This window comes from Cupriavidus sp. Agwp_2 (genome assembly GCF_040784895.1).
Taxonomy (GTDB): Bacteria; Pseudomonadota; Gammaproteobacteria; order Burkholderiales; family Burkholderiaceae; genus Cupriavidus.
On record NZ_CP088083.1, the window covers coordinates 224,461 to 336,253 of the forward strand.

108 protein-coding genes, 1 tRNA gene and 1 pseudogene (2 of these 110 running past the window's edge) are annotated in these 111,793 nt (G+C 66.6%); 69 read left to right on the forward strand and 41 right to left on the reverse strand.

Translation table 11 applies throughout. From position 1 onward, the window contains the following. Positions 1-1,038: the 5' portion of a class I SAM-dependent methyltransferase gene (locus tag LPA45_RS01055; RefSeq protein ID WP_367394790.1), read on the reverse strand. Its footprint begins 165 nt before the window's first position; the window shows 1,038 of its 1,203 coding nt (coding positions 1-1,038); it begins with the start codon at positions 1,036-1,038; its stop codon lies beyond the left edge, outside the window. 15 nt (positions 1,039-1,053) lie between these two features. Between LPA45_RS01055 and LPA45_RS01060 the strand changes: the two genes are divergently transcribed. The 3 genes from LPA45_RS01060 to ttcA all read left to right on the forward strand — a co-directional run bounded on the left by LPA45_RS01060 (position 1,054) and on the right by ttcA (position 3,500). Next, positions 1,054-1,902, forward strand: coding sequence for an SDR family oxidoreductase (locus LPA45_RS01060; RefSeq protein WP_116316922.1), 849 nt, complete (start codon positions 1,054-1,056; stop codon positions 1,900-1,902). A 97-nt stretch (positions 1,903-1,999) separates the two neighbouring features. After that, entirely contained in the window at positions 2,000-2,404 is a 405-nt protein-coding gene (locus LPA45_RS01065; RefSeq protein ID WP_116316923.1) for a dihydroneopterin aldolase, read from the forward strand. A gap of 154 nt (positions 2,405-2,558) precedes the next feature. After that, a complete protein-coding gene (gene ttcA, locus LPA45_RS01070) occupies positions 2,559-3,500 on the forward strand; it encodes a tRNA 2-thiocytidine(32) synthetase TtcA (protein ID WP_116316924.1) in 942 nt (313 codons plus the stop codon). A gap of 75 nt (positions 3,501-3,575) precedes the next feature. Here ttcA and LPA45_RS01075 read toward each other — a convergent pair whose 3' ends face one another. After that, a complete protein-coding gene (locus LPA45_RS01075; protein WP_233527933.1) occupies positions 3,576-4,679 on the reverse strand; it encodes a DUF6279 family lipoprotein in 1,104 nt (367 codons plus the stop codon). Positions 4,680-4,693: 14 nt separating this feature from the next. On the opposite strand from LPA45_RS01075, the gene glmU reads away from it, so the two are divergent. Then, complete coding sequence (glmU, locus tag LPA45_RS01080) at positions 4,694-6,058, forward strand: bifunctional UDP-N-acetylglucosamine diphosphorylase/glucosamine-1-phosphate N-acetyltransferase GlmU (protein WP_367394791.1); 1,365 nt, start codon at positions 4,694-4,696, stop codon at positions 6,056-6,058. Between the two features lie 105 nt (positions 6,059-6,163). Continuing rightward, positions 6,164-8,002, forward strand: a complete 1,839-nt coding sequence (glmS, locus tag LPA45_RS01085) for a glutamine--fructose-6-phosphate transaminase (isomerizing) (RefSeq protein ID WP_317920491.1) — start codon at positions 6,164-6,166, stop codon at positions 8,000-8,002. A 141-nt stretch (positions 8,003-8,143) separates the two neighbouring features. Here the strand turns inward: glmS and LPA45_RS01090 are convergent, their stop codons facing one another. From LPA45_RS01090 to LPA45_RS01120, 7 genes and pseudogenes are all read right to left on the reverse strand, one after another. After that, positions 8,144-8,962, reverse strand: a complete 819-nt coding sequence (locus LPA45_RS01090) for a hypothetical protein (protein WP_367394792.1) — start codon at positions 8,960-8,962, stop codon at positions 8,144-8,146. Positions 8,963-8,973: 11 nt separating this feature from the next. Then, positions 8,974-9,576, reverse strand: a complete 603-nt coding sequence (gene lpoB / locus LPA45_RS01095; RefSeq protein WP_367395000.1) for a penicillin-binding protein activator LpoB — start codon at positions 9,574-9,576, stop codon at positions 8,974-8,976. A gap of 75 nt (positions 9,577-9,651) precedes the next feature. Beyond that, positions 9,652-10,074, reverse strand: coding sequence for a YcfL family protein (locus tag LPA45_RS01100; RefSeq protein WP_116316929.1), 423 nt, complete (start codon positions 10,072-10,074; stop codon positions 9,652-9,654). A 99-nt stretch (positions 10,075-10,173) separates the two neighbouring features. Beyond that, positions 10,174-10,908, reverse strand: coding sequence for a hypothetical protein (locus tag LPA45_RS01105; RefSeq protein WP_367394793.1), 735 nt, complete (start codon positions 10,906-10,908; stop codon positions 10,174-10,176). 62 nt (positions 10,909-10,970) lie between these two features. Continuing rightward, positions 10,971-11,660 carry a hypothetical protein gene (locus tag LPA45_RS01110; RefSeq protein WP_367394794.1) on the reverse strand — a complete coding sequence of 230 codons (690 nt, stop codon included), beginning with the start codon at positions 11,658-11,660 and terminating at the stop codon, positions 10,971-10,973. A 194-nt stretch (positions 11,661-11,854) separates the two neighbouring features. Beyond that, positions 11,855-11,992 (reverse strand): annotated as a pseudogene (locus tag LPA45_RS01115) (transporter); the annotation flags it as partial. A 23-nt stretch (positions 11,993-12,015) separates the two neighbouring features. Continuing rightward, positions 12,016-12,966 carry a LysR family transcriptional regulator gene (locus LPA45_RS01120; protein ID WP_116316931.1) on the reverse strand — a complete coding sequence of 317 codons (951 nt, stop codon included), beginning with the start codon at positions 12,964-12,966 and terminating at the stop codon, positions 12,016-12,018. 107 nt (positions 12,967-13,073) lie between these two features. On the opposite strand from LPA45_RS01120, the gene LPA45_RS01125 reads away from it, so the two are divergent. The 4 genes from LPA45_RS01125 to LPA45_RS01140 all read left to right on the forward strand — a co-directional run bounded on the left by LPA45_RS01125 (position 13,074) and on the right by LPA45_RS01140 (position 15,764). Next, entirely contained in the window at positions 13,074-14,054 is a 981-nt protein-coding gene (locus LPA45_RS01125) for a tripartite tricarboxylate transporter substrate binding protein (protein ID WP_116316932.1), read from the forward strand. Positions 14,055-14,385: 331 nt separating this feature from the next. Beyond that, positions 14,386-14,865, forward strand: coding sequence for a bacterioferritin (gene bfr, locus LPA45_RS01130; protein WP_116316933.1), 480 nt, complete (start codon positions 14,386-14,388; stop codon positions 14,863-14,865). Between the two features lie 99 nt (positions 14,866-14,964). Further along, positions 14,965-15,039, forward strand: a tRNA-Cys gene (locus LPA45_RS01135). A gap of 281 nt (positions 15,040-15,320) precedes the next feature. Continuing rightward, positions 15,321-15,764, forward strand: a complete 444-nt coding sequence (locus tag LPA45_RS01140) for a GNAT family N-acetyltransferase (RefSeq protein WP_116316934.1) — start codon at positions 15,321-15,323, stop codon at positions 15,762-15,764. Between the two features lie 64 nt (positions 15,765-15,828). On the opposite strand, the gene dmeF is transcribed toward LPA45_RS01140, so the two are convergent. Further along, positions 15,829-16,845: a CDF family Co(II)/Ni(II) efflux transporter DmeF gene (dmeF, locus tag LPA45_RS01145; protein WP_367394795.1), complete on the reverse strand. Its 1,017-nt coding sequence runs from the start codon at positions 16,843-16,845 to the stop codon at positions 15,829-15,831. A gap of 233 nt (positions 16,846-17,078) precedes the next feature. Here dmeF and LPA45_RS01150 point away from each other — a divergent pair, with 233 nt between their 5' ends. Then, on the forward strand, positions 17,079-17,957 hold the full coding sequence (locus LPA45_RS01150) for an alpha/beta fold hydrolase (RefSeq protein WP_317920504.1): 879 nt from the start codon (positions 17,079-17,081) through the stop codon (positions 17,955-17,957). A 448-nt stretch (positions 17,958-18,405) separates the two neighbouring features. Here the strand turns inward: LPA45_RS01150 and LPA45_RS01155 are convergent, their stop codons facing one another. Then, on the reverse strand, positions 18,406-19,869 hold the full coding sequence (locus LPA45_RS01155; RefSeq protein WP_116316937.1) for a PLP-dependent aminotransferase family protein: 1,464 nt from the start codon (positions 19,867-19,869) through the stop codon (positions 18,406-18,408). A 383-nt stretch (positions 19,870-20,252) separates the two neighbouring features. Between LPA45_RS01155 and LPA45_RS01160 the strand changes: the two genes are divergently transcribed. Continuing rightward, complete coding sequence (locus tag LPA45_RS01160) at positions 20,253-21,584, forward strand: aspartate aminotransferase family protein (RefSeq protein ID WP_367394796.1); 1,332 nt, start codon at positions 20,253-20,255, stop codon at positions 21,582-21,584. A 110-nt stretch (positions 21,585-21,694) separates the two neighbouring features. After that, positions 21,695-23,212 carry a CoA-acylating methylmalonate-semialdehyde dehydrogenase gene (locus tag LPA45_RS01165; RefSeq protein WP_376790623.1) on the forward strand — a complete coding sequence of 506 codons (1,518 nt, stop codon included), beginning with the start codon at positions 21,695-21,697 and terminating at the stop codon, positions 23,210-23,212. Here LPA45_RS01165 and LPA45_RS01170 read toward each other — a convergent pair. Further along, positions 23,190-23,375: a helix-turn-helix domain-containing protein gene (locus LPA45_RS01170; protein ID WP_233527934.1), complete on the reverse strand. Its 186-nt coding sequence runs from the start codon at positions 23,373-23,375 to the stop codon at positions 23,190-23,192. The two genes, LPA45_RS01165 and LPA45_RS01170, sit on opposite strands and share 23 nt — an antisense overlap. A gap of 24 nt (positions 23,376-23,399) precedes the next feature. On the opposite strand from LPA45_RS01170, the gene LPA45_RS01175 reads away from it, so the two are divergent. From LPA45_RS01175 to LPA45_RS01185, 3 genes are all read left to right on the forward strand, one after another. After that, entirely contained in the window at positions 23,400-23,663 is a 264-nt protein-coding gene (locus LPA45_RS01175; RefSeq protein WP_233527935.1) for a hypothetical protein, read from the forward strand. A gap of 9 nt (positions 23,664-23,672) precedes the next feature. Beyond that, complete coding sequence (locus tag LPA45_RS01180; RefSeq protein WP_367394797.1) at positions 23,673-23,876, forward strand: hypothetical protein; 204 nt, start codon at positions 23,673-23,675, stop codon at positions 23,874-23,876. Positions 23,877-24,059: 183 nt separating this feature from the next. Beyond that, entirely contained in the window at positions 24,060-25,457 is a 1,398-nt protein-coding gene (locus LPA45_RS01185; RefSeq protein WP_116316941.1) for an amino acid permease, read from the forward strand. A gap of 3 nt (positions 25,458-25,460) precedes the next feature. Here the strand turns inward: LPA45_RS01185 and LPA45_RS01190 are convergent, their stop codons facing one another. Beyond that, positions 25,461-26,870: a PLP-dependent aminotransferase family protein gene (locus LPA45_RS01190; protein WP_116316942.1), complete on the reverse strand. Its 1,410-nt coding sequence runs from the start codon at positions 26,868-26,870 to the stop codon at positions 25,461-25,463. A 163-nt stretch (positions 26,871-27,033) separates the two neighbouring features. Between LPA45_RS01190 and LPA45_RS01195 the strand changes: the two genes are divergently transcribed. The 5 genes from LPA45_RS01195 to LPA45_RS01215 all read left to right on the forward strand — a co-directional run bounded on the left by LPA45_RS01195 (position 27,034) and on the right by LPA45_RS01215 (position 32,995). Beyond that, complete coding sequence (locus tag LPA45_RS01195) at positions 27,034-27,381, forward strand: DUF2917 domain-containing protein (RefSeq protein ID WP_116316943.1); 348 nt, start codon at positions 27,034-27,036, stop codon at positions 27,379-27,381. 263 nt (positions 27,382-27,644) lie between these two features. Further along, positions 27,645-30,935: a fused isobutyryl-CoA mutase/GTPase IcmF gene (gene icmF, locus LPA45_RS01200; RefSeq protein WP_367394798.1), complete on the forward strand. Its 3,291-nt coding sequence runs from the start codon at positions 27,645-27,647 to the stop codon at positions 30,933-30,935. Between the two features lie 155 nt (positions 30,936-31,090). Continuing rightward, the gene (locus LPA45_RS01205) at positions 31,091-31,528 is read left to right on the forward strand and encodes an HIT family protein (protein WP_317925188.1); all 438 of its coding nucleotides are present in this window, start codon (positions 31,091-31,093) and stop codon (positions 31,526-31,528) included. 53 nt (positions 31,529-31,581) lie between these two features. Beyond that, positions 31,582-32,436, forward strand: a complete 855-nt coding sequence (locus tag LPA45_RS01210) for a 3-hydroxybutyryl-CoA dehydrogenase (RefSeq protein WP_116316946.1) — start codon at positions 31,582-31,584, stop codon at positions 32,434-32,436. Positions 32,437-32,656: 220 nt separating this feature from the next. Next, positions 32,657-32,995 (forward strand): hypothetical protein, encoded by a 339-nt coding sequence (locus tag LPA45_RS01215; RefSeq protein ID WP_367394799.1) that lies wholly within the window; start codon positions 32,657-32,659, stop codon positions 32,993-32,995. A gap of 27 nt (positions 32,996-33,022) precedes the next feature. Here LPA45_RS01215 and LPA45_RS01220 read toward each other — a convergent pair whose 3' ends face one another. Together LPA45_RS01220 and LPA45_RS01225 are read right to left on the reverse strand one after the other, a co-directional pair. Continuing rightward, positions 33,023-33,445, reverse strand: coding sequence for a DUF3293 domain-containing protein (locus LPA45_RS01220; protein WP_317925186.1), 423 nt, complete (start codon positions 33,443-33,445; stop codon positions 33,023-33,025). Positions 33,446-33,447: 2 nt separating this feature from the next. Further along, positions 33,448-34,116: a Crp/Fnr family transcriptional regulator gene (locus tag LPA45_RS01225; RefSeq protein WP_116316949.1), complete on the reverse strand. Its 669-nt coding sequence runs from the start codon at positions 34,114-34,116 to the stop codon at positions 33,448-33,450. Between the two features lie 281 nt (positions 34,117-34,397). On the opposite strand from LPA45_RS01225, the gene LPA45_RS01230 reads away from it, so the two are divergent. From LPA45_RS01230 to LPA45_RS01260, 7 genes are all read left to right on the forward strand, one after another. Continuing rightward, positions 34,398-36,356, forward strand: coding sequence for a long-chain fatty acid--CoA ligase (locus tag LPA45_RS01230; RefSeq protein WP_116316950.1), 1,959 nt, complete (start codon positions 34,398-34,400; stop codon positions 36,354-36,356). A gap of 23 nt (positions 36,357-36,379) precedes the next feature. After that, a complete protein-coding gene (locus LPA45_RS01235; RefSeq protein WP_116316951.1) occupies positions 36,380-37,342 on the forward strand; it encodes an ABC transporter ATP-binding protein in 963 nt (320 codons plus the stop codon). A gap of 13 nt (positions 37,343-37,355) precedes the next feature. Continuing rightward, complete coding sequence (locus tag LPA45_RS01240) at positions 37,356-38,270, forward strand: branched-chain amino acid ABC transporter permease (protein WP_029046687.1); 915 nt, start codon at positions 37,356-37,358, stop codon at positions 38,268-38,270. 24 nt (positions 38,271-38,294) lie between these two features. Further along, positions 38,295-39,371, forward strand: coding sequence for a branched-chain amino acid ABC transporter permease (locus LPA45_RS01245; protein ID WP_116316952.1), 1,077 nt, complete (start codon positions 38,295-38,297; stop codon positions 39,369-39,371). 101 nt (positions 39,372-39,472) lie between these two features. After that, positions 39,473-40,810 carry an ABC transporter substrate-binding protein gene (locus tag LPA45_RS01250; RefSeq protein WP_116316953.1) on the forward strand — a complete coding sequence of 446 codons (1,338 nt, stop codon included), beginning with the start codon at positions 39,473-39,475 and terminating at the stop codon, positions 40,808-40,810. 110 nt (positions 40,811-40,920) lie between these two features. Then, positions 40,921-41,736, forward strand: a complete 816-nt coding sequence (locus LPA45_RS01255; RefSeq protein WP_116316954.1) for an ABC transporter ATP-binding protein — start codon at positions 40,921-40,923, stop codon at positions 41,734-41,736. Positions 41,737-41,908: 172 nt separating this feature from the next. Further along, positions 41,909-43,159 (forward strand): phenylacetate--CoA ligase family protein, encoded by a 1,251-nt coding sequence (locus LPA45_RS01260; protein WP_317925936.1) that lies wholly within the window; start codon positions 41,909-41,911, stop codon positions 43,157-43,159. Between the two features lie 225 nt (positions 43,160-43,384). Here the strand turns inward: LPA45_RS01260 and LPA45_RS01265 are convergent, their stop codons facing one another. The 8 genes from LPA45_RS01265 to LPA45_RS01300 all read right to left on the reverse strand — a co-directional run bounded on the left by LPA45_RS01265 (position 43,385) and on the right by LPA45_RS01300 (position 54,080). Continuing rightward, entirely contained in the window at positions 43,385-43,786 is a 402-nt protein-coding gene (locus LPA45_RS01265) for a YbaN family protein (RefSeq protein ID WP_367394800.1), read from the reverse strand. 85 nt (positions 43,787-43,871) lie between these two features. Next, positions 43,872-44,849 carry an NAD(P)H-dependent flavin oxidoreductase gene (locus LPA45_RS01270; RefSeq protein ID WP_367394801.1) on the reverse strand — a complete coding sequence of 326 codons (978 nt, stop codon included), beginning with the start codon at positions 44,847-44,849 and terminating at the stop codon, positions 43,872-43,874. Positions 44,850-44,979: 130 nt separating this feature from the next. Beyond that, positions 44,980-46,410 (reverse strand): two-component system sensor histidine kinase CreC, encoded by a 1,431-nt coding sequence (creC, locus tag LPA45_RS01275; protein ID WP_367394802.1) that lies wholly within the window; start codon positions 46,408-46,410, stop codon positions 44,980-44,982. A gap of 9 nt (positions 46,411-46,419) precedes the next feature. Beyond that, positions 46,420-47,133: a two-component system response regulator CreB gene (gene creB, locus LPA45_RS01280; RefSeq protein WP_367395002.1), complete on the reverse strand. Its 714-nt coding sequence runs from the start codon at positions 47,131-47,133 to the stop codon at positions 46,420-46,422. 11 nt (positions 47,134-47,144) lie between these two features. Further along, a complete protein-coding gene (locus LPA45_RS01285) occupies positions 47,145-48,272 on the reverse strand; it encodes an NAD(P)/FAD-dependent oxidoreductase (RefSeq protein WP_367394803.1) in 1,128 nt (375 codons plus the stop codon). Positions 48,273-49,316: 1,044 nt separating this feature from the next. After that, entirely contained in the window at positions 49,317-50,642 is a 1,326-nt protein-coding gene (locus tag LPA45_RS01290; RefSeq protein WP_116317797.1) for a sigma-54 dependent transcriptional regulator, read from the reverse strand. 8 nt (positions 50,643-50,650) lie between these two features. Then, entirely contained in the window at positions 50,651-52,684 is a 2,034-nt protein-coding gene (locus tag LPA45_RS01295) for an ATP-binding protein (RefSeq protein WP_367394804.1), read from the reverse strand. A gap of 100 nt (positions 52,685-52,784) precedes the next feature. Then, positions 52,785-54,080, reverse strand: coding sequence for a dicarboxylate/amino acid:cation symporter (locus LPA45_RS01300; protein WP_367395003.1), 1,296 nt, complete (start codon positions 54,078-54,080; stop codon positions 52,785-52,787). 395 nt (positions 54,081-54,475) lie between these two features. Between LPA45_RS01300 and LPA45_RS01305 the strand changes: the two genes are divergently transcribed. The 5 genes from LPA45_RS01305 (at position 54,476) to LPA45_RS01325 (ending at position 58,672) form a co-directional block, all read left to right on the forward strand. After that, complete coding sequence (locus LPA45_RS01305) at positions 54,476-54,796, forward strand: ferredoxin (RefSeq protein WP_367394805.1); 321 nt, start codon at positions 54,476-54,478, stop codon at positions 54,794-54,796. 174 nt (positions 54,797-54,970) lie between these two features. Continuing rightward, positions 54,971-55,624, forward strand: a complete 654-nt coding sequence (locus LPA45_RS01310) for an alpha/beta hydrolase (RefSeq protein ID WP_367394806.1) — start codon at positions 54,971-54,973, stop codon at positions 55,622-55,624. A 66-nt stretch (positions 55,625-55,690) separates the two neighbouring features. Next, positions 55,691-56,899, forward strand: a complete 1,209-nt coding sequence (locus LPA45_RS01315; RefSeq protein ID WP_367394807.1) for a D-alanyl-D-alanine carboxypeptidase family protein — start codon at positions 55,691-55,693, stop codon at positions 56,897-56,899. 49 nt (positions 56,900-56,948) lie between these two features. Beyond that, complete coding sequence (locus tag LPA45_RS01320; RefSeq protein WP_116316963.1) at positions 56,949-57,257, forward strand: YbeD family protein; 309 nt, start codon at positions 56,949-56,951, stop codon at positions 57,255-57,257. Positions 57,258-57,475: 218 nt separating this feature from the next. Beyond that, positions 57,476-58,672 (forward strand): class I SAM-dependent rRNA methyltransferase, encoded by a 1,197-nt coding sequence (locus LPA45_RS01325; protein ID WP_116316964.1) that lies wholly within the window; start codon positions 57,476-57,478, stop codon positions 58,670-58,672. 31 nt (positions 58,673-58,703) lie between these two features. On the opposite strand, the gene LPA45_RS01330 is transcribed toward LPA45_RS01325, so the two are convergent. The 3 genes from LPA45_RS01330 to LPA45_RS01340 all read right to left on the reverse strand — a co-directional run bounded on the left by LPA45_RS01330 (position 58,704) and on the right by LPA45_RS01340 (position 62,169). Continuing rightward, entirely contained in the window at positions 58,704-60,815 is a 2,112-nt protein-coding gene (locus LPA45_RS01330) for an ATP-dependent helicase (protein WP_376790624.1), read from the reverse strand. A 165-nt stretch (positions 60,816-60,980) separates the two neighbouring features. After that, on the reverse strand, positions 60,981-61,514 hold the full coding sequence (locus LPA45_RS01335; RefSeq protein WP_367394809.1) for a TlpA disulfide reductase family protein: 534 nt from the start codon (positions 61,512-61,514) through the stop codon (positions 60,981-60,983). A 118-nt stretch (positions 61,515-61,632) separates the two neighbouring features. Further along, positions 61,633-62,169: a thioredoxin fold domain-containing protein gene (locus LPA45_RS01340; protein WP_233527937.1), complete on the reverse strand. Its 537-nt coding sequence runs from the start codon at positions 62,167-62,169 to the stop codon at positions 61,633-61,635. Positions 62,170-62,308: 139 nt separating this feature from the next. Between LPA45_RS01340 and LPA45_RS01345 the strand changes: the two genes are divergently transcribed. From LPA45_RS01345 to LPA45_RS01355, 3 genes are all read left to right on the forward strand, one after another. After that, complete coding sequence (locus LPA45_RS01345; protein ID WP_376790625.1) at positions 62,309-62,941, forward strand: hypothetical protein; 633 nt, start codon at positions 62,309-62,311, stop codon at positions 62,939-62,941. Positions 62,942-63,023: 82 nt separating this feature from the next. Next, a complete protein-coding gene (locus LPA45_RS01350; RefSeq protein WP_116316967.1) occupies positions 63,024-63,683 on the forward strand; it encodes a LysE family transporter in 660 nt (219 codons plus the stop codon). 71 nt (positions 63,684-63,754) lie between these two features. Then, positions 63,755-63,925 (forward strand): hypothetical protein, encoded by a 171-nt coding sequence (locus LPA45_RS01355; protein ID WP_317923414.1) that lies wholly within the window; start codon positions 63,755-63,757, stop codon positions 63,923-63,925. A gap of 8 nt (positions 63,926-63,933) precedes the next feature. On the opposite strand, the gene LPA45_RS01360 is transcribed toward LPA45_RS01355, so the two are convergent. Beyond that, positions 63,934-64,176 carry a UTRA domain-containing protein gene (locus LPA45_RS01360; RefSeq protein WP_367394811.1) on the reverse strand — a complete coding sequence of 81 codons (243 nt, stop codon included), beginning with the start codon at positions 64,174-64,176 and terminating at the stop codon, positions 63,934-63,936. Positions 64,177-64,339: 163 nt separating this feature from the next. Here LPA45_RS01360 and nagA point away from each other — a divergent pair, with 163 nt between their 5' ends. After that, positions 64,340-65,443 (forward strand): N-acetylglucosamine-6-phosphate deacetylase, encoded by a 1,104-nt coding sequence (nagA, locus tag LPA45_RS01365; RefSeq protein WP_367394812.1) that lies wholly within the window; start codon positions 64,340-64,342, stop codon positions 65,441-65,443. A gap of 71 nt (positions 65,444-65,514) precedes the next feature. Further along, the gene (gene zwf / locus LPA45_RS01370; RefSeq protein WP_116316969.1) at positions 65,515-67,002 is read left to right on the forward strand and encodes a glucose-6-phosphate dehydrogenase; all 1,488 of its coding nucleotides are present in this window, start codon (positions 65,515-65,517) and stop codon (positions 67,000-67,002) included. A gap of 67 nt (positions 67,003-67,069) precedes the next feature. On the opposite strand, the gene LPA45_RS01375 is transcribed toward zwf, so the two are convergent. Together LPA45_RS01375 and LPA45_RS01380 are read right to left on the reverse strand one after the other, a co-directional pair. Next, on the reverse strand, positions 67,070-68,614 hold the full coding sequence (locus LPA45_RS01375; protein WP_367394813.1) for a YifB family Mg chelatase-like AAA ATPase: 1,545 nt from the start codon (positions 68,612-68,614) through the stop codon (positions 67,070-67,072). 106 nt (positions 68,615-68,720) lie between these two features. Continuing rightward, on the reverse strand, positions 68,721-68,999 hold the full coding sequence (locus tag LPA45_RS01380) for an accessory factor UbiK family protein (RefSeq protein ID WP_029046713.1): 279 nt from the start codon (positions 68,997-68,999) through the stop codon (positions 68,721-68,723). A 390-nt stretch (positions 69,000-69,389) separates the two neighbouring features. Here LPA45_RS01380 and LPA45_RS01385 point away from each other — a divergent pair, with 390 nt between their 5' ends. The 12 genes from LPA45_RS01385 (at position 69,390) to mnmH (ending at position 81,076) form a co-directional block, all read left to right on the forward strand. Beyond that, complete coding sequence (locus LPA45_RS01385) at positions 69,390-70,184, forward strand: TorF family putative porin (protein WP_116316971.1); 795 nt, start codon at positions 69,390-69,392, stop codon at positions 70,182-70,184. 54 nt (positions 70,185-70,238) lie between these two features. Then, entirely contained in the window at positions 70,239-70,577 is a 339-nt protein-coding gene (locus LPA45_RS01390) for a P-II family nitrogen regulator (protein ID WP_010814843.1), read from the forward strand. Positions 70,578-70,609: 32 nt separating this feature from the next. Continuing rightward, positions 70,610-72,160, forward strand: coding sequence for an ammonium transporter (locus LPA45_RS01395; protein ID WP_116316972.1), 1,551 nt, complete (start codon positions 70,610-70,612; stop codon positions 72,158-72,160). Between the two features lie 529 nt (positions 72,161-72,689). Further along, entirely contained in the window at positions 72,690-73,985 is a 1,296-nt protein-coding gene (gshA, locus tag LPA45_RS01400; protein WP_116317801.1) for a glutamate--cysteine ligase, read from the forward strand. A gap of 23 nt (positions 73,986-74,008) precedes the next feature. Beyond that, positions 74,009-74,962: a glutathione synthase gene (gene gshB / locus LPA45_RS01405; RefSeq protein ID WP_116316973.1), complete on the forward strand. Its 954-nt coding sequence runs from the start codon at positions 74,009-74,011 to the stop codon at positions 74,960-74,962. Positions 74,963-75,040: 78 nt separating this feature from the next. Beyond that, entirely contained in the window at positions 75,041-75,496 is a 456-nt protein-coding gene (locus LPA45_RS01410; RefSeq protein WP_116316974.1) for a PTS sugar transporter subunit IIA, read from the forward strand. Beyond that, complete coding sequence (locus LPA45_RS01415; protein ID WP_116316975.1) at positions 75,465-75,734, forward strand: HPr family phosphocarrier protein; 270 nt, start codon at positions 75,465-75,467, stop codon at positions 75,732-75,734. The genes LPA45_RS01410 and LPA45_RS01415 overlap by 32 nt, the downstream gene beginning before the upstream one ends. A 58-nt stretch (positions 75,735-75,792) precedes the next feature. Further along, positions 75,793-77,583: a phosphoenolpyruvate--protein phosphotransferase gene (ptsP, locus tag LPA45_RS01420; RefSeq protein ID WP_116316976.1), complete on the forward strand. Its 1,791-nt coding sequence runs from the start codon at positions 75,793-75,795 to the stop codon at positions 77,581-77,583. A 224-nt stretch (positions 77,584-77,807) separates the two neighbouring features. Beyond that, positions 77,808-78,113, forward strand: coding sequence for a bacterioferritin-associated ferredoxin (locus tag LPA45_RS01425; RefSeq protein WP_199414493.1), 306 nt, complete (start codon positions 77,808-77,810; stop codon positions 78,111-78,113). A 126-nt stretch (positions 78,114-78,239) separates the two neighbouring features. After that, positions 78,240-78,719 (forward strand): bacterioferritin, encoded by a 480-nt coding sequence (bfr, locus tag LPA45_RS01430; RefSeq protein WP_061957256.1) that lies wholly within the window; start codon positions 78,240-78,242, stop codon positions 78,717-78,719. 195 nt (positions 78,720-78,914) lie between these two features. Further along, positions 78,915-79,961, forward strand: a complete 1,047-nt coding sequence (gene selD, locus LPA45_RS01435) for a selenide, water dikinase SelD (RefSeq protein WP_367394814.1) — start codon at positions 78,915-78,917, stop codon at positions 79,959-79,961. An 11-nt stretch (positions 79,962-79,972) separates the two neighbouring features. Then, positions 79,973-81,076, forward strand: coding sequence for a tRNA 2-selenouridine(34) synthase MnmH (gene mnmH, locus LPA45_RS01440; RefSeq protein WP_116317802.1), 1,104 nt, complete (start codon positions 79,973-79,975; stop codon positions 81,074-81,076). A 21-nt stretch (positions 81,077-81,097) separates the two neighbouring features. Here mnmH and LPA45_RS01445 read toward each other — a convergent pair whose 3' ends face one another. From LPA45_RS01445 to gpmA, 3 genes are all read right to left on the reverse strand, one after another. Continuing rightward, on the reverse strand, positions 81,098-81,862 hold the full coding sequence (locus tag LPA45_RS01445) for a ThiF family adenylyltransferase (RefSeq protein WP_367394815.1): 765 nt from the start codon (positions 81,860-81,862) through the stop codon (positions 81,098-81,100). Positions 81,863-81,959: 97 nt separating this feature from the next. Then, on the reverse strand, positions 81,960-83,567 hold the full coding sequence (locus LPA45_RS01450) for a S41 family peptidase (RefSeq protein WP_116316980.1): 1,608 nt from the start codon (positions 83,565-83,567) through the stop codon (positions 81,960-81,962). 201 nt (positions 83,568-83,768) lie between these two features. Next, the gene (gene gpmA, locus LPA45_RS01455) at positions 83,769-84,515 is read right to left on the reverse strand and encodes a 2,3-diphosphoglycerate-dependent phosphoglycerate mutase (protein WP_116316981.1); all 747 of its coding nucleotides are present in this window, start codon (positions 84,513-84,515) and stop codon (positions 83,769-83,771) included. Positions 84,516-84,695: 180 nt separating this feature from the next. Between gpmA and LPA45_RS01460 the strand changes: the two genes are divergently transcribed. The 6 genes from LPA45_RS01460 (at position 84,696) to LPA45_RS01485 (ending at position 91,285) form a co-directional block, all read left to right on the forward strand. Next, positions 84,696-85,109, forward strand: a complete 414-nt coding sequence (locus LPA45_RS01460) for a rhodanese-like domain-containing protein (protein ID WP_116316982.1) — start codon at positions 84,696-84,698, stop codon at positions 85,107-85,109. 165 nt (positions 85,110-85,274) lie between these two features. Further along, entirely contained in the window at positions 85,275-85,532 is a 258-nt protein-coding gene (gene grxC / locus LPA45_RS01465) for a glutaredoxin 3 (RefSeq protein WP_116316983.1), read from the forward strand. 1,218 nt (positions 85,533-86,750) lie between these two features. Continuing rightward, a complete protein-coding gene (ltrA, locus tag LPA45_RS01470; protein ID WP_317923393.1) occupies positions 86,751-88,451 on the forward strand; it encodes a group II intron reverse transcriptase/maturase in 1,701 nt (566 codons plus the stop codon). A 184-nt stretch (positions 88,452-88,635) separates the two neighbouring features. Then, positions 88,636-89,154, forward strand: a complete 519-nt coding sequence (gene secB, locus LPA45_RS01475) for a protein-export chaperone SecB (protein ID WP_367394816.1) — start codon at positions 88,636-88,638, stop codon at positions 89,152-89,154. Positions 89,155-89,251: 97 nt separating this feature from the next. Beyond that, positions 89,252-90,268 (forward strand): NAD(P)H-dependent glycerol-3-phosphate dehydrogenase, encoded by a 1,017-nt coding sequence (locus LPA45_RS01480; RefSeq protein ID WP_367394817.1) that lies wholly within the window; start codon positions 89,252-89,254, stop codon positions 90,266-90,268. Between the two features lie 39 nt (positions 90,269-90,307). Continuing rightward, positions 90,308-91,285 (forward strand): Bug family tripartite tricarboxylate transporter substrate binding protein, encoded by a 978-nt coding sequence (locus tag LPA45_RS01485; protein WP_367394818.1) that lies wholly within the window; start codon positions 90,308-90,310, stop codon positions 91,283-91,285. 14 nt (positions 91,286-91,299) lie between these two features. Here the strand turns inward: LPA45_RS01485 and trmL are convergent, their stop codons facing one another. Next, a complete protein-coding gene (trmL, locus tag LPA45_RS01490; protein WP_116317803.1) occupies positions 91,300-91,770 on the reverse strand; it encodes a tRNA (uridine(34)/cytosine(34)/5-carboxymethylaminomethyluridine(34)-2'-O)-methyltransferase TrmL in 471 nt (156 codons plus the stop codon). 62 nt (positions 91,771-91,832) lie between these two features. Continuing rightward, on the reverse strand, positions 91,833-92,696 hold the full coding sequence (locus LPA45_RS01495) for a ComF family protein (protein ID WP_367394819.1): 864 nt from the start codon (positions 92,694-92,696) through the stop codon (positions 91,833-91,835). On the opposite strand from LPA45_RS01495, the gene LPA45_RS01500 reads away from it, so the two are divergent. From LPA45_RS01500 to LPA45_RS01535, 8 genes are all read left to right on the forward strand, one after another. Further along, positions 92,685-93,656 (forward strand): methyltransferase domain-containing protein, encoded by a 972-nt coding sequence (locus LPA45_RS01500; protein ID WP_367394820.1) that lies wholly within the window; start codon positions 92,685-92,687, stop codon positions 93,654-93,656. The genes LPA45_RS01495 and LPA45_RS01500 overlap by 12 nt on opposite strands. Positions 93,657-93,917: 261 nt before the next feature. Beyond that, positions 93,918-94,427, forward strand: coding sequence for a DUF2244 domain-containing protein (locus LPA45_RS01505; protein ID WP_116316988.1), 510 nt, complete (start codon positions 93,918-93,920; stop codon positions 94,425-94,427). A 58-nt stretch (positions 94,428-94,485) separates the two neighbouring features. Then, positions 94,486-95,751, forward strand: coding sequence for a cytochrome c oxidase subunit II (gene coxB, locus LPA45_RS01510; RefSeq protein WP_367394821.1), 1,266 nt, complete (start codon positions 94,486-94,488; stop codon positions 95,749-95,751). Positions 95,752-95,789: 38 nt separating this feature from the next. After that, the gene (gene ctaD, locus LPA45_RS01515; RefSeq protein ID WP_116316990.1) at positions 95,790-97,397 is read left to right on the forward strand and encodes a cytochrome c oxidase subunit I; all 1,608 of its coding nucleotides are present in this window, start codon (positions 95,790-95,792) and stop codon (positions 97,395-97,397) included. A gap of 63 nt (positions 97,398-97,460) precedes the next feature. Next, complete coding sequence (locus LPA45_RS01520; RefSeq protein WP_209756341.1) at positions 97,461-97,592, forward strand: cytochrome oxidase small assembly protein; 132 nt, start codon at positions 97,461-97,463, stop codon at positions 97,590-97,592. Positions 97,593-97,609: 17 nt separating this feature from the next. Continuing rightward, positions 97,610-98,245 carry a cytochrome c oxidase assembly protein gene (locus tag LPA45_RS01525; RefSeq protein WP_367394822.1) on the forward strand — a complete coding sequence of 212 codons (636 nt, stop codon included), beginning with the start codon at positions 97,610-97,612 and terminating at the stop codon, positions 98,243-98,245. 12 nt (positions 98,246-98,257) lie between these two features. Next, on the forward strand, positions 98,258-98,482 hold the full coding sequence (locus tag LPA45_RS01530) for a DUF2970 domain-containing protein (RefSeq protein WP_116316992.1): 225 nt from the start codon (positions 98,258-98,260) through the stop codon (positions 98,480-98,482). Positions 98,483-98,622: 140 nt separating this feature from the next. After that, positions 98,623-99,483, forward strand: coding sequence for a cytochrome c oxidase subunit 3 (locus LPA45_RS01535; RefSeq protein WP_116316993.1), 861 nt, complete (start codon positions 98,623-98,625; stop codon positions 99,481-99,483). 125 nt (positions 99,484-99,608) lie between these two features. Here LPA45_RS01535 and LPA45_RS01540 read toward each other — a convergent pair whose 3' ends face one another. Beyond that, positions 99,609-99,818, reverse strand: coding sequence for a twin transmembrane helix small protein (locus tag LPA45_RS01540; RefSeq protein WP_367394823.1), 210 nt, complete (start codon positions 99,816-99,818; stop codon positions 99,609-99,611). 117 nt (positions 99,819-99,935) lie between these two features. Here LPA45_RS01540 and LPA45_RS01545 point away from each other — a divergent pair, with 117 nt between their 5' ends. The 5 genes from LPA45_RS01545 (at position 99,936) to LPA45_RS01565 (ending at position 104,268) form a co-directional block, all read left to right on the forward strand. After that, positions 99,936-100,718: an SURF1 family protein gene (locus tag LPA45_RS01545; RefSeq protein ID WP_116316994.1), complete on the forward strand. Its 783-nt coding sequence runs from the start codon at positions 99,936-99,938 to the stop codon at positions 100,716-100,718. A 74-nt stretch (positions 100,719-100,792) separates the two neighbouring features. Then, positions 100,793-101,461: a cytochrome C oxidase subunit I gene (locus LPA45_RS01550; RefSeq protein ID WP_116316995.1), complete on the forward strand. Its 669-nt coding sequence runs from the start codon at positions 100,793-100,795 to the stop codon at positions 101,459-101,461. Between the two features lie 10 nt (positions 101,462-101,471). Continuing rightward, positions 101,472-102,584 (forward strand): heme A synthase, encoded by a 1,113-nt coding sequence (locus tag LPA45_RS01555; protein WP_367394824.1) that lies wholly within the window; start codon positions 101,472-101,474, stop codon positions 102,582-102,584. Next, on the forward strand, positions 102,581-103,525 hold the full coding sequence (gene cyoE, locus LPA45_RS01560; RefSeq protein ID WP_116316997.1) for a heme o synthase: 945 nt from the start codon (positions 102,581-102,583) through the stop codon (positions 103,523-103,525). Before LPA45_RS01555 ends, cyoE begins: the two co-directional genes overlap by 4 nt. A gap of 128 nt (positions 103,526-103,653) precedes the next feature. Next, positions 103,654-104,268, forward strand: coding sequence for an SCO family protein (locus tag LPA45_RS01565; RefSeq protein ID WP_367394825.1), 615 nt, complete (start codon positions 103,654-103,656; stop codon positions 104,266-104,268). A 125-nt stretch (positions 104,269-104,393) separates the two neighbouring features. On the opposite strand, the gene rpoH is transcribed toward LPA45_RS01565, so the two are convergent. After that, positions 104,394-105,323, reverse strand: a complete 930-nt coding sequence (gene rpoH, locus LPA45_RS01570; RefSeq protein ID WP_367394826.1) for an RNA polymerase sigma factor RpoH — start codon at positions 105,321-105,323, stop codon at positions 104,394-104,396. A gap of 347 nt (positions 105,324-105,670) precedes the next feature. Here rpoH and LPA45_RS01575 point away from each other — a divergent pair, with 347 nt between their 5' ends. After that, complete coding sequence (locus LPA45_RS01575) at positions 105,671-106,549, forward strand: pirin family protein (RefSeq protein WP_367394827.1); 879 nt, start codon at positions 105,671-105,673, stop codon at positions 106,547-106,549. Between the two features lie 37 nt (positions 106,550-106,586). Here LPA45_RS01575 and ybiB read toward each other — a convergent pair whose 3' ends face one another. From ybiB to LPA45_RS01600, 5 genes are all read right to left on the reverse strand, one after another. Next, positions 106,587-107,579 (reverse strand): DNA-binding protein YbiB, encoded by a 993-nt coding sequence (gene ybiB, locus LPA45_RS01580; protein WP_116317000.1) that lies wholly within the window; start codon positions 107,577-107,579, stop codon positions 106,587-106,589. A 94-nt stretch (positions 107,580-107,673) separates the two neighbouring features. After that, positions 107,674-108,477: an ABC transporter ATP-binding protein gene (locus LPA45_RS01585; RefSeq protein WP_116317001.1), complete on the reverse strand. Its 804-nt coding sequence runs from the start codon at positions 108,475-108,477 to the stop codon at positions 107,674-107,676. Between the two features lie 18 nt (positions 108,478-108,495). After that, on the reverse strand, positions 108,496-109,407 hold the full coding sequence (gene ntrB / locus LPA45_RS01590; RefSeq protein ID WP_116317002.1) for a nitrate ABC transporter permease: 912 nt from the start codon (positions 109,405-109,407) through the stop codon (positions 108,496-108,498). A gap of 56 nt (positions 109,408-109,463) precedes the next feature. Then, entirely contained in the window at positions 109,464-110,804 is a 1,341-nt protein-coding gene (locus LPA45_RS01595; protein ID WP_116317003.1) for a CmpA/NrtA family ABC transporter substrate-binding protein, read from the reverse strand. A 421-nt stretch (positions 110,805-111,225) separates the two neighbouring features. Further along, a protein-coding gene (locus tag LPA45_RS01600; RefSeq protein ID WP_116317807.1) for an ANTAR domain-containing response regulator crosses the window boundary here: on the reverse strand, positions 111,226-111,793 show its 3' portion. The gene runs 68 nt beyond the window's last position; the window shows 568 of its 636 coding nt (coding positions 69-636); its start codon lies beyond the right edge, outside the window; it ends in the stop codon at positions 111,226-111,228.

Below are 111,793 nucleotides of genomic sequence, written 5' to 3' on the forward strand. Positions count from 1 at the left end.
CGCATCGGACGGGTCCAGCGCCATCAGCAGCTCGGTGATGCCCGCGTTCATCAGGAAGCGCGCCTGCGAGGCAAAGCCCGATACGGTCAGCCCGGTTTCCACCGCGGCGGCGGCGATGCCGCTGAAATTGACGTGCGCGGTGATGTCCTGCAGGCCGGGGTAGAGGAACGGGTCCGGATGCGCGTGATGGCGGTAGTGGCACATCAGCGTGCCGCCGGCGCGCTGCGGGTGGTAGTACTCGGCGGCGGGAAAGCCGTAGTCGATGAAGAAGGCGGTGCCGCGCGCCAGCATCGCGCCGACGGCACGCGTGAAGCCCTCGGCTTCGGCATGGGTCTCGGTGACGACATCATGGTCGCCGGCAATGTCGCGCAGCATCGCGGGCACGTCGGCATCGGCGAGCAAGCGGTCCTCGAAGCGGAATGCCGTGGCCGCGCCGGTTTCGGCGCGGGCCACGCCGCGTTCGTGCCAACGGCCACCAACGCGTGCGTAGAGCTGCACCGGCATCGCATCGAGCACTTCGTTGCCGACGATGACGCCCTCGAAACTGTCGGGCAGCGCGTCCAGCCAGCGCACGCGCGCTGCCAGGTGCGGGGCGCGCTGCGCCAGCGTTTCCTGCTGACGTGCGCGCAGCTCGCCGGACAGTTCGACGATCGCGTATTCCCGCGGCAGCTGGCCTTCCTGCTCCAGCCCCAGCAGCAAGTCCGCGGCCAGGCGGCCGGTGCCGGCGCCGAACTCCATCATCCGCGGCAGGTCTTGCGCCACCAGTGGCGCGAACTGGCGCGCCAGCGTGCGCGCGAAGAACGGGCTCAGTTCCGGTGCGGTAATGAAGTCGCTGCCGTCGCGGGCATCGCGCCCGAACTTGGCCGAACCGCCGCTGTAGTAGCCCAGGCCGGGCGCGTACAGCGCCAGCGCCATATAGCGGTCAAAGCCGATCCAGCCGCCGGCCGCATCGATCGATTCGCCAATACGGGCTGTAAGGGTATCGGAAGCGGCCTGCGCGTCGGCGGGGGGAAGGGGTAAACTAGCGGCTTTCTGCATCCCGCGATTGTAGCAATGCCCGCATCCGATACCCCGGCACCCGCTGCCGCCAATCCTGCCGCCGCCCAGACCGCTGCCCGCGGCGTCGCCCTCGTCACCGGCGGCGCGCGTCGCCTGGGCCGCGCCATTGCGCTGGAACTGGCAACGCAAGGCTGGGACGTGGCCGTGCATTGCCACCGCTCGGTCGACGAGGCCGAGGCGCTGGCAACCAGGATCCGCGCGCTCGGCCGCCGGGCCGCGGTGCTGCGCGCCGACCTCGCAGACGAGGCCGCCACCGGCCGCCTGATCGCGGACTGCATCGCCGCGCTGGGCTTGCCGACCTGCCTGGTCAACAACGCCTCGCTGTTCCAGTATGACGTGGCGACCAGTTTCTCGTATGCGTCGCTCGATACGCATATGCGCACCAATGTGGCGGCGCCGCTGCTTCTGGCGCGCGAGCTGCACAAGGCGCTGGCCGCCGCTGCCCCGGGCGGCGACAAAGACAAGGCGGCCGAACCGCGCGGCGTGGTGATCAACCTGCTCGACCAGAAGCTGGACAACCTGAATCCCGATTTCCTGTCGTACACGCTGTCCAAGGCCGCGCTGCAGACCGCCACGGTGCAGCTGGCGCAGGCGCTGGCGCCGCGCATCCGCGTGGTCGGCGTGGCGCCGGGCATCACGCTGGTGTCGGGCGAGCAGTCGGAGCAGAGCTTCCGCCGCGCGCATCGCGTGACGCCGCTGGGCCAGTCGTCGACGCCCGAGGATATCGCCCAGGCGGTGGCCTATATGGCGCAGGCGAAAGCTGTCACCGGCACCACGCTGTATGTGGACGGCGGCCAGCACCTGATGCCGCTGGCGCGCGACGTGATGTTCCTGACCGAGTAAGCTGGCGCCTGTACGCCAAGGCACGCCGGAAAACCGTACCCTGATGTGCCGTGCCCGCCCGGCGCGGCGTTTCCATTTCTAGTCTTTTCTCCCAGCCATGACCATGCTCGCCGCTCTTTCCCACCCCAGCCTGCAGGACTGCCGACGCATGTTCCTGCGCAACTATGAAGTGCAGATCAATATCGGCGTGCATGAGTTCGAGAAGAAGGGCGAGCAGCGCGTGCTGATCAATATCGACCTGTTCGTGCCGCTGGAAGAATGCACCCCGCACGCCGACAAGCTCGACGAAGTGGTTGACTACGACTTCATGCGCAACACCGTGGCCGAGCGCATGGCGCAGGGCCACGTCCACTTGCAGGAAACGCTGTGCGACGACGTCGCGCGCGCCATGCTCAAGCACCCCAAGGTGCGCGCCGTGCGCGTGTCGACCGAGAAGCCCGACGTGTACCCGGACTGCGATTCCGTGGGTGTCGAGGTGTTCCAGATCAAGCAGGGCGCCTGAGGCGGTATTTGCCGTATCTGCGGTATTTGCGGCATTTGCAGTATCTGCGGCATTTGCCTGGCGCCTGCAGCGTGCGGGCGCCTAAAGTAGAATGTTGCCCCTTCGCGCGCTGCCGGCCATTCCATCCGGCAGGCGCCATGCAACAGGATGCTCCATGAGCCACTCGAACAATTTCTACCGCCTCGAGACGAGGCTGCAATCGCAAACCGGCAAGGCCATCGGCGACTTCGGCATGATCGAGGACGGCGACACCGTGCTTGTCTGCATGAGTGGCGGCAAGGACTCGTACACCATGCTGTCGGTCCTGATGGCGCTGCAGAAGCGCGCGCCCATCAAGTTCAAGCTGATCGCGATGAACCTGGACCAGAAGCAGCCGGGTTTCCCGGAGCATGTGCTGCCTGAATACCTGAAGTCGGTGGGCGTGGAGTACCTGATTGTCGAGGCGGACACGTACTCGATCGTCAAGGAGAAGGTGCCCGAGGGCAAGACGACCTGCTCGCTGTGCTCGCGCCTGCGCCGCGGCGTGATCTACCGCACCGCCAAGGAGCTGGGCGCCAACAAGATCGCGCTGGGCCACCACCGCGACGACATCGTCAACACCTTCTTCCTGAACATGTTCTTCGGCGGCAAGATGAAAGCCATGCCGCCCAAGCTGGCCACCGACGACGGCGCGCATATCGTGATCCGCCCGCTGGCGTACTGCTCGGAGAAGGACATTGCGTCGTACGCGCGCGCGATGGAATTCCCGATCATCCCGTGCAACCTGTGCGGCTCGCAGGAAAACCTCCAGCGCAAGAAGGTCAGCGAGATGCTGCAGGAGTGGGAGCGGCAGAACCCAGGCCGCATCGACAATATCTTCTCGGCGCTGCGCAACGTGGTGCCTTCGCACCTGGCCGATACCGAGCTGTTCCCGTTCACGGGGCTGGCCACGGGCCTGGCCAAGGTGGACGAGGCCTCGCTGTTCGGTGAGACCACCTTCCAGCAGCAGCCGCTGGTGTTCGCGGGCAGCCTGGAAGAGAACCGGATGGAGTTCGTGCGCTTCGAGCGTCCGCCGGCATCCGCGCCCGAGGCGGAGCAGGCCGGCGCGCCGCAGTAACTGCCGCCACATAGCAAAATGCCCGCGCGAGCGGGCATTTTGCATTGAGGGTGGCCGAAACCCGGTGGCCGAATCCTAGTTCGTCGCCGCGGACTGCACCGGGGCGTTCGCCTTTTCCCGCATCAGCGCGTTGGTATCGTCGATCCACTTCTGGAACCGGTCCTGCGCATGCGCCTTCTGTTGCGGCGTGGTCATGTTGGCGATTGCCACCGTCAATGCGATCCCGGCGGTGGTGCTGGCATCGTGGCGCGCCGCCTGCTTGGCCGGCGGGTTCTGCCAGTAGTCGCGGAAGCGCCGCAGCAGGTCTATCACCTGCGGCTTGGACGGCTGCGTGGTTTGCACGTAGCGCACCATCTTCAGCCATTCCTGCTGCCGCGCCACCCGCTCGGCATAGCGCGCCTCGGCGCTGTCGACCACGGGCAGTATCGCCTCACGGATCTGCTTTTCCTGCTCGCCGGAGAAGCCGCCATAGACCAGCCGCGCGTAGTCCATCACCTTGTCGAAGCGGGCATCGACCCGCTCGGCCGGATTCGGGTTCAGGAATTTCTTGCGGTACTTGGCGTTGCCCTCGGCGAATTTCTTCTCCATGCGGGCGATCTGTTCGGGCGTCAGGGTCAGCAGCAGGTCGGCCATGTCGGGCATGGCCTGCTCGTAGGAGCGGCGTGCAAGCTGCTGCGAGGCGTCCTGGAAGTGCTCGACCATGGCCGGCGTCACCGGCTGGCGGACCTCGGCCTTGGCCTGCTGCAGCAGGCCCGAGATTTCAGGCAGCTGAGCCTTGCGGTGCCAGGCAAAGAAGCGCGCGATCGCCTCGCGCGTGAGCGGCTCCTGGGCGGAAGTGACGTCGACATAATTGTCGATCCACCAGTACGCCAGCCGGTCACCCTGCTGGTACCCGAGTTTCATCGCGTTGCACGCGCACAGCGCCGCCGCGCTGAAAATCACCAAAATCCGCCGCGCCCACCTATTGTGAAATTCGGAAACAGCGCGGCCTTGGGCAGAAAACGCCATGTTAAAATCGGCGCGCATTGCAGCAGGGCCCTCCCGAGCGCCGCCAGCCCAAGACTGGCAAGGGTTTGCGGGTTTCCGCACCGACTGGGCCCGGGCCTGCAGCCAAGCTGGGCGGCGCAGTCCGCGAATCACCCGGTTGGCGTTTTCCAGAATATTTTCGGACACACTCACTTAGGGGTCTCCTTGTGAATATCGTCATTCTCGCCGCCGGCATGGGCAAGCGAATGGTTTCCGATTTGCCCAAGGTACTGCACCCGGTTGCAGGGCGGCCCATGCTGGCGCACGTCCTCGATACGGCACGCGCGCTGTCGCCGTCGCGGCTGGTGGTCGTGGTCGGCCACGGCGCCGCGCATGTGCGCGAGGCGGTCGCCGCCGACGATGTCGCCTTCGCGGAACAGGCCCAACAGCTTGGCACGGGCCATGCGGTGATGCAGGCACTTCCATTGTTGGACGACAGCCAGCCTACATTGGTTCTATACGGTGACGTGCCGCTCACAACCGCCGCCACGCTGAAGGCACTGGTGGCCGAGGCCGGCACCGAGCGCTTCGGCGTGCTGACGGTCGAAATGCCCGATCCGACCGGCTATGGACGTATCGTACGCGACGCCGCGGGCAGCATCGTCCGCATCGTCGAGCAAAAGGACGCCAGCGAGGCCGTCAAGGCCATCCACGAGATCAATACCGGCATCATCGTGGGCCCGACGGGCCACCTGCGGCGCTGGCTGTCGACGCTCGGCAACGACAATGCCCAGGGCGAGTACTACCTGACCGACACGGTCGAGCGCGCCGCCACGGAGGGCGTCGAGATCGTCTCGGCCCAGCCCGCGGCGATCTGGGAAACCCTCGGGGTCAACAGCAAGCTGCAGCTGGCCGAAGTCGAGCGCATCCACCAGGGCAACCAGGCCCGCCGCCTGCTGGAAGCCGGCGTGACGCTGCTGGACCCGGCGCGCATCGATGTGCGTGGCGAGCTGACCTGCGGGCGCGATGTCACCATCGATGTCGGCTGCGTGTTCGAGGGCCGCGTGCACCTGGAAGACGGCGCCAGCATCGGCGCCCATTGCGTGATCCGCAACAGCACCGTGGGTGCCGGCGCGCAATTGCACCCCTTCTGCCATGTCGATAGTGCCAAAATAGGCCCTGCCGGCCGCATCGGGCCCTACGCGCGGCTGCGCCCGGGCACCGAACTGGGCGAAGATGTCCATATCGGCAACTTCGTCGAGGTCAAGAATGCCCAGGTGGCGGCCCACAGCAAGGCCAATCACCTTGCATATGTTGGAGACGCCACAGTGGGTTCGCGCGTCAATATTGGCGCCGGCACGATCACCTGCAACTATGACGGTGTGAACAAGCACCGGACGGTGATCGAGGACGACGTCTTTATCGGCTCCGATACGCAACTGGTCGCGCCAGTGACGGTACGCCGCGGCGCCACGCTGGGCGCGGGCACTACGCTGACCAGGGAAGCACCCGCGGACAAGCTGACGCTGTCGCGCGCCAAGCAGATGACCATCGATGCCTGGCAGCGTCCGGTCAAGCCGCCGAAGAAGTAATCGTCAGGCCGCCGCGTGAGCGGCCATGGAAGCGCCGACCCGGCACGGGCGGCGCGATTGGATTGGATAGTGCGCCGCAGTGGGCGCCAGCAACGGGGGTTCAGCATGTGTGGCATCGTCGGCGCGGTTTCGACGCGCAATATCGTTCCGGTCCTGATCGAGGGTCTGCGCCGCCTGGAATACCGCGGCTATGACTCGTGTGGCGTCGCCGTCGTGCGCGACGATGCGGTCGAGCGCGCCCGCACCGTGTCGCGCGTGGCCGACCTGGATGCGCAGACCCAGGCCTCGGGCCTGTCGGGCTTGACCGGCGTGGCGCACACGCGCTGGGCCACCCACGGCAGGCCCGACACCGTCAACGCCCACCCCCACCTGTCGGGCGAGACCATCGCGCTGGTGCACAACGGCATCATCGAGAACTACGAGCCGCTGCGCGAGGAACTGCGCGCGGTCGGCTACGGCTTCGAGTCGCAGACCGACACCGAAGTTGTCGCCCACCTGATCCACCAGGCCTACTCCTATCCGAGCAGCGCCACCCGCGGCGACCTGTTCGGCTCGGTGCGCGCGGTCACCAAGCGCCTGCACGGCGCCTACGCCATCGCCGTGTTCGCCAAGGACCAGCCCGGCGTGGTGGTCGGCGCGCGCGCCGGTTCGCCGCTGGTGGTGGCGCTCGGCGAGAACGAGGCCTTCCTCGCGTCCGACGCGCTCGCCGTGGCCGGCACCGCCAACCGCATCATCTACCTGGAAGAGGGCGACGTGGTCGAGATCTCGCTCGACGGCGTGGTCATCCATGACGCGCAAGACCACGCGGTCGAGCGCGAAGCCCGCCTGGTTGAAGCCCATGCCGCATCGGTCGAGCTGGGCCCGTACCGCCACTTCATGCAGAAGGAAATCTTCGAACAGCCGCGCGCGCTGGGCGACACGCTGGAAGGCGTGGAAAGCATCACGCCGGCGCTGTTCGGCGACAAGGCCGCCGAGGTCTTTGCCGGTATCGACAGCGTGCTGATCCTGGCGTGCGGCACCAGCTACTACTCCGGCTGCACGGCCAAATACTGGCTCGAAAGCATCGCCAAGATCCCGACCCAGGTCGAGGTCGCCAGCGAATACCGCTACCGCGAAACCGTGCCGAACCCGCGCGCCCTGGTGGTGGTGATCTCGCAGTCGGGCGAAACCGCCGACACCATGGCCGCGATGCGCCACGCGCGCGCGCTGGGCCATGTGCACACGCTGGCGGTCTGCAACGTCGCCACCAGCGCCATGGTGCGCGAGACCGAGCTGCGCTTCCTGACCCGCGCCGGCACCGAGATCGGCGTGGCCTCGACCAAGGCCTTCACCACGCAGCTGGCCGCGCTGTACATGCTGACGCTGTCGCTGGCCAAGGTGCGCGGCCTGCTGACCGAGGAAGCCGAAGCCAGGGACCTGGCCAACCTGCGCCACCTGCCGGCCGCGCTGCACGGCGTGCTGGCGCTGGAGCCGCAGATCATCGCCTGGTCCGAAGACTTCGCGCGCCGCGAGAACGCGCTGTTCCTGGGCCGTGGCCTGCACTATCCGATCGCGCTCGAAGGCGCGCTCAAGCTCAAGGAAATCTCGTACATCCACGCCGAGGCCTATCCGGCCGGCGAACTGAAGCACGGCCCGCTGGCGCTGGTTACCGAAGCGATGCCGGTGGTCACGGTCGCCCCCAACGACGCGCTGCTGGAAAAGCTGAAGTCCAACATCCAGGAAGTGCGCGCGCGCGGCGGCCGGCTCTATGTGTTTGCCGACAGCGATACGCAGATCCAGTCGTCGGACGGCATCCAGGTGATCCGCATGCCCGAGCACTATGGCGACCTGTCGCCGATCCTGCACGTGGTGCCGCTGCAGCTGCTGGCGTATCACACGGCTTGCGCGCGCGGTACTGACGTCGACAAGCCGCGCAACCTCGCCAAGTCGGTGACGGTGGAGTAAGGTCGCGACAGCAGCTTGAGTGCCATAAAAAGGAAGAGCCGGCCCTCATTGGCCGGCTCTTTTTTTGTCAAAGCCATTCGTGCTCCATGGCGTTTCGACCGTAGGGCGCAGGGGCTGCAAAGGGCAGCCCCTGGTTCGCCGTTACTCAAACACCCTGGCCTTGCGAGGTGATCCGGCGGTTTCAGGTCCGCGCGGGCTGCGCGAGCCGTCGTAGTTCTCTGCTCCCATGGCCAGGCGGCCACCGCCCACACTGAACTGGTCGCCGAGCTGGCGAACCACCTCTTCAGCCAGCGAGCGCGACACGGCCTGCATCACCCGTGCCTTGTTGGGCGTCAGCGCGGCGCCGGATGACCAGATCTTGTTGTCATTGCCTTCGCCAACGGCCGAGAACGCGGCACGCACTTCCATGGTCCGGGTGTTGATGAGGCTGAATTCAGCGCCGACTTCCAGGCTGTAAAGCAGCATCGAGTTGCGCGTGTGCTGCACCGGCTGTACGTCGTTACGCCACTCCAGGCTGTTGACTACGCCGAAGAGCACATAGTCTGCGCCGGCGAAATCGCCCTGGCGGATGCGCTCGCGGACATTGAAGAGCGCCTCGGAAGGGTCGCCGGTGTACTGCCTGGCCTGTACGACCCGTATCGCGCCACTGCTGACGAGTTGTCCCTTGATGTCAGCGGTGAAGCGGCGCAGTTCGCCGTATTCGATGCGCGTGAGTTCACCGGATGCCTTCACATAAGCCGACTCGCTGGATGACGAGTGGTTTGCGTGGCCATTCGATGACCCCATGCCGCCGCTGTAGTTCATTGCCCCGCTGTTGTGGGACTTCTGGTAGCCGGACTCATAAGAGAACGCTTCCCGGATGGTGTCCTTATAGGCCAGGTCTGCAACGGCGACCTTCACCTGGGCGATGGCCCCGGAGCAGGCCAGGGCGGCGACTGCCGCGGTCAGGAAACGTAGCATCGCAGCCTCGCTCAACGATACGACGTCTTGCGGATTTCCTTCTCGTCAGCCCACTCCAGCATGCCGGACTCGTTGTCCACCAGCGTCAGGTTGAACAGGTAGTACACGTCCTTCACGTTCGAGGTGCGCTTGGTGATGGACGTGATGTTGCCCTCGAGGCGGTACCTGGCTGCCTGCATCTGGCCCATGCGGGCCTTGCCACTGTTCTTGTACAGGCCCGTCTGGTTCTGCCGCTGCAGTTCATCCACCTGGCCCTGCATGTCCACGCCCGCGGTAGCAAAGCGCACCGAACCGCTCTTGAGCAGCTGGTTGCGGATCTTCTCCGTGATGGCGCGGGTGTCGATGTATTCGCCCGTCTTGTTCTTGACCTCGGCCAGCGTGACAACCGGCGCCTCGCGCGGCGCAGTGATGGGGCGCGATTGCAGCAGCGAGCGCGTCATGGCTTCGGCAATCGTCTGCAGGTCGGTAGAGCCGAATTCATTGGTCAGGGCCTCGACGGCCCTGGCGTCGCCATACTGGACGTTGCCATCCATGCGCGGGCCGGCAACGGTGGTACAACCGCCCAGCAGCGCACCGGCGGCGAGCAACGCGACAATAGGAGAACGAGCAAAAATCGGATGCATGACTGGATTTCCTTGATGAGTCTTCGGGTAAGGCAAAGGCTGTATGGCGGGTGACGCTGGCTGGCGTTACCTCGACGGGCCGAACAGCGACGCGGTGTTGTCGACAGCGTGCAGTTCAATGCGGAAGTCTGTCGCCGCACGGGTGGGCGCCAGGGACTGGATGTCGGTGGACTGCACGCCATGCAGCATGACCGGCTTCCAGGCTTCGTCTTCCCACACGCTCATCTGGTCCTGATCAAGCCACTTGAAGCGATAGGCAAAGTGCTGCGGGTCCGTCGAGGTATTGGCGAACTGCGCCTGTACCAGCAGCCGGCCGTTGCGTTCCACGGCGCGAAGCGCGCTCACGCGGATCTTGTTCGCTTCGCCCAGCTGTACCACCCTGGACGCAATGGTTTCGGCGTGTGCCAGGCCTGGCAGGAGCGCGCTTGCACCCGACAGGGCCAATGCCGCCACGGCAGATACGGAGAAGTTGCGGAATAGGTGGTTCATTCTTCAGGGTGCGTCAGACGTGCAAAAGGCCGGCACAGGGCCAGCCAGGATTTGAGGCCGCGACGCGCGCGGCCTCATTCGAAAAGTCAACTTAAGGCCTTACTGTCCTTTTGCCGCGCCCTTAGACGCCACCGTGGTACTGGCGCGGCGCGCATTGCGCTTGGCGGGCTCGGGCTTGGCTGGCGCGGCAGCAACCAGCCCAGCCCCTGGCTGCGAAACCAGCGCGCTGAGGTCGCTATTGCCCAACGGGCGCAGGACCACGAGCGCATAGGTGCCGTCGACCTTGACCTCCTGGCGGAAGGTACCTTGCGGCGTGGTGAACGACACCGGCAATGCGCCGCTGGGTACCACGGCGCGCGCCAGCGAGATGTTGGCCGGCAGCGTGCGCCATTGGCGCGTGTCTGCGCTCTCCGTGGCGGCGCTGGTCAGGCCAACCGCAAGGCTCATCAGGGAGCCGAAGGCGCCGCCATTGCGCTGCAGCGCCTCCTGAGCGGCGCCGGACACAACCATGCGAACCATGCTGCGCGCTACCGCCCCGGGCATCTCGTCCTTCAGCGCACGGCGAGCCATGGCATCCAGGCTGGTGACCATGGCCGCGGGCACGGAAGCATCGCCGACCTTGATCGAGGTCGGGATGAAGGTGTCTTTAGCCGGACGAATCACAGGATAAGAGGTGGACAGCAGCTTCACCCCCGCCCCGATCGGCACAGGCAGCGTGATCTTCACGGTTTCCCGCGCCGGCATGCTTCCGGACTCGATGACGAACAGCACGTCGGTCTTGCCGGCCGGCACACGCTTGCTGGTGGCAACGCCTTCCAGGCCCTTCTGCAGCATCGGTACGTCAGGGCGCAGCTCGATAGCCTGCCGATAGCCCGCCGTGGCAAGGCTGGGCTCGTTCAGCGCCTCGAAGACGAAGCCGGCCAGGTAATGCGATGAGCGCTCTGGTAGGCATTGCGCAGGCCGGTCACTTCGGGGTCGTCGAAGATCTCGACCGGATACCCCTTGATGTCCTTGAGCTTGACTTCAGTGTCCTTCGCCCCTTTCTCTTCCGCCGCATCCTTGAGTGCCTGCACCTCCTTCTCGCGCAGGGAGGCAATCAATGTCTCGCGCTCGTACATGCGCCGGATTTCGATACGTGCGTCGTCCCAGCGGCCAGCCATCAAATGGTTCTGTGCCAGCCGGGTGCTGAGCATGACTTTCTCGTAGTCCTGCCCGTCATAGCGGTTGAACGACTCCGAAAGCAATGCGGCGCCGAGCTCGCCAGCGCTCTTGGTCAGCTTGCTCCGGCTATCCTCTTCCCATACCTGGATCTTTTCGGTCGCCTTGAACCATGCGTCGGTACTTGGCTTCAACCCGTCCTTGCGCAGGCGCATCAACTCGCCGCGCTCCAGGAAATACAGCAGGTCCAGGTCTTCCGGCTTGACCCCCTCATGGGCCTTGTCATGGGCTGCGATGGCGGTCTCGATGCCCCCTGCGCGAAAACTATCGGAAGTCGCGGCTACACGGTTTCCATAGTTCTGCGCGCAAGCGCCAAGCAAAGTGGCGCCGCACACGAGCGCCGTCGTGCGAAGAGTTGCTCCCCACATTTTTGATATTTCCCCGTATCGTTTTGGTTTTAAGCGGGGACTGAACTGCTTTGACCGCCCCGCACCGCCTATATCGACAGGCGCGCGTGCGCTCTTGAGAGCGTCTGGGCGTGCCTGTTGTCAGCGGCGGCAGGAGCATAGCGTGCACCAAGGGGATTCGACAATAACCGGTTCATGGTATTGCCGCGGGGAATGTTCAGGCTGGGATTGGCCAGTGAGTTGGGATCGTACTTGCCGGTCGGCGCCCAGATGGGCAGGCTCAGCGCCACATGCCCGGTCTTGGAGAAGTGGTAGCCCGCGATCAGCGGCGTGAAATAGATGTCGAAGAGGTCGCCGCCGTGTCCTGCGAAAGTTTCTAGCGAACCGGGACGATGCTCGCCCCCGCCCCCGGGTAGCCCGCCAGCGCCGCTTGCACCTCCGCCACGAACGCGCGCGTCGCCGGCGACGGGGTATGCCCGGCCAGCGACACAATGCCGTACTGCGCGCGCAGGTCGTGGGGCGGGCGCATCCGCAGCGGCACCGCCGCGCCCCGCGCGCAGGCCTCGGCCATCATCGCCACCGGCACCAGCGCGACCGCGTCACCGGACAGCATCAGCGCGCGCAACGCGTGCATGTCATTGCAGGTGACGGTGAGCAGGCCGGTGCTGTCGTCCCCGGGCGTGCCGTCGCCTGCCGCCTGCAGCGCCTCGCGGAAGTACTGCTGGATACGCGCCGGCAGCCTCGGGCCTGCCACCGGGTAGTCGCGCAGCGCGGCGAGGCTGATGTCGTGCTGCTGCGCCAGCGGGTGCGCCGCGCGTACGAAGACGCCGGTTTCCAGCGCCGGCAGGCGCTCGATCTGCAGGTGGCCGAGCGGCGCCAGGCTGCGGCTTTCGCCGACAAAGACATCGAGCCGTTCTGCTTCCAGCGCGCGCAGCATGGTGGTGGTGTCGGCGGTTTCCACGTCGATGCGCAGGCGCGGGTAGCGCCGCACCAGCGCTTCCAGCACCGGGTCGAGCAGGAACGATGCCGCGAACGGTCCGAAGCCGGCGCGGATCTCGCCGATCTCCACATCGTCCAGCAACTGCAGGTCGCGGCGCAGTTCGCGGCTTTCGCGCAGCATGCGGCGCGCGCGCTCGAGCACCAGCGTGCCGGCGGCGGTGGGGCGAACCTTGCCGTAGCTGCGGTCGACCAGTGTGCCGAGGTCGGCCTCCAGCGCCTGGATGCTGCGCGTCAGTGCCGGCTGCGACAGGTGCAGCGCCGCGGCCGCGCGCGCGAAGCTGCCCTGTTCCACCAGGGTGACGAAGTGATGCAGCTGTCGCAGGCCCATTGATCTAACTGTTTACGCATCGAAACCTGAAAAATATTGCATTGGACGTACTTTCTCAAGCCCGCTACCGTTGTCCTTCAAAACCATAAAGACGATCTGGAGACGACATGAAACGACGCGCATGGCTCGCGCTCGCAGTCAGCGGGCTTTCGCTCAGCCTCGGGCTGCCGGCCGCGGCACAGACCTATCCGGCCAAGCCGATCCGCCTGGTGGTGCCCTACGTGGCCGGCGGCGGCACCGACACCATCGCCCGCGCCATGGGCGAGAAACTCAGCAAGCGGCTGGGCCAGCCGGTCGTGGTGGAGAACAAGGCCGGCGCCTCCGGCATCATCGGCACCGATGCCGTGGCCAAGGCTGCGCCTGACGGCTACACGCTGCTGATGACGCTGACGCAGTCGGTACTGACCAACCAGTTCCTGTTCGACAAGCTGCCGTACGACCCGCGCAAGGACCTGACCATGATCAGCGTGCTGGCCGACGCGCAACTGGTGCTGGTGGCGCACCCGTCGGTGCCGGCACGCACGCCGCGCGAGCTGGGCGACTATGCGCGCGCCCAGGCCGGCAAGGCTACCTATGCCTCATGGGGCGTGGGATCGCTGTCGCACCTGAGCGGCGCCTACCTCAGCAAGCTCACGCGCGGCAACGCCACGCACGTGCCCTACAAGGGCGAGGCGCCGATGCTGCAGGATCTGCTCGGCGGCCAGGTGCAGTTCGGCTTTGCCAGCATTCTGACGGCCAAGCCGTATATCGAGAGCGGCAAGCTCAAGGCGCTCGCCGTCACCGGCACGCAGCGCAGCAGCGCGTTGCCCGCGATGCCGACCTTTGCCGAGCTGGGCATGCAGGACAGCGCGTTCAAGACAGTGGGCTGGATCGGGCTGGTGGCGCCGGTAGGCGTGCCCGCGCCGATCTTGGCCAAGCTCGAAAGCGAGGTGAAGGCGATCCTGCAGACCCCCGACATGCAGGCGCGCATGGTCGCGCTGGGGCTGCGCCCGGTAGGCAGTTCGCCGGCCGAGGCGCAGGCGCTCTATGCGCGCGACTGGCCGGTGCTGAAGACGCTGGTGGCGGATTCGGGCGCGCGCCTCGACTGATTATTCCTTCTGATCCTCTCATGGCGGGCGGCGCGGCAATATGCTGCGTACGCCCGCTTTTTTATGGGGCAGGCATGTGTCCGAAATGCCCGCATAATAATGGCGGAAGCGGCTTTCCATACGCAAGGGAAAACCGAATGGAAACCATTGCCATTCTCATCCTCAATAACCACGGATAATCGGCGAATATACGCTGAATTTGCTTGATGTCCCCCTTGGCCGGTCTACCATGAAAGCCACGGCGCGATATTCACAACTATTCGCCGCAGCAGCGCGCTGGCCGCGATAATGAGAATTGATCCACCCAAATCGAGGGGTCGTTGGTGCTGTCATGAAAAGCGATAAAAAGGCGATTCAGATGCTCAATGGCCAGCTCCGGCATGAGCTGACCGCAATCAACCAGTATTTCCTGCACGCGCGCATGTACCGGCATTGGGGACTCAATGCCCTGGGCAAGCACGAGTACGAGGAATCAATCGAGGAAATGAAGCATGCCGACAAGCTGATCGAGCGCATCCTGTTGCTCGACGGCTTGCCCAACCTGCAGGACCTCGACAAATTGCTGATTGGCGAGAACACCGAGGAAATGCTCGGCTGCGACCTGAAGCTGGAACAGGTCTCGCAGGCCAGTTGCAAGGATGCGATCAAGTATCTGGAGTCGATCGGCGATTATGTTTCGCGCGAGGTGGTGGTCGATATCCTGGAGGCCACTGAATCGCATATCGACTGGCTCGAATCGCAGATAGAACTGATCGGCAAGGTCGGCTTGCAGAACTACGTGCAGTCGGCCATGGGCGAGATCGGCGACTGACTGCCCGCCGCGGGCGCTCGCGCAGCGCCCTGCAGACTTTTCCATTTCCCGCTACACTGCGGCCCGCAGCACGACGCGCCGGTATGGCGCGCCATCCACGGCGGGGTGGCAGAGTGGTGATGCAACGGCCTGCAAAGCCGTGTACGACGGTTCGATTCCGGATCCCCGCCTCCAGTTTTCTTCTCCCTTCTTCGCACCTGCTCGCACCTGCGCCGCGTGATGCACGCGACGGCGCGCCGTTGCCGCAGCCGCCCCTGTGCGGAATGCGGCGGGCAATTGCCGACACCCGTTTGCCCTGTTCTTCCCCAATAGTACAAAGAGATCGATTCAGGTAGTGTTGCGCGGTCAGGCCGGACCGGCCTGCGTGCACAGAGCGCCGCCAGCAGGGCGGCGCAACCATGCCGGGCTTCCATGGTGTTCCCGTCGCCAAGTGATGTGAAGAAGAGAGGCTCCTGATGATGAAAGACCTGCGAATCCGGGCGGCGATGCCCTCGGACGCGCCAGCGGTGGGGGCGCTGCTAGAGCGCTGTGGCCTGCCGAGCGACGATGTGTTCCGCGTGCTGGAGCACTTCCATGTCGCCATCCTCGAATCGCGGATCGTCGGCTGCGCCGCCGGCGAGCCGTTCGGCCAGACCGTGGTGATCCGGTCGGTGGCGGTGCTGCCCGAGCACCGCGACCAGGGCGTGGCCACGCACGTGGTGCGTGCCGCGCTGATGCGCGCGCGGTCGAATGGCCTGCAGCGTGCGGTGCTGCTGGCATCGAGTTGCCCGAGCTATTTCGCGCGCTACGGTTTTTCGCTGGTGCCGGCATCGAAGCTGCCGGAGGAGGTGCTGTCCTCCAGCGAATTCCAGCGCCATACCGATACGCCGCCGCTGTGCATGTGGTGCGAGCTGGGCTGAACTGAACTGAGCTGAAGAGAGCCGCGCGCCAGGTCTGGCGCGCTGTTTTGCGTTCGGCGGGTGTTCAGTGCGCGGCCGCGCAGCGGCTGATCTCGACGGTAACGTGCACCAGTTCCTCGTGCACGGACAGTGCCTGGCGCACGCGCTGCGGCGTCAGCGCGGCGTCATGCGTGACCAGGCAGACGATGCAGGCAAAGTGGTGCCGGCCGACGCGCCAGACATGCAGGTCGGTCACGCGGGTGCCTTCATCGCCGTGACCGCCATCACCGCCATCACCGCCATCACCGCCGTCGCGGTTTAGTTCGGCCAGCACCTCGCGCACTTCTTCGACCACCGGGTGGTCCATCTCGCGGTCCAGCAGCACGGTGCCGCTCTGGCGCAGCAGGCCGATCGCCCATTTGCCGACCAGCGCCGCCCCTACGAGTCCCATCACCGGGTCTAGCCAGGCCCAGCCCAGCCACCAGCCGCCGGCCAGCGCCACGATCGCCAGCACCGATGTGGCGGCATCGGCCAGCACGTGCAGGTAGGCCGCGCGCAGGTTGATGTCATGGTGGTGGCCGTGGCCGTGGTGATGATCGTGGCCATGGTGGTGATGCCCGTGCGCGTGGTCATGCCCATGCCCGTGCGTATGGCCACCCAGGATCAGCGCGCAGCCGAGGTTGACCAGCAGCCCCAGCGCCGTCACGGCCATGGCCTCGCGGTAATGGATGTCCTGCGGGCTGAACAGCCGCTCGACCGAACCCGCCGCCATCAGCGCGGCAATGCAGAGCAGGAACACCGCGCTGGCAAAGGCGGCCAGCACTTCGATCTTCCAGGCGCCGAAGGCAAAGCGCCGGTCGCTGGCATAGCGGCGCGCGGCCGCGTAGGCAAAGGCGGACAGGCCGATGGCCAGCGCGTGCGAACTCATGTGCCAGCCGTCGGCCAGCAGCGCCATCGAGTTGAACCAGAGGCCGGCGGCGATTTCCACCACCATGACGATGGCGGTGATCACCATCACCAGGCGCGTGCCGCGCTCCGCGTCACGGTTGCCGGCGTCAAAGGTATGGCTGTGGGTCCATGCGGACAGGTCTTGGCTATGCATGGTCGGATCTGGCGGTTGCTTGAAATCGGGCACTGCGGATGATGCAAGGGTAGCAGACCGCCGTTGTGCACCCCGGGGGCATCCCTGCCGGCGGCAGGGGCTGGCGGTATCCGGCAATTCATGAATCCACCGACCGAATGAGTGTCGTGGCAGGAAATCCTGTCGCGCTGCTTAGTGATTACACTTGCCAGCACGGATGCAGACGGCCGCCGTTTCGGCCATGGAGACAGACGATGTTCGAAGGATTCACGCCGCACCGCATCGACTGCGGCGACGTTGCCATCCACGCGGTGGTCGGCGGCCAGGGGCCGGCTTTGTTGCTGCTGCACGGCCACCCGCAGACGCATGCGATCTGGCACAAGGTGGCGCCGGTGCTGGCACGGCATTTCACCGTGGTGGCCGCCGACCTGCGTGGCTACGGCGACAGCGACAAGCCCGCGGGTTTGCCGGACCACGCCAACTACAGCAAGCGCGCCATGGCCGCCGACCAGCTCGCGCTGATGCGCGCGCTGGGCTTCGAACGGTTCAGCGTGCTGGCGCACGACCGCGGCGCGCGCGTGGCGCACCGGCTGGTGCTGGATCATCCGCAGGCAGTCGGGCGGCTGGTGACGCTGGACATTGCACCCACGCTGGCGATGTACGCGCAGACCAGCGAGGCCTTTGCCCGCGCCTACTGGCACTGGTTCTTCCTGATCCGGCCGGCGCCGTTCCCGGAAACGCTGATCGAAGCGGATCCCGCGCTTTACCTGCGCCAGACCATGGGCGCCCGCAGCGCCGGGCTGGCGCCATTTTCCGAGGCCGCCATGGCCGAGTATCTGCGCTGCCTGAGCCTGCCCGGCGCGGCCCACGGGCTGTGCGAGGACTACCGCGCCAGTGCCACCATCGACCTCGAGCATGACCGCGCCGATCTCGCCGCGGGGCGCATGGTCGAATGCGAGATGCTGGCGCTTTGGGGCGAGCAGGGCGCCGTCGGGCAGTGCTTCCGCCCGCTGGACGAATGGCGCAAGGTGGCGCGGCGTGTGCGCGGGCATGCGCTGCCGTGCGGCCACTACATTGCCGAAGAGATGCCTGAGCGGCTTCTGGAAGACGTGCTGCCGTTCCTGCGCGGCTGAAGCTGACAGCCTGCCGGGCGGCGCGCCATGCCGTGCCGCCGCGGCCCCATCGTCATGCCGCCAATGTGTCGCAGTCCGCGGCAGATCGCCGCAGGGCGCCTGCCACATGCGGCAAAAGGCGCTTTCTTGCCTTCCCACGTTGCGAAAAATTCCAAAACATCTCAGGGAAATCCCATTGCGCCTTACATACATTCATGAATGGATGTATGATTTCGCGAAAAATTCATATTCCCGCAACGACTTTATTGTCGGTTTTGAGATGACATATCGTTTTATCACCATCGCACTCGTGACCTGGGTGGGCATCTGCGCCACCGCAGGCTGGGTCGTCGAGCGCCTCTGGAGCTGAGGCAGCGCCGTGCGCGCGGCACCGGCCCGCGCCAGCGCCGTGCCCTCCGCACCATTTCCCTACCAGTTGCCTGCGCTACCGCTGCTGATGTCGCGCGTTTCAGGCAGCGGCACGCGGCGCCTGCGCCAGGCCGTCGAAGAACTGCCACAGCTGCGGCGCATCGCCGGTGGCCACGTTGAAGCGGATCCACGGCGAATCGGTCTCGTCTGGCTCGAAGTACGAGCCCGGTGCCAGCCAGATGCCGTGCTCCAGCGCCAGCATGGCCAGGCGGTTGCCGCCCAGCGGCTCGCCGCGCCGGGTTGCCTGCAGCCGCTGCTGGATGTCTTCGCGCAGCCGCGCCCAGGCGAACATCCCGCCCTCGGGGCGCAGCAGCACCTCCAGGCCGTGGGCCTCCATCTTTTCCGTCACCAGGTCCTGCTGCGCGCGCAGCCGCTCGGCCAGCGCGGCCACGTGGCGGCCGTAGTGGCCGCTGGTCAATACCGAGTAGACCAGGCGCTCGGTCACTTCCGACGACGTCAGCCCGACCGCCATCTTGGTCCGCGCGAAGGCCTTGGCGAGGTCGGGGCTGGCGGCCAGGTAGCCCACGCGCAGCGACGGTGTGATGGTCTTGGAAAAGCCATTGACGTAGACCACCTGCGACAACCCGTCCATGGCGGCCAGCATCGGCGAGCCGGCCGGTGCCAGTTCGCGATAGATATCGTCCTCCACCACCAGCAGCCGGTGCTGCTCGGCGAGCTGCAGCACGCGGAAGGCGTTCATGCTGCTGAGGCTGGCGCCGGTCGGGTTCTGCAGCACGGTGTTGACGAACAGCGCACGCGGGGCGTGGGCGCGGATCGCGTCGTCGAGCGCATCGGTGTCGAGCCCGGCCGCCGAGCGTGGCACGCCGACCACGCGCAGCCCCGCCAGCCGCAGGATCTGCAGCAGGTTGCAGTAGCAGGGCGATTCCACCAAAACGGTATCGCCGGGGCGCAGCAGCGTACGCACCACCAGGTCCAGCGCCTGGGTCGCGCCTTGCGTCAGCACTACCTGCTGCGCCTGCAGCGGGATGCCGTACTGGCCCAGGCCGGTGGCGATATGCTCGCGCAGCGGCGCGAATCCGTAGGGATGGCCGTAGCCTGACAGCTGTGCCGCCGGCACCCGGCCAGAGGCCCGCATGGCCTGGTGCAGCCCTTCCTCGTTGAGCCAGTCGCCGGGCAGCCAGCCGGCGCCGGCCTTGATCGGCACGGAATGATCGGCGAATACGTCCGACAGCAGCCACGCCGCGTTCAGTCCCGGCGCTTCCCACTGCGGCGCGCGGGCGCTGCCTGTGGGCGCATGACGGTGCGCCACGGTGTAGCCCGAGCCCGGCCGCGCGGCCAGGTAGCCCAGCGCCGTCAGCCGTCCGTAGGCCTCGGCCACGGTGAAGGTGCTGACCTGGTGGTGCTGGGCAAAGCGGCGTACCGATGGCAGCGTGGTGCCGGCGCGCAGCGCGCGCTGCTCCACCAGCGCGGCGATGCCGGCGACGATCTGCTCGGTCAGCGTTTCGCCGCCGCGGCGGCTGCGGGTCAGGTTCAGGGTCAGCATCAGAAGCGTTGCGTCAGGCACCCGGAAGGGCGCGAACCTGTACAGTTTAGCGGGCCGCGCAGGGCGCCGGGCGCCGCGTCATGCCGGTGCCATTCCGGCTGGCGAAATTTGCCGCAGTGCAGCGTGGGATGCCGTACGGCGCTGGCAAGCGCGACGTGGCAGCGGGTCTGGCCCCGCGCGTGCCACGGTAGCTTGCCTGTACGGTTTGTCGTGATCAAACTGTACGGTAAGGCGGTGCTGTCCGGACTGTATATTTTGTCGGCCAGACGCCGCCGGTAGAGTGCATTGTCGCCGTTCCGGTACCCGCTTCAGTGCTCGCCACTCGCAGCGGTGCCGCACCGGCATCAGCCAACAGACCCGCCCAATTGCCCCGAGGAGGACGTATGGACGCCGCCAAGACCGTGATTCCCGATCTCGATGCGCTGTGGATGCCCTTCACCGCCAACCGCCAGTACAAGGCGGCGCCGCGCCTGCTCGCGTCGGCAAGCGGCATGTACTACACCACCCACGACGGCCGCCAGATCCTGGACGGTTGCGCCGGCCTGTGGTGCGTGGCCGCGGGCCACTGCCGCAAGGAGATCGCCGACGCCATCGCGCGCCAGGCGGCCACGCTGGACTATGCGCCGCCGTTCCAGATGGGCCACCCGCTGTCGTTCGAGGCCGCCACCAAGGTGGCCGCGATCATGCCGCAGGGGCTGGACCGCATCTTCTTCACCAACTCGGGCTCGGAGTCGGTCGACACCGCGCTGAAGATCGCGCTGGCGTACCACCGCGCGCGCGGCGAAGGCCAGCGCACCCGCTTTATCGGCCGCGAGCGCGGCTACCACGGCGTGGGCTTCGGGGGCATGGCGGTGGGCGGCATTGGCCCGAACCGCAAGGCCTACTCGGCCAACCTGATGCCGGGCACGGACCACCTGCCGGCCACGCTGAATATCGCCGAGGCTGCCTTTTCCAAGGGCCAGCCGCAATGGGGCGCGCACCTCGCCGACGAACTCGAGCGCATCCTTGCGCTGCATGACCCGGCCAACGTCGCCGCCGTGATCGTCGAGCCGCTGGCCGGCTCCGCCGGCGTGCTGGTGCCGCCGGTCGGCTACCTGGAAAAGCTGCGCGAGATCACCAGCAAGCACGGCATCCTGCTGATCTTCGATGAAGTGATCACCGCCTTCGGCCGCCTCGGCGCGGCCACCGCGGCCGAGCGCTTCAACGTGACGCCCGACCTGATCACCATGGCCAAGGCGATCAACAACGCGGCGGTGCCGATGGGCGCCGTGGCCGTGCGTCGCGAAGTGCACGACACTGTGGTCAACAGCGCCGCGCCGGGCGCGATCGAACTGCTGCACGGCTATACCTACTCCGGCCACCCGCTGGCCGCCGCCGCCACCGTGGCCACCCTCGACCTGTACCAGCGCGAGAACCTGTTCGGCCGCGCCGCCGAGCTGGCGCCGGTGTTCGAGGCCGCGGTGCATGGCGTACGCAGCGCGCCGCATGTGAAGGACATCCGCAACTTCGGCCTGGTGGCGGGGATCGAGCTGGAGCCGCGTCCGGGCCAGCCCGGTGCGCGCGCCTACGAGGCCTTCCTCAAGTGCCTGGAGCTGGGTGTGCTGGTGCGCTACACCGGCGACATCCTGGCGTTCTCGCCGCCGCTGATCATCTCGGAAGCGCAGATCGGCGAACTGTTCGATACGGTGAAGAAGGCGCTGCAGGACATCAAGTAAGCGGCGCACGCCGCATCGCATTGCCGCCGGGCCTTCGGGTCCGGCTCTCTGATTGCAGACCGCGGCGCGCGCTGACGTGCGCGCGCCGTGGCCATCGAAGGAAATCCCAAGTGAGCATCGCAGAAAACCGGCAACTGGCCGAAATCCATCATTACATCGGCGGCGCCGTGCGCCGCGCCGGCGGCCAGCGGCTGGCGGACGTGTTCAATCCCGCCACCGGCGAAGTCGCCGCGCGCGTGGCGCTGGCTACCGCGCAGGACGTTGCCGATGCCGTCGCCGCCGCCAAGGCTGCCTTTCCGGCTTGGTCCGAGACGCCGCCGCTGCGCCGGGCGCGCATCCTGTTCAAGTTCAAGGAACTGCTCGACCAGCACCACGATGACCTGGCCGCGCTGATCACGCGCGAGCATGGCAAGGTGTTCTCCGATGCCAAGGGTGAAGTCACACGCGGCATCGAGGTGGTGGAGTTTGCCTGCGGCATCCCCAACCTGCTGAAGACCGATTTCACCGACAACGTCGGCGGCGGCATCGACAACTGGAACCTGCGCCAGCCGCTGGGCGTGGTGGCGGGGATCACGCCGTTCAACTTCCCGGTGATGGTGCCGATGTGGATGTTCCCGGTGGCGCTGGCTTGCGGCAATACGTTCGTGCTGAAGCCGTCGGAGCGGGATCCGTCGCCGAGCCTGCTGATCGCCGATCTGCTGCGCCAGGCTGGCTTGCCTGATGGCGTGTTCAACGTCGTGCAGGGGGACAAGGAAGCGGTCGATGCGCTGCTGGCGCATCCGGATGTGCAGGCGTTGTCGTTTGTCGGATCGACGCCAATCGCCGAGTACATCTATACGGAAGGCACTAAGCACGGCAAGCGGGTGCAGGCGCTGGGCGGGGCCAAGAACCACCTGGTGGTGATGCCTGACGCGGATCTCGACCAGGCGGTCGATGCGCTGATCGGTGCGGCCTATGGCTCGGCGGGCGAGCGCTGCATGGCGATCTCGGTGGCCGTGGCCGTGGGCGAGGTCGCTGACAGGCTGGTGCCGCGGCTGGCGGAGCGGGCGCGCTCCCTGAAGATCCGCAACGGCATGGAGTCCGACGCCGAAATGGGTCCGCTGGTGACCGGGGCGCACAAGGCCAAGGTCGAAGGCTATATCGCCAAGGGCGTGGAAGAGGGCGCGACGCTGGTGACCGACGGGCGGGGACACAAGGTCGAGGGGCACGAGAACGGCTTCTATGTCGGCGGCACGCTGTTCGATCACGTCACGCCCGACATGACCATCTACAAGGAAGAGATCTTCGGGCCGGTGCTGTCGGTGGTGCGCGTGGAAGACTTTGCCCACGCGGTTACGCTGATCAATGCGCATGAGTTTGGCAACGGCGTGTCCTGCTATACCAGCGACGGTGGGATTGCGCGTGCGTTTGCCCGGCAGATCCAGGTGGGCATGGTCGGCATCAACGTGCCGATCCCCGTGCCCATGGCCTGGCATTCCTTCGGCGGCTGGAAGCGCTCGCTGTTTGGCGACCATCATGCCTACGGCGAAGAAGGCGTACGGTTCTACACGCGCTACAAGAGTGTGATGCAGCGGTGGCCGGATTCCATTGCCAAGGGGGCGGAGTTTACGATGCCGGTGGCGAAGTAAGGGTTGGTTTGGCGGCGCGCGCTTGTCGGTAAGCCCTTGGCGTGGCCGCCTCGGCCTTGTTCCAGCAGGCACGAAAGGCCTGCACGCTGGCGAAGCCGCTTTTCAACGCAATCTCTTCCACAGCCAGGCTCGATGACGCCAGCAGCTTGCGCGCGCGTGCCATGCGCAGCGCGAGCTCCTGACCTCGATGTTCTGCTTCGAGCGCTATGGCAGCCGGATCAAGGGCAAGGTGTTCGGGCTGCTGTTCCTGGGCCACCAGCTCGGCGCCTTCCTGACGGTGCAGCTGGGCGCGTGGTCGTTCGATGCCACGCGCAGCTACCAGCAAACCATCGTCGCGCTGGTCGGGATCACGCTGTGTTCGGCGGCATGTTCTTGGTTCGGGCTGCGCCGTGCGGGGGCCTTGCCGGTGGAGGCCGCAGGCCAGCCGCAGCCTGTGGCGGCTAGCCGTTGAATCGGCACCATGTTGTTGAAGCTTCTCCTGCTGACCGGCACGCTGGCTCCGCTGGTGGCGGCGGCCTGCACGATACCGTGCCCGCGGCACGCCCGGATCATCGCCCTCGCGGTGCTGGCGCTCGCCGGCACCGCCATGCTCATGCTGGACCCGCTCTCCACCGCGCTGGCGCGCGTGGACGGCGTCCTTTCCGCGCCCGGCTGCGGCGGCTGACGACAGCTTGTCTCCGGTCAGCACCGGACGATCGCGCGTTCCCTATTATTCCGATGTCGTGCCCGCCGGGCGCGGGCGCCGAATGTGACGTCTGCGCAGTAAGGCAGGCGTAAACTAGCGCGCTTTTTCCGGGCCGCCGCCAATGCAGAAGCAGGCGCCCCGGCTACTGCTGCAGGAGTCTGAATGAGTTTGTTCCGCACCAAGGACATCGACGCGATGCTGGCTGTCGCGCGCGATGACGGCCTGAAAAAGGTGCTGGGTCCGGTCGACCTGGTGATGATGGGAATCGGCGCGATCATTGGCACCGGGATTTTCGTGCTGACCGGCACCGGCGCGCTGACCGCCGGGCCGGCGCTGACCGTGTCCTTCATCATTGCCGCGCTGGCGTGCGGCTTTGCCGCGTTGTGCTACGCGGAGTTCGCTTCGGCCATCCCCGTATCGGGGTCGATCTATACCTACAGCTATGCCACGCTCGGCGAGATCGTCGCGTGGATGATCGGCTGGGACCTGCTGCTGGAGTACGGGCTGGCCACCTCGGCGGTGTCAGTGGGCTGGTCGGGCTACTTCCAGTCGCTGATGGCGGGCTTCGGGCTGAAGCTGCCGGCGGCGCTGACCGCCGCGCCGGGCTCGGTGCCGGGCGTGGAGACCATGATCAACCTGCCGGCCTGCCTGATCATGCTGGCGATCACCTGGGTGGTGTCTTACGGCGTGCGCGAGTCCACGCGCATCAACAACCTGATGGTCGCGGTCAAGATCGGGGTGGTGCTGCTGTTTATCGCGGTCGGCGTCTGGCACGTGCAGCCGGCCAACTGGGAGCCGTTCGCGCCGTTCGGCTTCACGGGGATCTTCAACGCCGCGGCGCTGGTGTTCTTTGCCTTTATCGGCTTCGACGCGGTGACGTCGGCGGCGGAAGAAGTGCGCAACCCGCGCCGCGACCTGCCGATCGGCATCATCGGCTCGCTGGCGGTATGCACGGTGCTGTATGTCGTGGTGGCGGCGATCATGACCGGTATCGTGCCATTCGCCAAGTTCGCCGGCGTCGACCACCCGGTGTCGCTGGCGCTGCAGTACGCCGGGCAGAACTGGGTGGCGGGCTTTGTCGACCTGGGCGCGATCCTGGGCATGACCACGGTGATCCTGGTGATGACCTACGGCCAGACCCGTGTGATCTTCGCCATGTCGCGCGACGGGCTGCTGCCGGAACGGCTGTCGTCGGTGCACCCCGTGCACGCGACGCCTTACTTCGCCACCTGGACCGTGGGCCTGATCTTTGCCGCGATCGCCGGCTTCGTGCCGCTGAACGTGCTGGCCGAGCTGATCAATATCGGCACGCTGGCCGCCTTTACGCTGATCTCGGTGGCGGTGCTGGTGCTGCGCAAGACCCGTCCCGACCTGCCGCGCGCATTCCGCTGCCCGGGCGTGCCGGTGGTGCCGCTGCTGTCGATCGGCTTCTGCCTGTTCCTGATGGCGCACCTGCAGGCACTGACGTGGATTGCCTTCCTGGTGTGGCTCGCGCTGGGGCTGGTGATCTACTTCGCCTACGCGCGGCGCAACGCCGTGCTGCATAACCACGGTGGCTAAGCGTCAGCGCGTGCGGCGCTCCGCTGCCGCCTTCATGAAAGCCACCGCGCGCGGCTCGTTGGCATAGGCGGCGTTGATGCGGATCCAGGCCGAGGCCTCGCCGCCGGGCCGGAAGTAATTGCCCGGCGCCAGCGTCACGCCGTATTCCTCGCCCAGCGTCACCAGGTCGCGCGAATCCTCGATGAAGGGCGGCCGCGCCCACAGGAAGTTGCCGCCGGCCGGTTCGCAGAACACTTCCCAGCCGCAGCCGGTCAGCTGCCGTACCGCGTTGGCCGACGCCTCGCGCACGCGCAGGCGCAGCCGTTCGATGTATTTGCGATAGCCGCCGCGCTCCAGCAGCGCCGCGGTCACCGCTTCCGCGAAGTGCGAGCCGGCGACGCTGGTCAGCACCTTCACGTCGACCAGGTCCTTGATCAGCGCCTTGTCGGCCACCAGGTAGCCGATCCGCAGCGACGCCGACACCGTCTTGGAAAACCCGCCGATGTAGATCACGTGCTCGAGCTGGTCCAGCGTGGCCAGGCGGTCGGTGAAGTGCGTCTGGAAGTCCGAGAAGATATCGTCCTCGACAAAGCGGAAGCCGTGCCGGCGCGCCAGCTCCAGCAGCCGGAAAGCGACCGGCGGCGCCAGCGTGGAGCCGGTGGGGTTCTGCAGCACGCTGTTGGTGAAGAACAGCTTGGGCTTGTGCTGGCGCAGCAGCGCCTCGCACGCATCGGGGTCGGGGCCGTGGGGCGTGTGCGGCACGCCCACCAGCTGCACGCCGTGCAGCCGCAGCAGGCCGAACAGGTTGTAGTAGCCGGGGTCTTCCACGAACACGGTGTCGCCCGGCTTGAGCAGGTGGCGCACCACCAGGTCCAGCGCCTGGCTGGCGCCGCTGGTGATCAGCACCTGCGACAGTTCCGCCGCGATGCCGAGCTGGCGCACGCGCAGCAGCACCTGCCGGCGCAGTTCCGGGTGGCCAAGCGGCGTGGCGTAGTGGATCACGCTGTCGATCTCGGTACGCGAGACCGCGCGGATCGCCTGCTGCAGCCCTTCCACGTCGCGCCAGGTCTCGGGCACGAAGCCGCCGGCCAGCTTGAGCGTGCTGCTGGGGTGGTTGAACTGCTCCAGGATGTGGTCGGAAAGATCCTCCGCCAGGCTGGGATCCGACCAGCCACACGCCGAGCGCCCCGCGAGCGGGCTGTCCGCCACGTAGAAGCCCGACCCCTGCCGCGAATCCAGCAACCCCTGCGACACCAGCCGGTCATAGGCCTCGATCACGGGGAAGCGGCTGATGCCGTTTTCTGCCGCCAGCTGGCGGATCGAAGGCAGTTTTGCCCCCGGCCGGGCCTCGCGGTTGCCGATCCACGACTTCACGCCATTGACGATCTGATCGGTCAGTGGAATTCCGGTGGAAGCATCTAAGATGAGTTTCATAGGCAGGCAGCCGGGGGAAACCGGAATACGCAACTGTCAGGGAAAACTACTGAACAGTTCATCGAAAACTGTTCACAACTGTACATGGGATTGTAGTGAGGGAGGCGAATAATGGAAGCGTGGCGGAGATAACGGAGACCGCCAGGCTGAAGAGGAATGCATCATGCGCGAACTACGGACTTTCGAACTGGACCAGCCCGGACAGCCAGTGAGCTGGCGCGCCGGTTACGGGCAGACCGTCTGCGCGGCGGCGGGCAGGCTGTGGGTGACGGTCGAGGGCAATCCCAACGATATCTGGCTGGAGCCGGGTGCCGAGCTGGCACTGCCGGAGGGCTACCGCGTGTGGCTGTCGGGCGATGGCGCGGAAGCGCGCTTCACGCTGGCGCAGACGCCGGCGCCGTGGTCGCTGCGGCGGCTTGGGGCGTGGGTGCGGGCGTTGCAGCATCGGGTGGAAGAGCATAGTACGGATGCGTTTGGGGAATGCCCGCGGATTTGGGCGTTGTGCCGGTGACCCGGCAGTCAATCCGGATGCAGCGCAAAGGCCACCGACAAGGTGGCCTTTTGTTTGCCCGTAGCCCGCAGACACCTACTCTATAAGGACACCGGCACCCCGCCTTCGGGGTTCCGCCTCATTGATTTACGTTAACGTCAACGTCATATAATCGACCAGCCCCAACCGCGGGGCGCAGCCCGCGCGTTTCCAGCCAAGCCGGCACAGAACGGCACCTCCGGCGGATGCCGCGGTCGCAGCCAACACCAGAAACGGTGGAGACAATGACCGACCTTTCCGATGTGCATGATGTGCGCCGCGGCGCGCCGCAGCCCAAGCCGGTCGTGCAGGGCCGCGGCCCGGCCAACAAGGTGCGCTTTGTCACGGCGGCGTCGCTGTTCGACGGCCATGACGCCTCGATCAACATCATGCGCCGCATCCTGCAGTCGCACGGCTGCGAGGTGATCCACCTGGGCCATAACCGCTCGGTCGAGGAAGTGGTCACCGCGGCCTTGCAGGAAGACGCGCAGGGCATTGCCATCTCCAGCTACCAGGGCGGCCACGTCGAATACTTCCAGTACATGGTCGACCTGCTGCGCGGCAAGGGCGGCGAGCACGTGCAGGTCTTCGGCGGCGGCGGTGGCGTGATCGTGCCGGACGAGATCCGCGAATTGCAGGCCTACGGCGTGGCGCGCATCTACAGCCCGGAAGACGGGCAACGCATGGGCCTGGCCGGCATGATTGCCGACATGGTGCAGCGTTGCGACATCGACCTGTCGCGCTACGCGCCGACGTCGCTCGATCCGGTTGCAGGCGGCGACCGCCGCGCGCTGGCGCAGCTGATCACCGCGCTGGAAAACGGCAAGGCCGATGCCGCGCTGGTGCAGGCGATGCATGCGCAGGCGAACCAGGCCGCGATTCCCGTCCTTGGCATCACCGGCACCGGCGGCGCTGGCAAGTCGTCGCTGACCGACGAACTGATCCGCCGCTTCCGCCTCGACCAGCAGGATGCGCTGTCGATCGCCGTGATCTCGATCGACCCGTCGCGCCGCAAGTCCGGCGGCGCGCTGCTGGGCGACCGCATCCGCATGAACGCGATCAACCATCCCAGCATCTTCATGCGCTCGCTGGCCACGCGCGAGGCGGGCTCGGAGATCTCGCAGGCGCTGCCGGACGTGATCGCGGCATGCAAGGTGGCGGGCTTCGATCTCGTGATCGTGGAGACCTCGGGCATCGGGCAGGGCGATGCGGCGATCGTGCCGCACGTTGACCTGTCGCTGTACGTGATGACGCCGGAGTTCGGCGCGGCCAGCCAGCTCGAGAAGATCGACATGCTGGACTTCGCCAACTTCGTTGCCATCAACAAGTTCGACCGCAAGGGCGCGCAGGATGCGTGGCGCGACGTGGCCAAGCAGGTGCAGCGCAATCGCGAGCAATGGCACGGCAAGCCGGAAGACATGCCGGTGTACGGCACGCAGGCATCGCGCTTCAATGACGATGGCGTGACCATGCTGTACCAGGGTTTGCGCGAGGCGCTGGCCGAGCGCGGCTTGAAGTTGCGGCCCGGCACGCTGCCCGAGCTGTGGGGGCGCATTTCCACCGGGCGGAACGTGATCGTGCCGCCTGCGCGCAGCCGCTATCTGGCCGAACTGGCCGATACCTTGCGCGCCTACCACCGCCGCGTGGCCGAACAAAGCCGCCTGGCGCGCGAGCGCCAGCAGTTGCGTGAATCCAGCCGCATGCTGCAGGCCGCGCAGGGAGATGGCACCGCGCTCGATGCACTCGCCGCCGAACGCGACACTGCCCTCGGTCAGGTCGAGCGCAAGCTGCTGGCAATGTGGCCGCAGATGCGCGAGGCCTACAGCGGCGACGAATACGTGGTGAAGATCCGCGACAAGGAGATCCGCACCGGGCTCGTCACGACTACGTTGTCAGGCACCAAGGTGCGCAAGGTCGTACTGCCGCGCTTCGAGGACGACGGCGAAGTGCTGAAGTGGCTGATGCGCGAGAACGTGCCCGGCAGCTTCCCGTACACCGCCGGCGTGTTCGCCTTCAAGCGCGAGAACGAAGACCCGACGCGCATGTTCGCCGGCGAGGGCGACGCCTTCCGTACTAACCGCCGCTTCAAGCTGGTGTCGGAGGGCATGGATGCCAAGCGCCTGTCGACCGCTTTCGACTCGGTCACGCTGTACGGCGAGGACCCCCACGTGCGGCCCGATATCTACGGCAAGGTCGGCAACTCCGGGGTGTCGATCGCCACGCTCGACGACCTGAAGGTGCTGTACGACGGCTTCGACCTGACCAGTCCGTCGACGTCGGTGTCGATGACCATCAACGGCCCCGCGCCGACCATCCTGGCGATGTTCATGAACACCGCCATCGACCAGCAGCTTGACAAGTTCCGCGCCGACAACCAGCGCGAGCCCACCGCCGACGAAGAAGCCAAGATCCGCGCCTGGGTGCTGCAGAATGTGCGCGGCACGGTGCAGGCGGACATCCTCAAGGAAGACCAGGGCCAGAACACCTGCATCTTCTCCACCGAGTTTTCGCTCAAGGTGATGGGCGATATCCAGGAGTATTTTGTCCACCACCAGGTGCGCAACTTCTACTCGGTGTCGATCTCGGGCTACCACATCGCAGAGGCCGGCGCGAACCCGATCTCGCAGCTCGCCTTCACGCTTGCCAACGGCTTCACCTACGTGGAGGCGTACCTGGCGCGCGGCATGCATATCGACGACTTCGCGCCCAACCTGTCGTTCTTCTTCTCCAACGGCATGGACCCGGAGTACAGCGTGCTGGGCCGCGTCGCGCGCCGCATCTGGGCGGTGACGATGCGCGACAAGTACGGCGCCAACGAGCGCAGCCAGAAGCTCAAATACCACATCCAGACCTCGGGCCGCTCGCTGCACGCGCAGGAGATCGACTTCAACGATATCCGCACCACGCTGCAGGCGCTGATCGCGATCTACGACAACTGCAATTCGCTGCACACCAACGCCTACGACGAGGCCATCACCACGCCCACCGGCGAATCGGTGCGCCGCGCACTGGCGATCCAGCTGATCATCAACCGCGAGTGGGGCGTGGCCAGGTGCGAGAACCCCAACCAGGGCAGCTTCCTGATCGAGGAACTGACCGACCTGGTCGAAGAAGCGGTGCTGCAGGAGTTCGAACGCATCGCCGAGCGTGGCGGCGTGCTGGGCGCGATGGAGACCGGCTACCAGCGCGGCAAGATCCAGGAAGAATCGCTTTACTACGAGCAGCTCAAGCACGACGGCACGCTGCCGCTCATCGGCGTGAACACCTTCCGCAACCCGGACGGCGACCCCGTCCCGCAGAAGCTGGAACTGGCGCGCTCCAGCGAGGCCGAGAAGCAGAGCCAGCTGGACCGCCTGCACGCGTTCCAGCAAGGCCATGCCGATGAGGCGCCGGCGATGCTGCAGCGGCTGCGCCAGGCGGTGATCGACAACCAGAACGTGTTCGCGGTGCTGATGGACGCGGTGCGGGTCTGCTCGCTGGGGCAGATCACGCACGCGCTGTTCGAGGTCGGCGGGCAATACCGGCGCAATATGTAGACCCCGATTCACGTAGTGCCGGGGTAGTGACCGGTAATCGCGCAGGGCGGCCGCAGTGAAGGGCCGCCCTGCGTTACACTCGAATGCTGCGCCGCACCCTGACCGCAACATAGCGCTGGCGGCAACAAATTCCGAGACAACCGCAAGACAAGACCATGGACAGCCAGTACAACCCGAACAATATCTTTGCCAAGATCCTGCGCGGCGAGATGCCGTGCATCAAGGTGTACGAGGACGATGACACCATCGCTTTCATGGACATCATGCCGCAGGCCGACGGCCATACGCTGGTGGTGCCCAAGGAAGCCGCGGTCAATCTCTTCGACCTGTCGGAGCAAGGCGCACAGGCGGCCATCGTGGCCACCCAGCGCGTGGCGCGCGCGGTGCGCGCGGCCTTCAGCCCCGACGGCATCTCGATCGGCCAGTTCAACGGCGCAGCGGCGGGCCAGACCGTGCCGCATATCCATTTCCATATCGTGCCGCGCTACAACGACCAGACGCTGCGCGGCCACGCGCGCGACATGCAGGAGCCGGAAGTGCTCAAGGGACATGCCGAACGCATTATCGCCGCGCTGGGCAAGCAGGCGGGCTGAAACCAGACATCCATAAGCATCCAGCAAGCAACCAGCAAACAGAGGAAGAGAAGATGGCAATCAGGACAGTAGGTATCGTCGGTGCCGGCACCATGGGCAATGGCATCGCCCAGGCCTGCGCGGTAGTGGGACTGAACGTGGTGATGGTCGACATCAGCGACGCTGCCGTGCAGAAGGGCGTGGCTACCGTGGCGGGCAGCCTGGACCGGCTGATCAAGAAGGAAAAGCTGACCGAGGCGCAGAAGGCCGACGCGCTGGCGCGCATCAAGGGCAGCACGTCGTATGACGAGCTCAAGGCCACCGACATCGTGATCGAGGCCGCTACCGAGAACTACGACCTGAAGGTCAAGATCCTCAAGCAGATCGACGACATCGTCGGCGAGAACGTGATCATCGCGTCGAACACCTCGTCGATCTCGATCACCAAGCTAGCTGCGGTGACCTCGCGCGCCGACCGCTTCATCGGCATGCACTTCTTCAACCCGGTGCCGGTCATGGCCCTGGTCGAACTGATCCGCGGCCTGCAGACCAGCGACACCACCCACGCCGACGTGGAAGCGCTGGCCAGGGAACTGGGCAAGTACCCGATCACGGTCAAGAACAGCCCGGGCTTCGTCGTCAACCGCATCCTGTGCCCGATGATCAATGAAGCCTTCTGCGTGCTGGGCGAAGGCCTGGCGTCGCCGGAAGAGATCGACGAAGGCATGAAGCTGGGCTGCAACCATCCGATCGGACCGCTGGCGCTGGCCGACATGATCGGCCTGGACACCATGCTGGCCGTGATGGAAGTGCTGTACACGGAATTCGCCGATCCGAAGTACCGCCCGGCGATGCTGATGCGCGAGATGGTGGCCGCTGGCTACCTGGGCCGCAAGACCGGTCGTGGCGTGTACGTCTACAGCAAGTAAGTCAGGCGGCGTTCGCCGCACTTGACTCGTTGCCCCATGCCGGGGTGACGCCAGTCATACCACCAGGGGCCGCCGCGTGCGGCCCTTGTGGTTTCGGGATTGGCGACCCCTTCGCCAAATCCCGCTTACACGCCGTTATAAATGGAAACAATCCGCCGCATCCAGTAACAGGAATGCCGGGTACAGTGCACCCATTCCAATTACGACAAAACGAAACCCAATGCTGCCTCCGGTTCTTGTTGCCGCCCTGCTGGCGGGGGCGATGTCGCTGCTTGCCGCCCGCTCCGCCATGGCCCATGTTGATGTCGGCGTGCATATTGGCGCGCCGGTCTATGTTGCCCCTGCGCCGGTCTACGTGGCGCCGCCGCCGCCGGTGGTCTATGCGCCGCGTTATCACGGCTGGCATGGTGACCGCTACTGGGACGGCCGCCGCTGGTATGGGCGGCATGAGTGGCATGGGCACCGCCACCACCATCGCCACCATCGGCACCACCACCATCGCCACGGGCATGGACACGGCCACGGCCACGGCCACGGCCATCACGGGCACCGCCACTGAGCGGCCGCAGGGGTGAGGTGCCGCCGCTCAGCGCAGCAGCACCAGCCGCGGCACCGCGTCGGCGCCGCTCCACACCACCGCGTTCTGGCCGTATTTCTTGCCCAGCAAGCGCGCATCCGCGAGCGACAGGCCCGGCACCAGATAGCTGGGCTCGGCCGGCCAGCCGTTGGCGGGATGCTCGCCGGCGGCCTCGATCGCACGCAATCCCATTTCCGCGACGTCCTGCGCCAGTGCCTGCTGGCGCGCTGCGTTGGTGTTGTCGTCGCAACGCTGGCTGAACGGATTGGCGGCGGTAATAAAGGCGCTGCACGTTACGCCAAGCAAGCTGTGCAGCGTTGCCAGCGGCGCGCAGGTTTGCTCGATCCGCAAGGTCATCGGCGCATTGCCCAGCACGCGGTAATGCGTCTCGCGATAGGCCCGCAGCGTGGCCGCGTCGATGACGGTGGCCATCGCTACTCCCCGTACTGCCGCAACCCGTCGAGGTCCAGCACCTCGATCACCCCGTAGTCGACCCGCACCAGCCGCTGTTGCTCCAGCACCTTCAACGCCTGGTTGGCGCGCTGGCGCGAAATGCCGGCGAGCAGGCCGATCTCTTCCTGCGAGATCTCCAGCGTCTTGCCGATGCCCGGATACAGGTGCTCATTGAACAGCGACGACACCGCGCGCGCCACGCGTGAATCGATGTCGAGAGAGCGTTCATATTCCACCGCCGCGATGAACTGCCCGAGGCGCTCGTTGAGCTGCGTCAGCAGGAAGCGCGTGAACGGCAGGCTGGTCTCCAGCAGCCACTGAAAAGTCTCGAGCGGCAGGAAGGCGATGGTCGAGCGGCGCAGCGCCATCACGTCGTACTTGCGGATCTCCGACTTGAGCACCGCGCCTTCGCCAAACCAGCCGCCGGTGGGCACGCCGGTAAAGGTCACCGACTTGCCCGACGGCGAGACCGTGGTGATCTTGACGATGCCCTCCAGCACGCCCATCCAGTGCTCGGCCCTGTCGCCCTTGTGGCAGACGTAGTCGCCCTGGCTGTATTCATGCACGCACATGGCACGGCGCACGCGCTCGCGCTGCTCGGGGCTCAGGTCTGCTGCCCACACGCAGCGGTCGACAAAATCGTTCAGCATGGCCTGCAGAAGCTCCGGTAGGGATTAACCCGGAATTGTCACCGGCGTGACAACCCGGGTGGTTGGCATGGGCTATCGTACGATCACAACGGAACCGCGGGTGCCAGAGAAGGGCACGCCGGGAAGGCAGAAGACGCTTCCCCCGGCCCCTCCAGACCAGGCACAGACGGGCTTGATGCGATGCGGCAGATGCCGCCGGGCAAAGCAAGCCAAGTATAACGACCGGACCGGCAGCTTGACACCGGGCGTGGACCCCCACGCCGGAGGGACAGGAGACAGCGATGCAGGAATCGTCGGCGACGACCTTCCCGCGATGGCTGCTGGCGCATGCCCAGCAGCGGCCGGAGCATCCGGCTCATCGCGAGAAGGATCTCGGCATCTGGCAGACATACAGCTGGGCCCAGGCGGCACAGCAAGTGAGGGCGCTGGCATGTGGTCTTGCCGCGCTCGGATTCAAGCGCGGGATGAACCTGGCAGTGGTTGGCGACAACCGCCCGCGGCTGTACTGGGCCATGACCGCGGCGCAGGCGCTGGGTGGCGTGCCGGTGCCGCTGTACCAGGACGCTATCGCCAACGAGATGGTGTACGTGCTCAACGATGCGGAGATCGAGTTCGCCATCGTCGAGGACCAGGAGCAGGTCGACAAGCTGCTTGAAGTCGAGGCGCAACTGGCCGCATCCGGCCGCGTCGTGCGCCATGTCATCTATGAAGACCCGCGCGGCCTGCGCGACTACGAGCATCCTTCGCTGATGTCGTATGAGCGGCTGCAGGAGCTGGGGCGCGAGTTCGACCAGGCGCATCCAGGCTTCTATGAGGAAGCGATTGCCGCGGGCCAGCCCGACGATACCGCGATCATCCTCTATACCTCCGGCACCACCGGCAAGCCCAAGGGCGTGTGCCATTCGCACGCGGGCCTGATTGGCTCTGCGCGCAATGGCTGCGCGTTCGACGGCCTGACCGCCAAGGACGATGTGCTGTCGTACCTGCCTATGGCATGGGTCGGCGACAACCTGTTCTCCTATGCGCAAGCGATGGTGGCGGGCTTCACGGTGAATTGCCCGGAGTCGCGCGAGACGGTGATGACCGACCTGCGCGAGATCGGCCCCACCTATTACTTTGCTCCGCCGCGCATCTATGAAGGCTTGCTGACGCAGGTCATGATCCGCATGGAAGATGCGGGCTGGATCAAGCGCAAGGTGTTCCACTGGGCGATGGACGTGGCGCGCCGCTGCGGCGCGGACATCCTCGACGGGCGCCCGGTGTCCGTCATGGAGCGCGCGCGCTATGCGCTGGGCGAAGCGCTGGTCTACGGCCCGCTGCGCAACGTGCTCGGCATGAGCCGCATCCGCGTGGGCTATACCGCCGGCGAGGCGATCGGGCCGGACCTGTTCCGCTTCTACCGCTCCATCGGCGTGAACCTGAAGCAGTTCTACGGCCAGACCGAGACTTGCGCCTACGTGTGCCTGCAGCCCGACGGGCAGGTCAAGTTCGATTCCGTGGGACCGGCCGCGCCGGGCATGGAAATCCGCATCGCCGACAACGGCGAGGTGCTGGTGCGCGGCGTGGGCCTGCTCAAGTCCTACTACAAGCGCGACGACGCCACGCGCGAGGCCATCAATGACGAGGGCTACTTCATGACCGGCGATGCCGGCGTGATCGATGCCGACGGCCACCTGAAGATCATCGACCGTGCCAAGGACGTGGGCAAGCTCGCCGACGGCTCGATGTTCGCGCCCAAGTACATCGAGAACAAGCTCAAGTTCTTCCCGTACATCAAGGAAGCCGTGGCCTTCGGCAACGGCCGCGGCGAGGTCTGCGCGTTTATCAACATCGATTTCGAGGCAGTCGGCAACTGGGCCGAGCGCCGCCACCTGCCGTACGCGGGCTATGTCGACCTGGCCGCGCAGCCGGACGTGATCGAGATGATCGGCGAATGCGTGAACCAGGTGAACGCCGATCTCGCCAACGATCCCATGCTGGCCGGCTCGCAGGTCGCGCGCTTCCTGATCCTGCACAAGGAACTGGATCCCGACGACGACGAGCTGACGCGTACGCGCAAGGTGCGCCGCGGCTATATCGCCGAGAAATACGGCGTGCTGGTGGATGCGCTCTATGCGGGCAAGTCCGAGCAATTCATCGAGACGCGCGTCAAGTTCGAAGACGGACGCGAGGGCAGCGTGTCGGCCACGCTGAAGCTGGTCGACGCGAAGCGCCAGCCCCCGGCGGCGCGCGCGGCATAAGAGCATAGGGCGGAGGCATCAACATGACGCAAGTGGCCTGGCAAGGCACCGGCAAGCCTGAATGGACCGGCACGGCACGTACCGACGCAAGTGCGGCCGGCGGCAGCGGCGCGATGGCGCCCGCGGGCCCGCTGTCCCCGGCGGGACTGTCGGACGACGGAGGGGCGCAACCCGGCACGCATCACGCGCAGCGCACCGGCGAGCAAGCCCGCACCGGCGGCGAGGTAATCCTGGACCTGCAGCATATCTCGCTGTCGTTCGGCGGGGTGAAGGCGCTGACCGATATCTCGTTCGACGTCTGCGAGCACGAGATCCGCGCCATCATCGGCCCCAACGGCGCCGGCAAGAGTTCGATGCTGAACGTGATCAACGGCGTGTACCACCCGCAGCACGGGCGCATCGTGTTCCGCGGCGAGGAGCGCAAGCAGATGCACCCGACCGCCGCCGCGCGGCAGGGCATCGCGCGCACGTTCCAGAACATCGCGCTGTTCAAGGGCATGACGGTGCTCGACAACATCATGACCGGGCGCAACACGCAGTTCCGCACCGGGCTGCTCGCGCACGCGCTGTGGTGGGGACCGGCACGCAACGAAGAGATGCGCCACCGCCAGAAGGTGGAAGAGGTGATCGATTTCCTGGAGATCCAGTCGATCCGCAAGACCCCGGTGGGACGGCTGCCGTACGGCCTGCAGAAGCGCGTGGAGCTGGCGCGCGCGCTGGCTGCCGAGCCCTCGATGCTGCTGCTCGACGAACCCATGGCCGGCATGAACGTGGAAGAGAAGCAGGACATGTGCCGCTTCATTCTCGATGTGAACCGGCAGTTCGGCACCACCATCGTGCTGATCGAGCACGACATGGGCGTGGTGATGGACATCTCCGACCGCGTCGTGGTGCTGGACTACGGCAAGAAGATCGGCGACGGCACGCCCGAGGAAGTCAAGGGCAATCCGGATGTCATCAAGGCGTATCTGGGCACATCGCACTGAGGGGTTTTCCACCATGACGTTCTTCTTTGAAATCCTGCTCGGCGGTCTGCTGTCCGGCCTGATGTACTCGCTGGTGGCGCTGGGCTTCGTGCTGATCTACAAGGCTTCGGGCGTGTTCAACTTTGCCCAGGGCGCGATGGTCTACTTTGCCGCGCTGGCGGTGGTGGGGCTGATGGACAAGGGCATGCCGATGTGGGCGGCGGTGATCGGCGCCTTCGTGGTGATGATCCTGGTCGGCATGAGCACCGAGCGCTTCGTGCTGCGCAAGCTGGTCAACCAGCCGCCGATCACGCTGTTCATGGCGACCATCGGGCTGTCGTTCTTCCTGGAAGGGCTGGGGCCGCTCTTGTTCGGCAATGAAGTGCGCCCGATCAACCTGGGCATCGTCGACGAGCCGATCGAATCGATCCTGACCAACTTCAACATCGTCATCTCCAAGTTCGACCTTGCCGCCGCTGCCATTGCCGGCGCGCTGGTGGGATCGCTGGCGCTGTTCTTCCAGTACACCAAGGTCGGGCGCGCGCTGCGTGCGGTGGCGGACGATCACCAGGCCGCGCTGTCGCTGGGCATCCCGCTGCAGAACATCTGGGCGATCGTGTGGGGCGTGGCGGGCTTTGTCGCGCTGGTGGCGGGCATGTTGTGGGGCTCGCGCAATGGCGTGCAGTTCGCGCTGACGCTGACCGCGCTGAAGGCGCTGCCGGTGCTGATCCTGGGCGGCTTCACTTCGGTGCCCGGCGCCATCGTCGGCGGGCTGATCATCGGCGCGTCGGAGAAGCTGGCCGAGATCTACATCCCGCCCGTGTTCCAGTCGGTGTTCGGCGGCAATTTCGGCGGCATCGAAGGGTGGTTCCCGTATGTGTTTGCCCTGCTGTTTCTGCTGGTGCGGCCCGAAGGGCTGTTCGGCGAGAAACATATCGACCGCGTCTGACCGACTTCGCACAGGAGACTTGCCATGTTTTATCGTGAAGCCGGCCAGTTCAAGACCAGCTACGTTGCCGACAGCCAGATCTTCCCGATCCGCCAGGACCGCATCGGCTTTGCCGTGCTGATGGCCGTCGCCTTCGTGGCGATCCCGTTCGTCGGATCGGAATACTGGTTCTCGGCCATCCTGATCCCGTTCCTGATCTTCTCGCTGGCGGCGCTGGGACTGAATATCCTGACCGGGTATGCAGGGCAGCTGTCGCTGGGCACCGCGGCCTTCATGGCGGTGGGCGCCTACGCGGCCTACAACTTCCAGTTGCGCATCGAAGGCATTCCGGTGCTGCTGTCATTCCTGCTTGCGGGGCTGTCGGCCGCACTGGTGGGCGTGGCCTTCGGGCTGCCGTCGCTGCGCATCAAGGGCTTCTACCTGGCCGTGGCGACGCTGGCGGCGCAGTTCTTCGTGGTGTGGGCGCTGACCAAGTTTCCCTGGTTCTCGAACAACAGCTCGTCGGGCGTGATCACGGCGCAGCGGCTGGACCTGTTTGGCATCGCCATCGATACGCCGGTAAAGAAGTACCTGTTCGTGCTGGCCATCGTGACTGTGCTGGCGCTGCTGGCCAAGAACCTGGTGCGCTCGGCCACGGGACGCGCCTGGATGTCGGTGCGCGACATGGACGTGGCCGCCGAAGTGATCGGCATCCCGCTGATGCGCACCAAGCTGCTGGCGTTCGCGGTCAGCTCGTTCTACTGCGGCGTGGCCGGCGCGCTGTACGCATTCTGCTACCTGGGCTCGGTCGAGCCGGACGGCTTCTCGCTGGACCTGTCGTTCCGCGTGCTGTTCATGATCATCATCGGCGGCGTGGGCAGCATCCTGGGCTCGTTCCTGGGCGCGGCGTTCATCCTGCTGCTGCCGATCTTCCTGGACAACGTGCTGCCGCCGCTGGCCGGGCTGCTGCACCTGCCCTTTACCAATGCCACGGTGTCGCACATCCAGCTGATGGTGTTCGGCGGGCTGATCATCTTCTTCCTGATCGTGGAGCCGCACGGGCTGGCCCGGCTGTGGCAGATCGCCAAGGAGAAGCTGAGGCTGTGGCCATTCCCGCACTGACGGAGCGGGATTCTTGTCTCACCGCATATACCGCAGGTCCTGAGCGAAGTACTGAAGCTTACGCATAACGAAACGCCCCACCGAGGGCGAAGGAGACTGTCATGACCAACCTGATCCGCAACGTGCAACGCGCCGCCCTGGTGGTCAGCGCCGCGGCTGCACTGCTGGCGCCGGCGGTGCCGGCACTGGCGCAAAGCAATGAGCAGTTCGTCGCGCTGCCGAGCTATCGCGTGGGGCCGTATGGCGCCAACGGGCAGTCGTGGTATGGCGGTTTCATCGACTACCTCAACTACGTCAACCTGAAGGACGGCGGGGTCAACGGCGTCAAGCTGAGCTGGGAAGAGTGCGAGACCGAGTACAACAACGCTAAGGGCGTCGAGTGCTATGAGCGCCTGAAGTCCAAGAACGCCACCACCAAGGGCACGGCGTACCACGCCATGTCCACCGGCATTTCCTACGCGCTGGTCGACAAGACCGCCGCAGACAAGGTGCCGCTGGTGATGATGGGCTACGGCCGCACCGATGCCGTGGATGGTTCGGTGTTCCCGTATGCGTTCCCGCTGGTGACCACGTACCAGATGCAGGTCTCTGCCATCGTCAAGTACCTCGCCTCCAAGAGCGGTGGCTCGCTGGCCGGCAAGAAGATCGTCTACCTGTACCACGACTCGGCCTATGGCAAGGAGCCGATCGTGGCGCTGCAGGCCGAGGCAAGGCTTAACAAGTTCAACCTTGTCGAGATCCCGGTGGCGCACCCGGGCAACGAGCAGGGCGCGCAGTGGCTGAAGATCCGCCAGGAGAACCCAGACTATGTGATCTTCTGGGGCTGGGGCGTGATGAACCAGACCGCGTTGAAGGCCGCTCAGAAGGTGGGTTTCTCGCGCGAGAAAATGATCGGCTCCTGGTGGGCGGGCTCCGAGGAAGACACGGTGCCGGCGGGCGATGCCTCCAAGGGCTACATGAGCGCGACCTGGAACGTCGCGGGCAAGAGCGTGCCGCTGATCGCCGATATCGAGAAAGTCGTGTACGGCGCCGGCAAGGGCAACATGCAGGACAAGAACAAGATTGGGTCGATACTGTACAACCGCGGCGTTTCCGCAGCGGTGGTGACGGTGGAGGCGGTGCGCGTGGCGCAGGCCAAGTTCGGCAAGGGCAAGCCCATGACCGGCGAGCAGATGCGCTGGGCGTTCGAGAACCTGAACCTGACCAACGCGCGCCTGCAGCAACTGGGTGCGACCGGCCTGTTGCCTGAGATCAAGACCAGCTGCGAGAACCACGAGGGCTCGGGCAAGGTGAAGATCCAGCAGTGGGACGGCAGCAAGTGGGTGGTGGTGTCGGACTGGATCGAGGGCAACAAGAGCCTGATCCACCCGCTGTTCAAGGCCACGGCGGCGCAGTATGCAAAGGAGAAGGGGATTACGCCGGGGTGCTCGAAGTCCTGATGCCTCTTGAATCCTGAAGGTTTGCACCCCTCTCCCATTTGCGGGATAGGGGTGCAAACCGACAGGAACGCGAACTACCGAGTAACAGCAACACCAATCCGAGCCGCACCATGAGCCTCCTGTCCGTCAACAACATCGAAGTCATCTACGATCACGTGATCCTGGTGCTCAAGGGCGTTTCGCTCGAAGTGCCGGAAGGCAAGATCGTGGCGCTGCTTGGCGCCAACGGCGCGGGCAAGACCACCACGCTGAAGGCGATCTCCAACCTGCTGCACGCCGAGCGCGGCGATGTCACCAAGGGCTCGATCCAGTATCGCGGCGACCGCGTCGACCAGCTCACCCCCAACGACCTGGTGCGCCGCGGCGTGATCCAGGTGATGGAAGGGCGCCACTGCTTCGCGCACCTGACCATCGAAGAGAACCTGCTCACCGGCGCCTATACGCGTGGCTTGTCGCGGTCGCAGACGCGCGACGAGCTGGAGAAGATCTACAACTATTTCCCGCGCCTGAAGACGCGCCGCAAGTCGCAGGCGGGCTATACCTCGGGTGGCGAGCAGCAGATGTGCGCGATCGGCCGGGCCATGATGGCCAAGCCCGCGATGATCCTGCTCGACGAGCCGTCGATGGGCCTGGCGCCGCAGATCGTCGAGGAGATCTTCGAGATCGTGCGCGACCTGAACTCGCGCGAGAACGTCAGCTTCCTGCTGGCCGAGCAGAACACCATGGTGGCGCTGCGCTATGCCGACTACGGCTACATCCTGGAAAACGGCCGCGTGGTGATGGACGGCGACGCCGAGTCGCTGCGCACCAACGAGGACGTGAAGGAGTTCTACCTCGGCGTGGCCGCCAACGACGCGGATGGCGGCGCGCGCAAGTCCTTCCGCGACGTGAAGAGCTACCGCCGGCGCAAGCGCTGGCTGGCCTGAGAAGGGCGCATAGACCGGCTGCGCGGACCGTATCGAGCCCTGCGATGCTCGCCGTACCGGTGTACGGCTGCGCTCTCGGACTCGCTACGGCCCGCTCGCTGCGGTCTCTGCGCCCTTCTCGGACGCGCCCGACCAAGAATGCAAACATTTGCCACTCACGGCAGCACTAATCATGCCCGAACACTTCGATTCGCTCGAAACCCGCGCGCCGGCAGTCCGCGAGCAGGCGCTTCTTGCCGCCCTGGCACGCCAGGTTGCCCACGCGCGCGACAACGCGCCGTACTTCGCGGAACTGCTGCGCGACGTCGACCCGCGCACGCTGACCTCGCGCGAGGCGCTGGCGGCGCTGCCGGTCACGCGCAAGTCCGATTTGACCGCGCGGCAGCGCGCGCTGCCGCCGCTGGGCGGCCTCAACGCGACGCCGCTGGGCAGGCTGCGCCATGTATTCCAGTCACCGGGCCCGATCCACGAACCCGACGGCCACGACGCCGACTGGTGGCGCACGGCCCGCGCCATGCACGCCGCGGGCTTCCGTGCCGGCGACCTGGTCTACAACACCTTCTCCTACCACTTCACGCCGGCCGGCATGATGATGGAAACCGGCGCGCACAAGCTGGGCTGCTGCGTGTTCCCGGCAGGCGTCGGCCAGACCGAGTCGCAGGTGCAGGCGCTGGCCAGCCTGCAGCCGGCGGCGTACGCGGGCACGCCATCGTTCCTGAAGCTGCTGCTGGAGCGCGGCGACGAGATGGGAATGCCCTGCACCAGCCTGGCCAAGGCGCTGGTGTCCGGCGAGGCGCTGCCGCCGTCTTTGCGCGCGTGGTTCCAGCAACGCGGCGTGCGCGTGCAGCAGATGTACGGCAGCGCGGATCTCGGACTGATCGCCTATGAGTCCGAGGGCGGCGACGGCTGGGTGGTGGACGAGGGCGTGCTGGTCGAGATTGTCGAGCCGGGCGGCACGCGGCCGATGGCCGAGGGCGAGACCGGCGAGGTGGTGGTCACCGTGCTGGGCAACGGCGACTATCCGCTGATCCGCTTCGGCACCGGCGACCTGTCGGCGGTGGTGGCGGAGTCCTCGCAGCGGCCGAGCCCGTGCGGGCGCACCAATATCCGGCTCAAGGGCTGGCTGGGCCGTGCCGACCAGGCGACCAAGGTCAAGGGCATGTTCGTGCATCCGGGGCAGGTGGCCGACGTGTTGCGCCGCCATCCGGAAATCCGCGCGGCGCGGCTGGTGGTGACTGGCGCTCCGGGCGCGGACGTGATGACGCTGCGCTGCGAAGCGACGCGCGAGGACGCGGAGCTGCAGCGTGCAGTGGCCGAGTCGCTGCGCGAGGTGATGCGGCTGCGCGGGGAGGTGGCGTTCGTGGCGGCGGGATCGTTGCCGCAGGATGGGAAGGTGATCGAGGATGCGCGACGGTATGAATGAGGTCGGGGTGCGCTTGGGCTGACGGACTTCGTCGATACGCCGGCCCTCTGCCCCGGCCCCTCTCCCGCACGCGGGAGAGGGGAGCAAACCGACGGTATGCGAGTGCGTTAGCGCTTGCCGCCACCCCATGCAGTCGCACCCCTCTCCCGCTAGCGACGCTAGCGGGAGAGGGGTGGGGGAGAGGGCCGAAGCGCCAACGAAGTCAGTCGCCGCAATCGACCACGGTCAAGTATTCCCCCCATCCTCCGGCCGCGTCGGCAACCGGATCATCCACACGCTAACCCCCACCGCACAGGCCAGCAACGCCGCGGACGCAACCGGCCGCCCCCGCAGCAGCCATGCCGTCGTCCCCATCGACACCCACATCATCGACAGCGCCAGGCACTTCGCCTTGAACGGGATGCTCCGGTAACGCTGCCAGTCGCTGACCAGCGGCCCGAAGCGCGGATGCTCCATCAGCCAGCCGTGGAAGCGCTGCGATCCGCGCGCGAAACACGCCGCGGCCAGCAGCACGAACGGCGTGGTCGGCAGCACCGGCAGGAAGATGCCGATCACGCCGAGCAGCAGGCTAAGCCCGCCCAGCAAGACCCAGACGGCGCGCAGCACGCGCTGGCGGCGGCTCAGCACGGCTTCAGGATCGGGCGAAAGGTCGGGTGAGGAAGGCGGCAATGGTCGGACAAAGGGCCGCTAAGCGGCCCTGGTGATGGATCGGTCAGCGCGCAATCCCAAGCCGCGCCTTGGCCGCATCGTACTCCGCTTTCATGCGCGAGACGATTTCGCCGGTGCTCGGGATGTCGTGGATCTGGCCCACGCCCTGGCCGGCGCCCCAGATGTCCTTCCATGCCTTTGCCTTGGAGCTGCCGCTGGAGAAGTCCATCTTGGTCTTGTCCGCCACCGGCAGGTTGTCCGGATCCAGGCCCGAGTTGCTGATGCTCTCGCGGATGTAGTTGCCGTGCACGCCCGTGAACAGGTTGGTGTAGACGATATCCGCGGCGGCCGAGCTGGTGATCGACTGCTTGTACGTCTCCGCCGCGTGGGCCTCCTGCGAGGCGATAAAGCGCGTGCCCACGTAGGCGAAGTCGGCGCCCATGGCCTGCGCGGCCAGCACCGCCTCGCCGGTGGCGATCGAGCCCGACAGCGCGATCGGGCCGTCGAAGATCTTGCGCACCTCGCCCACCAGCGCGAACGGCGACAGCATGCCGGCGTGGCCACCGGCGCCGGCTGCCACCAGGATCAGGCCGTCGACGCCGGACTCGATCGCCTTCTCGGCATGGCGCATGCTGATCACGTCATGCAGCACGATGCCGCCGTAGCTGTGCACCGCGTCGATCAGTTCCTTGGGCGGGGCGCGCAGCGACGTGATGAAGACCGGCACCTTGTGCTCGACGCAGACCTTGATGTCGTGCTCGAGCCGCGCGTTGGACCCATGCACGATCTGGTTGACCGCGACCGGTCCCACCGGTGCGCCAGGGTTGGCGGCCTTGAACGCGGCCAGCTCTTCCTCGATCTGCGTCAGCCACTCGTCGAGCAGCTCCGCCGGACGCGCATTGAGCGCGGGGAACGAACCGACGATGCCTGCCTTGCACTGCGCCAGCACCAACTCGGGATAGCTGACGATGAACATGGGCGAGGCAATCACGGGCAGGGCCAGGTTCTGCAGGACCTGGGGCAGTTGCTTGGCGGCGGGCATGGTGTCTCCTGAACCACTGAGGGGCACGTTGGCGGTGCCCTAAATGAACGGTCGTTCGATTATAGGGAGTTTCTGGGGTGCGTCGCTAGAAGCCCCAGTCTATGCCGATCCGCGCGCCATGGCAGGCGGGTCAGGCCGCGGGCAGCGTCAGCTCGGCCAGCGCGCCGCCGCCCGGCCGGTTGGCCAGGGTTACGCTGCCATGATGCAGCGCCGCCACCTCGCGCGCAAAGCACAGGCCCAGGCCAGTGCTCTTGTCGGCGCCCTGCGGGCGCGGCAGCGAGTAGAAGCGCTCGAACACGCGCGGCAACGCGTAGTCGGGGACGCCGGGGCCGTCGTCGGCGACGGTGACCGCCAGCTGCACGCCGCGCCGCTCCAGCCGCACCGCGATGGCACTGTCCGCGGGCGCGAAGTCGATGGCGTTCTCCAGCAGGTTGGCGATGGCCTGGCGCAGCAGGAAGGGGTCGCCCGCCACCACGTCGGGGCCCGGCATTGCCTCCAGCCGCAGCGCCACGCCACGTTGCCGCGCGCGCGGCTCCAGCCCGGCGCACAGCTGCGCCAGCAGTTCGCCCAATGGCACCGGCTCGCGCGCTTCCAGCCGCTGGCGCTGCTCCACCTCGGCCAGTGCCAGCAGCTTGCGGATCGTGGTTTCGAGCCGGCCCGACTGCGCGCGGATATTGGCGACGAAGCGCTCGCGGTCCGCCGCCGGCATGTCTTCCTGCAGCAGTTCGGCGGCGCCGCCGATCGCCGCCAGCGGGCTCTTCATCTCGTGCGTCAGCGTGTGGATGTAGTGCTCGACATACTGCTTGTCTTCCAGCCGCTCGCGCATGCCCTGCACCGCGCGGCCGAGGTCGGCCAGCTCGCTGGTGCCGCGCAGCGGCATCTCGGCGCGCTCGCCGGCGGCCACCGCGCGCGCATAGCCGCGCAGCCGCCGCAGGCCATGCACCAGCCACAGCGTGCAGGCCAGCCCGATCACGCACGCGGTGCCGATCAGCAGCCCGCCGTACAGCAGGATGCGGTGCTGGCTGCGCGCGATAAAGGGCGCCATCGTGGCATTGGGCTTGGCCACCGTGAGCGCGCCGATGATGCGGTCCCCATCGCGTATCGGGGCGGCCACGTACATCACGGTGCTGGCCTCGTCGTCCGGGTCGCTGCGCGTGCTGCGCGCGCCGTACTGGCCGCGCAGCGTCAGGTAGACATCGTTCCAGCGCGAATAGTCGCGGCCCAGGTCGGTGCCGGTGGAGTCGTAGCGGACGGTGCCGCTGGCGTCGGTGACATAGACGCGATAGCCGATGCTGTCCTTGTGCAGGCCCCATACGTTGGCATTGACCGGCGCCTCACGCAGCGCCGCCATGCGCCGCGCGAAATCGCCGTCGGCGATGCGGCCGGCCTTCATGTCGTCGGCGGCCAGCGCGGCCAGCACGTGGGCGGTGTCGATCAGCGTGTCTTCCATCGCCTGCCGCACGCCGGGCTTGACCTCCTGCACGAAGACGCGCAGCGTCAGCACCGTCGCCAGGCCGACAATCAGGAAAAAGCCGAAGAAGATGCGCAGGCCGATCCGCATGGCGCGCGCTCAGGGCTGCAGCGGGTCGAGCGAGTAGCCCATGCCGCGATGCGTGCGGATACGCTCGGCGCCTTCACCTTCCGGCGTGGCGTCGCGCAGCTTGGCGCGCAGCGTCTTGATATGGGTGTCGACGGTGCGGTCGCTGGTGTCGAGCGCATCCTGCCAGACCAGTTCCATCAGCTGCGCACGGGTGTAGATGCGGCCTGGGTGCGCCACCAGCAGTGCCAGCAGCAGGTACTCGTAGCGGGTCAGGTCGAGCCAGCGGCCGCGATAGGCCAGGCGTGCGCCGTCCTTGTCGTGGGTGAAGGCGGCATCGCCAGAAGGCTGGGCAGTGGGGGCGCCGCCGCCGCGCGCCCGGCGCAGGATGGCGCGCACGCGTGCGGCCAACTCGCGCGGCGAGAACGGCTTGACCACGTAGTCGTCGGCGCCGATCTCCAGCCCGACGATACGGTCGATCTCTTCATGGCGCGCGGTCAGGAAGATCACCGGTGCATCGCAGAAGGTGCGCAGCGTGCGGCAGACCTCGAAGCCGTTCGCATCGGGCAGGCCCACGTCCAGGATCACCAGGTCGGCCGGATCGGCGCGCATCCGCGCCAGCGCGGCGCTGCCCAGGGTGCAGTGCTGCGCATGCATGCCGTCGGTGCGCAGGGCGTAGAGGATGGTATCGGCGATGGCTTGCTCGTCTTCCACCACCAGGATGCGTGGTTGTTCCATGCCCGGCATTCTATTCCACGTCACAAGCTGGGCACCGTGCGCGGCGGCGGCGCGGCCTGGTCGCCGCGGCGCTTGTGGAAGTAGATCTGCTCGGCGGCCCAGCGCAGCGGCGGCGAGTACAGCAGCAGGTCGAAGGGCCAGTCGCACTGGAAGCGGTCGAACATCCAGCGCAGCGCGCGCTTGCCGCGAAAGCGCGGCGCGCTGGCGGTGGCCACGGCTTCCGGCGCCGGGCCGTTGTGCAGCAGGTGTTCGGCGATGGCGTTGCCGACTGATTCGCCATGGGCAAAGGCGTAGTGGATGCCGCCCGCGGTCAGCGGGGAGACGATGCCGGCGGCATCCCCGGTCAGGATCACGCCGTCGCGCGCGAGCGGCATGGCGGGGCCGCCGCATGGGATCAGCCCGGCGCGCGTGGCGGCGGGCTGCGTCAGTTCGGGCAGGCCGGCGCGGGTGCGTACATGGGCGAGCAGGCCATCGAGATCCGGTGCGCGGCCGTGGCGCGGCAGGTAGCGCAGTGCCAGGCCGGCCTGGACTCCGGTGGGATTCTGTGCGATCCAGCCTATGTAGCCGGGCGCGAAGCGGCGGGTGATGAAGCAATGGAGCATGGCGGGGTCTGGCAGGGATAGCCCGGGGAATTCGTATTCGATGCCATACAGGAAATTGTGTGTGCGGCCGAGACCTGCGCATTGCGCCACGCGCGATTTGGCGCCGTCGGCGCCGATCAGGTAGCGGGTGGTGCCGACGCCGGTTACGTGCCAGCCGCCGTGGCGTGGGATTGCGCGGATGAACGACTGGCCCAGGCGCAGCGTGGCCCCGTGGCGCACCAGCTCGTTGGCTAGCCAGCGCATCAGATTGGGTGTGTCGGTGGTGTGGAAGTAGTAGCCTGGGGCGGCCAGGTCGAGGCTGCGTAGGCGTGGTGAATAGAGTCGCACGCGTTCGACGCGGTGTACGCAATCGGCGGGGGCGCGGCCCAGCCAGGTTTGTTCGATGGCTTCCTTGACCAGGATGCCGGTGGTATGGAGTTTTTCGCCGGGGTCGGTCTTGCGTTCGAGGACCAGGACGCGCAGGCCGGCGCGGGCGGCGGCCAGGGCGCAGGCTGCGCCGGCGAAGCTGGCACCGGATACTACGAGGTCGTAGTCGAAGGATGGCATTTTGGAGTTGCTTCTGAGGGAAAGGTTCTCCAGTGTTGCCTTGCTGGGTGAGGGGAATGTGGAGGGGATGTGAAGTGGTTGGCGATTTTCGCGGCGGTGGCTTGCTGCTTGTGACATGCTGTCGGCCGTTGAACCGCCTGGTTCCGCCCTGCTGGGCGGGTCACTTTTTGGCCGAGCGCCAAAAAGTAACCAAAAAGCGCGTCGCCTGAGCGGCTGGCTATCAATTCATCGGTGTGGGGTGGTTCGGGCGGTGGTGATTTCCGTTCGATGTGGCTAGTGGTTCGGGCCTGCTAACGCCAAGTGATTCAGGGCCTGTGCCTGGCGTTAGCCGGCTTTTGAACGATCCCCATGCCGGGCGTAGGCCGCCTGCTAGAAGCATCATCGGTGGGACGCCTTCGGCTGCGCTACGCGCGGGCCCAAGATGGCAGAGCGGCCGATTTCGATCGGTTACCAACAGCGCCCTGCGAGCGCAGCGACGCAGGTCCGTGCCCGAGCATTTCACCGACGAGACTGAGCCGCGCGTAGCGCAGCCGTAGGCGATGATGCGATACCGCAGGCAGCAGGCGGCCTACACCCGTCCTGGGGATTGTCCAATAGTGGGTATTCGTCAGGCACCCACACTCACTCACCTGGCGTAGCAGGCTGGAATCGCGACCACGCCTCATTGAGACCAAAATTGCCAATATCACCAGAAGCACCAAATTGGCTCAGCCAGCCGCAGGCGACGCGCTTTTTGGTTACTTTTTGGCGCTCGGCCAAAAAGTGACCCGCCCAGCAGGGCGGAACAAGGCGGTTCAACGGCCGACGGCACGTCATCAACAGCGAAAGCGGGCGCTTCACCGGCCGACAGCATGTCCCTAACAGCGACCACAGCCGGAATCAGCCCGCATAAAAAAACGCCCCGCATACTGCGGGGCCATCAATTACCACGAAGATTGATACAGCCGGTCAGGCACCTGCCAATGCCGCAACCGCATGCGAAGCATAGAAAACCAATGTGACGCCCGCATGGCAACAAGGTGAACGCCCAATGACACCCAACAATCAAAGCCCATACCGCTTGATCTTGTCATACAGCGTAGCCTTGCCAACCTGCAGCAAATCAGCCGCCTGACTGACAGCGCCACCCGTCCGCGCCAGCGCATCGGCAATCACCGCCCGCTCATACCGCTCCATCCGCTCCCGCAGCGGCGCGGTCTCGTCTGAAGCCGCGGCATGCCCGCCAGCCTGCCCACCCTCAGGCACCCCCAGCACCAGCCGGTCAGCGGCATTGCGCAACTCCCGCACATTCCCCGGCCAAGGCCGCTGCTGCAACCCCTGCCGCTGCGCCTCCGACAGGATCGGCGCCGGCCGCTGGTAACGCACTGCTGCCACCAGCATGAAATGCTCGAACAACGCCACGATATCCTCGCGCCGCTCCCGCAAGGGCGGCAGCGCGATCGTGACCACGTTCAGCCGGTAATAGAGGTCCTCACGAAAGGAACCCTGCGCCACCAGCGCATCCATATCACCCTTGGCCGCCGCCACGATCCGCACATCGATCTTCACCGACGCATTCGACCCCAGCCGCTCCAGCGTCCCCTCCTGCAGCACCCGCAACAGCTTGACCTGCAGCGCCAGCGGCATGCTCTCGATCTCATCGAGAAAAAGCGTCCCGCCCGAAGCATGCTCCAGCTTGCCGATACGTCGCTTGCCCGCGCCGGTAAATGCGCCGGCCTCATGCCCGAACATCTCGCTCTCGAAGATCGCCTCAGGCACCGCCCCGCAGTTCAGCGCGATAAACGGACCGTCGGCGCGACCGGACAACGCGTGCAGGCTGCGCGCCACCAACTCCTTGCCGCTGCCAGTCTCCCCGTTGATCATCACCGGCACGTCTGTCGGGGCCACGTTGGCAACTAATGCCCGCACCTGCTCAATTGCCGGCGAACGCCCGATGATCCGCGTTCCCGCTGCCGGACCAGCCAGCTCACGCCGCAATGCCTGGTTCTCCAGCTCGAGCGCACGCCGCTCGAGCGCCCGGCGCACGGTGTCCGTCAGCCGGTCGGCGCCAAAGGGCTTCTCGATAAAGTCATAGGCGCCTTCGCGCATCGCCTGCACGGCCATCGTGATATCGCCGTGGCCGGTCACCAGCACCACCGGCACGCCCGGCGCGCCGTTGCGGCAATGGTGCAGCAGGTCCAGGCCGCTGGCACCGGGCAGGCGCACGTCGGTCACCAGCACGCCAGGAAAGCCCGCATGCAGATGCGGAATCGCGGCTTCAGCCGATGGCAGCGCCAGCACGGTAAAGCCCGCCAGCTCCAGGCTTTGCGCGGTAGCCTGCCGCACCAGCGGCTCGTCTTCGACAAACAGGACACGGAGACCGTCTTGCATGGCAATGCTCATTGAGGTGTGGATACCGGCAACGCGGCTTCGCTGGCCGGCGCGCGCGCCAGCACCAGCGTGAACTGCGCGCCGCCGCCGGGCACGTTGGCCACGCTGAGCTGGCCGCCGAACTCGCGCATGATCGACGACGAGATCGCCAGCCCCAGCCCCAGGCCCTGCCCGGTTTCCTTGGTTGTGAAGAAGGGTTCGAACAGGCGCGGCAGCGCTTCCGGCGCAATGCCGGTGCCGTTGTCGCGCACGGCGAGGGTGACGGTGCCGCTGTTGGTGCCGCTGTTGGTGCCGCTGTTAGTGCCGGCATCGGCCTGCACCTCGATGTCGATGCGGCCTTGCGCCGGCGCCGCCGAGCCGATGGCATCGAGCGCATTGCCGATCAGGTTCAGCAGCACCTGTTCAAGCTTGAGTTCGTCGGCGCGTACGGACAGGCCGGGCTGTTCGTCGAGGCCGGCCACGCTGACCGTCACCGCACCCAGCCGCGGCGCCAGCAGCGCCAGCACGTGGTCCAGCGCGGTGCGCACCACCACCGGCCGCCGCACCGGGCGCGCCTTGCCGGCGAACAGCTTGAGCTGGCTGGTGATCTTGCCCATGCGCTCGGTCAGGTCGGCGATGGCCGTCAGGTTGCCTTCGGCGGCAGCAAGCTGGCCGCGTTCCAGCAGCACGCGCGTGTTGTCGGAGAAGGTGCGCAGCGCCGCCAGCGGCTGGTTCAGCTCATGCGTGATGCCGGCCGCCATCTGCCCCAGCGCGGCCAGCTTGCTGGCCTGCACCAGTTCGTCCTGCGCCGCGCGCAGCTCGCTCTCGGCGCGGGTGCGTACGGCGACCTGTTCTTCGAGCTTTTCGTTGATCGCCATCAGGTCGGCGGTGCGCGCTTCCACGCGGCGCTCCAGCTCGTCATAGGCCGCTTCCAGCAGGCGGCGGCTGTACTGCATGTCGCGCGCGCGCTGGCGGCGCTGGCGCCAGTTGACCAGCAACAGGCACATGCAGGCATAGGCCAGCGCCGCCGCCACGGTGGCGTTGCGCGCATTGGCCAGCACCGGCTCCAGCGGAGCCATCACCTGCATGGTCCAGTCGGCCGGGCCCACGGTGCGGCCCAGTTCCAGGTAGCGGTCGGCGCGCCGGGTGCCGTCGGAGGTAAAGGTGGTAGGGGCCGAGGGCGACTCGTTGCGCACGCGTACCAGCCGCGCGTTGGCGCCCAGCGTGGTCTCGGCGAGCCAGCGCGTGACGAGCGAGTCCAGCGGCTCCAGCGGCAGCGGCGTGACAGCGCGGCCGTGGTACTGGCGCGTGTTTTCCATTTCGGCCTGGAGCGCCGGCGGCAGCGGTCGCAGCGTGCGGTACTGCCAGGCCTGCACCGACGACAGGAAGATCACGCCATGTTCGTCGCTGACCATCAGCGGCTCGGCACCGCTGCCGGCGCGCTGGAACCACTCCAGGTTGAGCTTGACCACGGTGACGCCGATGACCTTGCCGTTGGATTCCACCGGCTGCGCGATGTAGTAGCCCGGTTCGTCGCTGGTGATGCCGATGGCGTAGAAGCGGCCCATCTTGCCACCCGCGGCGATCTGGAAGTAGGGGCGGAAGCGGTAGTCGGTGCCGACGAAGCTGCCGGGCAGGCCATGGTTGCTGGCGGCCAGCGCGATGCCGTTGGCGGCGATCACATAGGTCGCCGAAGCATGCGCGCGCCGGTTGACCTCGGCCAGGTAGTGGTTGGCGGCAGCGACGCGCGTCGGGTCGTGGGGGGATTCGAGCAGCCCGCGCACGAAGGGGTGCAGCGACACCAGCGCGGGCAGGAATTCGTAGCGGTCGAGGGTGCTTTCAAGCGTGGCGGCGTAGCGGTCGGCACGCGTGGCGGTGCTCTGCTGCAGCGTGGCCAGGCCGCGCTGGAACGACACCAGCCAGGTCAGCCCGCACAGCAGCAGCAGGCCCACCGTCAGGGCGATGGCAAAGCCCCACCACCGGCTGCTGCCGGTGTCCGGCGCATGCACCGCGCGGGTGGCGGCGGGATCATGCACGGCGAGGAAATCGTCGGAGTGTGGCATCGGCGCGCGCAAGGGCTGTCGCGCCGATGATACCCGCTGGCGGGCGGCCGGGGCAGCCACCTACGCGGCCACCCACGCAGCCCCCCGCGCAGCGGTGCACTTAGCGGGCGCCCTGGCCGGCCTCGGCAAGCTCGTCGGCAGCGCCGCCGCCCTGCAGCACCTGCGCCAGGCGCTTGCGGTCCAGCTCGCGTTCCCAGGCAGACACCACCACCGTGGCCACGCCGTTGCCGATGATATTGGTCAGCGCGCGGCACTCGCTCATGAAGCGGTCGATGCCCAGGATCAGCACCATGCCCGCCACCGGGATGGTCGGCACCACGGCCAGCGTCGCGGCCAGCGTGATGAAGCCCGAGCCGGTCACGCCGCTGGCGCCCTTGGAGGTGATCATCGCCACCGCCAGGATGGTCAGCTGCTGCATCCACGTCAGTTCGATGCCCGTGGCCTGCGCGATGAAGATCACCGCCATCGTCATGTAGATGTTGGTGCCGTCCAGGTTGAACGAATAGCCGGTAGGCACCACCAGGCCCACCACCGACTTGGAGCAGCCCAGGTTCTCCAGCTTCTCCATCATGTGCGGCAGAGCGGCTTCCGACGAGCTGGTGCCCAGCACGATCAGCAGTTCTTCCTTGATGTACGAGATAAAGCGCACGATGCTGAAGCCGGTCATGCGCGCGATCGTGCCCAGCACCACCAGCACGAAGATGATGGCCGTGAAGTAGAAGGTGCCGATCAGCTTGAGCAGCGGCACCAGCGAGCCCAGGCCGTACTTGCCGATGGTGAACGCCATCGCACCGAAGGCGCCGATCGGGGCCACCTTGGTGATCACGTGGACGATGTGGAAGAACACCTTGGAGACCTGCTCGATCAGCTGCACCACGAAGCGGGCGCGTTCGCCGAGCGTGGCCAGCGCGGCGCCGAAGAACAGCGACACCAGCAGGATCTGCAGGATGTCGCCGTTGGCGAAGGCGCTGAAGACCGTCTCCGGGATGATGTGCATGAAGAACTCGACCGTGCTCTGGCCGTGTGCCTTCGACACGTATTGCGCGATCGCCTTGGTGTCCAGCGTCGACGGGTCGATATTGAAGCCCACGCCCGGCTTGAGCAGGTGCGCGGCGCCCAGGCCGATCAGCAGCGCGAAAGTCGACACCACTTCAAAGTAGAGCAGCGCCTTGCCGCCGACGCGGCCGACCTTTTTCATGTCGCTCATGCCGGCCATGCCGGTCACCACGGTACAGAAGATGATCGGGCCGATGATCATCTTGATCAGCTTGATGAAGCCATCGCCCAGCGGCTTCATGGCCACGCCCGTATCGGGCCAGTAATGGCCCAGCAGGATGCCGACCAGGATGGCGAACAGCACCTGCACGTACAGGATCTTGTAGAAGGGTTTCTTCATGGTGTCGTCCTCGGTGTTGACCGTACCCGGGGCGATGGCGCCGCGGGCGCGCGCCGTCACGGTTGCGGCGCGTTCAGGGACGGGAATTTGCAACCGGCATGCCAGTCCAAACGGTATTGCTAACTGATTGATTCACAAGGAAACGCGGGCTTTGCCGGGGCGCGCGGCTTCCGGGATTCCGGAAATCCGGACGCCGTGCCTCCGGGGATTCGGAATGCCGGAGCCGGCCCAGGTGGCTGAGGCGCCACCTGGGCCGTGGGCAAGCGGTGGTCAATGGCATGGCGCGGGTGCCGGAAGGCGCGGGCGGGCCGCCATGACGCCGTATAATTCCGAGCTTCCGTTCAATGTCCTGCGGCCATGCCGCCGCGCGGGCGCCCTCCTTGTCACCGCATCGCATGAGCAGCTACTACCAGCACCACGTCTTCTTTTGCCTGAACCAGCGCGAGGCCGGCGAGAACTGCTGCGCCAACCACAACGCCAAGGCCATGCAGGAATACGCCAAGAAGCGCTGCAAGGAACTCGGCATCGCTGGCGGCGAAGGCCGCGTGCGCATCAACAAGGCGGGCTGCCTGAACCGGTGTGAACTCGGACCGGTGCTGGTGGTCTACCCCGACGCAATTTGGTACACCTTTGTGGACGAGCACGACATCGATGAAATCATCGACAGCCACCTGCTCAATGGCAAGCCGGTCGAGCGGCTGATGGTGGACCGCTGAACGAGAACGAACCCGCGGCGCCGCCGATGACGCAGCGCCGATGCCAGACACCGCCGCCCGCACGCCGGACGGTTTTTTCATTTTTTGCCCCGGGATTTCCGGGTCTTGAGCCAGCCGGCGTATCACCATCCTGAATCGCCATCCTGCACGCCTCCTGATTGCCCTGACCGTCCTATGAACGCGCATACACAGGTACTTTCCATCGCCGGCCCCGTCGGCGCGATCGACGTTTCGGTGGACCTGCCGCAAGGTCTGCCGGACACACCCTTGCGCGGCCTGGCGCTGGTCGCGCACCCGCATCCGCTGTTCGGTGGCACCAAGGACAACAAGGTGGCGCAGACGCTGGCGCGCGCCTTCGTGCAACTGGGCTATGCCACCGTGCGCCCCAACTTCCGCGGCGTCGGCGGCACCGCCGGCGAGCATGACAACGGCATCGGCGAGCAGGACGACCTGCTGGCCGTCGCCGCCTGGATGCGCGAGCAGACCGCGTGGTCGGCGCAGGCCGCGACGCTGCCGCTGGCGCTGGGCGGCTTCTCCTTCGGCAGCTTTGTCAGCACGCACGTGGCCCGGCGCCTGGCCGAGGCCGGCACGCCGGTGCAGCGCCTGGTGCTGGTCGGCACCGCCGCCAGCCGCTGGCAGGTGGCCGAGGTGCCCGCCGACACCATCGTCATACACGGCGAGCAGGATGACACCGTGCCGCTCGCGAGCGTTTTCGACTGGGCGCGCCCGCAGGAGCTGCCGGTGATCGTGATCCCCGGCGCCGACCATTTCTTTCACCGCAAGCTGCACCTGATCAAGCAGCTCGTCGTCAACGCGTGGGACCGGTGAGCGGCGCAGCTTCGCCACCGCGCCATCCCGTCCCGCACGATCCCTTTCTTGTCGGAAACAGAAACAATGCTGAATAGAGCCACGACACGCCTTTCCTCCGCCTTTGCACCCGCCGCCATCGTCGCTGCCGTCGCCATGGCCACGGCGGCCGCCGCGCCCGCCGCCGTCCTTGCGCAGGGCGTGCCGATGCCGCAGGTCGCCGCCAAGTCGTGGATGCTGTTTGACGTGACCAGCGGCCAGGCACTGGCCTCGCAGAACGCCGACCAGCGCATCGAGCCGGCCTCGCTGACCAAGCTGATGACCGCCTACCTGGCGTTCGAGGCACTCAAGGAAAAGCGCCTGACGCTGGAACAGACCGTGGTGCCGACCAACCTGGTGCTCAAGGTCAAAAGCGACGAGTCGCGCATGTTCATCGAGCCCAACAAGCCGGTCAGCGTGCAGGACCTGCTGCTGGGCCTGATCGTGCAGTCGGGCAACGACGCCGCGCTGGCGCTGGCCGAGGCCGTGGGCGGCTCGGAAGAGGGCTTCGTCGCGATGATGAACCGCGAGGCCCAGCGCATGGGCATGAAGAACACCCACTTCACCAACACCGACGGCATTCCCGACCCGAACCATTACACCACCGCGGTGGACCTGGCGACGCTGACCACGCACCTGATCAAGGACTTCCCCGAGTACTACGCCATGTACTCACAGAAGGAGTTCACCTATAACAAGATCAGGCAGCCCAACCGCAACCGCCTGCTGTACATCGACCCGACCGTGGACGGCGTCAAGACCGGCCACACCAAGTCCGCCGGCTATTGCCTGATCTCGTCGGCCCAGCGCCCGCTGGCCAATGTGCCCAACGGCCAGCGCCGCCTGATCTCGATCGTGATCGGCACCACCACCGAACAGGTGCGCACGCAGGAAAGCCTGAAGATCCTCAACTACGGCTTCCAGTTCTTCGACACGCTGCGCCTGTATGACAAGGGCCAGGTGCTGGCCACGCCCGAGATCTACAAGGGCAAGGCCGGCACGGTCAAGATCGGCGTGCAGCACGAGACCTTCGTCACCGTGCCCAAGGGCACCGGTGGTCGCCTGAAGCCCGTACTGGAGCGCCAGGAACTGATGATCGCCCCGATCGCGGCAGGCCAGCAGGTGGGCATGGTCAAGCTGATGGACGGCACCAACAAGGTGGCCGAGTTCCCGGTGGTGGCGCTGGAGGAAGTGCCCGAGGCCGGCTTCTTCGGCCGCCTGTGGGACACCATCCGCCTGTGGTTCAAGCGCAAGTGATTGGAATGCGCGGCCCTGGCATGCGCCGGGCCGCGCCGGAGAAAACGACATGACAGCCGACAACCAGGGCAGCGGCAACAAGCCCGGCGATATCCCGCCGGAGCAGTCGCTGATCGAATACCCGAGCCATTTCCCGATCAAGGTGATGGGCTCGATGCAGGATGGCTTTGCCGAGGCCATCGTCACGCTGGTGCAGGAGTTCGATCCGGACTTCCACGCGGGCAAGATGGAAATGCGGCCCTCGAGCAAAGGCAACTACCTGGGCCTGACCGTGACGGTGTGGGTGACCAGCCGCGAGCAGCTTGATGATCTGTATCGGGCGCTGACTGCGCATCCGATGGTGAAGGTGGTGCTGTAAGGCATCGCTCCCGCATCGTTTTCTCCCCTCTCCCGCGCGCGGGAGTGGGGCCGGGAGTGGGGCCGGGGGAGAGGGCAGGCCCTGGCATACCGACACGCGTTGCTTCGTTGACGCTCCCGCCGCCCTCTCCCCCAACCCCTCTCCCGCAGGCGGGAGAGGGGAGCCCGCCCGCAGGCACGGCAACGCATCCGCTGCGGCATGCATTTTCCCTGATCGACATGAACACCATCACCCTGAAACCCGGCAAGGAAAAATCCCTGCTGCGCCGCCACCCGTGGATCTACGCGACCGGCATCGCCACCACCGAAGGCCGCTGCGAGCCGGGCTCGACCGTGACCGTGCGCGCCGCCGACGGCCGCTTCCTGGCCAAGGCCGCCTACAGCCCCGAATCGCAGATCCGCGCGCGCGTGTGGACCTTCGACGAGAACGAGCCGGTCGACCACGCGCTGTTCAAGCGCCGCGTGGCCGCGGCCATCGCGTACCGGCGCCAGTGGGTGAAGGACAGCGACGCCGTGCGCCTGATTTTTGGCGAATCGGACCGGCTGCCGGGCCTGATCGTCGATTACTACGGCAATGGCGCGCAGGGCCAGCTGGTGTGCCAGTTCAATTCCGCCGGTGTCGAGCAGTGGAAGACCGCGATCGTGCAGGCGCTGGTCAAGGAAACCGGCTGCCCTAACGTCTATGAGCGTTCCGACGCCGCCGTGCGCCAGCGCGAAGGGCTGGAGCTGGTGACCGGCGTGCTGGCCGGCGCGGAGCCCGATCCGGCGCTGTCGGTGACCGAGCATGGCGTGCGTTATTACGTCGATGTGCGCAACGGCCACAAGACCGGCTTCTATGTCGATCAGCGCGACAACCGCAAGCTGGTCGGCGACCTGGCCGAAGGGCGCGAGGTCCTGAACTGCTTCTGTTATACCGGCGGCTTTTCGCTGGCCGCGCTGCGCGGCGGGGCCAAGTCGGTGACGTCGATCGATTCGTCGGGCGAAGCGCTGAAGATCGCCGCGGGCAACGTGACGCTGAACGGGTTTGAGCCGGAGCGTGCGGCCTGGCTCGACGCGGACGTCTTCAAGACACTGCGCGAATTCCGCGCGGAAGGGCGGCAGTTCGACCTGATCGTGCTGGACCCGCCCAAGTTCGCGCCGTCGGCACAGCATATCGACCGCGCCGCGCGGGCTTACAAGGAAATCAACCTGGTCGGTATGCAGTTGCTGCGTCCGGGCGGGCTGCTGTTCACGTATTCGTGCTCGGGGGCGATCAGCATGGAATTGTTCCAGAAGATCGTGGCGGGGGCGGTGACGGATGCGCGGGTGGATGCGCGCATCCTGCGCAGGCTGTCGGCGGGCACCGATCACCCGATGCTGGCGGCGTTCCCAGAAGGCGAGTACCTGAAGGGGTTGTTGCTGGAGAAGGTGGCGTAAGCCAGCAAATTGCAGGCGGCGAGGCTGCAACTCACCGCCACATATTGCGCATCCGACTGGCCAGGTCCACCGGCGCCAGCGCCGGCTTTGCCTTCCCTTCGCCTGGCATCGGCGGCGGCGGCCATGCCCGGCTGTGGAAATTCGGCATCACGCGATTCGGAATGAACCGCGTGCGCGACGCATACACATGCCGATCGCCAAATCCCACCTGCTGGTGCACGTAGAAGCGCTGCGGCACGATGACGTCCAGATGGTCCTTGGCCCGCGTCATCGCCACATACAGCAGCCGCCGTTCTTCCTCGATCTCTTCCGTCGTGCCCGTCGCCAGATCGCTCGGCATGCAGCCATCGACGGCATTGAGCACATACACGGCCTTCCACTCCTGCCCCTTGGCCGAGTGGATGGTCGACAGGATCAGGTAGTCCTCGTCGCGCGACGGTACGCCGGACTCATCGCTGGATGCGCTGGGCGGATCGAGCGTCAGTTCCGTCAGGAAGCGCTCGCGCGCGCCGTAAGTGGCGGCGATGCGCTCCAGCTGCTGCAGGTCGGCCTGGCGCGCGGCGGCGTCGTCGTGCAGGCGTTCGAGGTGCGGCGCGTACCAGGCCAGTACCTGCTCGAATTCCGAGGGCCACGGCGAGGTCGGCGCCATCAGCGCGCGCGCCAGCGTCAGCAGGTCTGCCCAGGCGGGCGCGGCGGCCGGCGGCGGCTCGAATTCCTGCAGCGAGAACAGCGGCTCGGTGGCCAGTGCCATGGCGTCGAGCACGCGCGCCGCGGTCTTCGGGCCGATGCCCGGCAGCAGTTGCAGCGTGCGGAAGCCGGCCATGCGGTCGCGCGGGTTTTCCAGCCAGCGCACCACGGCCAGCACGTCTTTCACGTGCGTCGATTCCAGGAATTTGAGCCCGCCGAACTTCACGAACGGGATATTGCGGCGCGCCAGCTCGATCTCCACCTGCGCGCTGTGGTCGGCGGCACGGAACAGCACCGCCTGCGCCATTAGCGCCAGGCCGGCCTCGCGCCGCGCCAGCACCTGCTCGACCACGTAGCGCGCCTGGTCGGCCTCGTCGTTGACGACGATGATGCCGGGCTTCTCGGCCGACAGCCGCTCGGACCAGAGATCCTTGGTATAGCGCTCGGCAGCCAGCCCGATCACCGCGTTGGCTGCCTGCAGGATCGGCTGCGTGGAGCGGTAGTTCTGCGACAGCGTCACCTGCTGCGCGTGTGGTGTGAACTGTTGCGGGAAATCGAGGATATTGCGCACGGTCGCGCCGCGGAACGCGTAGATCGACTGCGCATCGTCGCCGACCACGGTCAGGCCGCGGCCATCGGGCCGCATGGCCAAGAGGATCGACGCCTGCAGCGCGTTGGTGTCCTGGTATTCGTCGACCAGGACATGGTCAAAGCGGGCGCCCATGTCCTGCGCGATGGCGGGCTCGGCCATGGCCTGTGCCCAGTACAGCAGCAGGTCGTCGTAGTCGAGCACGTGCTGTTTCTGCTTGGCCTCGACATAGCCGGCAAACAGCGTGCGCAGCGCATCGACCCACATGGCGTAGCGCGGAAACTGCTGCTTGAGCACGACTTCCAGCGGCGCCTGCGTGTTGACCACGCGCGAGTAGATCGACAGGCAGGTCTCTTTCTTGGGAAAGCGGCTGGCGGTCTCGGACAGGCCCAGGTCGTGGCGCACCACGTGCATCAGGTCGGCGGCATCGCCGCGGTCGCTGATGGTGAAAGCGGGCGACAGGCCCAGGGTCTCGGCGTACTCGCGCAGCAGGCGCGCGCCGATGGCGTGGAAGGTGCCCGACCATTGCAGCGCCGCGCGGCCCGCGCCGGTCTGCGTGCCCAGCGCCTGGTCGACGATGCGCTCGACGCGCCGGCCCATTTCGGCGGCGGCGCGGCGCGAGAACGTCAGCAGCAGGATGCGGCGTGGATCGGCGCCGCCCAGCACCAGGTGCGCGACCCGGTGCGCCAGCGTGTTGGTCTTGCCCGATCCCGCGCCGGCGATGATCAGCAGCGGGCCGTCGCTGCCGTGCTCGACCGCCGCGCGCTGCTCCGGGTTGAGTTTGGACAGGTAGGCCGGGCCTGCGTCGGCCGCATCGGGGGCAAGGGCGGATGCGAGATCCGCGGCGGGGGCAAGGTCCAGTGACACAGGCAGCAAAGAGGCAGGGGGAAAAAGCGGGCAGGGCAAAAAAGCTGGCGCTAACTGTATATCCATACAGCCCCGCAGTGCAAGCCGCTTCGCGCGGGATCGGGCACGAACCAACAAAAAAGGTGCTCGATGAGCACCTTTTCCTGGATGTTGCGGGCGACAGCGTTACGCAGACTTTGCCAGCGCGCCATCAAGCAGCTTGTGCAGCGCATCCCACTCGGGCTCGCCGACATAGCGCTTGAGGATGCGGCCCTCCTTGTCGACCACGAAGGTGGTCGGCGTCAGCTGCACATTGCCGAAGGCCTTGGCGGCGGAGCCGTCCGAATCCATTGCCACCTTGAACGGCAGCCCGCGCGTCTTGGCGTAGTTCATCACGTACATCGGCGGGTCATAGTTCATGGCCACGGCGACGAATTCCAGCCCCTTGCCCTTGAACTGCTCGTAGGTCTTGACCATGTCGGGCATTTCCTTGATGCAGGTGGCGCAGCTGGTGGCCCAGAAATTGACCAGGTAGACCTTGCCCTTCAGGTCGGCGGTGCTGAGCTTCTCGCCCGACAGCAGCGTGAACGTGGCGGCCGGTGCGGCATTGGCCGGCGCCAGCGCGCGGTAGCCGAACCAGCCCAGCAGCGCCAGCACGACGATGGCGGCGACGATGGGCCAGGGCTTGCGGGAGGACTTGGCGGGAGCGGAAGTGGTCATGGAAGGCGGGGAATGCGAATTCTCTTCGGGCAACGCCACATTCTAATGCCGCTGGCGCCGGGGCGCTGCGCGGAGCCTGGGTGCGGCAATCTGCCGCAATGCCGGCGGTGACCGTGATTCAACGCCGGGTGGCGACGGCGGCGCGTGCCTGGTCCAGCGCCTGTTCCAGGTAGGCGCCGTAGAAGTCGGGCTGCATGCCGCGCAGCGGGCTGGCGGCGGCGCGGCCCTGGCGATCGAGGAACAGCACCGTCGGCGCCACCCGCACCTGGTGCGCCCGCGCCCAGTCGCGCGCCGTGGTCACGGTACCGTCGGCGTCGCGCAGCGGCGTGACGGCGGTCAGGTCCAGCTCGCGCACCGCGATCTCGCCGGCGGCAGCCTGCGGACCGAGGTAGTTGCGGCGCACCGCATCGCAATAGCCGCATCCGGGCATCGACACCAGCAGCACCAGCGGCTCGCCGCGCTGCGCGGCTTCGGCGCCGTGAGCGCCCAGGTCGGTGGCGGCAGGCAGGTGCGCCGTGCCCGCGGCCAGCGCCGTGCCGGCGGCTGTTGCCAGCAGCGCGCACGTGGCCAGACGGAACAGTGCGGTCCGGGCTGGTAGCGCTGGTAGCGCTGGTAGCGATGGCAGGGCGAGGCGGGGCAGGGTGGGGGCAGGCATGCGGTCAGGAAAAACTGTCAGGCGGCGCACCATGCACCGGGGCGCCGCTTCCGCGATAATACCGGTTTCCGCCCGCAGGCTCTGGCGGCCGCCAGAGCCGCTCCATGGCCTGCGCGCGCTGTCCGCCACACGCTTCCCCATGCGTCCTCTTCCACCCACGCCGAGCCCTGCCGCTTTCATTCGCAGTCTCGCCCCCAGTCTGGCCCGCAGCCCCATGATGCGCTGCGCCGCCCTGTGCGTGGCGCTGGCCCTGTGCGCCTGTTCGCCCCGCTATGACTGGCGCACGATCCAGTCCGGCGAGGGCGCCTATGCCGCGCTCTATCCGGGCAAGCCCAGCAGTGCCGCGCGCGACGTCACCATCGCCGGCCGCAAGCTGCCGATGACGATGGAGGCCGCGCGCGTCGACGACACGCTGTTCGCCGTGGGCGTGGTCACGCTGCCCGCCGACGACGAAGGGCTGCGGCGCGAGGCGCTGGCGGCAATGCAGGCGGGGCTGCTGGCCAACCTCGGCACGGTCTCGGGCGAGCCGCCGCGCACGCGGCCGGTCACGATCACGACCGCCGACAAGCCGGGGCGGCCGCTCGCCGGCGTCGAAGTGCAGGCCAGCGGCGTGTCGCCGCAGGACCAGGCGCCACGGCGGCTGACCGCGCGACTGGTGGCGGTGGGCGCGCGCGCCTACCAGGCGGTGGTGCTGGAGTCTGGCGACGCCGCGCGCGACCAGCGCCAGGCCGAGCAGGTGGAGCAGTTCCTCGGCGGCTTCCATCCGTTCTGAGGCCAGGCACCGCGGGAGCACAAGGTTTGCGCCGTGGCCGCGGCAATGCGGCGGCGGCAGTTGTCGTCAAAGGAGAATCGAAATGCGTTGGGAAGTGTGGCTGGCTTATTTCGCCGCGTGCTGGGTGATCGCGGTGTCGCCGGGATCGGGGGCGGTGCTGTCGATGAGCCACGGCCTGTCATATGGCTTGCGCAGGACCAGCACCACCATCTTCGGCCTGCAGACCGGGCTGGTGATCGTGCTGCTGATTGCCGGCGGTGGCCTGGGTGCGCTGCTGCTAGCCTCGGAGCAGGCATTCATGGTGGTCAAGACCGTGGGTGCGCTGTACCTGATCTACCTGGGCGTGCAGCAGTGGCGCGCCAAGGTCGAGAGCGGCGCTGACGGGGCCGCTGACGGGGCCGCGGGCGCCGGACCCGTGCGCGTGTCGGTCATGAGCGCGCGCCGACGGTTCGCCACCGGGCTGCTGACCAACGTGACCAACCCCAAGGGCATCATCTTCATGGTCGCGGTGCTGCCGCAGTTCATCGACCCCAACCACCCGCTCGCGCCGCAGCTGGCGATCCTGGCGCTGACCATGTGCTGCGTTGACCTGGCGGTGATGCATGGCTATGCGCTGCTGGCCTCGCGCATGCAGGGCCTGTTCCGCAATGCCCGCGCGGTGCGCTGGCAGAACCGCTTCTTCGGCAGCGTGCTGATGGCGGTGGGCGCGGCGCTGTTTTTCGTGCGCCGGCAGCACGCCTGAGCCGCGACACTGGCGCGTGCGCGCCGGGTTTGCTTCAATGAGGGAGTGCCCCCGGTCACGGAGACCCTCGTATGCCCGTCTCGCCGAACCCCCGCGCCGGCGCGCGCGTGATGCCGCGCCATACCGTGCCCCCGGTGGAAGAGCCATCGCCGCCCGGCGTGCCGCCTGACTTGCCGCTGCCGCCAGAAGAGGACCCGATCCCGCCGCCGGTGGAACCGCCGGTGGCCGCGCCTTACCGCTGAAACGACTGTTAGAGCGATTGACTGTCAGGCGATTCGCCGATAGCGCTGGCATCGGGCAGCACCGTCCGCGCCAGCATGGTGACTTCCATCCGGAAGCTCTGGCCGTCGGCCATGCGCAGTCGGGTCAGCCTGACGATTTCTTCCCCCTCCTGCCATTGCCGCGCCGGGGCTCCCTGCGGCGTGGCGCGGTGGCGCCCTAAGGTCACCAGTTCGCCGGCTACAACCTGTCGCTGCTGTCCGGCGTCTGCCACGTCAGCTGAACGAAAGCGGCGGGCATGGCACGCTTGTCACACCCGGCGCAAAGTATGACCTGCCGCAGCACCCTGCCGCGGCCGGGGCCAGCCAGCAGGGCGCGTATGCCGGCATCGTCCACCTGTCCTGAAGGCGCGCGCTGGTGATATGGAGAGGACTGCCATGAAAGGAAACATCCTGACGCCGGCAGGCTGGGTCTTCGGCGAGATCCGTGCCGGCCCGGACGGACGCATCGAGCGCATCGACGGCGTGTCTGCCACCCCCGACGGCAACGATGCCCCGTACGTGCTGCCGGGGTTTGTCGACCTGCTCAACCACGGCGGCGGCGGCAAGGACTTCATGGACGGCGAGGAGGCGGTGCCGGCGATCTTGCGCGCGCATGTGCGCTTTGGCACCACCAGCCTGCTGGGCAGCACCATGACCGCGCCGCCGGAGGTGCTGCTGCCGGCACTGCAGGCGCTGGACCGTGCCAGCCGCGCGCGGCCGACTGGCGCGGCGCGCATGCTTGGCGTGCATCTGGAAGGGCCGTATATCAATCCCGGCAAGCTTGGCGCGCAGCCCGACGCATCGGCCATCGCCACGCCGGCCCAGCTGGAGCAGTATCTGGACGCGGCGCCGATCCGCGTGGTCACGCTGGCGCCTGAGCTGCCCGGCCACCTCGACATCATCCGCGCGCTGGCCGCGCGCGGCGTGCGTGTGCAGCTGGGCCATACGCTGGGCACGTATGAAGACGCGGTTGCCGCGCTCGAGGCCGGCGCGTCCGGCTTTACCCACCTGTTCAACGCCATGACGCCGCTGCAGCATCGCGCGCCGGGCATGGTCGCGGCGGCGCTGGCGCATGCCGAATATGCCGAGCTGATCCCGGACTTGGTGCATGTGCATCCCGGCGCCATCCGCGCCGCGCTGCGCGCGATTCCGCGGCTGTATGCCGTGACCGATGCCACCGCCGCGGCGGGCATGCCGGACGGCGTGTATCACCTCGGCAGCCAGACCGTCTACAAGTCGGACGGCAGCGTGCGGCTGGCCGATGGCACGCTGGCCGGCAGCGTGCTGACCATGGACCAGGCGTTGCGCAATCTCGTGGCGATCGGACTGGATCTGGCCGATGCCGCGAGGCGCGTGTCTCTGTATCCGGCCCAGTACCTGGGCTTGTCCGATCGCGGCGCGCTCGCCGCCGGCTGCTGGGCCGACGCGGTCGTGCTGGACCGCGCACTGGCGGTCCGCAGCGTCTATGTCGAAGGAGAATGCTGTGTCGAGAATGCCTGAGACCCGCTGATCGCCACCGATGCCAACGATTCCCGCTTGTGCCGGCGCCCCCGGCATGCAAGGAGCCCGCCATGCCATCCACCCGTTCCGCCTCTTCCTTTGGCAGCGCCGACCCGCGGCCGCTGGACCTTGTCATCTTCGGCGGCGCCGGCGACTTGTCGGCGCGCAAGCTGCTGCCTTCGCTGTACATGTGCCATCGCGACGGCAACCTGCCTGACGGCACCCGCATCATCGGCGTAGGCCGCCACCCGTGGAATGCCGAGGCCTTTGTCAATTTTGCCAACGACAGCGCGCAAGGCTTTGTCGATGCCCGCTATCTCGATCCGGCCAGGTGGCAGGCCTTCCTGCAGCGGCTCGACTACGTACGCCTGGATGCATCGCAGCCCGGAGACTATCCCGCGCTGGCCGCGCAGCTGCGCAACGACGCGCTGCGCATTTTCTACATGGCGATGCCGCCGGGGCTGTTCGCCGCGACCTGCGACAACCTGGCCGGCCATGGGCTGATCGCCGACGACACGCGCCTGGTGCTGGAGAAACCGCTGGGCGTCGACCTGGTCTCGGCCATCTCCATCGGCGAAGTGGTCAGCCGCTACTTTACGGAAGACCGCACCTACCGCATCGACCATTACCTCGGCAAGGAAACGGTGCAGAACCTGATGGCGCTGCGCTTCGGCAACTCGATCTTCGAACCGCTGTGGCGCACGCCGTTTGTGCGCAGCGTGCAGATCACCGTCGCCGAGACCGTGGGCGTGGGCACGCGCGGCGGCTTCTACGACGAAGCCGGCGCCATGCGCGACATGGTGCAGAACCACCTGCTGCAGCTGGTCAGCATCCTGGCGATGGAGCCGCCCGCGTCGCTGAACTCGGACGCGGTGCGCGACGAGAAGCTCAAGGTGCTGCGCTCGCTGCGGCCGATGTCGGCCGAGGACGTGCGCCGCAATACCGTGCGGGGCCAGTACACCGCGGGCGCGATCGCCGGCGAACTGGTGCGCGGCTACCTGCAGGAAGCTGGCATCCCGCCCGACAGCCGCACCGAGACCTTTGTCGCAATGCGCGCCGAGCTGGGTACCTGGCGCTGGAACAAGGTGCCGTTCTACCTGCGCACCGGCAAGCGCATGCAGGAGCGCGTGACCGAGGTGGTGATCCACTTCTCCGAAGTGCCGCATTCGATCTTCGACAGCGGTAGCACGCTGCAGCCCAACCGCATGGTGATCCGGCTGCAGCCGGAAGAATCGGTGCGGCTGACGCTGATGGTCAAGCAGCCGGGCGAGGGCATGAAGCTCAAGCCGCTGAGCCTGGCGCTGAACCTCGACTCGGCCTTCACCACGCGGCGCGCCGAAGCCTATGAGCGGCTGCTGCTCGACGTGATCCGCGGCCGGCTGGCGTTGTTCGTGCGGCACGACGAGCTGCAGGCCGCATGGACCTGGGTCGATCCGATCCTGGAAGCGTGGCGGCAGCAGGATGAAGGGCCGCGGCCTTATACCTCGGGCACGTGGGGGCCGGCGGCATCGTCGGCGTTCATGGCGCGGGAGGGCGTCCAGTGGTCGGAGGAAGCATGACCGGGTAGATGGAGCTGGCGGTCGTGCAGCAAGGCCCGGCGCGCGCCGGTGCGGCTTGACCGCTCGCCTAGCCGGATGCCATCCGCAGCGCGCGCCGGTACTGGATCGCCTCGGCTACATGCTCGGCGCTCAGTACCGCCGCGCCTTCCAGGTCGGCAATCGTGCGCGCCACCTTCAGTACACGGAAGTAGGAGCGTGCCGACCACGCCAGCCGCGTCATCGCCCCGCGCAGCAGCGCCTGTGCGTGCGGCTCCGGCACGCAGTGCTGCTCGATCTCGCGCCCGCCCAGTTCGCTGTTGGGCTTGCCTTGCCGGGTCAGCTGCAGCATGCGCGCCGCCAGCACGCGTTCGCGCACCGCGGCGCTGGGTTCGCCGGGCGGGCCGTCGAGCATCTCGCCCTGGTCCTGGGCGGGCACTTCCACCTGCAGGTCGATCCGGTCGAGCATCGGCCCGGAGATGCGCGACTGATACCGCCGCACCTGATCGGGCGTGCAGCGGCAGGGGCGGTCAGGATGGCCCAGGTAGCCGCACGGGCACGGGTTCATCGCCGCCACGAACTGGAAGCTGGCAGGGAAGTCGGCATGCCCGTTGGCGCGCGCGATGGTGATGCGCCCGGATTCCAGCGGCTCGCGCAGGACTTCCAGCACGCGGCGGTCGAACTCCGGCAGTTCATCCAGGAACAGCACACCGTGGTGCGCCAGCGAGATCTCGCCGGGGCGCGGGTTGCCGCCGCCGCCAACCATGGCCGGGCCCGACGCGGTGTGGTGCGGCGCGCGGCAGGAGCGCTGGCCCCACAGCGCGGTACGGAAGCCGCCGGGCGTCAGGCTCATGACCGCGGCGGATTCCAGTGCTTCCTGCAGCGACATCGGCGGCAGCAGGCCCGGCAGGCGCTGGGCCAGCATCGACTTGCCGGTGCCGGGCGGGCCGACCAGCAGGGCCGAGTGCTTGCCTGCGGCTGCCACTTCCATGGCCCGGCGCGCCTGCGCCTGGCCGCGCACGTCGCGCATGTCGGGGCCGCTGGCAACCGATTGCGGCAGCGCGGCGGGGGCGGCGCGCGGCAGGCGGGCGTCGGGCAGGGCGCCGAGGTGCTCGCACACCTCGCGCAGCGTGGCGGCGGCGTGGACCGCCAGGTCTTCGATCAAGGCCGCTTCGGAGCCGTTGTCGCGGGCCACCAGGAACGCGCGTGGGGCGGCGCCGGCCCCGTGGCGCGCGGCGTTGTCCTGCGCCAGGCCCATCGCCATGGCCAACGCGCCGCGCACCGGCCGCAACTCGCCGGACAGGGACAGCTCGGCGGCGAATTCATGGTGGTCGAGCGCATCGGCCGGGATCTGGCCGCTGGCGGCCAGGATGCCCAGCGTGATCGCCAGGTCGAAGCGGCCGGACTCCTTGGGCAGGTCGGCCGGCGCCAGGTTGACGGTGATGCGGCGGTTGGGGAACTCGTAGCCGCTGTTGAGGATGGCGGCGCGCACGCGCTCGCGGCTCTCGCGCACGCCGGTGTCGGCCAGCCCGACGATGGTGAAGACCGGCAGGCCGTTGGCCAGGTGGGTCTCGACGCGCACCGGCGGCGCCGCGATCCCGGTCAGCGCCCGGCTACCCAGGACGGCGAGGCTCATGCCGGGTCTCCCACGACAACTAACCGTCGCCGATTTGTTAACGAAAAAGGCCGCCAGAATTGGCGGCCTTTGGACAGGCTGGCTTGAGTGGGCCGGAGCGGCGGTCTCATGCGCCCCCGGTCGAATCCACTGCGCCGGCGCCCGGCGGGATGCCCGCACGGCGCTCCAGTTCGGCCACGCGGGCTTCCAGCTCCTCGAGCCGGGAGCGGGTACGGGCCAGCACCTGCGACTGGACGTCGAATTCCTCGCGGGTGACCAGGTCGAGGCGGGCAAAGCCCTGCGTCATCATGCTGCGCACGTTTTTCTCGATGTCCCTTGCCGGCGAATTGCGCAGCGCCTCGCTGACCTTGTTCTGCAGGTCGTTGAAGAGATCGGTCGGTTTCATGGTTTCTCCTTTGTGCACCTAACTGGTGCCAATCCCGGTGGACATCTGGCGTATAGCGCGCTTTCGCACAGGTTTTGGGCGCCCCCAATGCGGGCGGGATCCCGTGGCATGGCCGCACGCAGCCACCGTCAGGACTCGATTATCGCCCCTGCGGCACGTGGACGAAAGCTCCGGCGTGCCCGTCTTTACACCTTTTAACGTGATTTGCCTTTGCTGCAAGGCAGATTCAAGCGGGGCGTGGGTCACTGGGGTTCGCTCCGGCAACGCGAGGCGTGCCTGCGCCGGCAACTTTTCGATCGGCTGGCACGGCAGTTGCAGTAGTGATGCCGCCTGCCTCACCGAAATTCAAACAAACGAAATCCGAGCCACAACGAAAAGGAGAAGAAATCCATGAAGAAGTTGGCCCTTGCAGTCAGCGCGGTCGTCCTGTCCAGCGCCGCCGCCACCGCCGTTGCGCAGAGCACCGACGCGGCCCCGGCGCCCGCTGCCGCCGCTGCCGAGCCGGCATCGCCACATACCTTTACGGCCAACGTGTCGCTGGTCTCTGACTACCGCTATCGCGGCATCAGCCAGACCAACCTGCGCCCGGCCATCCAGGGTGGCTTTGACTACGCGCATGAGAGCGGCTTCTACGTGGGTAACTGGAACTCGAGCATCAGCTGGCTCGAGGACGCCAACCCGGCCGTGTCGGCGCCGGTCGAGATGGACTTCTACGGCGGCTTCAAGAACACCTTCAAGGTTGCCGGCACGGAATTCAACTATGACCTGGGCGTGCTCGAGTACTACTACCCGGGCGGCTACAACAATCCGCGCCCGTACACCACCGAGCTGTATGCCGGCATTGGCTGGGGCCCGGTGTTCCTGAAGTACTCGCACTCGGTCACCAACCTGTTCGGCTGGGCCGACAGCAAGAACAGCTACTACGTCGACCTGACGGCCAACGTGCCGCTGAACTTCTGGGACCTGACGCTGAACGCGCACGTCGGCTACCAGGGCGTGAGGCACAACAGTGACGCGTCCTACACCGACTGGAAGATCGGCCTGACCAAGGACCTGGGCAAGGGCTTCGCGCTGGCGGTGGCCTATGTCGACACCAACGCCAAGGAAGTGGCTTACACCAGCGTCAACCGTGGCCGCTACCTGGGCAAGGCGACGGCCTGGGCCTCCATCACCAAGACTTTCTAATCACCGTCGCAGGTCCGGCAGGCCGGAGCAGAGCCTGCCCCAAGGAGAATCCGGATGAAACTCATCATCGCAGTCATCAAGCCGTTCAAGCTCGACGAGGTGCGTGAAGCGCTGTCGGACGTGGGCGTGTCCGGCATCACCGTGACCGAAGTGAAAGGCTTCGGCCGCCAGAAGGGCCATACCGAGCTGTACCGCGGCGCGGAGTACATCGTCGACTTCCTGCCCAAGGTGAAGATCGAGGTGGCGGTGCCCGACGACGTGGTCGAGCGCGCCATCGAGGCGGTCGAGAAATCGGCCCGCACCGGCAAGATCGGCGACGGCAAGATTTTCGTGGCACCGATCGAGCAGGTCATCCGCATCCGCACCGGCGAGACCGGCGGCGATGCCCTGTGACCCAAGACAGCATAGAGACAGAGGTTAATCACATGAAAACCTGGATCAAGCGATTCCTGACGGCCGGTGCGATGGCGCTGGCCATCGGCACGGCGGGCGTGGGCATGTCCGCGCCGGCCGCCGCACAGGACAAGCCGGCGGCGGAGGCTTCGGCCCCGGCCGCCTCCGCCGCCGCCCCCGCTGCTGCCGCCGCGGCACCTGCAGCCGCCCCCGCCGCAGCTGCCCCGGCCGCCGCCCCCGCGGAAGCCGCTGCCGCCGCACCGGCCGCGCCGCAGCCCAACAAGGGCGACGTGGCCTGGCTGCTGGTGGCCACCGCCTTCGTCATCCTGATGACACTGCCCGGCCTGGCGCTGTTCTACGGCGGCCTGGTCCGGTCCAAGAACATGCTGTCGGTGCTGATGCAGTGCCTGGTGATCTTCTCGCTGGTGGCGCTGCTGTGGGCGATCTACGGCTACAGCTTCGCCTTCACCGAGGGCAACGCGTTCTTCGGCGGCACCGACCGGCTCTTCATGAAGGGCCTGACGGTGGAAGCCATGGCGGCCACCTTCAGCAAGGGCGTGGTGATCCCGGAACTGGCCTTCTTCGCCTTCCAGTGCGCCTTCGCCTGCATCACCTGCGGCCTGATCATCGGTGCCTTTGCGGAGCGTGCGCGCTTCTCTGCCGTGCTGGTGTTCGTGGTGCTGTGGTTCACCTTCGCCTACATCCCGATGGCGCACATGGTCTGGTTCTGGCCGGGTCCTGACGCCTACACCGACGCTGCCGCCGGCGCTGCCGCGACCGCCAAGTCGGGCTGGCTGTTCCAGAAGGGCGCGCTCGACTACGCGGGCGGCACCGTGGTGCACATCAACGCCGCCGTGGCGGGGCTGGTGGGCGCGTACATGTTCGGCAAGCGCATCGGCTTCGGCCGCGAGGCGATCCGTCCGCACAGCCTGACCTTCACCATGGTCGGTGCCTCGCTGCTGTGGTTCGGCTGGTTCGGCTTCAATGCCGGTTCGGGCCTGGAAGCCAGCGCCGGTGCCGCCCTGGCCTTCGTCAACACGCTGCTGGCCACCTGCGCCGCGGTGCTGGCGTGGACCTTCGGCGAATGGATCAGCAAGGGCAAGCCGTCGATGCTGGGCGGTGCCTCGGGCGCGGTGGCCGGCCTGGTGGCGATCACCCCGGCAGCCGGCTTCGTCGGCCCGATGGGCTCGATCGTGATGGGCCTGGTGGCTGGCCTGCTGTGCCTGTGGGGTGTGAGCGGCCTGAAGCGCATGCTGGGCATGGACGACTCGCTGGACGTGTTCGGCGTGCACGGCGTGGGCGGTATCGTGGGTGCGCTGCTGACCGGCGTGTTCGCCGCGCCCAGCCTGGGCGGCACCGGCATCTATGACTACGTGGCCAACAAGGTGGCGGACGATTATTCGATCGCCGGCCAGCTCTGGATCCAGTTCGAGGGCGTACTGACCACGGTGGTGTGGTCGGGAATCGTCTCCTTCGTCGCCTACAAGCTGGTCGACATGCTGATCGGCCTGCGGGTGCCGGAAGACGAAGAGCGCGAAGGCCTCGATATCACCTCGCATGGCGAGACCGCATATGAAGTCTGATCGCAAAGGTGTTGTGCTGGAGAGCTGATTGGGAATCTTCTCTCAGGAGTTTCGCCCGGCCGCGTGCCGGGCTTTTTTCTTTGTCTTATCAAGCGGGCATCAGGTCCGGGCGGATCGCCGTCCCGGACCGCGGCGGGGCGCCCGGAGAAAACTCGCAAAAGGCGCCAGCCCAATGCCCGCATGGACTGGCGGCAGATCTCCCCGCACCGCGCACGGGCTTTTCGCAAAGTGCTTAACTCCGATCTTAAAAAGCTTCAATTGTCTTTAATGTGCGGGGCACATACATTGCCAGTGAGGCAGTTTCCTCCACCTGCAGAACGCTCCCCGTATCTGTCAGGCCATTTAAAAGCGCGGCGCTTGCCGCGCTTTTTTTTTGCCCGCGGCAGCGGCCCTTTATTTCCCGCGCGGCGTCCCCATATCGTTATCCCTAATGCCAAGGCCTGCATATCCTTATCAGGAGTGTGCCTGCGCCTGTTTGGCCGTTCCTCTACAATCGGGGCGAACGATAAAGACGATCTATAGGATGGATATGGTCCCGCATCTCATCACCGCGCTGAACGGTCCTCTGCTCGAACTGGAGAAGAAGATCCTGGACGCCACCCCGTCGATCGAGCGTTGGTTCAGGCTGGAATGGCAGGAGCACACGCCTCCGTTCTATTGTTCGGTGGACCTGCGCAATGCCGGCTTCAAGCTGGCGCCGGTCGACACCAACCTGTTCCCGGGCGGCTTCAACAACCTGGCCCCGGAGATGCTGCCGCTGGCTGTGCAGGCGGCGATGGCGGCGATCGAGAAGATCTGCCCGGATGCCAAGAACCTGCTGCTGATCCCCGAACGTCACACGCGCAACATGTTCTACCTGCAGAACGTGGCGCGGCTGTCGCTGATCATGCGCCAGGCGGGGCTGAACGTGCGCCTGGGTTCGCTGTCCGAGGAAATCACCGAGCCGACCCCGATCGAGCTGCCCGACGGCCAGACCCTGGTGGTCGAGCCGCTGGCGCGCCTTGGCACCAAGGGCCGCCGGCTGGGGCTGAAGGACTTCGACCCCTGTTCGATCCTGTTGAACAACGACCTGTCGGCCGGGATCCCGCCGATCCTGGAAAACATCAACGAACAGTACCTGCTGCCGCCGCTGCATGCCGGCTGGTCGACCCGACGCAAGACCAGCCACTTTGCCGCCTACGACGAGGTGGCGAAGAAGTTCGCCAAGCTGATCGATATCGACCAGTGGATGGTCAACCCGTACTTTGCCCGCACCACCGGTGTGAACTTCCACGAGCGCGTGGGCGAGGAAGAGCTGGCCGATGCCGTCGAGGGCGTCCTGAAGAAGATCGCCAAGAAGTACCGCGAGTACGGCATCAAGGAAACGCCGTACGTGGTGGTCAAGGCCGATGCCGGCACCTACGGCATGGGCATCATGACCGTGCGCGACCCGTCCGAGGTCAAGGGCCTGAACCGGAAGGAGCGCAACAAGATGAGCGTCGTCAAGGAAGGCCTTGAGGTCAGCGACGTCATCATCCAGGAAGGCGTGCACACCTTCGAGAAGGTCAACGAGGCGGTGGCCGAGCCGGTGGTCTACATGATCGACCGCTACGTGGTGGGCGGCTTCTACCGCGTACACACCGGCCGCGGCAACGATGAGAACCTGAACGCCCCGGGCATGCATTTCGTGCCCCTGGCGTTCGCGCCCAACGGCATCCCCGACACCCACGCCAAGCCGGGCGCGGCAGTGCCGAACCGCTTCTATATGTACGGCGTGGTGGCGCGGCTGGCGCTGCTGGCGGCGTCGATCGAACTCGAAAAGACTGACCCGAACCCGATTCTGTGACGAGCCCTGACGAGCCCTGACTGATGCGCATCCTCTTCATCACCGATCCGCTGGAGACCTTCAAGACCTACAAGGACTCCACCTACGCCATGATGACCGAGGCCGCCGCGCGCGGCCACGAGCTGTACTGGTGCCTGCAGCCGCAGTTGTGCCTGTCGGGCAGCATTGTCGAGACGCTGGCCACGCGCCTGCACCTGACAGGTGACGACAAGGACTGGTACCGCGAAGGCAACAGCGCGCTGGAGCCGCTGTCGGCCTTCGACGCGGTGCTGATGCGCAAGGACCCGCCGTTCGACATGGAGTACGTCACCAGCACCTGGCTGCTGGAACTGGCCGAGCAGCAGGGCGCCCGCGTGTTCAACAAGCCGCGCGCGATCCGCGACCATTCCGAGAAGCTGGCGATCGCCCAGCACCCGCAATTCATCACGCCGACGCTGGTCACGCGCGACCTGGCGCGCATCCGCGACTTCCATGCCGAGCATCGCGACATCATCGTCAAGCCGCTCGACGGCATGGGCGGCATGGGCGTGTTCCGGGTGGGCGCGGACGGCATGAACCTGGCCGCCATCGTCGAGACGCTCGGGCAGGACGGCGCCCGCACCCTGATGGTGCAGCGCTATATCCCGGCGATCAAGGATGGCGACAAGCGCATCCTGCTGATCGGCGGCGTGCCGGTGCCGTATTCGCTGGCGCGGGTGCCGATGGCCGGCGAAGTGCGCGGCAACCTTGCCGCCGGCGGCAGTGGCCGCGCCCAGGAGTTGAGCCAGCGCGACCGCGAAATCGCCGAGACGCTGGCGCCGGGACTGTGGGAACAGGGCCTGCTGCTGGTCGGCCTGGACGTGATCGGCGACTACCTGACGGAAGTCAATGTGACGAGTCCGACCTGCTTCCAGGAGATCACCCAGCAGACCGGGTTCCACGTCGCGGCGATGTTTACCGACGCGCTGGAACACGCCGTGGGCGCCGCCGGCAGCTGACCGGCAACCATCCCGGCTGGCAGCAGGAGCGCGGGGGGCCGCCTGCTACAATCTGGGCAATCCAACGGATTCACCATCATGGCAGGCATCCTGATCATCGCGCACACCCCGCTGGCTTCGGCCCTGCGCGATTGCGCCGCCCACGTCTACTGCGGCCAGCCGCAGCGGCTGGAAGCCATCGACGTCCTTCCCGACGCGGACCCCGCCGCGGTGCTGGCCGAGGCGAAGCGCCGCCTGGCCGCCGTCTGCGAAGACAACGGCGCGCTGGTGCTGACCGATATCTTCGGTGCCACCCCGGCCAATATCGCCGCGCGCCTGGCCGAGCCGGGCCGCGTGCGCGTGCTGGCCGGCGTCAACCTCCCAATGCTCGTGCGCGCCATCTGCTACCGCTCCGAAAAGCTCGACCAGCTTGCCAGCAAGGCGCTGGCCGGCGGCTCGCAGGGCGTGCTGCAGATTGGCACTACCACCGTACAGAACCAAATCGCCAACCATCCCGACAAATATGCTGCAGAGGGACACCACCATCATCAATAAGCTCGGACTGCATGCACGCGCGTCCGCAAAGCTGACCCAGCTCGCAGGCAGCTTCGTCAGCCAGGTCAAGATGTCCCGCAACGGACGCCAGGTCGATGCCAAGAGCATCATGGGCGTGATGATGCTGGCGGCAGGGATCGGCTCGACGGTGACCCTGGAGACCGACGGGCCCGACGAGCAGGACGCCATGGACGCACTGCTGGCGCTGATCGCCAACCGGTTTGGTGAGGGAGAGTGAGGCCGGCGGCGCCGGTCCCGCAGCTTCGAATTTTTAAACGTTCCTGACGGAGCGGTACATGCCTTTCGCCCTGCACGGCATCCCGGTCTCGCGCGGCGTCGCCATCGGGCGCGCACACCTGCTCGCGCCCGCGGCGCTGGACGTGTCGCACTACCTGGTCGACGAAGAACAGCTCGATGCCGAGGTGGAACGGCTGCGCGCCGCCCGGGCCGCGGTGCGCGCGGAACTGGCGGCGCTCAAGCGCGACCTGCCGCGCGACGCGCCCGAGGAGCTGGGCGCTTTCCTCGACGTGCACGCGATGATCCTCGACGACGAGGCGCTGGCGCGCGAGCCCGAGGCACTGATCCGGGGCCGCCGCTACAACGCTGAGTGGGCACTCACCACGCGGCTCGAAGAGCTGATGCGCCAGTTCGACGAGATCGAAGACGAATATCTGCGCGAGCGCAAGGCCGATATCCAGCAGGTGGTCGAGCGCATCCTGAAGGCGCTGGCCGGCGCCCCGGTGCTGGTGCCCGCGCCGGTGCCGGCGCTGGCCGCGGACGGCGAGCCGGCGCCGGGCGTGATCGTGGTGGCCCACGACATCGCCCCGGCCGACATGCTGCAGTTCCGCCACACGGTGTTCCACGGTTTTGTAACCGACCTGGGCGGGCGCACCTCGCACACCGCCATCGTCGCGCGCAGCCTGGATATCCCGGCGGCGGTGGGGGTGCAGAGCGCGAGCGAGCTGATCCGCCAGGACGACTGGATCATCATCGACGGCGATGCCGGGCTGGTAATCGTCGACCCCACCGCCATCATCCTGGAGGAATACCGCCACCGGCAGAGCGAGCGCGCGCTGGAGAAGAAGCGCCTGCAGCGGCTGCGCCATACCCCGGCGGTGACGCTGGACGGGCTGGAAATCGAGCTGCTGGCCAATATCGAGATGGCCGAGGACGCGGGCGCCGCGCTGTCGGCGGGCGCGGTGGGCGTCGGCCTGTTCCGTTCCGAGTTCCTGTTCATGAACCGGCGTGGCGATCTGCCGGACGAGGAAGAGCAGTTCCAGGCCTACCGCGGCGCGGTCGACGCCATGCACGGTCTGCCGGTGACCATCCGCACGATCGACATCGGTGCCGACAAGCCGCTCGACGGCCGCGACGGCCGCGATGGCCGCGGCGATGGCCGTGGCGACGATTTCGAGACCGCGCTGAACCCGGCGCTGGGGCTGCGCGCGATCCGCTGGTCGCTGTCCGAGCCGGGCATGTTCCTGACCCAGTTGCGCGCGCTGCTGCGTGCCTCCGCCTTTGGTCCGGTGCGGCTGCTGGTGCCGATGCTGGCGCACGCCAGCGAGATCGACCAGACCCTGGCGCTGATCGCCAAGGCCAAGCGCCAGCTGGACGAGCGCGGCGAGCCGTACGACCCAGGCATGAGGGTCGGCGCCATGATCGAGATCCCGGCGGCGGTTTTGCTGCTGCCGCTGTTCCTGCGCAAGATGGATTTCCTGTCGATCGGCACCAATGACCTGATCCAGTACACGCTGGCGATCGACCGCGCCGACAATGCCGTGGCGCACCTGTTCGACCCGCTGCACCCCGCCGTGCTGCAACTGGTGGCGCGTACCATCCGCGAGGCCAATCGCGCCGGCGTGCCGGTGGCGGTGTGCGGCGAAATGGCGGGCGATCCTTCGATGACGCGGCTGCTGCTGGGCATGGGCCTGCGCGAGTTCTCGATGCATCCGGCGCAGTTGCTGCGGGTCAAGCAGGAGATCCTGCACGCCAATTGCGAGCACCTCGAGCCGCTGGTCGACCAGGTGCTTAACGCCTATGATCCCGAGGACCTCGCGGTGGCACTGAGCCAGATCGCCAGACCCTGATGAGAGCAGGGTTTTCTAAGGGAACGGGCCACAGAAAATGCACTTTTTACCACAGTCAAGTGCCCTTCACGCCGCCTCCTTTTCGCGCCTGACGGTGTTGTCCCGACGGATGTGCAGAGACGTTCCCATGTCGCTAATGGGAATTGTTATCATTTTCGATCTCTGATATTCTGACGTTCATTCGCAGTGGCATGCCGGTGCCACGCGCCGCAACGGAGGGACTTGTGTACGTCTGCATCTGCAACCAGATCACCGATCGTGAGATCCACGGTGCCGCGCACCTTGGCGTCGAGACTCTCGACGAACTGGCCGAGACGCTTGGCGTCGGCACGTGCTGCGGACGCTGCCGCGACTGCGCGCAGCAAGTGCTGCAGGAAGGCGTCGCAGCGGTGCGCAATGTCACCGTGGCCACCCTCGCCAGCATCCAGGTTGTGGAGATTTCTTCCTGTTCCGTGTCGGGCCCATGTACCATAATGGACACTCGGGACCCGGCAGTCGCGAACGACCAGCGCAAGGCGATGGTTGCCTGAACGCGCCCATGTGAGCTGAAAGTCAGTTCACGGCGCGTTTTGCGCATTTCTATTCTCACCGACTGCACGCGGCGCCTTTTGGCGCCGCTTCGTGTTTTTGCGCGGGCCCGATGACAGGAGCCGCCAATGAAAGGTGACAAGAAGGTCATCCAGCATCTGAACGCCCAGCTCAAGAACGAGCTGACCGCGATCAACCAGTATTTCCTCCACGCTCGCATGTACCGCCACTGGGGCCTGAAAAAGCTCGGTGACGTCGAGTACAAGGAGTCGATCGGCGAGATGAAGCACGCCGACCGCCTGATCGACCGCATCCTGATGCTGGACGGGCTGCCCAACCTGCAGGACCTGCACAAGCTGCTGCTGGGCGAAGACACGCCCGAAATGCTCAAGTGCGACCTGAAGCTGGAGCAGACCGCGCACCAGACCGTCAAGGAAGGCATCGCCTACTGCGAATCGGTCGGCGACTACGTCAGCCGCGAAATCCTGGTCGATATCCTCACCGACACCGAGGAACACATCGAATACCTGGAGACGCAGCTGGACCTGATCGACAAGGTCGGCCTGCAGAACTACCTGCAATCGCAGATGGAACCGGGCGAGCAGTAAGCCGCCCGTCCCAGGCGCGGCCGCCGCTGCAGTATCCTGCAAAGGCGGCCAGCCCCACCGCGCGGCGCCACCCGGCGCTGCCATGTTGTCCGGCTGTAGGCAGTAACCCTTCTCATTCCAATTCCTTTCTTCATCCAGGCGCGCCTGGTCGGGTAGTGGCTCCTCCCCGGCCGGCGCGCTGCGACGGAGCCAGCCATGACCACCGGTCCCATCCGCCTGACGCAATACAGCCACGGCGCTGGCTGCGGCTGCAAGATTTCCCCGAAAGTGCTCGATGTGATCCTGGCCGGCAGCGGTGCGCAGCACCTCGACCCGCGGCTGTGGGTCGGCAATGCCTCGCGCGACGATGCGGCGGTCTATGCGCTGGATGGCGCGGATAGCGGAAGGGGCGTGGTGTCGACAACGGACTTCTTCATGCCCATCGTCGACGACCCGTTCGACTTCGGGCGCATCGCCGCCACCAATGCGATCAGCGACATCTATGCAATGGGCGGCGACCCGCTGATGGCCATCGCGATCCTCGGCTGGCCGGTCAACGTGCTGCCGCCCGAGGTGGCCCGGGAGGTGGTGGCGGGTGGACGCCGCGCCTGCGATGACGCCGGCATCCCGCTTGCCGGCGGGCATTCGATCGATGCGCCGGAGCCGATCTTCGGGCTGGCCGTTACCGGCATCGTCGAGCGCGCGCACATGAAGCGCAACGACACCGCCACGCCTGGCTGCCGGCTGTTCCTGACCAAGCCCCTGGGCATCGGCGTGCTCACCACAGCCGAGAAAAAAGGCCTGCTGCGGACCGGCAACCGCAACCTCGCGCGCGACTGGATGTGCATGCTGAACCGCCCCGGCAGCGCCTTCGGGCGCCTGCCGGGGGTGCGCGCCATGACCGATGTGACCGGCTTCGGGCTGCTCGGCCATCTGGTCGAGATGGCCGACGGCAGCGGCCTTACCGCGCGGCTGGACTACGCCGCGGTGCCGGTGCTGGACGACGTGGTGGACTACATCGGCCAGGGCTGCGTGCCGGGCGGCACGCAGCGCAACTTCGACAGCTACGGCCACCGCATCACGCCGCTGACGGAGGCGCAGCGCGCAGTGCTGTGCGATCCGCAGACCAGCGGCGGGCTGCTGGTGGCGGTAGAGCTGGCTGGCGAAGCGGAGTTTGCTGCCGAATGCCAGCGCCTGGGCTTGTCGCTGGCGCCCATCGGAGAAATGGTGGCGCGTGCCGCGCTGGCGGTCGAGGTCACCTGATGCCAGGCAGCATGCGCGCCGATACCGCGGACTTCCGCAGCCTGTTCCTCGGCGGCGTGCCGATGCTGGACGTGCGCGCGCCGCTGGAGTTCACGCGCGGCGCCTTTCCCGGCGCGGTCAACCTGCCGCTGATGGACGATGCCGAGCGGCACGCCGTCGGCCTGTGCTACGCCGGGAAAGGGCAGCAGGCCGCGATCGAGCTTGGGCACCAGCTGGTGTCGGGCGAGCGCAAGGCGGCCCGCGTCGCCGCATGGTCGGACTTTGCCCGCGCGCATCCGGACGGCTACCTGTATTGCTTCCGCGGCGGGCTGCGCTCGCAACTGGTGCAGCAGTGGCTGCACGATGCCGGCGTCGACTATCCGCGCGTGACAGGCGGCTACAAGGCGATGCGCACCTTCCTGATTGCCACCCTTGATGCGGCGGTCGCCGGGCAGCAGTGGCTGGTGCTGGGCGGCATGACCGGCAGCGGCAAGACCGACGTGCTGGCTGACGTGCCGGCCGCGCTCGACCTCGAGGGCCATGCGCGGCACCGCGGCTCGGCCTTTGGCCGGCGCGCGCTGGCGCAGCCGCAGCAGGTGGACTTCGAGAACGCGCTGGCGATCGATGTGCTGCGCCGTATCGACGCCCGCTTCCGCGCGCTGGTGGTGGAAGACGAGGGCCGCTTTATCGGCAGCCGCGATGTGCCGCAGGCGCTGTCGCAACGCATGCAGGGCAGTCCGCTGGTGTGGCTGGAGGCGTCTTTCGAGGAACGCGTGGAGCGCGTGCTGCGCGACTATGTGCAGGGGTTGGCGGCGGAATTCATCGCCGAGCATGGCGACGGCACGGGTTTCGACGCTTATTCCACACGGCTGCGCGACGCCATGGCGGCGATCGCGCCGCGGCTGGGCGGGACGCGCTACGGCAAGTTGTCTGCGTTGCTGGAGCAGGCGCTGGCGCGTCAGGCCGAGTCAGGCGACGTCGCGCTGCACCGCGGCTGGATCGAGATACTGCTGCGCGACTACTACGATCCCATGTATGTCTATCAGCGCGCGCAGCGCGAGCCGCGCATCGTGTTCCGCGGCGACCGCGCCGCCGTTACCGACTGGCTGCTCGCGCATGCAGCGCCGCAGGACTAAGCGGCAGCCCCATTCGATCGTTCAGTGCCCGGCACACACCGGGCAGTCCGGCGTGCGGGCCAGCCGCATCGTGGTCCATTCCATTGTCAGCGCGTTGACCATCAGCAGCCGGCCCGCCAGGCTCTCGCCCACGCCGGCCAGCAGCTTGAGCGCCTCGGCTGCCTGCACCGTGCCGACCATGCCAACCAGCGGCGCGAACACGCCCATGGTGGCGCAGGCCACTTCGGGCGCGGGCTCGGCCGGCGGGAACAGGCAGGCGTAGCAGGGCGCTTCGGGCTGGCGCCGGTCGAACACGCTGATCTGGCCGTCGAAGCGCAGCGCGGCGCCTGACACCAGCGGCACGTTGTGGTGCACGCAGGCGCGGTTGACCGCCTGGCGGGTAGCGAAGTTGTCGCAGCAGTCGAGTACCACGCTGGCCGAGGCGACTAGCTGTTCGAGCTCCGTATCGCCCACCCGTGCCGGCACCGTGACGATGTCCAGCCCCGGGTTGATGCGCAGCATGCCTTCGCGCGCGGAGTCGACCTTGGGCCGGCCCACGTTGGCGGTGGTGTGGATGATCTGGCGCTGCAGGTTGGTCAGGTCGACCTCGTCGTTGTCGACGATGGTGATGCGGCCTACGCCGGCCGAGGCCAGGAAGGGCAGCGCGGCGGCGCCCAGGCCGCCGGCGCCGATCACCAGCGCATGGCCGGCGAGCAGGCGGCGCTGGCCTTCGATGCCGAGCTCGTCCAGCAGGATGTGCCGGGAGTAGCGCAGCAGTTGTTCGTCGTTGAGGCCGTCGTCGCTCATGAAATCTCTCTACTGCGAGTTCGAAAGTGGAGGCCATTGAGACCCCCGCCCTCTCCCCCGGCCCCTCGCCCGCAAGCGGGAGAGGGGAGGAACACGCTCAGGGCGCCTTGCCAGTCGGCGTCCCCAGCGGCTCGCCGATCGGCGCGCTCGCCGGCGGCTGCTTGCCCGGGGCCGGCGCGGCCGGCTTGGCGGCCGGAGCGCTGGTACCCTTGGTGCTGCTCTTGCCCGACGGCTTCGCCGCCTTGCCGTTGTCAGCCGGCGGGTTGGTCTCCAGCTTTGACTTGGAGCGCTTGACCGGCTGGCCGTTGAGCTGTGCGATCGCCTGCTGCAGCATGAAGTCGTCGGTCGAGCCGAATTCCACCGGCTTCTTGCGGCGGTCCTTCTCGCGCTCTTCCGGCGTCTTCTTCGCGTTCTCTTCTTCCAGGCGGCGCAGTTCCTCGACACGGCGCTGCTCGCGTTCGGTCATCTCCGGCTCTTCCGATTCCTGCTTGTTATGCAGGTGGCGCTCGGTGTCGATCTCGCGCGTGATCAGCGCGTCGTCCGGATCGCCCTCGGGGTTCTGGTCGACCGGGATGTCCGGGCGGATGCCCTTGGCCTGGATCGACTTGCCGCTCGGCGTGTAGTAGTACGCGATGGTCAGCTTGATGCCGGTGTCATTGGTCAGCGGCCGCACCGTCTGCACCGAGCCCTTGCCGAAGGTGGTCTTGCCCATGATCTGCGCGCGGTGGTGGTCCTGCAGCGCACCCGCGACGATCTCGGAAGCCGAGGCCGAGTAGGCGTTGGTCAGCACTACCATCGGGATCTTCTTGTACAGCGCGGGCAGGCTCTTGAGCGGATCGTCTTCCAGCGACGACAGGCGGTAGTTGTTGTACGACGCCTTGTAGGTACGCTTTGCATCGGGCACCTGGCCGTTGGTCGAGACCACGGTGGCGTCTTCCGGCAGGAAGGCCGCCGCCACGCCGACCGCGCCTTGCAGCACGCCGCCGCCGTTGTTGCGCAGGTCCAGCACCAGGCCCTTCATGTTGGGGTTCTTCTGCGCCAGCTCGGCCAGCTTGCGCGACAGGTCGGCGACGGTGCGCTCCTGGAAGCTGGTCAGGCGCACCCAGCCGACATTGTTGTCGAGCATCTTGGCCTTGACCGACTGCACGCGGATCTCGGCGCGCGTGATCGAGACCGGGAAGGTGCGTTCCTCGCTCTTGCGGTAGATGGTCAGCGTAACCTTGGTGCCCGGCTCGCCGCGCATGCGCTTGACCGCCTGCTCCAGCGGCAGGCCGCGCACCGGCTTGTCGTCGATGCGGGTGATCAGGTCGCCCGGCTGGATGCCGGCACGGAACGCGGGCGTGTCCTCGATCGGGTTAATCACCTTGACCAGGCCTTCTTCCTGCGAGATCTCGATGCCCAGGCCAGCGAAGCGGCCGCGGGTGCCTTCCTGCAGTTCCTTGAAGTCCTTCTCGTCCAGGTAGGACGAATGCGGGTCGAGGCTGGCGACCATGCCCTTGATGGCTTCGGTCAGCAGCTTCTTGTCATCGACCGGCTCGACGTATTCGCGCTTGATTTGCCCGAAGATATCGGCCATCAGCCGCAGCTGGTCCAGCGGCAGGGGGCCTGATGTGTTCTGTGCGGTCGCCGAGATCTGCAGCGTGGCGAGCACGCCGGCGACGAGTCCGACAGAAACTAGACTGATGTTCTTGAGCGTCTTGCGCATGAGGGCTGCCTGAACGTGTACGGAATGTACGTTTGGGGATTATGCCGGCTGCGGGCGCCCGGCGCCGGGGAGACCGGCATGGCGGGGCGCTTGTGTCCGACAGTATAAGGGCGAGCGGAAAAATGGACCTGCCACGTCCCGGTTCAGGGTGGGCGGCCGCACACCGGCGCACAGGCGCCGCCACGGCTGCCCGGGCGGGCGTCAGCGCGCCTTGCCCTGGTTGGCCACGGCTGCCAGCGAAGCGGCGATGGCGTCCTGGTCGCCCAGGTAGTAGTGGCGGATCGGGCGCAGGTCGGCGTCCAGCTCGTACACGAGCGGGGTGCCGTTGGGGATATTGAGTCCAACGATATCGTCATCCGAAATCTGGTCCAGGTACTTCACCAGCGCGCGGATGCTGTTGCCGTGCGCGGCAATGACCACACGCCTGCCGGATTTGATGTCGGGAGCGATAGATTCGTTCCACAGCGGCATCACGCGGGCCACCGTGTCCTTCAGGCATTCGGTCAGCGGGATCTCGTTGCGCGGCACGTTGGCATAGCGCGGATCGTCGAACGAGGCACGCGGATCGGTCGGTTCCAGTGCGGGGGGCGGCGTGTCATAGCTGCGGCGCCACACCAGCACCTGCTCGTCGCCGAACTTGGCGGCGGTCTCGGCCTTGTTCAGGCCGGCCAGTGCGCCATAGTGGCGTTCGTTCAGGCGCCATTCGTTGCGCACCGGGATCCACATCAGGTCCATTTCATCCTGCACGTGCCACAGGGTGCGGATGGCGCGCTTGAGCACCGAGGTGTAGGCGATATCGAAGTCGAAGCCGGCTTCCTTGAGCAGTTTGCCCGACTGGCGGGCCTGTGCGGCGCCGGTCTCGGTCAGGTCGACGTCGACCCAGCCGGTGAAGCGGTTTTCAAGGTTCCAGGTCGATTCGCCGTGGCGGATAAGGACAAGCTTGTACATGTTGCTGCTTCCAGAGAGTAGGTAACCTGCGTGCGTCCGCGCCGTCACCTGTTCCAAAGTGCTCCATGGGCGCCCCATGTCTCGGACAGGCGACAATGGCGGGTGGCCCGCTGCGGCAGGCCCCGGACGCCAAACCGCGTATTTTATAATGCCGCCGACCCAACCTACCGGAAAGCCAACGTGAATTTCTTTGCCGACTACAACAACCTCGCCCTGATCGCCCTGGCCGTGGTCTCCGGCGGCCTGCTGGCCTGGCCTGCGATCTCGCGCAGCACCGGCGCCAAGTCCGTCAATACGGCCGCCGCCACCCAGCTGATCAACAAGCGCGGCGCGGTCGTGGTCGACATCCGCGAGCCCGCCGAGTACGCCAAGGGCCACTTGCCCCAGGCCAAGAGCGCTCCGCTGGGCGACCTCGCCACGCGCGCCGCGGGTCTTGCAAAGGACAAGGCGGCCCCCATCATCGTGGTATGCCAGAACGGCCAGCGCGCAAGCAAGGCCCAGGCAGCGCTGAAGGAAGCCGGTTACAGTGAGATCTATGCGCTCGAAGGCGGCATCGCCGCCTGGCAGCAGGCAGGTCTGCCGCTGGTCAAGTAAGCCGCCGATGGCGCGGCTTTTGCATTGATCGCAGAAGCCGGGTGCCGGCCCTCGTGGTTGTCGGCAACCGGTCGCCGGCGCTGATCGGCCGTATTCCGCCGTATCCGCCACAAGGCGCACCGCCCGCCGGGTCGTGCGCCGCACTCGCATTAAAGGAGAACCCACATGGCCCGCGTCGTCATGTACAGCACCATGGTGTGCCCGTATTGCAATATGGCTGAACGCCTGCTCAAGTCCCGCGGGGTCGAGACGATCGAGAAGATCCTGATCGACCGTGAACCGGGCAAGCGCGAAGAGATGATGTCGCGTACCGGGCGCCGTACGGTGCCGCAGATCTACATCGACGAGACCCATGTGGGCGGCTTCGACGATCTCTCGGCGCTGGACCGCAAGGGCGGCCTGTCGCCGCTGCTGGCGGCCTGATCGCGCTGCCGGTCGGAACTCTCTGATTCCTGGCCGGCCGGGGCGCCGGCGCGGGTGAAATCGCCACCCGCGTCATGTACCATATGCGCTTTCGTGCGACACGCACTCTCGTGTCCGGGTAGCTCCAACGTAAGGAGCATCGACCTTTGTCGGGACAAGGGGAAGGCTTCGGCCCTCTCCGTCCAATCCCGACCATTACTTGCTTAGACGAACCCGGCCGGTAAAGCCGTGGGGAGTCCGTTGTGTTGTGGGAAGGCCGGCGTATTGGCTGACCTGCAGCTTGCTTTCTGCTGGATGAACATCCAGCCATTGCCCAAGGGCGGGGACACTCGCCTTTGGGCGAGTTCTCTGTCTGATTAGCGCAGCGGCATCTTTGCTACGCTATTAGTACATTGCATTCAAACCGATCCAGATGGGTCGGCGCTACGTCCTTTGGGATGGTGGTCCGGCTCGTACGAGCCCTCCGCCGTCAAGCGCTCGCCTGTACGGGAGCACCTGAGTAGGAAGTGAGGTACCGGAGCGCAGCTCCATGCTTTATTGTTCGGTCGAGTACGTCCGCGAGGGCGCCTTGATAGAGAACCTGCTATGCGACTAGCAGTAGCCTAGGGAGACATGCGTCACTGATAACGGTGGGGTGTGAAGCTCTCCTGACAACGTAGCCCCCGAAAGGGTGTCCATGGACCGTGAGGTCCGTGGGTAGAAAACCGAAGCAGCATCGGTTTAGGAGCTAGGCTGGCTGGTATGGGCAACAGATGTGAACTGCTGATAAACGCCGTGAATATGACGGTGCTTAAGCTACTAAGTGGCACTAACCAAAACGGTATGTGGTCGGATATTCCGCTGGAAGCTCGGAATACGTCGTCACTCGACCACCGGCGAAGAGGCAGGTCCTAACCCAGTCGTGTAAGGCATGGGGAACGTGGTAAGCCCGTATGGCTACCCGAGTGCCGTTTGGCTCGGGCAGGCGAACCGCAAGGAACGCTGTTGGCTGTGCGGGTATGGGAGGTTGGAAAAAGCGAATGCCGGGCTGTAATGGTCCGGATAGGGGTTGAGACATCATCCCACGCGAAAGCGGGCAGACTTCCAACTGGTCTACTCGTCGCAAGACGACTGACTGAACTCGCTTGTTTAACTTTTCTTCCCTTGTGGGACAACATGTCCCGCAAGGGGCATGTTGTCTCTCGATGTTGGGGAAGATCCTCAAGATAGGAGGGCAGCATGGGAGCATTGATCCGCGAGGATGAATCTGCGCCTTCCGGCGTACCGCAAAGATGGGGCGACATTGACTGGCGCCGCGTCGACCGGAACGTTCGAGCAATGCAGATTCGAATTGCGAAGGCAACACAGGAAGGGGACTGGCGTAGGGTGAAAGCCTTGCAGAGGTCCCTGACCCGCTCGTGGTCCGCCAAGGCATCGGCGGTACGGCGAGTGGCGATGAACCAAGGTGCGCGGACGGCGGGAGTCGATCGCGTAGAGTGGGAAACGCCTGAAGACCGATGGGAAGCCATCGGGCGGTTGAAGCGCCGGGGGTACCGACCTCTGCCATTGCGGCGGGTTTATATCCCCAAGGCGAACGGGAAGAAACGCCCTCTGGGCATTCCGACCATGCACGACCGAGCCATGCAGGCGCTGTATCTGCTGGCGCTGGAACCGGTGTCCGAAGGGACGAGCGATCCGAACTCTTACGGGTTTCGTATCAATCGTTCGACTCATGATGCCATGGTCCAGCTATTCGTATCCCTATCCCGGCGCATCTCCGCGTCGTGGGTTCTGGAGGCGGATATCAAAGGGTGCTTTGACCATATCAGTCACGACTGGCTGGAGCGCTATGTCCCAATGGACAAAGCAATCCTTCGGAAGTGGTTGAAGGCTGGCGTGGTATTTCAGGGCCAGTTTCAGGCGACCGACGCTGGAACACCACAGGGGGGCATTATTTCCCCGACTCTGGCAAACGTGGCGCTGAATGGGTTAGAGCAGCAACTAGTGGAGTTTCTTGAAGCAACACTAGGAGTTAATCGAACCCGGAAGTTGAAGGTGAATGTTGTGCGCTACGCGGACGACTTCGTGATCACTGGCAGTACGCCGGAGATCCTAGAAAACGAAGTGAAGCCGTGGGTGGAACAGTTCCTGGCAGTACGGGGGCTGACGCTATCTACGGAGAAAACGCGGATCGTCAACATCGCCGACGGCTTCGACTTTCTGGGGTGGAATTTTCGGAAGTATTCGGAAAAGCTGCTTATCAAGCCGAGCAAGAAGAACGTGAAAGCGTTCTACAGCAAGGTTAAGGGGGTCATCAGTGTCAACAAGACGGCCAAGCAGGAGAAGCTGATTCGACTGCTGAATCCGATGCTAAGGGGCTGGGCACAGTATCACTGCCCGGTGGTCGCGAAGGCGGCGTTCACCCGAATGGAGAACCTAATCTTTAAGGCTCTATGGAGGTGGGCAAAACGGCGACATCGAGGGAAGAACTCCGAATGGGTGCGAAAGAAGTATTACGCCTCAGCGGGAGACCGGAACTGGGTGTTCGGAACCACTGCAGTGAACAAGGCGGGTGAACGCTACCGGTTGGAGTTGTACTCGATCCCGGGTACGCCCATACGGAGGCACAAGAAGGTGCGGGCGGACTACCATCCGTTCGACCCGGCGCAGGAGATGTATGGCGAGAAATTGCGGCAGGAACGCATGGCAGATCGCATGTCGTACCGAAAGCAATGGGCAAAGCTGTATGTTTCTCAGCGAGGCTTGTGCGCGGTGTGTCAAGGCGAGCTTACCGACGAGACTGGATGGGATGACCATCACATCGAACCCCGGATTCTTGGGGGCTCAGATGCTCTAGGAAATCGCGTATTGCTGCACCCCGATTGCCATGTCCAAGTTCATCACTACGGTAAAGTAGCTGTGAAGCCGGTATTTGATTAGTCATATATTTTGAGAGGCTTGAGCCGTATGCGGGGAAACTCGCACGTACGGTTCTTAGGGGGGAGCATAACCAGAAATGGTATGCTCCTACCCTCCCACTTTTCCAACCGGGCACCGGCCAGTCCTTGCGCCTAGCAGACGCTGCCGCCGCCGCGCCCAACGCCCATCCTCCCGGAAGCCTTTCATGAGCGACCAGCAAAACACCCAGCAGGACGATCAACCCTTCTTCAACATCCAGCGCGTCTACCTGAAGGACATGTCGCTGGAGCAGCCCAATTCGCCCGGCATCTTCCTGGAATCGGAAGCCCCGTCGGTGGAAGTGCAGGTCAACGTCGGCGCTTCGCAGCTGCAGGAAGGCATCTTCGAGGTGGTCGTGACCGGCACCGTGACGACCAAGGTGCAGGACAAGGTGGCATTCCTGGTGGAAGCGCACCAGGCCGGCATCTTCGATATTCGCAACGTGCCGGTGGAGCAGCTGGACCCGCTGCTGGGCATCGCCTGCCCGACCATCCTGTACCCGTACCTGCGCGGCAATATTGCTGACGTGATCACCCGCGCCGGCTTCCAGGCCATCCACCTGTCGGAAATCAACTTCCAGGCGCTGTACGAGCAACGCCTGCAGGCGGCCATGCAGGAAGCCCAGACGGCCGAAGGCGGCAACAGCGGCATCGTGATGCCCGACGGCAGCCAGGCCCGCCACTGAGCGAGCGGCCCGACGCGCCATGCTACGGAACGGGGCTGCGGCCCCGTTTTGTTTGTGCGCATGTTTGAGCGCCTGATTTCTTTCCGATCGAGCTGCCATGAAACTGACCTTTCTCGGTGCCGGTGCCTGGGGCACCGCCCTCGCCAGCCATGCCGCGGCCACCAATGACGTGGTGCTGTGGGGGCGCGATGCCGCGCAACTGGCGGACATCGCCGCGAAGCGTGAAAACGCTGCCTACCTGCCCGGTGTGAAGCTGTCCGGGCGGCTGGCGGTGCAAGCCGATTTCGAGCAAGCGGTGGCCCATGCCGCGGACGACCCGGGCGGCATCGTGGTGGTCGCCACGCCGGTCTCCGGATTGCGTGAAATGACGCGCCGGCTGGCCACGCGCAGCACGCGCGCGGTGTCGATGCTGTGGCTGTGCAAGGGCTTCGAGGCCGGCACGCACCTGCTGCCGCACCAGATGGTGCGCGCCGAACTGGACGCCGCCGGCCGCACGGAAGGCTTCGACTACGGCGTACTGACCGGTCCCAGCTTTGCGCGCGAAGTCGCGCAGGGCTTGCCGTGCGCGCTGACGGTGGCGGGCAACGTGCCGTCGCTGGCGGAGCGGGCGCAGCAGGCTTTCCACCACCACGCCATGCGCATCTACGGCAGCGACGACCTGACCGGTGTCGAAGTCGGCGGCGCGGTCAAGAACGTGCTGGCGATCGCCACCGGGGCCAGCGACGGGCTCGGCCTCGGATTGAACGCGCGCGCCGCGCTGGTAACGCGCGGGCTGGCCGAGATGACGCGGCTGGGGCTGGCGCTGGGCGGACGGGTCGAGACCTTCATGGGGCTGGCCGGTGTCGGCGACCTGATCCTGACCGCGACCGGCGACCTGTCGCGCAACCGCAAGGTCGGGCAGCAGCTGGCCGCCGGGCAGAGCCTGGAGCAGATCCTGGCCGGCCTGGGCCACGTGGCCGAAGGCGTGCGCTGCGCGCAGGCCGTGACCGAGCTGGCCGCCGCGCATGGTGTCGAGATGCCGATCGCGCGCGCGGTGTGCGCCGTGCTGTTCGATGGCCTGGGCGCCGCCGATGCGGTTGCGCAATTGCTCCAGCGCGACGCGCGCGATGAATGACGCCGTGCGCGCTCCAATCCCCCTGAAGAAATATTCCGCATGCCTACCCGCCGACACGCGCTGATCGCGCTTGCCGCCGCCTGCGCTGCCGGCGCTTCCGCCGGCGTGCTGGCGCAACCATGGCCCGCGCACCCGATCCGCATGGTGGTGCCGTTCCCGCCGGGCTCGTCGCCCGACCTGATCGCCCGCATCGTCACCGAGAAACTGGCCGCCGCGCTGGGCCAGCCGGTGGTGATCGAGAACCGGCCCGGCGCCGGCGGCAATATCGGCACCGGCTTGGTGGCACGCGCCGCGCCGGACGGCTATACGCTGCTGTTCACCATCAACGGCCCGCTGGTGACCGCGCCAACGCTGTCGCGCAACCTGAACTATGACCCGTTCCGGCATCTCGCCCCGGTGACGCTGGTGGCCACCTCGCCCAATGTGCTGGTGGTCGACGCGCGGCTGCCGGTGCATAACCTGCGCGAGTTCATCGCGCTGGCCAAGTCGAAGCCGGGCGCGCTGAACTATGGCTCGCCCGGCAACGGCAGCGCGTCGCACCTGGCGATGGAGCAGCTTAAGGCCATGGCGGGGGTCGACCTGCAGCACGTGCCGTACCCCGGCTTCCCGCAGATCACCACGGCGATCGTGGGCGGGCAGGTGCAGGCGGGCTTCATGGTGCCGGCCATTGCGATGCCGCAGGTCAATGCGGGCAAGCTGCGCGTGCTGGCGGTGACGACGACCGGCCGCACCGCGGTGCTGCCGTCAGTGCCGACGGTGTCGGAGTCGGGCTATCCGGGTTTCGAGGCGATCTCGTGGCAGGCCGTGCTGGCGCCCGCCGGTACGCCACAGCCGGTGATCGATCGTCTCTATCGTGAGCTGGTGGCGATCATCGGCAGCGCCGACGTGCGCGACAAGATGCGGGCGCAGTATTTCGTGCCGGCCGGGACGGCGCCGGCTTCGCTGCGGCAGACCATGGTCAGCGAGAAGGTGCGCTGGGACAAGGTGATTCGCGCTGCGGGCGTGCAGCCGGAATAAGCAGGGCAGGGCGTTTAGCTACCGCCCGCGAACCCGTTCTGCCGCCACGCCTCGAACACCACCACCGCCACCGTATTCGACAGGTTCAGGCTCCGGTTGTCCGGCCGCATTGGCAGCCGGATGCGCTGCGCGGGCGGAAACCACTCGCGCCGCTCCGGCGACAGCCCGCGCGTTTCCGAGCCAAAAACAAACCAGTCGCCCGGCCTGAATTCCACCTGTCCGAACGGCGTCGAGCCGCGCGTGGTCAGCGCGAACATGCGCGCGGGATCGGGTTGCTCGCTGGCCATCAGCGCGTCCCAGCTCTCATGCACGCGCATGGTCGCGTACTCGTGGTAGTCCAGCCCGGCGCGGCGCATGCGCGCGTCTTCCAGCGGGAAGCCCAGCGGCTTGACCAGGTGCAGCTGCGCGCCGGTGTTGGCGCACAGGCGGATCACATTGCCGGTATTGGGCGGGATTTCGGGTTCGACCAGGACGACGTTGAACATGTTGCGGAGCTTCTTGAGAACGGTGCGCAGCTTAACGCGCGCACCAGGCGCTGTCATCCGGGCTAGGGCGTACGCAGCGCGACGATCACGCTGACATGTGCCGCGCCGTGCGCCTTGAGCGCAAGCGCCGCCTCATGCAGCGTCGCGCCGGAAGTCATCACATCGTCCACCAGCGCCACGTGCAGTCCATCCAGCCGCACGGACCGGGTCAGCCGGAACGCATCGCGCAGGTTCACCTGCCGCGCGGCCAGGTCCAGCGCGCGCTGGCTGCCGGTATCGCGCCGGCGTAGCAGCAGCACGGGGTCGGCGCGCAGGCCGAGCCGGCGCGCCAGCGGGCGGGCGATTTCCCAGGCCTGGTTGAACCCGCGCGCGGCGAGCCGTTGCGGCGCCAGCGGGATGGGGGCGAGCAGGTCGGGCGGCGCCAGCCGCTGCGCCGCCCAAGCCGCCGGCAGTACGGCAGCGAGGCGGCTCGCCAGCCAGTCGGCCAGCGGCAGCGCGTGGCCGAACTTGAGCGACAGCACCAGGTTGTCCTGCGGGCTGGCGTAGTCGCCCAGCGTGCAGGCATGGTCGAACGCCGGAGGCATGGCGGCGCAGGCCGGGCAATCCACATGGCGGCCCAGCGCCAGCGCGCAAACGGGGCAGCGCCGCACCGGCCGCAGCAGGTCGGCGGCGCAGGGCGCGCACACCACATCGCGCTGCACGCTGCCGCACAGCGCGCAGGCGCTTGGCAGCAGCGCCGCAACAGTGGCCCGCCAGGCGCCGAGGGCCTTCTCTGCGCCCATCCCCGCGCCCATCCCTGCGCCCATCGCGGCCCGCGCGTATACTTGCCGTCCGGCCGCGGCCCATCGGGCGCGGCGGCCGCGTTCGTCCGGCGCGCGCGCCGGTTCCTGGTCTTTTTTCTGCCCTGCCTGTCCGTGTCCCTGCATGCCGCCAATCCTCCCGATGGCTCCGCTAGTCCCGATGCCCTCCTGCCGCCCGCGCGCCTGACCCGCCTCGCCTTCGACCGGCGCAGCCGCAACTTCGGCCAGCTGGATTTCCTGCTGGGCGAGATCGGCCGCCGCATGCAGGAGCGCATGGAGGTGATCCGGCTGGCGCCGCAGCGCGCGCTGGACATCGGCTGCGGCCACGGCCAGGGGCTGGCGGCGCTGCGCGCCCGCTTTCCGGATGCGCAGATCGCCGGCATGGACATCTCCGGGGCGATGCTGGCCGAAGCCGGCCAGCGCGACCCGCAGCGCCGCCCGGGCTGGCTCGGCCGCATGCTGGGCAAGCGGCCGTTGTTCGACCTGGTGCAGGGCGATCTTGCCACACTGCCTTTTGCGCCCGCGAGCTTCGAACTGCTCTGGTCCAACCTGGCGCTGCACTGGCACCCCGAGCCACACCGCGTGTTTCCGGAATGGCACCGCGTGACGCGTGACGAAGGGCTGGTGCTGTTCTCGCTGTTCGGCCCGGATACCCTCAAGGAATTGCGCACAGCCTTCGCCGAAGTCGACGAGGCGCCCCATACGTTGCGCTTTGTCGACATGCACGACATCGGCGACATGCTGGTCCACGGTGGCTGGTCCACGCCGGTGATGGACATGGAAACGCTGACCGTGACCTACGAGTCGCCCGCCACGCTGCTGCACGAGGTGCAGGCCTTCGGCGGCCTGCGTGGCCCGGCCGGCGCGCTGCCGCAGGGCCTGCGCGGCCGGCGCTGGTATCAGGCGCTGACGCAGGCGCTGGAGCGGCGCCGCAACGCCGACGGGGTGATTCCGCTGACCTTCGAGATCGTCTACGGCCATGCGTGGAAGCTGCCGGCGCGCGGTGGCCAGGTACTCGACGATCAGGGCCGCGCCGTGGTGCCGCTGGACCAGATCGGGCGTGCAAAGCCCCGTCGGGCAAGTTAAAACAGAGTTAACTTGCGCGTGCGGCAGATTGCCGCAGGCCGAGGGCTGGCGCGGCATCCCGGGCTATTCCCCATGCACAGAATCGAGCGGCGCGCAAGCGCCATGGTCAAGAACCGCCCTTGTCCGTGTATGGGAAGCGCCCTATAATGCGCCAGTTTGTCGCAGTGGTCCCCTGGCACAAGAACGTCCTGGTTTTGCACCTGCACTGTGCAGCCCGGGCGCCATCGTCCCGGGTGTGCATCCGATGCAGAGTGGTTGGCGATGCAAGACTTGGGTATCGCATTCCAGACGGCAGGTGGTGACTCCGGCGGAAATCTCGACGGACCTCCCCCCACGCCCCACGACTGGCTGATGAAGCGGAATTGCTCGCTGAGTCCACGCCAGGTCGGCTGGTTTTACCTCTCGATCCTCACTGTCTCGCTTGCCATCGCGTTGTTTTTCGCGTGGCAAGGGTCCTGGCTCGTGCTGCCGTTTGCCAGCATCGAGCTGGCCGGGCTGGGGATCGCACTGCTTGTGTATGCGCGCCATGCGACAGACTATGAGCGCGTCAGCATCACCGACGGCATGCTGGTCGTGGAGACAGCCAGCGGCACGCGGGTGACGCGCCAGGAATTCAATCCGCACTGGGTGCGGATCGAACTGGGTGAATCGTTCCGCGCGCTGGTGACGTTGCGCTCGGGCAAGCGTGCGGTACAGGTGGGGTGTTACGTGGACCCGTACCGGCGACGCAAGTTCGCGCAGGAGCTCGCAGCGGCCTTGCGCCACCTCTGAGAGGGGGCAGGGGCGGCGGCGGGGGCAGATTTGAATCTGTAAATTGGGTAGATAACAAATGAAAATGTGGAAGAAGGCATCCGCAGTTTGTCTGGCAGGTGCGTCCCTGCTTGCCAGCCACGCGGCGTTCGCGGTCAGCGACATGCCCGGCGGCCCCGCCGTGCGCCAGCTCAACCTGACCGAGCCCGTTACCAAGATCGCCGAACAGATTCACTGGCTGAACTGGATGATGCTGATCATCTGCACGGTGATCTTCGTCGCGGTGTTCGCCGTGATGTTCTATTCCATCTTCACGCACCGCAAGGCCAAGGGCTCCAAGCCCGCTTCCTTCCACGAAAGCATCACGGTCGAGGTGGTCTGGACCATCGTCCCGTTCCTGATCGTGATCGCGATGGCGCTGCCGGCGACCAAGACCGTGGTCGCGATGAAGGACACCACCAACTCCGACATCACCATCAAGGCCACCGGCTACCAGTGGAAGTGGGGCTATGACTACCTGAAGGGCGAAGGCGAGGGCATCTCGTTTGTGTCGACCCTGACCACTCCGCGCGAGCAGATCAACAACGAGCAGCCCAAGGGCAACACCTACCTGATGGAGGTGGACAACGAGCTGGTCGTGCCGGTCAACAAGAAGATCCGCATCGTTACCACTGCAAACGACGTGATCCACGCCTGGATGGTCCCGGCCTTCGGCGTCAAGCAGGATGCGATCCCCGGCTTCGTGCGCGACACCTGGTTCAAGGCCGAGAAGATCGGCGTGTACCGCGGCCAGTGCGCCGAGCTGTGCGGCAAGGAACACGCCTTCATGCCGATCGTGGTGCGCGTTGTCTCTGATGCCGACTACACCAAGTGGGTCGACGGCAAGAAGAAAGAGCTGATGGCCAAGGCCGACGATCCCAACAAGACCTGGACCCTGGATGAATCCAAGGTGCGCGGCGAGAAGGTCTACGCCGCCAACTGCGCGGTCTGCCACCAGCCCAACGGCAAGGGCGGCGGCGCGTTCCCGGGGCTGGATGGCTCCAAGCTGGTCAATGGCCCGAAGGCCGGCCAGATGCATATCCTGCTGGAAGGCAAGGGCGGCATGCCGTCGTGGAAGCAGCTGTCGGACACCGAGCTGGCAGCGGTCATGACCTATACGCGCAACGCCTGGAGCAACAAGACGGGTGAAGTGATCCAGCCGAGCGACTTCGTGGGTGCCCGCGCGGGCAAGTTCCCCGAAGGCGGCGGCGCGGCCGGCGGCGACGCTCCCAAAGCCGACGCCAAGCCCGCAGACAAGACCGGCGCCAAGCAGGCCAGCCTCGCGGACAACCGCGTTGCAGGCTGACCCGCTGAAGACAGAACAGGATTAGAGGAGCATTTGCGATGAGTACTGCTACCCCGGACGCACTCGGCCATCCGCACGATCACGCGCATGACGACCACGCGCACGATCACCCGCATGGCTGGCGCCGCTGGCTGTTCGCCACCAACCACAAGGACATCGGCACGCTGTACCTGCTGTTCTCGTTCATCATGCTGCTGTCGGGCGGCTTGCTGGCGCTGCTGATCCGCCTGGAGCTGTTCGAGCCGGGCCTGCAGTTCTTCCGCCCCGAGCTGTTCAACCAGTTCACCACCATGCACGGCCTGGTGATGGTGTTCGGCGCGATCATGCCGGCCTTCGTCGGCTTCGCCAACTGGATGATCCCGCTGCAGATCGGCGCGTCCGACATGGCGTTCGCGCGCATGAACAACTTCAGCTTCTGGCTGATGCCGCCCGCCGCGCTGCTGCTGGCCGGCTCGTTCTTCGCCCCGGGCGGCGCCACCGCCGCCGGCTGGACCCTGTACGCGCCGCTGTCGGTGCAGATGGGCGCGGGCATGGACATGGCCATCTTCGCGATGCACATCATGGGCGCGTCGTCGATCATGGGCTCGATCAACATCATCGTGACCATCCTCAACATGCGCGCCCCCGGCATGACGCTGATGAAGATGCCGATGTTCTGCTGGACCTGGCTGATCACCGCCTACCTGCTGATCGCCGTGATGCCCGTGCTGGCCGGCGCCATCACCATGGTGCTGACCGACCGCCACTTCGGCACGAGCTTCTTCTCGGCCGCCGGCGGTGGTGACCCGGTGATGTACCAGCACATCTTCTGGTTCTTCGGCCACCCCGAGGTGTACATCATGATCCTGCCGGCTTTCGGGATCATCTCGCAGGTGGTGCCGGCGTTCGCCCGCAAGCGCCTGTTCGGCTACAGCTCGATGGTGTACGCCACCGCCTCGATCGCCATCCTGTCGTTCATCGTGTGGGCCCACCACATGTTCACGACCGGCATGCCGGTGACCGGCCAGCTGTTCTTCATGTACGCGACCATGCTGATCGCGGTGCCGACGGCCGTGAAGATCTTCAACTGGATCGCCACGATGTGGCGCGGCTCGATGACCTTCGAGACCCCGATGCTGTTCTCGATCGGCTTCATCTTCGTGTTCACCATCGGCGGCTTCACCGGCCTGATGCCGGCGGTGGCACCGATCGACATCCAGTTGCAGGACACCTACTTCATCGTGGCGCACTTCCACTATGTGCTGGTGGCCGGCTCGCTGTTCGCGCTGTTCGCGGGCTTCTACTACTGGGGTCCGAAGTGGAGCGGGTTCATGTACAACGAAGCCCGCGGCAAGGTCCACTTCTGGGGTTCGCTGATCTTCTTCAACGTGACCTTCTTCCCGATGCACTTCCTGGGCCTGGCCGGCATGCCGCGCCGCTACGCCGACTACCCGACCCAGTTCACCGACTTCAACGCGATCGCGTCGATCGGTGCGCTCGGCTTCGGCCTGATGCAGGTGTATTTCTTCTTCTTCGTGGTGCTGCCGTCGTACCGTGGCGGCGAGAAGGCCGCGGACAAGCCGTGGGAAGGCGCCGAAGGGCTGGAATGGACCGTGCCGTCGCCGGCGCCGTTCCACACCTTTGAAACGCCCCCGCAGGTTCGCTAAGCGGCCAGCGTAACAAGGCGTGGTGGCGGCAATGTCCGCCGCCACGCCAGCCAGTCACACAATATGCAGGCTCCAGACAAAAACCCATCACACCCGGACCCGAAGGCCGCCAACCGGCGCCTTGGACTGATCCTGCTGTCGATCGTGGTGGTTTTCTTTTTGGGGTTCTTCGCCAAGATGGTGTTCCTTGGCTGAGGTGGCAGGGTAGCGAGATGAGCGTCGACCAGCAGGGCAGGGAAGCACGGGAAGCGCAGGAAGTCGACAAGCGCTTCAACCGCGGCATGATGGTGCGATTGATCGTGATCGTCGCCGTGATGTTCGGCTTTGGCTACGCGCTGGTTCCGCTGTACAAGAAGATCTGCGACATCACGGGCATCAACGTGGTGACCACGCGCGAGCTGCATGGCGGCTCGGTGAAGAACACGCAGGTCGACAAGAGCCGCACGGTCACGGTGGAGTTCGACTCCAACGCGCGCGGGCCCTTCGCCTTCCGTCCGGTGAAGAACAGCATGGAAGTGCACCCGGGCGAGATGATGACGATCGTCTACGAGGTGGCCAACGGGCAGTCGCGCGATATCTCCGCGCAGGCCATCCCGAGCTACGCCCCCAAGCAGGCGACCCAGTATTTCAAGAAGCTGGAGTGCTTCTGCTTCAAGCAGCAGACGCTCAAGGCGAACGAGGCGCGCGAGATGCCGGTGGTGTTCGTGATCGATCCCGCGCTGCCCAAGGATGTGAAGAGCATTACGCTGTCGTACACCTTCTTCGAGGTGGGCACGCCGGTGGCGCAGGCCCCCGAGGGCCAATTGGCACCGACACCGGCGCCGGCGCCGGTGGGCAAGGGCAGCTGAGGCGAGGGGCGCATGGACGAGATGAAGGACGCCGTCAAACGGAAGATGTCCTTCGCGCAGACCATGCGCGCGGTGCTGTGGTCGTTCATCGGCCTGCGCAAGGGCGCGGAGCACGAGCGCGACATGGCACGGCTGAACCCGGTGCATGTGATCATTGCCGGGCTGATCGCCGCGGCAGTCTTTATCGCGGTGCTGATCGTCATCGTGAGGATGGTGGTCAGCCAGGCGGCAGGGTAGCAGGGCAGGAAGGGTAGACAAGAAAGCAGTCGCAGAAAAACAACCGCGCCGGCGCGGCCGTCCACAGGAGGCGGACGGCCCCGGGAAACCGGCACGGATAACGAATACTGAATCAAAGACTCTGAGCTGGAGATAAAAGAATGAGTGCGAATCGCGCAAACGCTCCGTACTACTTCGTACCGGGCCCGTCGCGCCACCCGATCACGGCAAGCTTCGGCCTGCTGATGACAGGTGCGGGCGCCGCCGGTTGGGTAAACGGGCAATCCTGGGCGCCGTACCTGTGCGTCTTCGGCCTGCTGTGGTTCCTGTTCGTGCTCAAGAGCTGGTTCGGCGACGCCATCAGCGAGTCCGAAGGCGGGATGTACGGCAAGAACATCGACGTCTCGTTCCGCTGGTCGATGGGCTGGTTCATCTTCTCCGAGGTGATGTTCTTCGCGGCCTTCTTCGGCGCGCTGTTCTATGCCCGCGCCATCGCCATGCCGTGGCTGGGTGACCTGAACAACAAGATCCTGTGGCCCGACTTTGCCGCGGTATGGCCTAACCTTGGGCCGGCCGGCGTGGTGGAATCGTTCCAGACCATGGGTCCGTGGCCGATCCCGACCATCAACACCGCGCTGCTGCTGATGTCGGGCGTGACCCTGACCTGGGCGCACCACGCGCTGCTGGCCGGCAAGCGCAACCAGTTGATCCAGGGCATGGTGCTGACCATCCTGCTGGGCGCGATCTTCATGTGCCTGCAGGTGTATGAATACATGCACGCCTACCAGGACCTGAACCTGAAGCTGACCTCGGGCATCTACGGTTCGACCTTCTTCCTGCTGACCGGCTTCCACGGTTTCCACGTGACCATGGGCGCGATCATGCTGGCGGTGGTGCTGGGCCGCGTGCTCAAGGGCCACTTCACGCCCGATCACCACTTTGCCTTCGAAGGCGCCGCCTGGTACTGGCACTTCGTTGACGTGGTGTGGCTGTTCCTCTACGTCGTGGTGTACTGGCTGTAAGCTGCCGTACCCGCCGGTCGTCCCAGCAGTGGGGCGCCCGGCGCCAACGCAAAAGAGAAACGCCGCAGGAGGCCCGGCAGCCTGCGGCGTTTCTCTTTTGCGTTGGCCTCAAGCCATGCGGCTTGTCAGGGCGCCATGTGGATGCCCGTGCTGTGGATCCAGCCCATCCAGCTCGAGAACAGGATGAACAGGAACAGCGCCACCGAGAAGCCCACGCGCAGCATCAGCGAGCGCATCATGTTGGGCGTCTTGCCGCGGTCGCGCATCATGAAGAACAGGGCGGAGGCCAGGCTGGCGATGATCAGGATGAAGGCGACGATGATGACGAAGCGCATGGCGGGGCGGGTTGGCAGCGGAGCTTGCCGCAGTCTCGTAGATGTGGCCGCGATGGATGACGGTGCGACACATTATCGCACCGGCCCCGCATGCATGCCGCTGGGCCTGTTGGTGCCATGAAGGCAGGCCGCATCCTCGGCGCGCTGCCGCTGGCCGCGGCGCTGGTGGTGATCGCCGTGACCGCGGCGCTCGGCAACTGGCAACTTAACCGAGCGCACGAGAAAGAGGCGCGCGCCGCGCGGCTGCAGGCTCTGGCGGCGCAGCCGCCGGTGGTGCTAAACACCGCGCGCTTGTCACAAGATGTGACCGACCGAAGGGTGCGGGTGACGGGGCGTTTCGACACGGCCCGCACCGTATTGCTGGATAATCGCCCCCACGGCGCTGGCGGCCGCAGTGGCGACAGCCGTGCCGGCTTCCTGGTGGTCACGCCGCTGGTGATCGGCCCGGCACAGGACCCTGCCGGCGCCACGCGGGCGGTGCTGGTGCTGCGCGGCTGGCTGCCGCGCGATGCACAGGATCGCACCCGGATCGCCCCGTTTCCGACACCCGAAGGCGAAGTGACCATCGAAGGCACGGCACTGGCGACCGTGCCGCGGGTCTATAGCCTGGGCCAGTCCGCCAGTGCCGAAGCCGGCGGCAAGATCCGCCAGAACCTGGAAATCGCGGACTACGCCGCCGAAACCGGGCTGGCGCTGCAGCCGCTGGTGGTCGCGCAGCGCAACGACACCGAAGACGGCCTCGCGCGCGACTGGGCACCGGCTGACGCGGGCGCGGACCGGCACTACGGCTATGCCTTCCAGTGGTTCGGCCTGGCCGCGCTCACGGTGGTGCTGATGGCCGTGCTGGGCTGGCGCGCACGCCGGCGCGCGGCATCGTCAGCGGCCCGCAACAACGCATGAACGGATGGCAGGCTCGCCCGGGCAGGTTCCCGGACGGGCTCTGACTGCAGATGAAAAAGGACAGACGTACTCCCATGGCACAGCAAGACTCCGCCCCGGCGCCCGCCGGGACTCCGGCGATCCCGGCCTCGCCGCAGGATCCCCGCATCGACGCGCGCACGCGCCGCGGCCGCCTGCAGATGCTGATGCTGTTGCTGGTGTGCGCCTCGCCAGTGATCGCCTCTTACTTCACCTACTACGTCATCAAGCCCCGGGGCGGCGCCACCAACTATGGCGCGCTGGTCGACCCGCAACGGCCGATGCCGCCGGTGCGCGTCAACGACGAGCAGGGCAACGCCGTGCCGCTGGAGCAGTATCGCGGCAAGTGGCTGCTGGTGACGGCCGATCCGTCCGCGTGCGGCGAGGCCTGCGCCAAGAAGCTTTTCACCATTCGCCAGATCCGCGCCGGGCAGGGACAGGACCGCGAGCGCATCGTGCCGGTGTGGCTGATCACCGATGACGGCAAGGTTGACGAGCGCCTGAGCGCCGCCTACAACGAGCCCTACGCTGGCGTGCGCTTCCTGCGCATCGACCGCCAGGTGGCGCAGCAATGGCTGCCGGCCGAAACTGGCAAGCGCGCCGAGGACACCATCTTCCTGGTCGATCCGCTCGGCAACCTGATGATGCGCTTCCCGCAGGACCCCGATCCCAAGAAGGTGAGCGGCGACCTGAAGAAGCTGCTCAAGGTCTCGCGCATCGGGTAAGGGGACGGGCATGCTGCTGCAACTGGCCATCATTGGCGTCCTGATCGCACTGCTGCCGCTCAGCTACGTGCTGGTCAAGGGCGATCGCAACAAGTACCGCAAGCTGGTCTGGATCACCGCTTTCCTGACGCTGGACCTGATCATGTTCGGCAGCTTCACGCGGCTGACCGACTCCGGCCTGGGCTGCCCGGACTGGCCGGGCTGCTACGGCCACTCTAACCCGCATGCCGCGATGGAGCCGATCCGCGCAGCCGAGACCGCGCTGCCCAGCGGCCCGGTGACGCTGATGAAGGCATGGATCGAAATGATCCACCGCTATTTCGCCATGGCGGTGGGCGTGCTGATCATCGCGCTGATGGTGCTGGCCTGGGTCAAGCGCCGTGAGCTGAAGCAGTCGCCGTGGTTTGCCACCGGCGTGCTGGTGCTGGTGTGCGTGCAGGGCGCGTTCGGCGCCTTCACGGTGACCATGAAGCTGCAGCCGATCATCGTGGTCACGCACCTGATGCTGGGCATGGGCCTGCTGGCGGCGCTGATCTGGCTGGGCTCGCGCAGCGACCCGCCGCACCCGGTCGCCCCCCAGGCGGGGCGGCTGCACTGGTCGGTGCGCATCGGCCTGCTGCTGCTGGTGATCCAGATTTTCCTGGGCGGCTGGGTCAGCACCAACTACGCGGTGCTCGCCTGCACGGACTTCCCGCTGTGCAACGGCCAACTGGTGCCGGAAATGGACTTCAGGCACGGCTTCACGCTGTGGCGACAGCTCGGCATGACGGCCGATGGCGACTACATCCCGCACGCGGCGCTGGTGGCGATCCACTGGGTGCACCGGGGCTTCGCTTTCGTGGTGCTGGGCTATCTGGCGTGGTTCGGCTTGCGCGCGCGACGGCTGGAGGGGCTGCACCGGCAGGCAGGCTGGCTGCTCGGCATGCTGGTGCTGCAACTGGCAACCGGGATGTCCAATATCGTGTTCGATTGGCCCCTGGTGGCGGCGGTCGCCCACAACGGCGGCGCGGCGGTGCTCCTGCTGCTGCTGGTCCGCCTCCACTACAATATAGGGCTCGCCGGGCTCACGATCGGGGCCGCCCGCGCCACTGCCCCTGCACCGAACGCCGCCCGCGCCACATGAAAGAAAAGACCCCTTCCGTGGTTACCGCTACACACCCTCATTCACTGGGCAAGTTGAGCCGGATACGGCACCTGACCCGGCAATATGCCGCCCTGACCAAGCCGCGCGTGACGCAGCTGGCAGTCTTCTGCGCCATCATCGGCATGTTCCTGGCCACGCCCGGCATGGTGCCGTGGCGCGTCCTGATCGGTGGTGCCGCCGGCATCTGGCTGCTCGCCGGGGCCGCCTTCGCCATCAACTGCCTGGTCGAGCAGAAGATCGACGCGCTGATGCGCCGCACCGCCTGGCGCCCGTCCGCCACCGGCGAGATCACCACGGCGCAGACGCTGGTGTTTTCCGCCCTCCTTGGCGGCGCCGGCATGTGGATGCTGCACGAGTTCGCCAACGACCTGACGATGTGGCTGACCTTCGCCACGTTCCTGGGCTACGCGGTGGTCTACACCATCCTGCTCAAGCCGGCCACGCCGCAGAACATCGTCATCGGCGGCCTGTCCGGCGCGATGCCGCCGGCGCTGGGCTGGGCCGCCGTCGCCGGGGAAGTGCCGGCCGAGGCCTGGTTCCTGGTGCTGATCATCTTTACGTGGACGCCGCCGCACTTCTGGGCGCTGGCACTGTACCGCCGCGCCGATTACGCCAAGTCCGGCCTGCCGATGCTGCCGGTCACGCATGGCGAGCGCTACACGCTGCTGCATATCCTGCTGTACACGCTGATCATGATCGCGGCGACGCTGCTGCCGTTCGTCTACGGCATGAGCGGCTACATCTACCTGGCGGCCGCGCTGGCGCTGGGTGGCGGCTTCCTCGCCTACGCCTGGAAGATGTATCGCAACTATTCGGACGAGCTGGCGCAACGCACCTTCCGCTTCTCGATCCTGTACCTGTCGCTGCTGTTCGCGGCGCTGCTGGTCGACCATTACTTCAAGTTCGTGCCGCAGGTCTGACCTGCAATCGCCACGCTGCGGGCTGCGGCATCTTGTCGCGGCCGGCGCAGCGCGGCGGCACCATCGGCGATACTGGGTGCCTTCGCCGACGTTTTCCACTGCTGACCGCTCCACACAAGCTTTCGCGCATGCCCAGACCCGCTTCCGGCCTGTTCGCCGCCTTCCGCCGCTTTTCCCTTTTTGCCGCGCTCGCGCTGGCGCTGGCCGCCTGCGGGCAGCAGAAGGCGTCGTTCCGCAATGTCGATATCAGCGGCGCCGCGGATTTCGGCAAGGATTTCTCGCTGCCTGACCATACCGGCAAGGTCCGCACCATCGCCGACTTCAAGGGCAAGGCAGTGGTGATGTTCTTCGGCTACACCCACTGCCCGGACGTGTGCCCGACCACCATGGCCGAGCTCAAGGCGGTGATGGAGCAGATGGGCCCCGATGCCGACCGGGTCCAGGTGCTGTTCGTCACGGTCGATCCGGAGCGCGACACGCAGGCGCTGCTGGCGCAGTACGTCCCCGCATTCGATCCGCGCTTCCTGGGGCTGCGCCCGGCCGACGACGCCGCGCTGCAGAAGCTGGCCAAGGACTTCAAGGTGTTCTACGCCAAGGTGCCGGGCAGCTCGCCCAACAACTACACGGTGGATCACTCGGCGGGCAGCTATGTGTTCGACCCGGAGGGCCGCCTGCGGTTGTTCATCCGCCACGGCCAGGGTCCGGAGCCGATCGCGCACGACCTGAAGCAGTTGCTTTCCTGACGTCCCGGGTGTCTGAATGGTGCGGCATAACGTCGCACCGCCGGAGTCAAGACGAAATCAAGACAAATTCAAGACGAAAAAAAGCCGGTCCAGATGGACCGGCTTTTTGCATGGGCCGTGCGGCATCAGGCAAATGCCTGCAGCGCCCCTTTCATCTTCTTCATCGCCGCGGCTTCGATCTGGCGGATGCGCTCCGCCGAGACGCCGAACTCGGCGGCCAGCTCATGCAGCGTGGCGCCGCCCGAGCCGTCGTCCTCGACTTGCAGCCAGCGTGCCTCGATGATGCGGCGGCTGCGCTCGTCCAGCCGTCCCAGCGCTTCTTCCAGGCCTTCGACCTGCATGCGGTCGTTGCGCTTGGCTTCCAGCACGCGCGTGGGTTCGTTGTGGTTGTCCGCCAGGTAGGCGATGGGGGCGAATTCCTCTTCGCCGTCGTCGACCTGGCCTTCCAGCGCGAGGTCGCCGCCCGACAGGCGGGTTTCCATCTCCATCACTTCTTCCGGCTTCACGTTCAGCTCGCGCGCGACGGCCTCGACCTGCTCCGGCGTGAACGTGTGCAAGCCCTGCTTGTGGCTGCGCAGGTTGAAGAACAGCTTGCGCTGGGCCTTGGTGGTCGCCACCTTGACCATGCGCCAGTTCTTCAGCACGTACTCGTGGATCTCGGCCTTGATCCAGTGCATCGCATACGAGACCAGGCGTACGCCCTGCTCGGGGTCGAAGCGCTTCACGGCCTTCATCAGGCCGATATTGCCTTCCTGGATCAGGTCGGCGTGCGGCAGGCCATAGCCCAGGTACTGGCGGGCGATCGACACCACCAGGCGCAGGTGAGACATCACCAGCTGGCGTGCGGCATCGACAGAATCGTTATCGCGGAGATCGCGCGCCAGGCGCTGCTCTTCCTCCGCGGTCAGCAACGGAATTCGGTGGACAGCCTGGATATAGCTGTCGAGATTACCCACGGTCGCCGGGAAGGTCAGCGCAAAGCTGCTCCCGCTACGCGGCGCCGTCGGCAGACGGTTGGTCGTCAGGGTTTGGTCGGCAGACAAGACTGCGTTCACTCAATTGCTCCTTTCGCATCCGGCGGTTGGATTGCCGGGTCATGCCCCGCGCTTCTTGTGGGAGCGGCGGCGGCACTGCAACACATCTTAGCACTCCAACCGGGTGAGTGCTAATTGGAGTCCCAATGCCCTTGATAGTTCCCGTCGATTGATTAGCCGCATCGCATAGCGGTAACACTCTAAAGCGGCGCCGGGGATACTCTTGGCTGGACACACTTCTGTTAGAGCGAGTGTGTGCCCGGCGGTTCTGCACGCCAGTGGAATGATCCGTTGCGCCAACAGCTACACTCGACGCAAGCGGCGGCAAGTTGGCATGCTTGCAGCCTCTCTCATACCCCGGAGGAGTTATGTCTGCTATCGAACACTTGTTGAAGCCGCATGTGCGCGACCTGGGCGATTTCACCGTGCGCCGCCTGCTGCCGGCGGCTGCGACCCAGACGGTCGGCCCATTTATCTTCTTCGACCATATGGGGCCGGTGCAGATGCCGCAGGGCGAGGGCGCGGATGTGCGTCCGCATCCGCATATCGGGCTGGCGACCGTTACCTACCTGTTCGAAGGCGAGATCATGCACCGCGACAGCCTGGGCAGCGAGCAGGCGATCCGCCCGGGCGACGTCAACTGGATGACCGCCGGCCATGGCATCGTCCACTCCGAGCGCTCGCCCGACCATGTCCGTGCCGCGGGCGCGCGCCTGCACGGCATCCAGACGTGGGTGGCATTGCCGAAGGCGCACGAAACCGCCGAACCGTCCTTTTTCCACCATCCCGCGGCGACGCTGCCCCGCATCGAGCAGCCGGGGGTGCGCATGGTGGTGATCGCCGGCGACGCTTTCGGCAAGACTTCTCCGGTCAAGGTCTTCAGCCGCACCCTGTACGTAGCGATCGAGCTGGACGCCGGCGCGAGCGTGGAGATACCGGCCGAGCATGCGGAACGTGGCATTTACCCGGTGGACGGCGCGGTGGCGCTGGACGGCGAGCCGCTGCCGGCCGAGCACATGGTGGTGCTGACGCCCGGACGGCCGGCCACGCTGATGGCGACGGCGCCGTCGCGCGTAATGCTGCTGGGCGGCGACCCCACCGACGGCCGTCGTTTTATCTACTGGAATTTCGTTGCCAGCAGCAAGGAGGCCATCGAAGCTGCCGCCAGCCGCTGGGAGGGCGACCAGTTCCCGCACGTGCCGGGTGACGATCGCGAGCGCATCCCGCTTCCGGCGCGCAAGCCCTGAACCGGGCAGTCCGGGCGAGAGCGCGCTCGGACCGCGCTCAGACCGGACTGGCCCAGGTGACGCGGGTGCCCAGTTTCAGGCACTCGCGGATGGCTTCGACCTGCGTGGCGATCGGCACCGGCACCGGTACGGCGCCATCGAGCACGCGCCGGATCCATGCCGCGGTCAGGCCGGCATCGTTGCCGGGCGGCAGTTCCGGCACTTCGGCCAGCGAGCCACCGGCCGGATCGACCAGCGTCTGCTGATGGCCTTCATGCAACCAGTCGATGCGGCCGCTGCGGCGCGCATCGGCCACCACTTCGCCTTCGGTGCCGCGTGCCAGCAGCACGTTGGCCGGCTCGTGCGAGAAATAATCGGTCAGCGTCTCGCGGTATTCCGGGTGGGTATAGCTGTACAGCCGCAACCCTTCGCCCGGGCTGTGCTCACCCACCGGCTGCAGCATCTTGGCCACGGTATGCGACGAATTGCGCAACCCGATCACGGTGCGCCGCTCCAGCAGCCGCGACAGGCCGGGCGACAGCACATCTACCGGCAGCACCGCCAGCGGGCCGTCGCCGCCGGTCTCACGCAGCCGTGCCGAGGCTTCTGCCGTGCTGGTGCACAGCGGAATGCCCAGCGCCTCGAACAGGGTCATGCTGGTGACGCGGTCATTGAAGAGGCGAGTGCCGTGCACCAGTACGGGGATGCCTTCGCGCGCCAGCAGCAGCGCCAGCAGCGGCACCAGGTTCGGTTGCTTGCGTGCGCCGTTATAGCTGGGGATCACCACCGCCTGGCGGTCGGGCGGCGCGGGCAGCGGCTGGCAGTGCGCATGGGCGGCTTCGAGCATGCCGGCCAGTTCGTGCGGGGCCTCGCCCTTGATGCGGTAGGCCATCAGGATCGCGCCCAGTTCGATATCGGACACGCGCCCGGCCAGCATCGCGTCGAACAAGGTCTGGGCGTCGTCACGCGGCAGCGCGCGCGCGCCGTTGACGCCACGGCCGACCTCCTTGATATAGCGGGCGGCGGGGAATGGGCTGGCTGGCGTGGTCATGGCGGCGTGGGGAGGAGTCTGTTCTTGGTTCATGATAGCGGAGCAGCGCCGTTGCGCCCATCGCCGCCGATGGGCGCAACGGCGGGAGGCAAGGTCATGCTGCCTCTTGCAGCGCCGGGTTACGCTGCTTGCGGTAGAGGAAGTCCAGTACCGCCGTGCGGCAGGCGTGGTAAGCCTTGTCGTCGGCCAGCGCCACGCGGTCACGCGGGCGCGGCAGGTCTACCTTGAGGATCTCGCCGATGGTGGCGGCCGGGCCGTTGGTCATCATCACGATGCGGTCGGCGAGCAGCACGGCTTCATCGACATCGTGCGTGACCATCACCACCGTGCTGCGCGTGCGCGCCACGATCTTGATCAGCTCGTCCTGCAGGTGCGCGCGCGTCAGCGCATCGAGCGCGCCGAAGGGTTCGTCCATCAGCAGCACCTTGGGCGCCATCGCCAGCGCCCGGGCAATGCCGACGCGCTGCTTCATGCCGCCGGAAATCTCATGCGGGTACTTGCCCTCGGCGTGCGTCAGGCCCACCAGCGCCAGCGTCTCGTGCGTACGCGCCTTGAGTTCGGCCTTGCCCTCGCTGGCGGCAAACACGCGTTCCACGCCCAGGTAGACGTTCTCGAAGCAGGTCAGCCAGGGCAGCAGCGAATGGTTCTGGAACACCACGGCGCGCTCCGGCCCGGGCCCGGCGATCTCGCGCCCGGCGCAGATCAGCGCGCCGGTGGTTGGCGTGGCCAGCCCCGCGATCAGGTTCAGCAGCGTGGACTTGCCACAGCCGGAGTGCCCGATCAGCGTGATGAACTCGCCCTCGGCAATCTGCAGGTTGATGTCGCGCAGGGCGACGAAGGGCCCCTTGCGCGTCTTGAAGGTCTGTCCGACGTTCTCGATGCTGACGAACTTTTCCATGGCGTCTCTCCCTCGCTTTTAGTTGGCGCCGTAGCTGAAGCGCCGTGCCAGTGCCAGCAATGCATGCTCGAGCATCAGCCCGATGACGCCGATCACGAAGATCGCGATCACGATGTGCTCGACCTTCAGGTTGTTCCACTCGTCCCACAGCCAGAAGCCGATGCCGGTGCCGCCGGTCAGCATCTCTGCCGCCACGATTACCAGCCATGCGGTGCCGATCGACAGCCGCACGCCGGTCAGCATGTAGGGCAGCACCGCGGGGAACAGCACCCGCGTGAACACCTTCCACTCCGACAGGTCGAGCACACGCGCCACGTTCAGGTAGTCCTGCGGCACGCGCGTGACGCCCACGGCGGTATTGATCACCATCGGCCAGATCGAGCAGATAAAGATCGCCCAGATCGCGGCCGGGTTGGCGGCCTTGAACAGCAGCAGCCCGATCGGCAGCCAGGCCAGCGGCGAGACCGGCCGCAGCAGGCTGATCACGGGCGACGCCATCGCGTTCAGGAACGCAAAGCGCCCGATCAGGAAGCCTGCCGGGATGCCGATCACGGCGGCCAGGCCGAAGCCCGCGGCCACGCGCGCCAGCGACGCCAGCACGTTCCAGCCGATGCCCTGGTCGTTGGGGCCGTTGCGGTAGAACGGGTCGGAGAACAGCGGCACCGCCGCGTTCCAGGTTGTGCCCGGCGTGGGAATCGCCGGGATCAGCGTGGCGATGCCGTGCCAGGCCAGCACGAACAGGGCAAAGCCCAGTACCGGCGGCACGGCCTTGCGCACCAGGGCGCCGAGCGCGTCGCGGCGTTGCGCGCGCCGTTCCTGCGCGGCGATCTCCAGCTCGCGCCGCCGTGCGCGTTCCTTGGCATCGGTGTCGATGGCGGCGGCATGGGCCGCATTGGCGCCGTCAGGCGCGGTGTGGGCGATGGCATTCACGTCGGGCTCCTTTGTCCAGGGGCGCTGCGGATCAGCGGGGAGGTGGCGGCCTGGCGTCAGGCGTTCTGCGCGCCGGCCTTGATCTTGAAGCCGTCGGCGTACGCCTTCGGGTCCTTGGTGGCATCCCAGACCACGCCGTCGATCAGCTTCGCGGTACGGAAGTCGCTCTTGGGCAGCGGCACCTGCGCCGCGGCAGCGGCCTGCCTGAAGATGTCGATACGGTTGACCTGCTTCGCCACGGCAAGGTAGTCCGGGTGGTCCTTGAGCAAGCCCCAGCGCTTGTGCTGGGTCAGGAACCACATGCCATCGGACAGGAACGGGTAGTTGGCGCTGCCGTCCTGGTAGAACTTCATGGCATCAGGATCGTCCCAGGTCTTGCCCAGGCCGTTGTTGTAGCGGCCGAGCATGCGGTCCAGGATGATGTCCATGTCGGTGTTGACGTAGGACTTGGCGGCGATGGTCTCGGCGGTCTTGCGGCGGTTGGAGGCCGAAGCGTCGATAAACCTGGACGCTTCCAGCACCGCGGCCACCATCGCGCGCGCGGTGTTGGGGTACTTTTGCACGAAGTCCGCGGTGGTGCCGAGCGTCTTCTCCGGATGGTTCTTCCAGATCGACTGCGTGGTCTCGGCGGTAAAACCGATCTTGTCGGCGATGGCGCGCGCGCCCCAGGGCTCGCCTACGCAGAAGCCGTCCATGTTGCCCACGCGCATGTTGGCCACCATCTGCGGCGGCGGCACGGTGATGGCCTTGGCGTCCTGCATCGGGTTGATGCCGTGGGCCGCGAGCCAGTAGTACAGCCACATCGCGTGCGTGCCGGTGGGGAAGGTCTGCGCGAAAGTGTAGTCGCGCTTTTCCTTGACCATCAGCGCCTTCAGGCTGGCGCCGTCGCGCACGCCTTTTTCGGCCAGCTTCGACGACAGCGTGATGGCTTGGCCGTTGTAGTTCAGGTTCATCAGCACCGCCATGTCTTTCTTGGGGCCACCGATGCCGAGCTGTACGCCGTAGATCAGGCCGTACAGCACGTGCGCGGCATCGAGCTCGCCATTGACCAGCTTGTCGCGCACGCCGGCCCACGAGGCTTCCTTGGTCGGCGTGATCTTGATCCCGTATTTCTTGTCGATGCCGAGCGTGGACGCCATGACCACTGAAGCGCAGTCGGTCAGCGGGATGAAGCCGATGCGCACGTCGGTCTTCTCGGGGGCGTCGGACCCCGCTGCCCACGCCCCGGCGCGCACCAGCGGATCGACCAGCGTCATGACGCTGGCGCCGGCGATGGTCGCCAGCACGCGGCGGCGGCCGCTGCTGGCTGGCACCGCGTCGGCAGCGGCCGCCGAGGCGGCTTCAGAGGCGTTCACCGCCGCGTGCAGCGGCTTGGCAATCCTGAGGCGAGAAGGCATTGCGAAACTCCAAGAAAAAAGCGTCCCTGTCCGCGGCCGGCTTCGCCAGAAGACCGGTACGGTGCAGGGACGCCGTTGTCCATGGCGTGACGCAGCCTGCGTTGGCTGTGTCCGCCTAAATTGTGATCGGCCGCCGTTGGCCGATGACTGCATATCGCAAGGCGTGTGCCAGCCTGTGCGGTGCAGCATTTCGGGGCGGGACTGTACCGGCGGAGTGACGCATCGGGTCGAAATGGGCTGGCACGGTGCGTGCGCCGACTGCGCTGCCGCATCGCGGGGCAGCGCGGCGGGAGGCGGTTAGGGGACGGTGCAGAGGCGGTGCAGAGGCGGTGCGCGAAGGGATCGCTTTGGGGCGGCGCCAGGATCGTGCATTGCACCAGCCGCGGGCTGCCGCGCCCCGGGGCCGGCGGTGGACGGGCGATCAGCCCATCACGTCGATCACGCGCTGGGCGGCGTCGACCAGTTTCAGGCCGCGCTCCATCGCCATGCTGCGCAGGCGCTTGTAGGCCTCGTCCTCGCTGATGCCGCGCGCCTGCATCAGCAGGCCCTTGGCGCGCTCGACCACCTTGCGCTCGGCCAGCTTGAGGCGGGTGGCGTCGAGTTCGGCGCGCAGCTGCTGGTCCAGCTCGAAGCGGGCATAGGCGACGTCGAGCACCGTCTTGACGCGCTCGGCGCGCAGGCCGTCAACGATATAGGCGGTAATGCCCACCGACAGCGCGGCCTTGATGCGCTGGCTGTCGTCGTTGTCGGTAAACAGCACGATGGGCCGCGGCGCATGCTGGGTCGAGACGCAGACATGCTCGATGGTGTCGCGCGCGGCAGACTCCGAGGCGATGATCAGCATGTCGGGCTGGGTGGCGGTGATCACGTCCGGCAGGTGCAGGTCGGCATCGACGATCTGGATCTCGCTGAAGCCGGCGCTGAGCAGCCCGTTGCGGATGGTTTCGACGTTGAGCGGGTTGGCGTCAAGGGGATCGCGCACCAGCAGG

What these genes read in the sequence shown, in the direction of transcription:
- LPA45_RS01350 (WP_116316967.1), top strand. Translation starts at nt 63,024, where the DNA reads ATGCGTTGGGAAGTGTGGCTGGCTTATTTCGCCGCGTGCTGGGTGATC.
- LPA45_RS01355 (WP_317923414.1), top strand. Translation starts at nt 63,755, where the DNA reads ATGCCCGTCTCGCCGAACCCCCGCGCCGGCGCGCGCGTGATGCCGCGC.
- gshB (WP_116316973.1), top strand. Translation starts at nt 74,009, where the DNA reads ATGCGCATCCTCTTCATCACCGATCCGCTGGAGACCTTCAAGACCTAC.
- LPA45_RS01110 (WP_367394794.1), bottom strand. Translation starts at nt 11,660, where the DNA reads ATGTGGGGAGCAACTCTTCGCACGACGGCGCTCGTGTGCGGCGCCACT.
- dmeF (WP_367394795.1), bottom strand. Translation starts at nt 16,845, where the DNA reads ATGCATAGCCAAGACCTGTCCGCATGGACCCACAGCCATACCTTTGAC.
- ybiB (WP_116317000.1), bottom strand. Translation starts at nt 107,579, where the DNA reads ATGACCACGCCAGCCAGCCCATTCCCCGCCGCCCGCTATATCAAGGAG.
- LPA45_RS01185 (WP_116316941.1), top strand. Translation starts at nt 24,060, where the DNA reads ATGAGTTTGTTCCGCACCAAGGACATCGACGCGATGCTGGCTGTCGCG.
- LPA45_RS01450 (WP_116316980.1), bottom strand. Translation starts at nt 83,567, where the DNA reads ATGCGCAAGACGCTCAAGAACATCAGTCTAGTTTCTGTCGGACTCGTC.
- LPA45_RS01100 (WP_116316929.1), bottom strand. Translation starts at nt 10,074, where the DNA reads ATGAACCACCTATTCCGCAACTTCTCCGTATCTGCCGTGGCGGCATTG.
- bfr (WP_116316933.1), top strand. Translation starts at nt 14,386, where the DNA reads ATGAAAAGCGATAAAAAGGCGATTCAGATGCTCAATGGCCAGCTCCGG.
- LPA45_RS01390 (WP_010814843.1), top strand. Translation starts at nt 70,239, where the DNA reads ATGAAACTCATCATCGCAGTCATCAAGCCGTTCAAGCTCGACGAGGTG.
- LPA45_RS01225 (WP_116316949.1), bottom strand. Translation starts at nt 34,116, where the DNA reads ATGCTGAACGATTTTGTCGACCGCTGCGTGTGGGCAGCAGACCTGAGC.
- LPA45_RS01300 (WP_367395003.1), bottom strand. Translation starts at nt 54,080, where the DNA reads ATGAAGAAACCCTTCTACAAGATCCTGTACGTGCAGGTGCTGTTCGCC.
- LPA45_RS01585 (WP_116317001.1), bottom strand. Translation starts at nt 108,477, where the DNA reads ATGGAAAAGTTCGTCAGCATCGAGAACGTCGGACAGACCTTCAAGACG.
- LPA45_RS01525 (WP_367394822.1), top strand. Translation starts at nt 97,610, where the DNA reads ATGAGCGTCGACCAGCAGGGCAGGGAAGCACGGGAAGCGCAGGAAGTC.
- LPA45_RS01550 (WP_116316995.1), top strand. Translation starts at nt 100,793, where the DNA reads ATGGCACAGCAAGACTCCGCCCCGGCGCCCGCCGGGACTCCGGCGATC.
- LPA45_RS01245 (WP_116316952.1), top strand. Translation starts at nt 38,295, where the DNA reads ATGTTTTATCGTGAAGCCGGCCAGTTCAAGACCAGCTACGTTGCCGAC.
- LPA45_RS01340 (WP_233527937.1), bottom strand. Translation starts at nt 62,169, where the DNA reads ATGCCTGCCCCCACCCTGCCCCGCCTCGCCCTGCCATCGCTACCAGCG.
- zwf (WP_116316969.1), top strand. Translation starts at nt 65,515, where the DNA reads ATGCCATCCACCCGTTCCGCCTCTTCCTTTGGCAGCGCCGACCCGCGG.
- grxC (WP_116316983.1), top strand. Translation starts at nt 85,275, where the DNA reads ATGGCCCGCGTCGTCATGTACAGCACCATGGTGTGCCCGTATTGCAAT.
- LPA45_RS01215 (WP_367394799.1), top strand. Translation starts at nt 32,657, where the DNA reads ATGCTGCCTCCGGTTCTTGTTGCCGCCCTGCTGGCGGGGGCGATGTCG.
- trmL (WP_116317803.1), bottom strand. Translation starts at nt 91,770, where the DNA reads ATGTTCAACGTCGTCCTGGTCGAACCCGAAATCCCGCCCAATACCGGC.
- nagA (WP_367394812.1), top strand. Translation starts at nt 64,340, where the DNA reads ATGAAAGGAAACATCCTGACGCCGGCAGGCTGGGTCTTCGGCGAGATC.
- LPA45_RS01310 (WP_367394806.1), top strand. Translation starts at nt 54,971, where the DNA reads ATGAACGCGCATACACAGGTACTTTCCATCGCCGGCCCCGTCGGCGCG.
- LPA45_RS01415 (WP_116316975.1), top strand. Translation starts at nt 75,465, where the DNA reads ATGCTGCAGAGGGACACCACCATCATCAATAAGCTCGGACTGCATGCA.
- LPA45_RS01535 (WP_116316993.1), top strand. Translation starts at nt 98,623, where the DNA reads ATGAGTGCGAATCGCGCAAACGCTCCGTACTACTTCGTACCGGGCCCG.
- coxB (WP_367394821.1), top strand. Translation starts at nt 94,486, where the DNA reads ATGAAAATGTGGAAGAAGGCATCCGCAGTTTGTCTGGCAGGTGCGTCC.
- LPA45_RS01220 (WP_317925186.1), bottom strand. Translation starts at nt 33,445, where the DNA reads ATGGCCACCGTCATCGACGCGGCCACGCTGCGGGCCTATCGCGAGACG.
- LPA45_RS01410 (WP_116316974.1), top strand. Translation starts at nt 75,041, where the DNA reads ATGGCAGGCATCCTGATCATCGCGCACACCCCGCTGGCTTCGGCCCTG.
- gpmA (WP_116316981.1), bottom strand. Translation starts at nt 84,515, where the DNA reads ATGTACAAGCTTGTCCTTATCCGCCACGGCGAATCGACCTGGAACCTT.
- LPA45_RS01170 (WP_233527934.1), bottom strand. Translation starts at nt 23,375, where the DNA reads ATGGCACGCGCGCGCAAGCTGCTGGCGTCATCGAGCCTGGCTGTGGAA.
- LPA45_RS01210 (WP_116316946.1), top strand. Translation starts at nt 31,582, where the DNA reads ATGGCAATCAGGACAGTAGGTATCGTCGGTGCCGGCACCATGGGCAAT.
- cyoE (WP_116316997.1), top strand. Translation starts at nt 102,581, where the DNA reads ATGAAAGAAAAGACCCCTTCCGTGGTTACCGCTACACACCCTCATTCA.
- LPA45_RS01255 (WP_116316954.1), top strand. Translation starts at nt 40,921, where the DNA reads ATGAGCCTCCTGTCCGTCAACAACATCGAAGTCATCTACGATCACGTG.
- LPA45_RS01445 (WP_367394815.1), bottom strand. Translation starts at nt 81,862, where the DNA reads ATGAGCGACGACGGCCTCAACGACGAACAACTGCTGCGCTACTCCCGG.
- LPA45_RS01195 (WP_116316943.1), top strand. Translation starts at nt 27,034, where the DNA reads ATGCGCGAACTACGGACTTTCGAACTGGACCAGCCCGGACAGCCAGTG.
- secB (WP_367394816.1), top strand. Translation starts at nt 88,636, where the DNA reads ATGAGCGACCAGCAAAACACCCAGCAGGACGATCAACCCTTCTTCAAC.
- LPA45_RS01285 (WP_367394803.1), bottom strand. Translation starts at nt 48,272, where the DNA reads ATGCCATCCTTCGACTACGACCTCGTAGTATCCGGTGCCAGCTTCGCC.
- LPA45_RS01530 (WP_116316992.1), top strand. Translation starts at nt 98,258, where the DNA reads ATGGACGAGATGAAGGACGCCGTCAAACGGAAGATGTCCTTCGCGCAG.
- icmF (WP_367394798.1), top strand. Translation starts at nt 27,645, where the DNA reads ATGACCGACCTTTCCGATGTGCATGATGTGCGCCGCGGCGCGCCGCAG.
- LPA45_RS01155 (WP_116316937.1), bottom strand. Translation starts at nt 19,869, where the DNA reads ATGCTGACCCTGAACCTGACCCGCAGCCGCCGCGGCGGCGAAACGCTG.
- LPA45_RS01385 (WP_116316971.1), top strand. Translation starts at nt 69,390, where the DNA reads ATGAAGAAGTTGGCCCTTGCAGTCAGCGCGGTCGTCCTGTCCAGCGCC.
- LPA45_RS01320 (WP_116316963.1), top strand. Translation starts at nt 56,949, where the DNA reads ATGACAGCCGACAACCAGGGCAGCGGCAACAAGCCCGGCGATATCCCG.
- LPA45_RS01595 (WP_116317003.1), bottom strand. Translation starts at nt 110,804, where the DNA reads ATGCCTTCTCGCCTCAGGATTGCCAAGCCGCTGCACGCGGCGGTGAAC.
- LPA45_RS01395 (WP_116316972.1), top strand. Translation starts at nt 70,610, where the DNA reads ATGAAAACCTGGATCAAGCGATTCCTGACGGCCGGTGCGATGGCGCTG.
- LPA45_RS01175 (WP_233527935.1), top strand. Translation starts at nt 23,400, where the DNA reads ATGTTCTGCTTCGAGCGCTATGGCAGCCGGATCAAGGGCAAGGTGTTC.
- LPA45_RS01250 (WP_116316953.1), top strand. Translation starts at nt 39,473, where the DNA reads ATGACCAACCTGATCCGCAACGTGCAACGCGCCGCCCTGGTGGTCAGC.
- LPA45_RS01485 (WP_367394818.1), top strand. Translation starts at nt 90,308, where the DNA reads ATGCCTACCCGCCGACACGCGCTGATCGCGCTTGCCGCCGCCTGCGCT.
- LPA45_RS01235 (WP_116316951.1), top strand. Translation starts at nt 36,380, where the DNA reads ATGACGCAAGTGGCCTGGCAAGGCACCGGCAAGCCTGAATGGACCGGC.
- LPA45_RS01230 (WP_116316950.1), top strand. Translation starts at nt 34,398, where the DNA reads ATGCAGGAATCGTCGGCGACGACCTTCCCGCGATGGCTGCTGGCGCAT.
- gshA (WP_116317801.1), top strand. Translation starts at nt 72,690, where the DNA reads ATGGTCCCGCATCTCATCACCGCGCTGAACGGTCCTCTGCTCGAACTG.
- LPA45_RS01540 (WP_367394823.1), bottom strand. Translation starts at nt 99,818, where the DNA reads ATGCGCTTCGTCATCATCGTCGCCTTCATCCTGATCATCGCCAGCCTG.
- LPA45_RS01260 (WP_317925936.1), top strand. Translation starts at nt 41,909, where the DNA reads ATGCCCGAACACTTCGATTCGCTCGAAACCCGCGCGCCGGCAGTCCGC.
- LPA45_RS01140 (WP_116316934.1), top strand. Translation starts at nt 15,321, where the DNA reads ATGATGAAAGACCTGCGAATCCGGGCGGCGATGCCCTCGGACGCGCCA.
- LPA45_RS01205 (WP_317925188.1), top strand. Translation starts at nt 31,091, where the DNA reads ATGGACAGCCAGTACAACCCGAACAATATCTTTGCCAAGATCCTGCGC.
- creB (WP_367395002.1), bottom strand. Translation starts at nt 47,133, where the DNA reads ATGCCGGGCATGGAACAACCACGCATCCTGGTGGTGGAAGACGAGCAA.
- LPA45_RS01380 (WP_029046713.1), bottom strand. Translation starts at nt 68,999, where the DNA reads ATGAAACCGACCGATCTCTTCAACGACCTGCAGAACAAGGTCAGCGAG.
- LPA45_RS01575 (WP_367394827.1), top strand. Translation starts at nt 105,671, where the DNA reads ATGTCTGCTATCGAACACTTGTTGAAGCCGCATGTGCGCGACCTGGGC.
- LPA45_RS01495 (WP_367394819.1), bottom strand. Translation starts at nt 92,696, where the DNA reads ATGCAGGGACACGGACAGGCAGGGCAGAAAAAAGACCAGGAACCGGCG.
- LPA45_RS01520 (WP_209756341.1), top strand. Translation starts at nt 97,461, where the DNA reads ATGCAGGCTCCAGACAAAAACCCATCACACCCGGACCCGAAGGCCGCC.
- LPA45_RS01315 (WP_367394807.1), top strand. Translation starts at nt 55,691, where the DNA reads ATGCTGAATAGAGCCACGACACGCCTTTCCTCCGCCTTTGCACCCGCC.
- LPA45_RS01105 (WP_367394793.1), bottom strand. Translation starts at nt 10,908, where the DNA reads ATGCTGCAGAAGGGCCTGGAAGGCGTTGCCACCAGCAAGCGTGTGCCG.
- LPA45_RS01060 (WP_116316922.1), top strand. Translation starts at nt 1,054, where the DNA reads ATGCCCGCATCCGATACCCCGGCACCCGCTGCCGCCAATCCTGCCGCC.
- LPA45_RS01240 (WP_029046687.1), top strand. Translation starts at nt 37,356, where the DNA reads ATGACGTTCTTCTTTGAAATCCTGCTCGGCGGTCTGCTGTCCGGCCTG.
- LPA45_RS01295 (WP_367394804.1), bottom strand. Translation starts at nt 52,684, where the DNA reads ATGCCACACTCCGACGATTTCCTCGCCGTGCATGATCCCGCCGCCACC.
- LPA45_RS01120 (WP_116316931.1), bottom strand. Translation starts at nt 12,966, where the DNA reads ATGGGCCTGCGACAGCTGCATCACTTCGTCACCCTGGTGGAACAGGGC.
- LPA45_RS01160 (WP_367394796.1), top strand. Translation starts at nt 20,253, where the DNA reads ATGGACGCCGCCAAGACCGTGATTCCCGATCTCGATGCGCTGTGGATG.
- LPA45_RS01335 (WP_367394809.1), bottom strand. Translation starts at nt 61,514, where the DNA reads ATGACCACTTCCGCTCCCGCCAAGTCCTCCCGCAAGCCCTGGCCCATC.
- LPA45_RS01345 (WP_376790625.1), top strand. Translation starts at nt 62,309, where the DNA reads ATGCGTCCTCTTCCACCCACGCCGAGCCCTGCCGCTTTCATTCGCAGT.
- LPA45_RS01150 (WP_317920504.1), top strand. Translation starts at nt 17,079, where the DNA reads ATGTTCGAAGGATTCACGCCGCACCGCATCGACTGCGGCGACGTTGCC.
- ltrA (WP_317923393.1), top strand. Translation starts at nt 86,751, where the DNA reads ATGGGAGCATTGATCCGCGAGGATGAATCTGCGCCTTCCGGCGTACCG.
- LPA45_RS01505 (WP_116316988.1), top strand. Translation starts at nt 93,918, where the DNA reads ATGCAAGACTTGGGTATCGCATTCCAGACGGCAGGTGGTGACTCCGGC.
- ttcA (WP_116316924.1), top strand. Translation starts at nt 2,559, where the DNA reads ATGAGCCACTCGAACAATTTCTACCGCCTCGAGACGAGGCTGCAATCG.
- creC (WP_367394802.1), bottom strand. Translation starts at nt 46,410, where the DNA reads ATGCGGATCGGCCTGCGCATCTTCTTCGGCTTTTTCCTGATTGTCGGC.
- LPA45_RS01305 (WP_367394805.1), top strand. Translation starts at nt 54,476, where the DNA reads ATGAGCAGCTACTACCAGCACCACGTCTTCTTTTGCCTGAACCAGCGC.
- LPA45_RS01290 (WP_116317797.1), bottom strand. Translation starts at nt 50,642, where the DNA reads ATGCAAGACGGTCTCCGTGTCCTGTTTGTCGAAGACGAGCCGCTGGTG.
- LPA45_RS01565 (WP_367394825.1), top strand. Translation starts at nt 103,654, where the DNA reads ATGCCCAGACCCGCTTCCGGCCTGTTCGCCGCCTTCCGCCGCTTTTCC.
- LPA45_RS01375 (WP_367394813.1), bottom strand. Translation starts at nt 68,614, where the DNA reads ATGAGCCTCGCCGTCCTGGGTAGCCGGGCGCTGACCGGGATCGCGGCG.
- LPA45_RS01090 (WP_367394792.1), bottom strand. Translation starts at nt 8,962, where the DNA reads ATGCTACGTTTCCTGACCGCGGCAGTCGCCGCCCTGGCCTGCTCCGGG.
- LPA45_RS01190 (WP_116316942.1), bottom strand. Translation starts at nt 26,870, where the DNA reads ATGAAACTCATCTTAGATGCTTCCACCGGAATTCCACTGACCGATCAG.
- glmS (WP_317920491.1), top strand. Translation starts at nt 6,164, where the DNA reads ATGTGTGGCATCGTCGGCGCGGTTTCGACGCGCAATATCGTTCCGGTC.
- mnmH (WP_116317802.1), top strand. Translation starts at nt 79,973, where the DNA reads ATGCGCGCCGATACCGCGGACTTCCGCAGCCTGTTCCTCGGCGGCGTG.
- LPA45_RS01125 (WP_116316932.1), top strand. Translation starts at nt 13,074, where the DNA reads ATGAAACGACGCGCATGGCTCGCGCTCGCAGTCAGCGGGCTTTCGCTC.
- LPA45_RS01555 (WP_367394824.1), top strand. Translation starts at nt 101,472, where the DNA reads ATGCTGCTGCAACTGGCCATCATTGGCGTCCTGATCGCACTGCTGCCG.
- LPA45_RS01180 (WP_367394797.1), top strand. Translation starts at nt 23,673, where the DNA reads ATGTTGTTGAAGCTTCTCCTGCTGACCGGCACGCTGGCTCCGCTGGTG.
- LPA45_RS01325 (WP_116316964.1), top strand. Translation starts at nt 57,476, where the DNA reads ATGAACACCATCACCCTGAAACCCGGCAAGGAAAAATCCCTGCTGCGC.
- bfr (WP_061957256.1), top strand. Translation starts at nt 78,240, where the DNA reads ATGAAAGGTGACAAGAAGGTCATCCAGCATCTGAACGCCCAGCTCAAG.
- selD (WP_367394814.1), top strand. Translation starts at nt 78,915, where the DNA reads ATGACCACCGGTCCCATCCGCCTGACGCAATACAGCCACGGCGCTGGC.
- ctaD (WP_116316990.1), top strand. Translation starts at nt 95,790, where the DNA reads ATGAGTACTGCTACCCCGGACGCACTCGGCCATCCGCACGATCACGCG.
- LPA45_RS01065 (WP_116316923.1), top strand. Translation starts at nt 2,000, where the DNA reads ATGACCATGCTCGCCGCTCTTTCCCACCCCAGCCTGCAGGACTGCCGA.
- LPA45_RS01545 (WP_116316994.1), top strand. Translation starts at nt 99,936, where the DNA reads ATGAAGGCAGGCCGCATCCTCGGCGCGCTGCCGCTGGCCGCGGCGCTG.
- ptsP (WP_116316976.1), top strand. Translation starts at nt 75,793, where the DNA reads ATGCCTTTCGCCCTGCACGGCATCCCGGTCTCGCGCGGCGTCGCCATC.
- LPA45_RS01270 (WP_367394801.1), bottom strand. Translation starts at nt 44,849, where the DNA reads ATGCCCGCCGCCAAGCAACTGCCCCAGGTCCTGCAGAACCTGGCCCTG.
- LPA45_RS01480 (WP_367394817.1), top strand. Translation starts at nt 89,252, where the DNA reads ATGAAACTGACCTTTCTCGGTGCCGGTGCCTGGGGCACCGCCCTCGCC.